The organism is Chryseobacterium sp. UF-81, assembly GCF_058245105.1.
Genome location: NZ_JBSIBX010000012.1, coordinates 1 through 115,343 on the forward strand (window position 1 = coordinate 1; position 115,343 = coordinate 115,343).

Sequence of the window (115,343 nt, forward strand, 5' to 3'; positions counted from 1 at the left end):
GACTACGTCATTGATGAAGCTAGCTGGATAAACGTTCGCTTAGTCGGATCAATGTCAATTGATTCCGTCTTTGCAGACTTAAAATATGCAATATCTGAATGAACCTTTGCGTTAAATATAGAATGTATTTTTAAACGCAAAGTCTATTTTAATAACGTTGAGTTGTGAGGGGAGCAAAGGATTGACTACGTCATTGATGAAGCTAAGTGGATAAAACGTCCGCTTAATCGAATCAACTTGTTGATTTTCCTCTTTACATCACTTAAATTTAAGATGTAGATAATAAAAACTTTGCGTCAAAAAAAAATTCAATAATGACTTCAATATAAAATGCTAAAATATAAAACACAAATGAATGACAGAAAACGAACTATCCTACAAAATAATAGGAGCTGCAATTGAAGTTCATAAAAATCTTGGAGTTGGCTTGTTGGAAACTGCTTACGAAATAGCTCTGGCGTATGAACTGAAACAGCTTGGAATGGAGGTGAAACAACAAATCTCCTTACCCTTAAAGTATAAAGAAGTTACAGTAGAAAATGCATATAAAATTGACTTAATTGTAGAAGGAAAGGTTATTATTGAAGTAAAAGCTGTTCTTGAGTTGAATCCCGTTTTTTATTCCCAGGTTTTAACCTATCTGAAACTGACTAATGTAAAACTGGGGTTACTGATAAATTTTAATACTGAACTTATTAAATATGGGATTCACAGAATTGTAAATAAACTTGTTAATGATTAGATCTATCCTTTTTTTTGCTTTCCTTTTTATTCAAAGTATGATGGGTGCACAGATAACAGAACGAAGCTTGTCTTCTGAAAAATGGCAGTTCAAAAATATGCACGAGCAAAACTGGCTGCCTGCAAAAATTCCCGGTACTGTTCATCTTGACCTGATGGATAATAAAATCATTCCCGATCCTTTTAAAGATGAAAATGAAAAGAAAGTGCAGTGGATCGAAAATGAAGACTGGGAATATAAAACCAGTTTTAAAGTTTCATCAAAAGAATTGCTGAATGATCATACTGATCTTGTTTTTAACGGCCTTGATACCTTCTCGGAAATTTATTTAAATGGGAAACTGCTGAAAAAAACAGACAATATGTTCAGGAAATGGGAAATTCCTGCAAAAGAATTTCTGAAAGAAGGAGATAACGAACTGAAAATTAAATTCAGGTCGGCTGTGAAGGAAGGAAAAAAACTCGCTGGAAAAGTTCCGTTTACCATGCCCGAGTCACCAAGGAGTTTTGTGAGAAAAGCCCAGTATCAGTTTGGATGGGATTGGGGTCCGAGGCTGGTTACTGCCGGAATCTGGAAAGATGTAGAACTGCATTTCTGGAATCATGCTATATTAAGCAATATAAAAATTGAGCAAAAAAGCCTGACAAAACAGCAAGCAGAACTTAATATTCAAACAGAAATTTTTGCAGATACAGAAGGTGAATATTCTATTTTTATTAATAATCAATCGAACAAATTTCACTTAAAAAAAGGTGTAAATAAAATTCAGATTCCTTTTAAAATTAACAACCCAAAACTTTGGCAGCCTAATGGATGGGGCGATCCGAATTTATATAACATAACAATTTCTCTGCAGAAAAATTCTAAAATTCTTTCTGAAAAATCCGAGAGAATTGGATTAAGAACCATTGATTTAATTCAGGAGAAAGATGCAGCAGGAAAATCTTTCTATTTTAAGGTCAATGGAAAACCGTTGTATGCAAAAGGAACAAACTGGATTCCCTCCGACAGCTTTTCACCCAGAATAACCAAAGAAAAATACCAAAAGCTCATCAAAGATGCCAAAGACGCTAATATGAATATGATCCGAGTCTGGGGTGGTGGCATCTACGAAGATGATGAATTCTATAAAGCCTGTGACGAAAATGGTATTTTAGTCTGGCAGGATTTTATGTTTGCAGGAAGTTTTTATCCGGCCGATGAAGCTTTTTTAAATAATGTAAAAGAAGAAGTAAAAGATCAGATTAACAGGCTTCAGAATCATCCTTCCATTGCTTTGTGGTGTGGGAATAATGAAATTGACGAAGCTATTGTCAACTGGGGCTATCAGAAACAGTTCAAATATTCAAAAAATGATTCCCTTCAGGTTTGGAAAGACTATAAAAAGCTTTTTCATGAAGTGATTCCTGTTACAATGAAGAAATATCTTACCCCGGATAAAAATATCTACTGGCCAAGTTCGCCGTCTATCGGATGGGGACATCAGAAAAGCCTCACAGAAGGAGATTCGCACTATTGGGGTGTCTGGTGGGGAGAGCAGCCGTTTGAAATTTATAATGACAAAGTAGGAAGATTCATGTCAGAATATGGTTTTCAGGGAATGCCAAGTCTGGAAACAATGAAGTCCATGTTTTCCGGAACTCCGGATCTCAGCCTTCAGAATCCGGTTGTTAAAGCCCATGAAAAAAACACCAGAGGCTGGGACATCATCACTGAATATATGAAAAGGGACTACAAAACCCCTGCCGATTTCGTGAAGTACAACTATATTTCCCAGTTGCTCCAGGCCCGCGGAATGAGAATTGCTGTTGAAGCCCACCGCCGGGCAAAGCCTTATAATATGGGAACATTATACTGGCAGCTCAATGATTGCTGGCCAGTGGTTTCCTGGTCGTCCATTGATTATTTGGGAAACTGGAAAGCGCTGCATTACCAGATGAAAAGAAGCTTTGAGCAGCAGGTTATTTTAGCTGAGGAAAAAGAAGGATTTTTTAATTTTTACGCAGTGAATGACGGACCGGAACATTTCAGTGATGTACAATTGGAAATTAAAGCCGTAAATTTTGGTGGTAAAGTTTTAAAAGAAACAATGGGAGCTTCAAAAGGGAAAACATTAGAGACTATTCTAAGATTTGACCCTCTTGAAATTAAAAACTTAATTCCTGAAACGGACAGAAATAAAACCTTTCTGCAGTTTACATTAAGAGATAGTAATGGGAAAGCCATTGCTGTCGATCACTATTTCTTTTCCAAACCTAAAGATCTGCAGTTGACAAAACCTGCTGTCAGGATTAAGAGAATCACGGCAGATGAGATTGAAATTTCTACAGATGTTTTGGCAAAAGATGTTTATCTGATAGGTGATACCCATTTCAGTGATAACTTCTTTGATCTCCTTCCCGGCACATCAAAAAAGATAAAACTTTCAAGACCTTTGGAAAATATCGAAGTAATGAGCCTTTGGGATACATGGCAGGATTAAATATCAAAGCATAACAAAATCTGCTCAATCAGCAAGAGATTAAAAAATTATTTTTTGAGGTCATAAGTAAAAAATCAACCGTAACTTTATAGTATATTTATTCAATATGATGGTCAATTTTGTTCTGATTGCAGTGTGTATTATTGCAGGAATTGTATTCAAAGCAACGAAATCTATCCATCCCGATGCTCACAAAGGCATCAATACCTGGATTCTGTACCTTGCCCTGCCTGCAGTTTCTTTTAAATATCTGCCCAAGGTTAAATGGACAACAGAAATGCTGTTCCCGATTGCCGCTACCTTTATGATTTCGGTGTGCTGCTTTTTCTTTATGATGTTTTACAGTAAAAGTAAAGGCTATTCAAGACGGTCAAGAAGCACACTGGAACTGACAAGTGGCTACAGCAATACATCCTTTATCGGTTTTCCCCTTATTAGTGCATTTTATGGTGAGAGTTTTTTAAGCATTGCCATTATTTGCGATCAGACCATGTTTTTTGCCCTTTCTACATTGGGAATCATAGCAGCTGTGAAAGGAGGAAGCAAATCAGGAAAGCTAAGCGCAAAATTTATTTTAAAAAGACTGATCACTTTTCCGCCATTGATAGGATGCATCGCAGCATTGGTATTATCACAGTTCATTGATTTTACCGTAGCCGAGCCGTTTTTTGATAAATTAGCAGCAACAGTAAGTCCACTGGCTTTATTTTCTGTAGGGCTCCAATTAAAATTTAACGGATGGAAAAAGCTGATCCCGCAGATGTCCGTTTCTATGCTCTATAAATTGATCTTGGCTCCTGCAATTGTTCTGGGTTTGGCTCTGCTTCTTAATATAAAAGGAGATGTGGCAAAGATCACTATATTTGAAGCGGCCATGCCTACTGTTGTCACCTCAAGTATTATTGCAGAACAGTTCAGACTCAATACCAAGCTTACCAATCTTATTATTGGCTTCAGTATTATGGTCGGGTTCCTTACTTCGGCGGTTTGGTATCAGATTATAGAATTATTTTTCTAAATTTATTATCCCATAATGTAATAGGTCAGAAATTGTCATTCAGAGCGAAGCGAAAGAATCTCAAAAAGATCGTTGCTTTTACCACGCAAAGATTAACTTTAAAATCTTATTATTAAGTTAAGCAAAGAGGAATCAATTAGCATTGATTTGACTAAGCGAACGTTTTATCCATAAAGCTTCATCAACGGCGCAGCCACATCTTTGCTTCCTTAAAATTAAAGAAATCCTAAATCAGACCTTTGCGTGTAAAAACTATAGTGATGCACAAAAAAAAGATTTTTATACAGAATAATCTCTCATAGATTAGGCAGATGTTTGCGTTATTTTTGATCTTCTTAATCAGTTCAATGCAAGAAAAATAATTAAAAGTAAGACTAATCTATAAAAAAATCATTTGGGTATTCTTCCTTGTAATACCATTGCTGTATCTCAACAAAAAAATTGCAGTTCTCTAAAGAAAAATCTAATTTTACACTTTAAAAATTTTCTCTTGCAGTACGCCCAAATCGTTTTACCACTCAATTTAAAAGGATCTTTCACCTACAGAGTTCCCGAAGATCTGATGTCTCATATTCAGCCCGGAATGCGGGTGCTGGTACCGTTTGGAGGAAAGAAAATTTATACCGGAATTGTTTTTGAGCTTCATGATAACGCACCTGAAAGCTTTGTAGCAAAAGAAGTTATCAGTATTTTGGATGATCAACCCATCCTTCCCGAAGAACAGATTAACTTCTGGAACTGGCTTTCAGAATATTACCTCTGCGGACTTGGAGAGATCTACCGTTTTGCATTTCCATCTTCTTTAAAACTGGAAAGTGAAACCTATTTAAAATTAAAACCCAATATAACGGTCGACTTTGAAAATCTGGATATCAATGAAATGTACCTTATTCAGGCCTTGGAAGTCCGCCAGCTGATCAATCTTACGGATATTGAAGCATTTATCCCTAAAAAAGATATCATCAAAACAATTAATTCCCTTATCGATCTGCAATATATTGAAATTGATGAAAAAATTGCGGAAAAATATAAGGCTAAAGAAGTAGCCTACGTCAGGATTAATAATGAGGTTTTAAATAACCAGAATCTTACGGATATTCTTTTAAAACTGAATAAAGCTCCTAAGCAGAAAGATCTTTTTCTGGCTATTTTGGAAAAGCAGACCGAGCATCCTGAAGTTCCTATTAAAAAAGCAGAATTGTTTGAGGATGGATATTTCGGAAGTTCCCATTTTAAGGCGTTAGCAGATAAAAATCTTGTCGAAGAATATTATATGCAGAAAGACAGGATCGAAAGCTATGAAGGTGAAATTGAAGAAATTGAAGAACTTTCTGAAGAGCAGAAAGAAGCTAAAACCGAAATTGATGAAGCCTTTGAAGAAGGGAAAAATGTATTATTGCACGGTGTTACTTCTTCAGGAAAAACCCATATCTATTTAGAGAAAATTGAAGAATGCATCCAGGAAGGAAAAAATGTTCTGTTTCTGCTTCCTGAAATTTCTCTGACTAAACAGATCACTCAACGATTAGAAAAAAAATATGGCAGACAACTGGGGTTTTATCATCAGAAATTAACCGATTTTGAACGGGTCGAAGTCTGGAGAAGAATAAAGCAGAATGATATTAAAATTCTCATCGGAACGCGTAATGCCCTGTTCCTGCCATTTCAGGATCTTGGCCTTGTTGTAGTGGATGAAGAACATGATTCTGCATACAGGCCGAGAGAAGCTTCGCCTTACTTCAATGCCAAAGATGCTGCATTGGTTTTAGGTAATTTTTATGGAGCCGGAGTGATTCTTGGGTCGGCAACGCCTTCTGTGGAAAGCTATTATAACGCCAGAAAAGATAAAATAAAATATATTTTCCTGAATGAGAGATTCGGGAATGTAAACCTGCCGGAATATGAAATCATCAACTTTAAAGAAGCCCAGGAATCCAAAAAAGTTTCGGGAAATTTTTCTTTACACTTAATTGATGAGATCAAAAAAACGCTGGACGAGAAAAATCAGGCCATTGTGCTTCACAACCGCCGTGGTTATGCCAATGTGATTGAATGTGAAACCTGCGGCTATGTTAATTACTGTTCAAACTGTGACGTGGTAATGACCTACCACAAGGCAGCCAACGAAATGAAATGCCATTACTGCGGACAGAGAGCTTCAAAGCCGAGAACCTGCCCGAAATGTCATTCGGAAAACCTTAACGAAAGGGGAGTAGGAGTGGAACAGATTCATGAAGAAGTATCCAAAATGTTTCCTGATCATGAAGTAGACAGAATGGATGTGGATTCCATGCGTAAGAAATTTGCGTATGAGAAATTGTACGAAAAAATAGAAGATGGCGAAACAGATATTATTGTGGGAACCCAGATGATATCGAAAGGACTCGATTTTGACCATATCGAGCTTGTCGCTATTCCCAAAGCAGATTCTTTACTGTATGTCCAGGATTTCAGAGCTGAAGAAAGGGCATATCAGCTGATCACCCAGGTTTCCGGAAGAGCAGGCAGGGTTTCCGGGAAAGGAAAAATTTTAATTCAGACCTACAATCCTGATCATTCTGTTTTTCAGCTGATCAAGATGAATAATCCTGCAAAAATCTATAAATATATCCTCACCGAACGTCAGAAATTCCATTATCCGCCGTTCACCAAGCTCATTATGATTGAGCTGAAACACCGGAAAGAAGACAAAGTAAACCGGGCTTCCCAATTTTTGGGATCTGTCCTAAGAAAATATCTTCCTGAAGAATGTGTTTTGGGACCCGAAAGAGCACAGATTGCAAGGCTTAATAATTTATACCAGTTCCAGATTATGCTGAAACTTCCCCGCGGGAAAAAGTATGATGAATTCAAAAAGATGGTTTTGCTAAGTTTGAATGAATTTGACGAAATCACTGCTTATCAAAGTATTAAAAAAGATGTTTTTGTAGATTTTTAACATTTTTTAACAAACTTTACGCTCTTTTATAAGAACTCTGTAACCCTTTTTATAACAATAATTTCTACTTTTGGTCGTTCATTAAATGTTTGGCTCTTTAAACGGATAATTTAACTTATCATTTTTTATAGTGTCAAACTATATGGAAACAAAAAAAGATACATGGTAAATTACAGAAAATATATTTCAGGTGTGGCGGTATTGGCTTCTGGGTTTTTCCTTGCCCAATCTACCGTTTCTACAGTTCTTTACTCACAGGTATACGACAATCAGAAGAATACTTTGAATCTACCTTCTCCGGTTACCTCAATGGCGGAGAAAACGATTCTGTCGGCCAAAGAGCTTGTAGATATTAATGTAAACACAATGATGACGGATCCTGTGCTGAAAAATGCAAACTGGGGATTCGTAGTGTATGACCCCAAAACGAAGAAGGTCATTTCTTCGTACAATGAAAATACTCCTTTAGTACCGGCTTCTACAACAAAATTGCTCACTACGGAAACAGCATTGAATCTTTTAGGTGAAAACTACCGTTGGATAACGCAGCTGGAATATTCGGGGACTATTGATGAAAACGGAGTTTTGAATGGTAATCTGTATCTCATAGGCAGCGGCGACCCTTCTTTGGGGACCAATAAAGCCGGTGCATGGTCTTACAGGGATATTATTTCAGACTTTATGGGCGGACTTTCGCGCGAAGGGATCAGAAAGGTAAACGGTGATATTATCATCCAGACAGCGCTTTTCAAAGGCAATATTACAAGGCTTCCGGAAAATGTTGTATGGCTTGAAAACAATAATTACTATCTGCCTGTAGGAACTACCCGCGAGATCAATCCTGCGAACGAAAAGCTGATCATGAAAAAATCAGGATTGGCATCTGATAAAAAGTATTTCTATATGTCTCCTTACGCTAACCAGATGGTCTATGCAGAAAAATATGAGGGAGACGGAATCTTAACAACAAAACTTCCCGATGCTCCGGCTTATCTTGCCAATACATTCAGAACAACGCTGGTAAAAAGCGGAATTGGTGTTACCGGAAAAGTAACCCCTAGAATGACAGATGCAGCACCGGAGAGCAGAAAGCTGGTGTCAGCCTATAAATCTCCTACACTAGGGGATATCATATTCTATACCAACCAGCACAGCGACAACTCTCTGGCAGAAGCTTTACTGAAAACAGTAGGTTTCCAGAAAATGGGTGACCAGACTTCGGAATCAGGAAGAATAGTGGTAACCAACCACCTGAAGGAAGAAAGCTTCGATATGATGGGACTGAATTATATGGACGGAAGCGGACTTTCCAGAAGCAATAATGTAACACCGATTTCCCAGGTGAAGTTTTTAACCTCTTTAATGGATGAGAAATACTATAAGACTTATTTCACTTCACTACCGGTAGGCGGACAGTCCGGAACGCTGAAAAGAATGTTCATCGGTACCGGAAACGGACAGGTTTTCGCAAAAACAGGAACCTTGAATAAAGTAAAAACATTAGCAGGATATCTGAAGACCAATTCAGGGAAAACTCTTGTGTTTTCTTTAATGGTAAACAATTATTCAGGATCTGTAGATATGGTAAAGAAAAGAATGGAAAAAATTCTTGAGCCGGCTCTCGATCTTTAAAAATATTTATTTTAATATTCTAAAAACCTTTTAATCAATGATTAGAAGGTTTTTTTTATCTTTGGTTCCTATCTAATATTCTGAGTATGAGAAAATTTTATCTTTTAATTCTGGGCTTTTTGATCTCCCAGCCGTTCTATGGACAGATACAGGATCAAAATATTGAAATGAAAGGGCTCATCGCAAAAGAAATGAAAGCTTTTACGAAGAAAATGACTACCTACAATATTAATCCCAACACTCTAAATTACGATCTTCAGTATCAGAGGATGAATGTCACTTTAGATCCTGCAGTATATAATATTTCAGGTTCTGTGACCTCACATTTCAAGCCTAATCAGAATATGAGCAGTATTTATTTTGACCTGTCTGATATTCTGGTTGTTTCCCAGGTGCAGTATCATGGAAGCAATCTTACTTTTCAACAGCTTCCGACAAAAGAAGTGAAAATAGATTTTCCGGCTTCAATTCCCACAAATACGCTGGATTCCTTAACGATTCATTACTCCGGTGCTCCTTCTGCTGCTGGAGGTGCTTTTACAGCATCTAGCCAGGGCGGAACACCTATTATCTGTACTTTAAGTGAGCCTTATGGTGCACAGGACTGGTTTCCAACAAAACAAAGCCTTAATGATAAGATCGAACGATTTGATTTTAAAATTACCACACCATCCCAATATAATGTTGCAGCCAACGGAAAACTGATGTCTGAAACAGCGCTTCCCGGAAATCAGAAACTTACTTTCTGGAGAACAGCTTATCCCACATCTGCTTATCTGATTGCCCTTTCCATTACCAATTTCGTTAAACTAAATGATACTATGGGAAACCCGCCGTTTCCGTTCGTCAATTATGTTTATCCTTCAACCAACGCAAATGCGACAAGCATGTCTAATATTGAGTGGACGAAAGTGGTTATGAATACTTTTGAAACCTATTTCGGGCCTTATCCTTTCCGCAACGAGAAATACGGACATATGGAATTCACCAATGGAGGCGGAATGGAACATCAGACGATGACATCCATGGGAAGCTGGAGCAAAGGTCTTATTGCCCATGAGCTTGCCCATCAGTGGTTTGGTGATAAGGTGACCTGCGGAGCATGGAATGATATCTGGCTGAATGAAGGTTTTGCCACTTTCGGTGCAGTTCTTGCCAATGAAAAACTATTGATGACCAATACTGAATTTAAGAATTTCCTGTTGGGAGAAATCAATAATATTACTTCTGCTCCCGATGGTTCTACCTATGTTCCGGATTCCGGCCTTTCCAGTGTGAGCAGAATATTCAATAACAGGCTGACATATGTAAAGGGAGCCTATATTTTAAGAATGATCAAATGGATCCTGGGGGATACCGCCTTTTATCAGGCAGTAAGAGATTATCATGCGAGGCCGAATTTAGCCTATAATTATGTGAGAACTGTCGATTTTAATGCATCGCTGCTGCAGTCTACAGGAAAAGATTTTACAGGATTTTTCAATGACTGGCTGTATGGTGAAGGTTATCCGAGCTATACGACAAAATGGAAACAGACGGGAAATCAGATACTGTTTAAAGTTTCCCAGATCCAGAGCAGCCCTTCAGTAAGCTTTTTTGAAATGCCGTTACCGATCAAAGTGAACGGCACCGGCGGACAGACTGCTTATCTTGTCCTGAATCATACCTCTGATAACCAATATTTCCTGGAAACAGTTTCTTTTCCTGTATCCAGCGTTGAATTTAATTATGACTACCAGATCCTGGAAAAAAACTCAACGGTAGTTCAGGATAATACATTAAGTGTAGCTTCTGTAGAGAAGGACAATTTTGCACTCTATCCAAACCCTGCAAAGAACGAACTTTATATAAAAGGAATTGATAAGGCTGTTGAGTATTCCATTCATTCTATGGATGGCAAGCTGATCAGAAGAGATGTATATCACCCTGGAAAATCAGTTAGAATTTCAGAACTGGTTCCGGGCTCTTATATTTTTACTATTAATGAAAAGCATATTAAGTTTTTAAAGCAACAGTAAAAAAAGAACATTCGGTTATTGCTCTACCGGCGACGGAGAACTGAGTGTTAGCTACAAATAACTTTTAAATGTTCAGAAAACCTTCAGCAATGAAGGTTTTTTTATTGGAAACAATTTAAAAAATTGGATAAAAGGTATACAGAGAACGTTCAGCGCATAATATGGCATATATAAATTCCATTGTTACAAATTTTAAGGGTTAAAATTATATAGAAGGCTTTCAGATCAGAAAGCTTTTTTGTTTTCGAACTGCAGTTGCTGCTCTTCTTCTGGCAATCTTTACTTTGTATTTGAACCATTTTTCTTTAAAAAGCTTTCGCATGATATTGTCAAAGTTTCTTGTTATTACCATATTTTTGAAGCCGCGCCATTTTTCCAGAAGACTGGACGGGAGTGCTCTTACAGAAACAGAATATCCTTCAGTTTCATATTGTATATAATGCCACCAGCCGGAAGGAATATAAAGTGTTTCACCGGGCTGTAATATAGCTTCATAGCCGTCAAGATAGAGCAGAGCAGGAAACTCTCTGTAATCAGGATCTTTAATATTTGGTAAGCTGTGAAAGTTATAGGGGAGTTTGTACATAAGATCCGATTGTTCCCACGGGAAAAGCCAGATTCTTTTGATTCCCTGAAACTGAGTGATAAAAACATGGGACATATCAATATCAATGTGATTTCTGGTAATAGAGCCTTCGCCGCCGAAGAACATAAAAGGCAGCCATTTCAATATTTTCCCCTTAGTAACATCATTATAATGGATGTCATCCTGAAGTTCCGGCCTGATAGTAAGCAGATTAAATAAAAACAGCCTGTTTTCTGTGGGAGTGCTGCTGATCAGATCAAGATATTCAGCAAACGTTGTCTGACCGATTGGGCTGCTGGCTACTTTATCCAGAGATTCCAGCTCGCTGCCGTAAATATTGACTTTGTGATTTCCTGCTATTTCTTTAAAATACCCATAATTCCATTTGGTGAAAGCAGGACTTTCAGGATCAATAAAATCCTTCAAAATAACAGGATATCGTGGCTTCATATGGTTGCTTATGAAGCTTCCGGAACTTATTTTATTTACTCTTTGTATCGGGCTCAATCTCATAATCCTGAATTTGTAGACAAATATAATTATTATCCTACTAAATTAGTAGACTAATTGTGTTAAATCTGAAATTGAATTGATGTTTTGTGAATTAAAATTTATAAAAGCCAATATTTTAACACCTTTTTATTAAATTAGCACATCAAAAAATTTATTACAATGATCTCTGAAAAATATCTTCAGCATTTACAGAACGAACTGCAAAACATTGAAAATGATGGTCTTTATAAAAGAGAAAGAATCATCACTTCCCAGCAGAGCGCGGAAATTGAGGCGAATGGAAAGAAGCTTTTAAACTTCTGTGCGAATAATTATCTCGGGCTGTCCAATAATCCGGAAGTAATGAAAGCTTCCCAGGACATGATAGAATCTCACGGTTATGGAATGTCTTCTGTACGTTTTATCTGCGGGACACAGGATATCCATAAGCAACTGGAGAAAAAAATTGCAGATTTCTTAGGTCTTGAAGATACTATCCTGTATGCGGCATGCTTTGATGCAAACGGTGGTGTTTTTGAGCCGTTGTTTACCGAAGAAGATGCTATTATTTCAGATGAGCTTAACCACGCATCTATTATTGACGGGGTACGCCTTTGTAAATCGGCAAGATACCGTTATAAAAATAATAATATGGCTGATCTGGAAGCTCAGCTGATTGCTGCTTCCGAAAAGAATCACCGTTTTAAGATTATTGTTACAGACGGGGTTTTCTCCATGGACGGTATTGTAGCAGACCTGAAAGGGGTATGCGATCTCGCTGATAAATACAATGCACTGGTAATGGTGGATGATTCCCATGCTACAGGTTTCATCGGGAAAACAGGCCGTGGAACTCACGAAGCCAATGAAGTAATGGGAAGGGTAGACATTATTACTTCTACCTTAGGAAAAGCTTTGGGAGGAGCTCTTGGAGGATTTACTTCCGGTAAAAAAGAGATCATCGATATGCTGAGACAGCGTTCACGTCCATATTTATTCTCCAACTCATTGGCACCCGGAATCGTAGGAGCAGCTTTGAAAGTTCTGGATATGATCTCTGAGGATACTTCGCTTCGTGACCAGGTAATGGAAAATGCAGAGTATTTCAGAAGAGAGATGGTTGCCAAAGGATTTGATATTCCGGAAGGTGATGCTGCAATTGTTCCGGTAATGCTATACGATGCGCCTCTTGCCCAGAAAATGGCTGAAAAGCTGATGGATGAAGGTATTTATGTGATCGGATTCTTCTATCCTGTGGTACCGAAAGGAAAAGCAAGGATCAGAGTACAGCTTTCTGCCGCCCACACAAAAGCTCACCTTGATAAAGCGATTGCGGCTTTTGAGAAAGTAGGAAAGGAGCTTGGTGTTATTTCTTAATTTGAATTTAATTTATCTTAGATAATATTGAGATGCTCCGACAAACTTAGCATGACAGCAACAAAATGCTTTAAAAGTAAGCAATTAGTATTAGGGTTGTCATGCTAAGTTGGTCGAAGCATCTTTTATATAAACTTAAAAATATTTAATCAAAAGAATTTATTTTTAAAAATTACATAAAAACTTATCTTTGCGTTTAGTTTTATGTAAATATGATTTACCACTCCAAATGCATAATAAGATTTTCAATAACAAAAGAGGAAATTTTAAATGATATAGATCAAAATATATATAAAACTTTTTTTAATTGGAAGAATAAAAAATTTGGGGGAGATGTATCTGATCATGATTTTAAAGTGACGTTTTTAGGTAGAGGAATAAAGCCATATTTTAAGGGAAAATTTATAAAGGATGAAAATGATATTGAATTACTAATTACTTATGGTAAATATGATACGTTATTCATTATAGCTGTTTCAATTTTTTGTATGATTTATATGGTTATCTCGGATAGTTATATAACGAAGATCATTTTTCTGATTATATATATGTTGATTTTATTATCAATTGCTTTTGATTGGACTCAATCAAAAAATAATTTTTTTAAGTACCTTAAAAATCTGGATAAGAATTGCGAAATTATTCCTATAAAATAATATTGATTTAAATGCTTTATACTATAATCAAAGCACTGCACATTATCTTTATGGTAAGCTATTTTGCGGGAATATTTTATCTCGTAAGAATTTTTGTTTACTACAAGGATACGGATGAATTTGCTGAAGAGAAAAAGAAGATACTTAGAGAACAGTATACATTTATGGCCAGACGGCTGTGGAATATCATCACTGTTCCGGCAGGTATTATTATGGCTGTCTGCGGAATTGTCATGATCTTCCTGAATACCGGGCTGATGAAAATGCCGTGGTTTCATTTAAAACTGACTTTCCTGATCGGTCTTGCTGTTTATCATTACTGGTGTTGGAAAAAAGTACTGAAACTGAAAGAACTGAACGGAGAAACTATCGAAACTCCTAATATCAAGCTGAGACAGGCCAATGAAATTGCAACCTTCATTCTGTTTCTGGTAGTGTTTACAGTGATTCTGAAATCTTCAGTTATTGAGTACTGGTGGCAATTAATTGCAGGATTTTTCGTTCTTGTATTTCTGATCATGATGACCGTTAAACTCGTTAATAAGAATAAAAAAAACAAATAATTGTTTAAGTAGAATGCATACACCATACATTCTACTTTTTACATTTTACAAAAAACTATGATTGCAATTTTAAAAAAGGAACTTTGGAGTTACTTTGGAAACTGGAGCGCATGGGTAATCATCGCTGCATTCAGTCTCATAACAGCTCTTTTCCTGTTTTTCTTCGAGAATGATTCTAATATTTTCGACATCGGGATGGCCTCCCTGCAGAGCTATTTTGTACTGGTCCCATGGCTGCTGATGTTTATTATTCCTGCACTTTCTATGAAAACCTTTGCAGAAGAGCAGCAGACGGGAACGCTGAACTGGCTGTTTTCCCAGCCTCTAAAAGTTTCAGACCTGGTAGCAGGAAAGTTTCTTTCAGTATGGATTGTTGGGGTTTTATGCCTTATTCCGTCACTGATCTATCTTTATACCGTATACGTTTTAGGCGTTCCGGCAGGAAATATTGATCTTGGAATGACCTTCGGAAGCTATATTGGATTAATTGTTTTAATTGCTGCTTTCTCCGGAGTAGGGATTCTGGCTTCTTCACTTTCTCAGAACCAGATCATGGCCTATCTGCTGGGAGTTTTCATGTGTTTTATCATGTATTTTGGAATAGAGCAGCTGGCAAGCTATAAACTGTTGGGCGGTGCAGATTTTATCCTTCAGAATATTGGTTTTTACCAGCATTTTCTTGGCTTTACAAGAGGTCTTATAGATCTTAAAGATGTGGCTTATTTTATTCTGATCATCGGTGCTACGTTACTATTGTCCAACCATTTTATCACTAAAAAGAAGTAGCATTATGAAGAAGTTCGATATTAAATCTCCGTTAGGAATTTTTTTAATTGCAGTAGTCCCTTTGGTTATTCTGCTTACATATTCAGGAATCAGATTAGATTTAACCAAAGAAAAAAGATATACGCTTTCGGATAATACGGTAAAGGTACTGGAATCGGTGAAAAAGCCGCTTACGGTAGATGTTTATCTTGAAGGTGACTTTCCGGCAAGCTTTAAACAGCTTCAGAGTGAAACCCGGTTTATGCTGGAAGAGTTCAGAAAGATCAATCCGAAGATTGATTTCAAATTCATTGATCCCATTAAGACAAAAATGTCCCAGGACACGCTGATGGCGATGGGAATGCAGCCTTCTGTTCTTCCGGATGTTAAAGACGGGAAAATATCGCAGATCACCCTTTTTCCTTATGCGGTCATAAAATATGATAAAAGGGGAGTTTCTATTCCGCTGGTTGTGCAGCAGGCAGGAATAGATGCGGATCAGCAGCTGACAAGATCCATAGAAGGCCTGGAATACAGCCTTGTTTCCAATATCAAGAATATTGCGGCCAGCAAGAGAAAGAAAGTAGGAATTCTTGTGAATCATGACGAGCTTGGACCTCAAGAATTTCATAGCTTTATGCAGCTGGCACTGGAAAATTATGATGCAGGACCGGTTATACCCAAGAACCAGACGGAACTTACCCAGGAAGATCTTCCTTTGCTAAAGCAGATGAGTGCCTTAGTAATCGCAAAACCTAGAAAAGCATTCACCGATAACGAAAAAGTGATCCTTGACCAGTTCATTATGAATGGAGGCAAAACGCTTTGGATGATCGATGCTGTAAATGCTGAAATGGATACGCTGACAAGGTCTCAAAAGGTAATGCCTTTCCCTGTGGATATCAATATGACGGATTTCTTTTTCAATTACGGAATCAGGATCAATCCTGCATTGGTGAAGGATGTAAAGAAATTTGCACTCCTGAAGCTGGTTACGGGTGAAGTAGGAGGGAATCCACAGTATACGAGTCTGCCTTGGCCATATTTTCCATTGGGAATTGCTGAGAATGACAATCCGATCACGAAAAATATCAATCCGGTAAAATTTGAATTTCCAACTTCCATTGATACTTTAGGAAGAAAAAATATCAAAACGAAAGTACTTTTTGAATCCAGCGAAAGAACACTTCTGAAACAGGTTCCCAACTATGTGGACCTGAAAGAGATTGCCAGTGTAGACAGTCTGGGGCAGATGGAAAAACCAAGCACACCAAAAATATTTGCCGTTGCACTGGAAGGGAAGTTCAATTCTGCCTATGCATCAAGAATTGAAAGAAAAGGTTATCCCGGATTTAAAAGTCAGAGTCCTGAAAATAAAATGATCATCATTGCAGACGGAGACGTAGGAAGAAACAAAATGCACAAAGGCGAGCCACTCCCGATGGGAATTGACCGTCTTACAAACCAGGAGTTCGGAAACGAGCAGTTCCTGAGAAATGCGCTGGATTATCTTCTGGACGACAGCAACCTGATGGCACTCCGAAACAGGAATATTGAAGAAAGACTTCTGGACAGAAACCGCATTACAGAAGAAAAAACAAACTGGCAGTGGCTGAACCTGCTGTTGCCATTAGTGGTGATTGGCTTGCTGGGAGGCTTGTTTTTCTGGCTGAGGAAGAAGAAGTTTGGATAGGTTTTAGCATTGTAAAACAAAAATAACCCTCGCAAAAGCGAGGGTTATTTTTGCTGTTGTGGTTTTTAAAGCAGGTAAATTAGATAATGTTGAATCCGTATAACCATTCTTTCCGGATTGTACCTCAGTATCTTACGCACCTTTTAAAACAGAACCGTCTTTTATTACAATAGAACTTTTTTCTTTCTCACCACCATTGCTTACGTTTCGATCCAGAACACTTAAGCTTTCTTAATATGAGTAGTATGCTTGGAAGCGTAACAACGGATCTTACAGAAACTGGCATCGACATTTCCTTTCTTAGAAATAGACCTGGCTTCTTTACCATTTGCCACACAATATAATCGTGTGGACAGATGCTTTTGTTTTATTTAATAAAAAATTCTTTAAGTTCTCCTTTCTTTATTAAATTGATATTGTTAGGAGTTATCATTTTATAAATATATCCGTATTGAACATCCTCGTCAAATGATCCTCTAATTTTTTTATCCTTTATAAAATCATTATCAAGAGCATTATTTTTTTTAACAATATTATATTTGGGGTTATAAGATTCTGTTATAATTACTTTATTGCCTTTATATTTAAATGCTCCTAACTTACTAATTCGATCGATGGGAAAAACTTCATTTTCTCTTGACGTAGCTAAAATAACTAATGTATCATGTTTTGTAAAAATGTAAAAAAATTTTAAGTTTTTATTTTCTTTATTTTCTTTCTGAATACTTCCTAATATAGTAGTATATATTTCATTCGATACAAAAAATTGATTGTTATTTTCATTACAAGAATAGAGAAATAAGCATAGTATAATTAGAGTGATTTTTTTCATCTTTCTAATGATTTAAGATTTAAATTACCAGTGATAATCATTCCTTTATTTTTAATATTAGAATTCCCTGGATAAAAAATATTATTAGTGGTCTTTCCATCTACATTAAAGCGGTTATATTCGTATAATCTTTTTGGATTTCCATCAGAACTGATAACAAAGTGACGGGGATATTTTCCACTTTCAATGTCAAGAGAAGATGCAGAGCTCATATCGCCACTATTTGGAAGAGTGCCTCGTGGGTGATTATGTATTTCAAAAGATAATTTTGACACCCCTCTATGTGAAAATATACCTGTAACAGCATCTGTTTGATGTCCAGTAAAAATTGTATAATTCATTTTAGAATTAATTCTATGTCCAGCTAATCCCCATTCAACATTAGTATTATTTATTAAAAATATATAGAGAGAGGCGGCTGTATTGTCATTATTTGTAAAGCCTCTACTTAATCCTTTGGGAAACATCGGGATATCTGTGTAAGGATATTTTAGATTTTCAGGATCTTTTAGATTTAAAGACAAATCGGATATTGGTGTAGAATCCGTTGGTGTACTTTTATTTATAACATATGGATTAACTGAATTGTCTACATTACCATTGCCATCTGTAACAAAAAGTCTATCATCACTTCTTTTCTCGCTTCCATCATTGGGATTTACTCTTTCTACTTGGCCATCGGGTAATAGTTTATAATCTGTTTTAACACTTCTTCCATCAGGGTCAGTATTACTAATTGGATTATTCATTACATAATTATAAGGCGACCAACTCGTATATTCTTCGCTTAAAGGATCTGGCAAAATCCACCGTCCAATGTCAGGCATATAGAATCTTGCACCATAATCATATATCCCAGTCTCCTGCAATTCTTTCCCATTATATTTGTAATTGAAGTAACCTCCCAACTGTCCCTGAGTAGTTCCACCAATATGGTTTAACCCGAATGGATAATAATTGTTGGTATCTGTTACCTCAAGAACTCCTGCGCTGTTTTTTGCAAAACTTACCCTTGCATTTCCCAAGTGGTCTCTGTACTGGTAAATATAGCGGTTTTCAATGAAACTGTAAAATCCTTCCGAAGTTGCTACAAAGTCCAGTTTCCATTGTCCAGGTGTGCTGCCAGGCAATGTAGGATCAAGAATCAGTTCCTCCTTGAAAGCCTGCTGTTCATAAGCCACACTGGTCCTACACCATGTACACTGTTCAATGTCCGTAAAATCATATTGAAAACCATCCAGATAATCTGTGATTTTATTTGTGATTAAATTATTTCCTCTTCCACCAGGTTTAAAATAGGTTTTACGAAGCTTTGTTCCGTCTGCACGGTAAACATAGTCCAAACTAAAGCTGACAGCAATACCAAATGGGTTAAGCTGAGTAATCTGAAAATCATTAGGCAGATTCAAATAATTATAAGCAATTGTCTGAATACCTTTATCCTTCATGGTAATCATATTCCCATTCGGGTCATAGTTAATCAAATTATTCCCCCCTTCATATCCCGTGTCGTTGAGAGAAGCTTCTATCACTTTATCCAAACGGTTTCCTGTATACTGATACGTAAGGTCATCCACCATAGTAGACGTTGTTCCAAATATTGGGAAGGCATTTCTTTTGAGGGTAGCAATATTTCCATTCAGGTCATAAGACAGGTTTTCATTGAAGTTATTATTAAACGGCGTCGATGAAAGAGGCTCTGTATAAACAGCATCTTTTAACCTGTTCAGATTATCATATCCGTACGTATATCTTTTCAGGACATCTTCAGCTGAGTTTTTCCAATCCACTTCTGCAATATTTCCATTAAACCTTCCTGGAGCAATATTTGAATACACTGGATTGGTATATTTCATCTCATATCCGAACAGTTTCCCGTTCAGATTATCAGGATCATTAATCTTGGTCATCCAGCCCCTGATGTTGTACTTGTAATCTATACTTTGAAGTGGTGATCCAAGGCTAATTCCTCCTACTTTTTTGTTTTCCAGCTGGGAGAGTTCATTATACTTATTCTGAGCAAGAATTTCTTCGGGGTTAGTATCTACCTGATGCTTGTGTACGAGCAGCCTGTTCTGATGGTCATAGGTGAAGTTTTCTGTAATAACTCTTTCCGTGTCTGTATTCAATCTTTTATGTCTGGTTATGACAGTCTGAGGAACGCCTGCAAAATCCAGTCTGGATTCTGTTTTGGTATAGCCTCCCAAATGGTTGATGGAATAGGTTCCTACTGCTCTTCCTTTGGTATCGTAGTAAGTGTAGTTCTTTGTCCAGCTATCATCTTCGATATTTTTAATCAAACTCATTACAGGCAATCCTTTTGTGCTTCTCCCATCGGTTGATGGAGTTTGAGTTAATACAGGTTCTCCCTGGATGGTGGAAGGGAAAGCCGGATTGAAGCTGTAAAGGGGATAGGTGTCGTAATAGTTGACACTTAACAGTTTAGTAACAGAGCTTGGATAACTGGCAGAACCATTATCATAATATACATCCAATCCACTGTTGGTAAGGCCTGCTGTAGAGGCTCTGGTTACATTATTACTGCCTTTGGCATCTGCTAAGGCCTGTTCTGCAGCTCTTCCTGCCACTCCATAAGCTTGGGAGCTGGTATATATTCCTGTATAGGCTACTCTTCCAAACTGGTCATATTTGGTAAAGAGCCACTGTTTTGAAGCTCCCATTACAGCATCCTGGGTCATGATCAGCCTGTCTTGTTTATCATAAACCATATATTCCCAGCCTTTTCCCGGAAGCTTTTTAAGCACCAGCCTGTTTCTTCCGTCATACCGGTACATATAACATAAGCTTCCCAGTACCGTAGTGAGATCTGTAGCGGCAGCCGCCTTAGGTGGAATCACAAAAGCCAGCTGGTTGTATTCATTGTATACATAGTAAGTGTCTGCATTTTCTGTGCTGCTTATCACTTTCCTGACTAATAATACCTGGCCTTGTCCATTTTTAAATTCTATGGTTTTATTGCCATCCTCATCGGTTACGGCATTTTTATACAGCTGGCTGGCTCCATAAGTTCCTGATAATGTTACACCGGAAGAAGTGGCACCTGCAGAAGTAGCAATGTATTTCTTTACTTCACCAGCTATATTGGTATCATAATCAAATTTGACGGGTTTAGTGGTCCAGTCGTTACCCACCTGAACTTGTTGCTGAATTCTGTCTAATGGAGAATTTTCCAGTATTTTTTCCGCATAAATCTTTTCTGAACCATAAATTCCGGACTGGGTAGCATTGGCCAGGGGAGTAGGAACAATAGCACCATTTAGCGTTCCTGCCTGCGGAACCGGTAAGTAGTCTTTTACCTGTCTTCCAAACTGATCATATTCGATATGGGTAACGACATCTCTTCCAAGAGGCGATGCTTTTACGTTGACTATTTGTTTTGGTCTTCCGAGTCCATCAAAATATTGAACGGTTTCGGAGGTTTTTGTCGCTGAAGTTCCGTTATAATCTAAATAGGTTTTTGAATACACATAATTCTCTGTAGGTGAAAGCTGTGCATGGACTAAACTCGTGACAAGCAAAGCTCCGATTGGAATAATTATCTTTTTCATCGTTTTTAGTTTTTGTAATTGTATTTGTATTCTTTCACAATTTTGTATACTAGATTTCCAGTAGCATCTTTATCCAGTTGTTTAACTTCTTTCAGTCGATTAGCGGTATCATAAATATAAATCTCTCTGATGCCCGATGGTGGAGTAATGCTTCTTACTCCAATTAGCGGATCATAAGTATAAGTAGTGATAGAATAGTCTGATAACCCGGAATAGGTTCGGAATATATCTAACTTATTGATAAGTTGTGTTTCAGCCTCTTCCGGCTGTAGGTTATATAATGCAGGATTAGCATCCTTTTCAGAAGCAGTAACAATATCCGAGATTAAACTTTCCACCTGGCTATAAGTTGCTCCTGCTATTTTTGCAATAGGCTGGGTATTATTGTAACCCCAGATAATTGACACAGGAATTCCATCTTTTGTTGTGTATTGCTGTAAATTACCTTTGGAATCGTACTTATTATAAATTACTTCTGTGGAAGCAGAATTAGTTTGAAGATCATAAGATTGCACAGACAAAGGAAGGACTAGGTTCCCAGATTGTGCAGTGGGAAGCGAAGCCGGATATACAGTTTCCGTTTTAACAATAGTTTTATTGTTTTTTTTGACCTCTGTTATTACTGGAATTCCAGTCATATTTCTAGATCCCATTAAGCTATTACTGACATCTTGAGCGTATGAATAATTTTGGGATATAATAGTATTATCGGCAGTCGTAATGTTTTCCTTGGTACGGTTTAAATGTTTGCTGCTATCATGAAAATAATCTGTTATTGTTTGGACAGGAACATCATTTAAAAAATCTGTTACCATTTTTTTCTTTATTGCTGAAGAATTCAGATACTTTTTATATCCCTGTACCCATGCTCCTGATAGATGATTAAAACTCACATAATTATTATTATCCTTCGTATTATTAGGGTTATAGTCTATATTATCATTATAAGTGAATTCAGTCATACTCAATGGACTTGTTGAACCTTCCGAATAAATAGTTTTAGTTTTCAACTTACCCCTTAAGATGGTTCGATCTGTTCCATATAAGTTTTTAAAATTTTTGTATAAATTCAATGGCGAAGGAGAAGCCATATTGTTATATTCTCTAAGATTACCCGCATCAGGGGTTATAATATCCGGATAATCCACATAACTTGTAAAGTTATATTCTGTAATACCCTTTCCTACATTGATTTCATAAACTTTTTGATATCCTACATTATAACCGTCTAGTGAATTTTGCTGTACATTGGAGCTTGACCTGATCATTAACTTTTGGTAAGCCGTAGGAGTATTAAATTCAATATAATAAATATATCTAGGCCAGTTCATAAGTATTCCGGATGATGTTGTACCATTTAAAGTAGTTGTATACCGATATTCCTTGTTATTGATTATTCCACCATTTTCTGAATAATCATATTGCTTTTTAATTCTTGCTCCTCCTATTGCTCCTCCATTATTCATCAGAGTAGGAAGAAATGCACTTACTGATGTTCTTTCTACCCTCTGTCCATAATAAGGCGCCTCATACTCGAAGATGGAATATCCTTTGGTTGGATAAATTATTTTGCTCAGTAAGCCCACATTATATTTTTGAACATTAGGATCTCTAAATGTGTTATTTAGTGTATAATCTCCAGTAATGGCATTATAGGTGTCGTACGGTGCCAAGTTCTGGTTGTTATCGTTTCCATTCCAGTATCCCCAATGATCAATTCCCTTGGTAACGTATTTGGGTAAATTATCCGTATTGTAATATTCAAAACCATATACTTTATTACTTACAGGATCCGTGATATTCTTAAGAAAAGGTCTTTTATTAGTACCCAGGTCCTCATAAGTAAACACATTATTTTGTATTAGATGGCTATTATCAAAAAGCTGAATATTGTCTATTACATATTCATTAAACAGAAGCACTGCTGAACCGCCTTCATAATGCCTAATGGGATATCCAGTATCTTTATAATTGACCTTTACCTGATGAGTTCCATAAGTAATACTTTCTAAAAGCGAGCGTTTTGTCAGCACAAAATTTTCACTGAGGATTGAAGTACTGCTTATCGCTGAACCACAGCCCGCCAAACCGCTTGGGCAATTCTGCCAGTCATCAATTCGTGCTCCATCCTGATAGTATCCTTCAAAATTCATCAATTTAGCATTGGCTACTACATTGGATGACGAGGTAGCAAGACTGCAAAAAGTACTGTTTAATGTATCCTGAACATATCCAAAAGTAACAGTCTGTCCATTCGTAAACTCAACCTTTGAAAGACTGAAAGAACTGATATAAGGAAAACCTTTAAACCAATTGTTCTTACTCATACCCGGCTGTGGTAGCGAGTAACTGATTTCATACTTTGAAAAATCACCTCCGAAGTAATACTTATTACCCTGTCCATCAGTAATAATGATAGTCTGATTGGGTGGTTTACAAAATTCTTTACCACCATAAGATACCATACCCGACAAATCTACTTTGATATTAGGATCCTCCGATTCCACCAATACATTCCCATCGTTACCAATAACAAACTTTCCGCTTAGCCCCATTGCATTAAAGTTAAAAATATCAGGTTCTCCTTCATAACCGTTATCAACCGTTCCAAGTCGCCAGTCTAATCCTGTGATACCACCGGCACCGCTATTCAGGTCGTAAACCTGTGCATTGGTATAAGCATTCAAACGTACACCAGTAAGGAAACCGTGAAAATCCACCCCCGAATCAAATGGGCTTGTCCCGGTCCAAGTTGGATTTCCCTGATATTCATCAGGGAATCTGTTTAATGTCCGGGTAATTCTCCCCCCGGCAAGCATGGACCAACCCATCCCTGCAAAATCAGACTTCTTATGCGGTAAAAACCCAGAGGAATCATATGAAATAAAAACATCAATATTCTTTCCTTCACTGGTAGGAATAGAATAGATTGGAATCTTTAAATCTAAAGTTCCTGTGTATAAATTAATCGGGACATTGCCGTATTTCTCAAATGCATAGGATTGAGGAGATTTTATCTGTACCTTGTCCAAGTATTGTTGTGAGAAAGCTATTGAAAATTGAATTAGTGTTAATGATATGTATATTTTTCTCATGCTATTTCTTTATTAATTTGGCATTAGCCGTTTTGCTAGTATCCGTTTTTATCGTCACCAGATAAGCCCCCTGAATTAAGTTTTGTGTGCTAATCTTGGTTATCTTGTTTTTAGTTTTCAAACTTTGTAATTGTCTTCCACCCATATCATACAGCATAATATCAGCTTCCTTGAAATCAAAGCCTATTTCCACATAGGCATAATCTGATACTGGATTCGGATAGATCTTGATGTCCTGTTTTTCAATCAGTTGGTCAAGCTGTTTATCTCCCAGTTTTACAATCTTCCAGTTCTCTTTTCCAAGTTCCTCCGCGCTGGTTCCAGCCAGAATAATGGAGCCGTCCCTGTTGAGTTTTATATCCGAAAGTCTCTCTTCTCTTTGTCTCTTGTCTCCCTTCACGTATTTTCTCCACTGCTCATTACCATCGGCATTGAGATAGAGCATCCAGAAGGTTTCATCATCTGCTTCAATTCTGCCTTCAGCCTGAGTGTAACCTCCAAGTAAAATTCCTTTGGTCAGATCTTGGTTCCTGGCTCCCCGATCCTGGCTCTGAATAACACTCGTTCCCATCAGAATATCACGGTTTCCGAAATTGTAGGATTTCTGCCAGATCTCTTCGCCTCTTTCGTTTAAAGAGATTAACCATAGATCGGTTCCTTCTTCTATTCCTGCAGTTTTGTTTCCTGATCTCTCGGATCTGGATTCTCCTCCGATTAAATATCCTGCTGAGGTTAAGGCCAATGTTCTCAAATGATCATCTCCTTTTCCTCCATAGTTCTTTTCCCATTCTGTTTTTCCTTCTTTATTTAGCTTAATGATCCAGTAATCTCCTTCGCCAAAGTTTTCGGTTTTCTTAGAACCCCCTAAGTTGCTTCTGGAATAAATTCCCAGCAAAGCTCCGCCGTCTTTGGTAGGTATCATCTTTTCAACTTCATCCAATCCTTTTCCACCTAAGATTGACTGAGAAAGTTCTTTCCCGTCCTTATCGAGCTTTACAATCAAAATATCTTTGGAACCATAACCTTTAGTAGTACCCTGAGCCTGTCGAAGGGTGACATTTCCGGCTACAAAAAAGCCAAGATCTGTGGTCTGAATAACTGATCTTGCTTCTTCATCTGATGCTGATCCTAAAGTTTTCTGCCATAGCTCATCACCGAATTCATTAAGTCGTATCAGCCAGATATCGGAGCCGCCTTTGGAGTCTTCTTTTTTATCAAGACCTTTTGATGAATAGGAGGTGCCTGAAATCAAAAATCCACCATCTTGTGTAGAAACGGTTGCGGAAAGATAGTCATGGTTATTTCCTGAAATGTATTTCTCCCAGACCTCTTCGCCTTGTTGATTAAGCTTTATCAGATGAAAATCGTAGCCGTTATTCTGCTTACTGCCCTCAGCCTGAAGCTTACTGCTTTGAATACTGCTTCCCGTGATCAGATACTGTTGATCTATTGTTGTGGTCACCTGGCTTAGAAAATCCTGTGTAGAGGATTTGATGTCTTTCTGCCATAATACTTCCTGGGCAGACAACCCAAAGAGAGTGCATAGAACACATGCACCGGAGTAGAATTTCTTCATCTGTTCGTATATCGAGTTTTACGGTTAGTTTGATTGAGGCTGCGAATTTAACATTTTTCAACGGCCTTTCAAATCTCGTTACGGAGATTTAATGTGAGTTTTATCATTTGTATAATGCAAAAATATTACGGGAAAGCGACAGAATGTGACGTATTTTATTGGAGATTGCTATTCTATAAAATATAATTAAAAACAAAAAAGAGAAACCTTCTGGTTCTCTTTTTTATGAAATATTTCTAAACTATTGCTCAATCTTTACAAAACAGGAACAATATGTGTCACTTCAGATGTTTCGCGTAGCCCAGAGCGGTTTTTAGGTTAAGATTTTACATTTTTATCTGCTCCGGCTTCCAGATTGCTTTTGAACCCGGCAATGTTTATTTTGAGTAAGCTGAAATATAAGAAATGTTTAATTTTATTGAAAAAGACCCTCTTATTACTCTTGTTCTACAGCCTCAGGAAGCAGACGGGCGGTCTTATAATAGCTTATATCATTTGGAATTTTCTTCTGCAGATCCTTAAAAGTGGAATATTCATAGTGTTCCCATTCCAGATCATTATCAGGATTGGGTGTTTTATCTATAGCCAGCTCCAGTTTTCCGTCTTCCTGGTAGCTGAATTCTATGGCAGCATATTTTTCGCCGTTTTCATCAGAAGTATACCAGCATTTTGTTGTTCTTTCCGGTATAGGCTTCAGTGTTTCCGAGTCCAGGATCTGGGAACAGATAAAGTTTTCAGGATCATCGTGATAAAAAACCGTTTTCGAGATCAGAGGCTTTTCATCTACGGTTAATGAATATATTTTGTTGGTGGCAATGATGAGGTCTCCGGCAGATTCCCTCTTTTCAATATCGAAAAGATCAGATTTCTCTTTCAGATAATTGATAACCTGCTCTTCATCCTCATCGTGACTCATAAAATAATGGATGTTGTATACTTCATCTTCAGTGAGAAATTCAATTTCTTTCAGCACTTCGGAATCTTTTTCATAATAATATAAATGATAATCGTCCAGTTTCTCAGCTTTCGCTTTTGAAATCACTTCTCCAAAAATGTTTTTATATACTTTTTTCATGGTTAGTAGTTAATATGTATTGTGTTATCAGTGTATTGTTTTTCCTTCTATTGCTAGGTTTTTAGATGCTTTTATGTCGATGATAAAGAATGTAAGCAATTTATTTATGAGATGATAGTACTGCATTTTCAGGGCCATTTTTTATATTCTGTAATGTTTCTTGATTACGATAGAAATTCTTTATTCATAAACCAGGAGGGTGCAATGAAGAAGTCGGAATGACTTTGCTTATTAAGATTTTGATAAAATAAAAAATGTCCGTACCATCTGAATTTTTTCTCAAGGCATGCGGACTGTCTTTGAGCTTAAAATTCTCATCTTTGTATTCTGTTTTCATGGGTTAGTTTTTGTAAGTGCAAATATATTTAAAATCAGAGAATTACAGGGTTATATCCGGGCTTTTATAATAAGAATTTTTTGTTAATAAATTGCGAACAGCAGATTAGTTTTCAGATGTGAACATTTATTGAGCTATAGGCAATGTTCTTTTTAACAAATACAAAGCTATTCACGTGAGGATCATTAGTATCGGCATTCTGTCTGAACTTAAACATCCTTTATAAAATCCTCATATTCATAATAAAACCTTTCAAAACCATCCATTTTCTCCCGAAAAAATTCAAAAGTTTCCTGCCATGTATTTTTATTGAATATAGAAACGTTATGTTTTTCAACCCAGATCCTGCTGATTACTTTTCCGTTATCAAGGGTAAAATGTTCTTCCTTTTGAAAATCGCCTATAAAATCTTTCAGGATGTCTTCCAGAGACCATATCTTTTCATAGTAAGCATTCCGGAAGAGCTCATCTTTCATTTCTATATCCAATGAAACCGTTGCTTTTTTATTATCGGCATGAAATTTAAATGACAAATCCTTGATCTTGGTATCATACAGAATCCATTTTCTTGGAAAAGATTTTCCAAATGCCGTCCAAAACTCCTTTTTTAGTTGCTGTGCTTCTTGTTTACTGAACATATGGGCAAACTTAAGAATTTAATACAAAAGGAACAACGTTATGAAAGTTAATGTATCAATTAGAGAATTTAGCTTTTACGATCATTATTTCTTCATTTATATAATTCAAACTATTTTCTTATTTTTGCTGTAATGCTTTCAAAAAAATCCCAATATGCTTTTAAAGCGCTTTCATACCTTGTAGAAAAAAGGAATGATGGCCCGGTACTTATTTCCGAAATTGCGGAACATAAGAAGATTCCTTTGAAGTTTTTAGAAAATATTCTGCTCGAACTGAAAAAAGCGGATATCCTTGATAGTAAAAAAGGAAAAGGAGGAGGGTACTTTTTAAAAGGGAATCCTGAAAATGTAAAGCTGGCAAAGATTATCCGTCTCGTAAATGGTCCCATTGCCATGCTGCCGTGCGTCAGTCTAAATTTTTATGAAAAATGCGAAGACTGCAATGAAGAGCATTGCGGGCTGCATGATGTACTTATAGAAGTCCGGGATGCATCGCTGAATATTCTTGAGAAAAAAACTTTGATGGATCTGATCGATTGATCCGGTCCTTTTTTTGAATAAATAGTCTACTTATTTGGTAGGATAATATTTTTATTTGATATTTGCAGTAAGCCAAATGCTTTAACCAACACTGGGTACCACTTTATTTCATTTTTTGGATTCCGGAATATGGATGACACAAAATCTGAATCAAACGGTAAGGCAGGAGCTGTAATGATATTGTAATATGATAATTTCAAGAAAAATCCAGATAAGACTCAATATATTCTTTATTACGGCTGCAGTACTGCTGATCGCCATTGTATCCATGTATGAACTGGGATATATGGACGAGCTGCTGAATATATTAGCTAAAGATCATTATATTTTTTACTGGATGCTTTTGGTCGGTGTTTTCGCGGAAATTGTAGCCGGATCCATGGGCATGGGCTATGGAGTGATCTGTACAACAACCCTTTTGTTTCTGAATATTCCGCCTCATATTGTAAGTGCCAGTATCCATTCCGCTGAAAGTTTTACCACGGCTGCAGGAAGCCTGAGCCATATCAAACTTAAAAATGTGAGTAAGAATCTGGTTAAAAAACTGGCAATTCCAGCGGTAATAGGAGCGATTATTGGTGCGGTTAGTCTGACCTATTTAGGAGAGTATTATGCCAAAATCACAAAAACACTTATTGCTTTCTATACCCTTTATCTGGGAATTCAGATCCTGTCCAATGCCTTTAAAAATAAGCAGAATAAGGCGATGAAAAGAAAAACCAACCTTACAAGACTTGGCGTGATCGGAGGTTTTATCGATTCATTTGCAGGAGGAGGCTGGGGTCCATTGGTTACCGGAACCCTTATCAAAAATGCGTTCACGCCCAGATTTGCAGTTGGCAGTTCTACCGTTGCCAAATTTATATTGACCATCACTGCTGCAGTGACGTTCTTTTTTACTCTTGGAATCCAGCACTGGAATATCATCCTTGGCCTTTTGATAGGCGGGATCATCACTGCTCCTTTTTCCGCTATGCTTACGGCAAAACTTCCTGTTAAAAAAATGTTTGTGATCATCGGAATTCTTGTTATTGTAATGAGCTCCATAACTATTTATAAATCAGTTTTCAAGTAAAAACTTATGGGCTTTGCAGAAAAATAAATACCTCAAAAACATTTTTAGCTTTGAAAATATTCTACTTTTACACCCTAAATAATAGAATATGAATTTGTATATAGTAGCGCTTTTTAAGTTTAACGAAAACTACCTGATGGATGCTGTGGAACTTTTCCAGAACCTCGTAAAAGAGACCAGAAAAGAAGAAGGATGCCTTCAATATGATCTTATTGAAGACAAAGATAATAAAGGAACTTTTTTTCTGATCGAGTTGTGGGAAAGTGTTGATCACCACAACAGGCACAACGGACAGGATCATCTTCTCGATTTCCGCAGAGATGCTTCAAAAATGATGGAAAGCTCTACAGAGGTTTATAAGGGGTTTAAAATTTATTAATTTAAAGATTTAATCATTTAAAAATTTAAAAATTCAATGTTAAAGAAATTGTAATTCTTTAATTTTTAAATTAAAAACACATATAAAAGGCGGTTTCAGATTCTGAAGCCGCCTTTTGATTAGAAAAAATAGAAAGTAGTAAAATTGAGTTTATTTTACGATAAGCTTTTTCGTTTCCGTACTGCCCCCGAAAGTAATTTTTACCAGATAATTTCCTGCAGTAAGATGAGATAAGTTAAGATCCTGTTTGTAGAAGCCGGCCTGATTGGTAAGCTCTGCAGTATATACCTTTTTCCCTGCAAGATCATACACTTCGATGCTTCCTTTATTATTAGCCTTTTCCTTCACATCAAAAAGCACACTTACTTTTTTATCAGCTGTTGTAGGGTTTGGATAGATCCCGAAAGAAGCTTTTTTGCTCACTTCCGTTATTCCTAAAGTTGCCGTGATCTTTTTGTATTTGAAATACATATCTCCGGTCGTAGCACCTCCGTTCGTTGTAAAGTACATTCTGTAGTAATCATTCCCTTTTTTTACATAATACACTATATTATTATAGACATTTCCGATTCCTTTCCATGAATGGCCGATTGTGGTAAGGTTTGAAGAGAAATTACTGTCGGTGGGAGTAGCGAATGATGCTGTTTCCTGCGTTTCAGGCTGTACTTTTGCTACTTTCACACTGGGACCCTGAATAGCTCCTGTAAGAGGATACATCATCATATTATTATAGAAAGTATAATATTTCGTAAACATAAAGTCCCATGCACTTCTGGACGGCTCCATATTAGGAACCTTTGCCCCTGTGGTAAATGAGAAGTAGTTGAAATAAGCATCATCCGATCCGTTGGCTATAGTTCTTGTTTCAGTAGGCCCCCATGCCGTTCCGTTCCATTTGGAATATCTGAAGGTATATCCTGCAAAAGCATCTTCAATAGCAAATTTGATATAAGTGTTGGATGTGGTATATTTTAAGACAAAAATAGCTTTCCCTTCAATGTGATGAGTTAAAGAATTGTACACTCCCCAGCCTGTTGACGGAATATTAGGATTGGGTGACGTAACAGGGCCCTGCTCAAAAGCACCCTGGCTTAAGTCAGTTGTCTGGTCAGGGTTGTACAGAGGTTCGCCCCAGTTTGCGATATTGCTGATATTGATATTATCCCAGTCTGCTAAATTCGTAGAAGCTGTATACACTTCAATATTCAGAGCATCGTTAACCCTTGATCCGAATGCAAAGCTGGAATTTCTGTAAAAAGCAACATCCCAGGTATTCGCTGGCTGAGATGTCATATTGCCGTCGGAAAGGTTGAAAAACACACGATTCTGGTAGGAAGGTCCCATCGTCATATTTGCCTGCGTGTATCCTAATGCATCGGTTTGTGCCAGGACAGTCTGCTGAACAGAAAGAGCCAGTACCGAAGCCAATAATAGTTTTGTTTTCATAACTTATTTTTGAATTATTATTTAGAATGATTCTACAAAAATATATTAATTATTTTTAATCATTCTAAATAAAAACATGATTTTTATCCTGTTTGACACTTATTGTTTTAACCTGAGTTGGGGAAAAGAAATAATATTGAATTGCTGGAAGCAGGAAAAGGGGTGCTGGAAGTTACTATTGGACTATAGTTTCTTGAAACTGAATAATTAATCTTAAAAAGAGTAATAAAAACAATGGTATAGTTTTTACGGCCTCAATAACTTCTCTCTTCAAGCTTCAGGATTCCTTACCATGTTATAAACAGAAATCTCTTATCCCGAACTCAGTTTATTTTATGAGAATCGGTTGCTTTACTCCAAAAAGAGCCGGCCGGAAAATAGTTCCGGCCGGTTTCATAAAGGCATAATACTAGTCTAATAAAACCTTATTTTTTAATGAATTTAGATTTCACTACAGAACCTTCTGAAGTTTCTACCAGCATATAATAAACGCCGGTGTGAAGTCCGCTGATATCAAATTTCTGTCCTTTTAATTTTCCCTCCGCTGCTTTTTGTCCTGCAGCTGAATAAACTTCGATCTTTCTAGGTTCTGTTCTGGTAAGAAACTCTAAAGAAGTATTGTCCGCATTTACAGCAAACCTGAAGTTCTCTTTAGATGTAGCAGTATCATTTACCCCTAAAGTAGTGGAAGTATTGTAAACGACATCATCTATCTGTACAGCTACGTGAGTAGCACTTGGAGTGAATTTAAAAACGATATAGGAACCTGCAGATGCAGGAATAGGAACACTTATATTTTGGTTGACCCCAATTGTAGTTACATTGATAAGATTCCCTACAGGCACGAAAGTCGACATATCAGTTGGATTTGAGGCCACACCGATCTGAATAGTTCCCGGGCCGGGAGACGGAGAAACCAAAGTAGTGGTAAAAGTTAGTGTCTTATTTCCTGTAGGAGTCTCAATCTGTGGAGAAATCAGATAAGAAGGAGCTGTTGCATTATTTCCGGCATAAGACTGGATAAATCTCTGCGTATTGTCATTTTCAAGGGCAGCTACAATCATTCTCGGTGGTGCTGGAGGAAATGCACCGGTTATCGGAGCAACGATGGCAGACCAGCCACCTTGAGGGAAAGTCGTAGTTCCAATAGTAAAGCTGTTGAAATTTTCATTAAGCGTCGCTACTTGTGCATTCGCTGTAAAAGCCGTAAAGATTAATGTTCCTAAAAGTAGTTTTAAATTCATAACGTTATTTTTATTTAGAATTGTTCTACAAAAATAAGTATTTATTTTTAACTATTCTAAATAAAGCATTATATTTGCGGAAATTTTTACTCTATGAAGAAGAAAGTGCTTTCCGTTCTATCATTGTCCATTGCCCTCTGGATGAATGCACAAGAAAAAGATTCTCTTAATAAAAATAAAATAGAGGAAGTTGTCATTACAGGACAGTACACACAGCAGTCCATCAATAAATCAATATATAAAGTTGAAGTTATAGACGCCCAGCAGATAAAAAATATGGCAGCTACGAATGTGGCAGATGTTTTAAATCAAAGCCTTAATATCCAGATTACCCCGGACACCCGATCGGGAAACTCTACGGCCAATATGATGGGGCTTGACGGCAATTATGTGAAAGTACTTATAGATAATATTCCGGTTGTAGGGGATACAGGGTTGGGAAGCAACATTGACCTTACTAAACTTTCACTTAATAATATAGAGAGAATTGAAGTTGTAAAGGGAAGTATGGGAGTAGAATATGGTAACGGGGCAGTAGCCGGCGTTATCAATATTATCACCAAAAAAAGCAACACAAAAAAAGTAAGTATAAGAGCTTCTCTGCAGGAGGAAACTGTAAGGGATAATTACGACCTGAAGAAAAAAGGAAACGGAAGGCATATTCAGAACCTTAATGTAGATTATAATATCGATAATAACTGGTTTGCGAACATCAGTTTTAACCATAACCAGTTTATGGGCTATGAAGGGGAGAGCAAAGGCTATAAATATTTTGAAAGAGATAATAAAAGAGGCTTTGAATGGAATCCGAAAGATCAGTACGATGCCTCTGCATTAATACGGTATTCGAAAAATAAAACATCTTTCTACTACAAGCTGTCTTATCTGTACGAAAAATTCAACTTCTACAATCCGGAAGTTAACAGGATCCCTTTGAACGATGGAACGGGTGGTGCACTTTACGAAAGTATAGACCGTGAGTATAATACTAAACGCTGGGCACATCAGTTTAATATTCAGACCCATATTGGGAATATCCGGTATATGGGAGACTTTTCTTACCAGAACCAGGACAGAAAATACCATGACTATAACTATGATATTCCAAACAGATCTGTCAGAATCAGCAGGGATGACAGGTCATACTACAAAACTGATGTGATCTATTCACGGGGAATGTTCAGTAACTTTCTCAATAATAAAACGTTTGATTTCCAGCTTGGCTACGAATTGGACTATACCAATGGATATGCAGCACTCATTGCCGGAGATTTCTTCGGTGAAGCGGTGAAAAGGAAGATCTTTACCTATTCCAACTTCCTTTCGGCAGAATGGAATATTTCAGACCAATTTTCTGTAAGGCCAGGCGCAAGACTTTCTGTAAGTGAAAACTTTGATAATCAGTTTAATTATTCTCTTTCTGCGAGATATAAAACTTCTGAAAATTCCAGCTTAAGGGCTGTGGCAGGTACTGCAAACCGTTTTCCAACCTACGATGAGCTTTATACGTATTTCGTGAATATCAATCACGATGTACAGGGAAATCCTGATCTGAACCCTGAAAAAGGTTTTTCAGCCGGAGCTTTCTGGGATCAGAATTTTATGGCAAATGACTGGAAAATTGCATACAGCGTTAACGCATTATATCTGGATGTACGGGACAGAATTGAAATGGTACTGGTAAAAGATCCTTCCACTTACAAGTATATGAATATGGACAAGTACAGAAATATGCTGTTCTCGGCGAATGTCGACTTTAAAAAAGATCAGCTTGCATTATCCTTAAGAGGTTCTGTAAGCGGAACTTCAGTTGTCCTGAACGGTCTCTATCATACATCACCTACAGACTACCAGTACCTTGTTCAGGCAGGAGCATCAGCAAACTATACATTAAAAAATACCAAAACTGCTTTTGCTCTCTACTATAAATATACAGGTCCCGGAAGAAATTACGTAATGGAAAGTGAAGCAACCGGTTTCAGGCTGGGAAAAACAGATGATTTTCATATGATGGACTTTATCCTAAGCCAGCCGTTCTGGAAAGATCATATGGAACTGTCTGTGGGAGTGAAAAATATATTTGACGTGACCAGTATCAACACTACAGCGACTGCCGGAACTGCCCATAACGGAGCGGCTGACCGTCTTAATCTATATTATGGAAGAAGTTATTTCGCGAGATTAATCTATCAATTCTAAAAAGTTACCCTTATGAACTATTTAAAAATATTCGCCCTTTTTTCAGCTGTCGCATTACAGTCCTGTGTTTCTGCTGATGAGGATCCTGTTCCGGCACCGCCAATTACAGGATCTGTAGTAGAAGTAAAAGTAGGAGGCGCTACCGAACCGAATCAGGTCTGGATAGATTTAAGTGATTATGAAAAACCTTCTGTCAATAAAAGGACAGACTGGGATCTGGGCTTCTATACCGGTGACGGATTTCATGTAGTGATCAACAGTTCTCTTGCCATGACAGTGGCAAAAGTACCTAACAAAACGGATATTAAAACGGTAACAGAAGCAGACGTTGCAACTCTTAAAGGCAGTGCAATGGTGGGTACATTTGATCCTGCCAATATGCAATACATTGACCACCCGAATGGTAATTTCCTTACCCAGACTTCAGGAATTGAACCCATTAAGGAAAATGATGCGGAAAATCCTGTTTACCTGTTAAATCTGGGAAGAGATATTCCTTCTCCTGATAATATCGGGCCAGGTTCGGTTAGCTTATCAGGTGCTGCCAGAGGCTGGAAAAAGATCCAGATTTTCAGAGCACTGAACGGATACAAAATACGTTACGCCGATGTAGGAAATACAACAACTTACAGTGAATATTTTGTACCGAAGGATACAGATTACAACTTTACTTTTTTCAGTTTTAATTCAGGAACGACGGTAAAAATTCAGCCTAAGAAAAAAGATTGGGATCTCGGTTTTACCACGTTTACCAATGAAGTGTTTACAGCGCCTGGTGTAAGTGCGGGAAGCTATTTCTTTGCAGACTTTGTGATAACAAATACCCTTAGTGGGGTAGGTGTATATCAGGTAACCCCGGCAGGAAATCTTGATCAGGCCTACAATTCCTTTAAGTTAGGAGATGTGGATCAGTCAAAGTTTGTATTTAACGATCAGAGAGCTCTTGGCGACAAATGGAGAACTACTACGGGAACAACGGATAACCCGCAGCCGCATGTTTATGCAGACCGCTTTTTTGTTCTGAAAGATGCAGAAGGATTTTACTTTAAGCTAAGATTCAATACCATGAAGAGCGAAGACGGGCACCGCGGCACTACCAATTTCGAATTTGACCCTTTATAATAATCAAATAATAGTATATCATGAAAAAATTAATCCTTGCAGCTTCCATTCTGATGGCAGTATATTCATGCAAAAAAGAAGAAGGTGCTAAAAAAGAGAATACAACAGAGGTATCTTCTGAAGCTCCGAAAACCAATAACAAAATCGTTACCCTAAGCGGCGGAATTACAGAAATTGTAAGCGCGCTGGGCCACGAGAAAGAAATTGTAGGAACGGATGTTACCAGCACCTATCCCTCAACATTGAAAGCTACGGCTAAAGACCTTGGACACGTAAGATCCATGACGATCGAGCCGATTATGGCGGTAAGTCCTACTTTGATTTTAGCTTCAGAAAAAGATCTCAACCCTGAATTGATGACGAAGATCAGGTCTTCAGGAATCCAGGCTGAGATTTTCAAGCAGGAATACACGGTAGAAGGAACTAAAAAGCTGATTGCTGACGTAGCCAAAGCAATAGGAAATACAGATTATCAGAAATTAAACGATAAGATCGATGCTGATCTGAAACAGATCCAGCCCATTGCTAAAAAGCCAAAAGTATTGTTCATCTACGCAAGAGGAAATATGCTGATGGTTGCAGGTAAAAATACACCTATGGCCTCTCTGATCGGTCTTGCCGGCGGAGAAAACGCGGTGAACGATTTTGAAGATTTCAAGCCACTGACACCGGAAGCGGTTATAAAAGCTAATCCTGATATTTTATTCTTCTTTGAAACAGGGCTTCAGGGCGCCGGTGGAAACGACGGAGCTCTTAAAATGCCGGGCGTAGCACAGACCAACGCAGGTAAAAACAAAAAGATCATCGCAATGGACGGAGGATTGGTTTCAGGTTTCGGGCCTAGACTAGGAGAAGCAGCAGTAGGATTAAACAAACTTCTAATTGAGAACACAAAGTAAACTATACTTTTATCTGACTATAGGTGCCGTACTGCTTACCATCATAGCGGTACTGGCACTTAATACAGGAGTCTATGACTTTGGAGGGACATCACCTTTCAAGGTTTTATGGCAATTTATAAAAGGGGATCCGGGATTATCTTTAAGCGATCAATATGTGATCTGGGATGTAAGAGCATCCAGAATTATCATGGCTATTCTGATAGGAAGTATGCTTGCTGTTTCAGGGACAAGCCTGCAGGGCTTGTTCAAAAATCCTTTAGCGACAGGTGAAGCAATAGGTTTAACTTCCGGAGCAACGTTACTGGCTGCCATTGCCATTGTTTTAGGAGGGTATTTCAAACAATATCTTCCTGAAGTGGTCCAGTTTTCACTGGTAGGTATTTCAGCTTTTTTAGGTGCTTTATCAGCCATGATGCTTGTATACAGGATTTCTACAAGCGCCGGGAAAACCAATGTTGTCATGATGCTGTTAAGCGGTGTGGCCATCACATCCATCGGCTTTTCCATTACAGGATTCCTTATTTATATATCAAAAGATGAACAGTTAAGAGATCTTACGTTCTGGAATATGGGAAGTCTTGCTGCTGCTACGTGGACAAAGAATATTGTTTTGGCCGTAGTGATCGTTATTTCTTACGCAATTTTGCTTCCAAAAGGGAAAGCACTCAATGCGATGATGTTGGGAGAAAGAGATGCCCAGCATTTAGGAATAAACGTTGAAAAACTGAAAAAGCAGATTGTGATCATCACCTCATTGATGGTGGGAACCTGTGTGGCATTTTCAGGAACCATTGGTTTTGTAGGTCTTATCGTACCTTATATTTTAAGACTTTTATTTAAATCAAATTATGTTTTCATCTTACCATTGTCAGCGGTTTTGGGAAGCATTTTACTGTTGATAGCCGATACATTCAGCCGGAGCATTGTGGCACCATCAGAATTGCCGATCGGTATTTTGACTTCATTAATTGGAGGACCTGTTTTTATAGCCATTTTAATTAAATTTAAAAAATCACTCTAATGATAAAAGCGCATCAGATCAATTATCTTCACAAGGATTTCCATATTCTTGAAGGCGTTGATGTCTCTTTAGGGTATGGCGAATTTTTAGCAATCGTAGGGCCTAACGGAGCCGGAAAATCAAGTCTTCTCAGTGTTTTGGCTAATGAAATAAAACAGGGGAAACAGGAGATTTTATTCAAGGAAAAATCCATTTCAAACTGGGAAGTAAAAATATTGTCTCAGCATAAGTCTAAATTTTCACAGCATAATTCCAACGAAATTCCTCTGGATGTAAAAGACGTGGTTATGATGGGACGTTACCCATATTTTGATTCGCAGCCACATAAGGAAGATCTTGAAGCGACCAATAAAATGATGTATGAAACCGATATTTTTCATCTGAAAGACAGGGAATACAATACGTTGTCCGGAGGAGAAAAACAGCGTGTCCATCTTTCAAGAGTAATGGCCCAGCTGGAAAATGAAATTGCCCACAAACTGGTATTTCTGGATGAGCCTTTGAACAATTTAGATATAAAACATCAGTACAAAGCTTTAGAGATCATTAAAAAATTCACTAAAAAGGCCAACAGTGCTATAGTTGTCCTGCATGATCTGAATCTTGCCGCACAGTTTGCCGATAAAATTTTATTAATGAAATCAGGAAAGGTTTCCGCATACGGAACGCCACAGGAAGTATTTACCGCCGAAACAATCAGTCAGGCGTACAATTTCCCATGCACCATCTGCGGACACCCTATTACCAATAACCCAATGATCATTTTTGGATAACCATGGAAAAAGATGAATTAAAAATCCTCGCGCAGCATCTCGCCCATCCACAGGGAGAAAAAGGAATAGAGATCGGTGAGATGATGAACACTACCAACATCAGCATGACATTAGAAAGCATCAAAACGCTTTTAATAGAAGATGATGAGCACATCCTTGAAATAGGACACGGCAATGCCGGACACCTTAAGAATATCTTAAGCAGAGCCCGGAACCTGAAATATACAGGCGTAGACATTTCTGAAACCATGTACAATGAAGCCAGAAAGCTGAACAAAGACTTTGAAAGCCAGGCAGATTTTGTACTGTATGAAGGAAAAAAACTTCCTTTTGAAGACAAAACTTTTGATAAAATATTCACAGTCAACACCGTTTATTTCTGGGAAAATCCGGTTGAGTTTCTCAATGAGATCTACAGGGTTTTAAAAAAGGACGGGACTTTCGTTCTTACTTTCGGACAAAAAAAATTCATGGAAACGCTGCCGTTTACAGAATATGGATTTACCATGTACAGCAATAGCGAAATGGAGCAGCTTGTTTCCAAAAGCCACTTTCAGAGAATGAAAATTTCTGAAAAAGAAGAAGATATACAAAGCAAATCAGGAAACGAAACCATCCATAGAATTTATACAGTTTTAACCATAAAAAAATAAAATAATGAGCACATTAGTTAATGATTTAAAGGAAAAATGGGAGGCTCTGAAAGCAGAAAATCCACATATAAGAATAAGAAATGCTGCAACACAGCTGGGGGTAAGCGAAGCTGAATTATTGGCAACAAGCATAGGGGAAGGAGTAACAGTACTTAAACCTGAATTTCCTGCCATCCTTACCGAAGCAGAACAGCTGGGCAAAGTAATGGCTCTGACACGAAACGACGAATGTGTGCATGAAAGAAAAGGAATTTACCAGAATGGTGATTTCAGCAGCCCGCATGCACAGCTTTTTGTAGGAGAGGATATTGATCTCAGAATATTCCTTAACCACTGGAAATCTGCGTTTGCCGTAGTGGAAGGAGACAAAAAAAGCCTTCAGTTCTTTGGAAAAGACGGCCTTGCTCTTCACAAGATCTACCTGACTAAAAACAGTCACGAAGCAGCCTTTGATGCTATTGTGGAAAAATTCAGGGCCGAAGACCAGAATGAAGCCTTCACTATCGAAGCTGTGGCTCCAAAATCTCCTGAAAAAGCAGATGCTGAGATCGATGCTGAAGGATTCAAAAAAGCATGGACAGAATTAAAGGACACTCATGATTTCTTTATGATGACAAGAAAATTCGGGGTAAGCAGAACCCAGGCGCTAAGATTGGCTCCGGAAGGATTCGCTAAAAAAATTGATAATTCTAAAGTGGTGAATGTTCTGGAAGATGCTTCAGAAAAGAATATCCCGATCATGGTATTCGTTGGGAACAGAGGAATTATCCAGATTCATACAGGAAATGTGAAGAAAACACTGTGGCATCAGCAATGGTTCAATGTAATGGATCCGGATTTCAACTTACATCTGGATGTGACGAAGATCGCTGAAGCATGGATCGTTAAAAAACCTACTGAAGACGGGGAAGTAACAGCTATTGAAGTATTCAACAAAGAAGGAGACTTCATTGTTCAGTTCTTCGGAAAAAGAAAACCTGGAATTCCTGAGCTGCAGGAATGGAAAGATCTTGTAGCAGAATTAGAGAAATAAATAGTTAGATGATTTTGAATGGGCCGTTTTGTTTTTTAATTCAAGGCGGCCTTTTGTTTTTAAAGCAGATCGCTGGATTTGCCTGAGAAAAGGTAAATTTGATTTGCAAGCTTTTTAAACCACAAAAGTCACAAAAGCTTATTAAGCACTTTAGTTATTTTAAGTTTAATATATCGCGTATATAAAGTACACTTAAGTTCTGTAAAAATCTTTGATTTTCTGCTTATGTGTTCTTATTGTTTTCAAAATATTAAAACTTTTTAAAACTAAAGTGTGCTAAAGTGTTTAAATCAATTAAAAACTTTTGTGACTTTTGTGGTTTAAATAAGCATAAAAATCTGTGATATTTGTGAAAAACATTTGTGTAATTTGTATTTAACTAAATAAAATGAAAAATATTTTTATAGCCATTTTACTGGCCGGTTTCTGTTCTCTAAGCGGACAGGATTTTAAAGCCTACCAGTTTTATGACAAGAAAGGGAAGGAAGTAAAAACAGATAAACTGATCAAAGAATTGGCTGAATATGATGTTGTTTTCTTTGGGGAGAATCACAACAGTTCTATCAACCACTGGCTTCAGCTGAAAGTGACGGAAGGGATATTCCAAAAGAAAAACGGACAGATTATTCTTGGGGCAGAAATGTTCGAAAGAGATAACCAGGCTCAGCTGAACAAGTATCTGAGTGGAACTTTTGATGCCAAAACATTGAAAGATTCAGCCCGTTTATGGAACAATTATGCCACAGACTACAAACCGCTGGTCGATTTTGCAAAAACTAAAAAGCTGAACTTTATAGCAACTAATATTCCAAGAAGATATGCTTCTCAAACCGCAAAAGAAGGCTTGGAATCTCTGAATAAATTAAGTGAGAAAGAGAAAACCTACATTGCACAGCTCCCGATCAAAGTAATTCTGGATACACCGGGATATCAGGAAATGAAAGCAATGATGGGCGACCATGCCGAAGGAACCAAAGTGATGAACTTCATTTCGGCCCAGGCCACAAAAGATGCTACCATGGCTGAATCTATCCTGAAAAGCATGCAGGCCGGAAAAACTTTTATCCATTACAACGGAAACTACCACAGTAAGGAATTCGGAGGGATTTACTGGTATATCAAGCAGAAGAATCCGAACCTTAAAATGGCAGTGATCTCTGTTTTTGAATCCGAGGATCCGGAGCTGAAAGTTCCTGCAAAAGAGTATATCCCGACAGATTTTAATCTGATCATTCCGGCGGATATGACGAAAACATTTTAAAATGCAGGAGGTCTTTTAAACTGGAAAGTTTGTAATTATAAAAAGGCTTCGACTCCGCTCAGCCTGACAGTGGATAAATATTTACGGAAAGTATTAACGTTGTCAGGCTGAGCGGAGTCGAAGCCTTATATTTATTAAAAATAAGCATAGTATATTAAAATTCAATAGGAACGGGCTTTAGCCCGTTTTCTAAAATAATAATCTGATAAGGGCTTTAGCCCAACAGCCTTATTTAAGGAATAATATCTATCTTTACACTGCAAATCATCCTCATGAAAAAAATACCTTTTCTGTTCATCTTTTTGATCGGCTTCATTAATGCTCAAAAACTGACCTCAAACGAGATTTCGCTTATTAATCAGGGTGACATCAGCACAGCATTACCGATTTATCAGACTACAGATTCTCATCAGCATAAAACCTTATTAAATCTTTCAACAGAAATTGATCCCGTTGATTCCAATACCGCAACTTTGGTCAAAAGAATGAAGGAGTCTCTTCTTTCAACAGACGGCGGAGTGGGAATTGCTGCACCACAGGTCGGAATCAACAGAAAAGTGATCTGGGTACAGCGTTTCGATAAAGAAGGAAATCCTCTGGAATATTTCATCAATCCTGTGATTGTCTGGAGGTCAGAATTACAGAATCTGGGTCCGGAAGGAGATCTTTCTATTCCAGAATTCAGAGATCAGTTTTACAGAAGTAAAGTAATCCAGTTGGAATATGTGGATTTGAAAGGACAGAAGTATTCGGAGATTGTAGAAGGTTTTACGGCTGTAATTTTTCAGCATGAAATCGACCATCTTTTCGGAATCCTGATTTCGGATAAAAAAGAAAAAGAGAAAAACGATTCTTATAAAAAGGTGGATGCTTTTAAAAAGAGTGATTCAACGACGAGATAATGTTTAATAAAAGGATTGCTTTTCATTTCTTGTGTATTTACATTTCGGAAAATTAGCACAACCCAAAAAAAATCCATGTTTACCATTTCTTTTAATAAGATTTCCACCACAGTTTGGGCATGAACCATTTTTGTAGATGTTAGCATTGGCTATTATTTTTTTATCTTGATTCCGGTTGTTTGTTCTTGCCGTGAGAATTGTTGCGACAATTTCTTTCTTGGTTTGTTCGTTAATATAAGCTGAATCATATTTTTTAATTGTTTTGACTAATTTATTGGTATAAACAACATCTGTATATGTTTTGGTCTTAAGGGTTGCTCTTTTTGTAAAAACAACTATCGAATAATATCTCAGATATTTATAATTTTTCAGCACATGCTTTAAAGCATAGATATGACCCTGGTTCTGTAAAACAGGATTGTAAAACTTACGTCTGTATTTATAAATCACCTGAAACCAGTACCTGTCTTTCTCATAGCCTAAAATCCAGCCTTTATAATTCTTAGTTTCAATTACAAATATCCCGTAATCTGAAACAATGATGTGATCTATTTGTGAAGTGGAACCTTTAATCTTTAATTCGATATTATGCAGGACAGTATATTTATCAGTATTCAGCCTTTTCAGGGTTTCAGAAACCCTGCGCTCGCCAATATATCCCTTTATTTTTGGAGTATAATATTTAATGAGCAGGAATAGGATGCCTAGAATAAAAATAATTAAAAAGCTAGTGTCCATGCTGTTTGTATATATTTATTTGCTCCCATAAGAAACAGGTTTCTGAAATTGCGAAAGGCTCTGCAGCTGTTATTTTCCATGAGATTGACCATCTTTTTGGAAGCTTGATTTTAGATAAAAAAGAGAGAGAGAAAAATAATTCTTGCAAAAAAGTGAATGCTTTTAAAAAGAGTGATTCAGCAACGAGATAATCGGTCATTTTGTAATACCTTATCCTATATAATAAGCCACAAATTCTCTCAGTAACGAATATAGGTCTCTCAATTCAAAATATCGAGGACTTACACTGCTTACGTTTTTAAAACCTTGCTTCCTAAATAACATTTTAGTTCTTGTCAAGTGAAAATATTGAGAAACAACAATTAAACTTTGAAACTTTAAACTGTCTTTTAATTTAAGAGTGTTGTTTACGGTTGCAAGAGTGTTGTTACCCAAATTATCGACGATTATAAGGCTGTCAGGTACTTTGTTTTTAATTAAATACTCTTTCATTTTGTCTCCTTCATAAAATCCCTCTTTTCCCAGTCCGCCACTGACTAATATTTTTTTTATGCGTCCATGAAGATAAAGATTAAGTCCACATTCCATACGTTTCTCAAGCCTTTCTGACAGTGTTCCATCTTCATTTACTGTATTGCCTAAAATGACAGCGATATCTGCATGCCTATTTTGGTCTGTCAAACCATCAACAGTTATATAAATCAAGTGTCCACACAGCCATAAAAACAGAATGATAATAAATATTTTGAATGTTTGTTTACGGTTTTTCATAAAAATGATTACAGTAGAATAAAATAATTTTGGCTTGAAAGCAATTTTTAATTCTAAGCCATTGTAGATAATTTATTAACAAAAAAATCTGTCTCCAAAGAAACAGATTTTTTTATTAAAAAGGAATTAAACTTAGTTATTCGTCACCGAAAGTTTCACCTCCATATTATTTCTCGTTGCATTAGAATATGGGCAAATCTGGTGCGCTTTTTCAGTTAATTCCTGTGCTTCTTCAACAGAAACTCCCGGAATATTTACATCCAGTTCTGCTGCTAACCCAAAACCTCCATTTTCCAGCTGACCTATACTGACCTTGGCTGTAACAGTTGTTTCACCTGTCTTTACTTTAGAAAGACTGATCACCCTGTTAAGAGCACTGTCAAAACAAGCTGAGTATCCGGCAGCAAAAAGCATTTCAGGATTAGCAAAGTCATCATTGCTGCCACCTAAGGCTTTAGGCATTCTTACATCCAGTTCCAAAACTCCGTTTTCACTCTTCACATGGCCGTTTCTTCCGCCCTGTGCTGTAACTTTTGTTGTATATAATGTTTTCATTTACTTTTCTATTTTGTTTAATATTTTTAAGATCGTTTCTTTGAGATAAAGCAGATCTTCCGTCTCTATACCGATCTTGTTCTGGATCTTTCCGGGAATCTCGCAGGCTTTCTGCTGCAACTGTCTTCCCGATTCCGTTAAAAAGACTTCAACCACTCTTTCATCTTCTTTTTTTCTCTTTCTGGAAATAATTCCCTTGGCCTCAAGCCTTTTCAGAAGAGGCGTTAAAGTTCCGCTGTCCAGAAACAGTTTTTCGCCGATATGGTTCACTGGAAGACCATCATTCTCCCATAGTACCATCATCACAAGATACTGCGGATACGTAATATCGATCTCGTCAAGGAATGGACGGTAAAGTCCTGTGATCTCCTTGGCAATAACATAAAGCGGAAAGCAGATCTGGTTTTCTAATTGTAGTGATTTTGAGTTTTCCATAAAGCTGAAGTTGAAAGATGTAGTAATATATTACTTTTTGATGATGAATTCCTCCATAGGAACCCTTACTTTTTTCATTGTGGACAGCCAGTCATTTTCTTCATCTCTGTAGCCAAGATATAGAAGGCTGACACTTTTTAATCCCAATTCTTTTAAACCAAGAATTTCATCCACCACTTCATGACTGAACCCTTCCGCCGGTGTGCTGTCGATTTTTAATTCCGCAGCCTGTGCCATAGCCAGGCCTAACGCAATATAAGTCTGACGGGCAGTGTGGGCAAAATGCTCTTCAGGGGTCTGCGCATTGTACATTGCTTTTATCTTATCCGTATAGCTTCCGAAGCGGCCTCTTGGCAAATCCCTTACATCTGTATGATAATCATATACCTGGTCTATTTTTTCGTTGGAATAGCTGTCCCAGGCAGCAAATACTAAAACATGGGAACTGTCTCTCATTACTTCTGGATTTAGCGCTCCCTTTACCATCTTTTCTTTTAATTCCTGGTTTTCTACAACGATAACGCGGAATGGCTGAAGCCCTGATGAAGTAGGAGCCAGTCTTGCTGCTTCTAAAATGGTGTTAAGATCTTTTTCTGTTACTTTTTTTGAAGGATCATATGCTTTTACAGCATGTCTCCATTGTAAGTCTTCTATTAATGACATTTCTATTATTTTAAATTTATACTTTTTTGTGTTTGTCATGCCTCAAAAAATCTGGCGATGAATTCTGATACAAAGGTATACTTAATTTAATTGTGTACAATTTAATTTTAATAGATTTAATTGATGCTGATTGTAGAGAAAACAAATTAAAGCCACAAATCAACTTTAGTTTCTTTATTTTCAGCAGGAACCGGATTTTTTGTGAAGCTCTTTATTTGAAACTTTGTGGTAGAAATTTATAATTAAAAAAAAATGCATAGATTTAAAAACAAAACAGCCCTGGTCACAGGAGGAACCAATGGGATGGGGCTTGCAACAGCACAGCAGTTTATAATTGAAGGAGGCCGTGTCATCATCACAGGCCGAAGTGAAGAAACCGTAAGCAAAGCATTAATCAAGCTGGGGGATGCAGCATCCGGGATTGTTTCTGATGCCGGAAATATGGAAGACCTTATGAATCTGCAACAGGAGGTAAGACAATATGCAGATACTATCGATATGCTTTTTGTAAATGCAGGTTATGGAAAGTTTTTTTCCATTGAGCATGTGGATGAACAGCATTTCGATGAGCTTTTCAACGTGCTTGTAAAAGGTTCTTTCTTTACTGTACAGCAAATGTTGCCTTTAATGGGAAAAGGAAGTTCTGTTATTTTCAATACTTCTGTGGCCACTGAAATTGCAATGCCCAATTTTTCAGTTTATTCTGCTGCAAAATCAGCGGTGCAGTCTTTTATCAAAACTTTCGCTGTGGAGCTTACAGAACGCGGAATTCGGGTTAACGGGGTTAGCCCGGGACATATTAAAACCAATATTTTTAATAATACAGGCTTAAGTACCGAACAGATTGAAAGTGCAGGTCACGATATTATTCCCACTATTCCTTTTAAAAGACAAGGGGAGCCGGAGGAGATTGCGAATACCGTACTGTTCCTGGCTTCGGAAGAGGCTTCTTACATTCATGGAGCAGAAATTAAGGTAGATGCAGGGATTTCGGTTATAAGATAAATTAAAATCCCCGGCATATGAATGTCAGGGATTTTGATGTAATCATTTAATTTTATTCTTCAGTCTGCTTTAGATGCAGTCTGTTGTGTGATAAAAAAGAGATAAACAGATCAGGGGATTTCATTGATCTGTTTTATAATATTCGTATTATTTTCAATACCAATATTATAAGCTTTTCCTCTTTTATGGCTTTGATTTGTTTTTTCAAGAAGCGTTGTATAATCGGCTCCTTTTTTAGACAAATAAAAAATCTGCGGACTTATTCCGATAGATATACGGGTGAATTCTTCCGGTTTTTCAGGGTCTTCAGCGACATTGGTGATCACTGAATTATTATACCATGTCAGGTTCTGTGAACTTGAGCTGCCGGAACAGGATGTGATCATAAATAATAGTATTAGTATATAAGTCCAGATTTTCATAAAAAAATATTTAGTAACAGCTTCTGCCATTAAGTATAAGAGTGGCAGAAGCTGTTTATGTTAATTAGAATCCACAGCTTGCAACGCTAGGAGCCGGTGATGGTGAACATCCTGAATATGGTGAGAATATAGTCAGTACACAATTAGTGTTCACTAAATTATTATCATACAGATAAGAATTGGTAGGACTTCTGTAATATACATTTCCTGCTGTATTGGCGTAGGAAGATACAGATGCCGATCCACAGCTGGTATTGATACATGCATTTCTCCAAGCCGTATCTGTAACAGGTCCGCTAGGGAAAAGGGAAGGATCTATGATTCTTTTTTCTGTAACACCGGATGCATTTTTATAGCTTACAAGGATCGCAACATGATAGCTCCATGCTACACAACAAGTGCCTGTAGAGGCTTTTAAGTTTCCGTATACAAACTGTTTTTCACAGTCGTAGCCGTTGTTGATCAGGATCTGTCTCATTTTGTGAGCTCTGGCATAGCATCCGTCTACCGGATATCTGAATGTAATGCATGGTGAAGATGCTGTAGAAGTACCGCAAGCCTGGTTTTTGATCAGGGCAAACATGCTGTTTAATGTAGCTACATTGGGAAGAACGGTTGTTAATTTGTTCGTTTCGTTTTTAACCTCTTTGGTATAGACAGATTTGAAAAAGCGGATATCCTCTTCGCTTCCTTTTTCTACTTTCGCAATTTCATGCGTGTTAGGCTTGATAAAAACCTGAATTGGAGATTCGTTTTTTACCGCTTCCCTGATCAGGCTGATGTACTTTTCATTTTCTTTCGTAGGCGTTATCGTATAGAATTGGGCCGTAACAATGAATGATACTTTCAGGGTTCCGTTCTCGTCGTCTATCCCTACCGGTACTGTTTTTCCCAGATCCGTCAGGGTTTTGTTGTTGGTTTCGGTCTGACTCATCTGCTGTTCTGCGTTGGAGTCTGTACAGGAATTAAATGACAAAGCTGTCACAAATACCATCATTGATAACAAAAAATTTCTCATAATTCTCATAATTTGGTGGTTAGTAATAAATATATTGATCTAGTTTTTGGTGTGTCATCTTTTAAGAATCTATTAGAAAATAGTTCACTTTATTGTGATATTAAAAGTAAATAAAATTTAGATACCAGCAAATTAATTTTGACTAAAAATTAAATTATTTTCATATATGTTGAATAAAACCTTTGTTTATGGTAATTTATATGGTTTTTTAATATTAATATGTCGTTAGGATTTCAGTAATCATAAAGCAAAAAAAATCCCGCTCAACAGATTGGCAGGATAATATTGTTATTTTAAAATAATTATGGCTTGCTCTTCATCAGGCTGCTCTGTAGGACAATATCTCTGATAAGTGCTTCCTGATAATAATATAAATTACTGTCTTCGCTCATTTGATTTTCCATAACAATAATGCTTACATCGGAGCCGGGAACGTAGACATTCAGAGATGCGAAACCATCACCAAGACCTGTGTGTCCCAAATAAGGAATATCATTATACTTCACGATACGCATATTATAACCGTAACCGGATTTTTCTTTTCCAAATACATCGTGTTGTGACAATGTGGAAGGGGTGGTCATGAGCTTATAACTTTTAGGGTTCAGAATTTTTCCTTTATGAAGAAGCGAATTCCAGAGGGCCATATCTTCTGCTGTAGTAATCACCCCGTCAGCAGACATATTTTCATTGGTAATAAATGAGTTTTCAACAAGAGTAAAGATATTGTCCTTATTTATATGTCCCGACACCAGATTTCTTCGGTGATCTTTAGAATAGCAGAATGTGTTTTTCAGATGAAGTTCTTTGAACAGATCAGTAGCCTGCCGAATATATGATGTACCGGAAGCCTTTTCAACAATTTTTCCTAAAAGGATATTCGACAGATTTCCATACTTAAATTCTGTACCGGGTTTAAATAATAAAGGTTTCTCTAAATCAACAATACCATGGGTATGGTTTAAGAGCTGATGAACAGTAACCGAATCTGCCCATGGCTGAGTCAGGAAAGGAAGATATTTTTTGATCGGAGCCTGCAGGTCGATTTTTCCTTTTTCAAACTGTTTTAATACTAATACAGAAGTGATCTGTTTGGTATTGGACATGATTTCGAACTGGCTGTTCACCTTCAAAGGAACTTTCGTTCGGCTGTTCTCAAAACCATAGGCTTTTGAGTATTTGGTTTTCCCGTTTTGGGTGACCAGAATGACTCCGTTGAAAGATCTCGGAGAAGTTGGAGACTGTATTAAACTGTCAATGCGGCTGGCATAGTCACTTTTACTTTGAGCATAAGATACGGATGCTGAAAAAAGCAATGCTGTAACGCAGAAGATTCTGATAACTGGTTTCATTTGGCTTAAAAGTTTAGAGCTGGTATGATAATATATGAAGACCAAAAATAAGTTTTAAAATAATACGGATCAGAAAACTTTGAAATTAAAAACGTGTAGAATTTAGAATAATGATTCATCTCTGTAAATAAAGAAAACCGGCTGTAGAACTACGGCCGGTTTTTATTTCTGGTAAGGAATTTTATGATTTATGAACAAGTTCAGCTCCGAAAACTTCTGCAAAGTGCTTTCTGATCTTTGCTTTCAGATCTTCCATTTCTTCAGGAGAAAGTGCTCTTTCAAGCTCTCTTTTTACAGAAGTCACCTGCTTGTCTTTTATACCACACGGAATGATGTATTCAAAATATCGCATATCGGTATTTACATTCAAGGCAAAACCATGAAGGGTTACCCATCTTGATGCTTTTACACCCATCGCGCAGATCTTTCTGGCATAAGGCTTCCCAACGTCCAGCCATACCCCGGTTTCTCCCGGTGAACGCTCACCTTTAATACCGAATTCACCAATGGCCCTGATGATCACCTCTTCCAGGTTTCTCATATACAAATGAATATCTGTAAAAAAGTTTTCAAGATCCAGAATAGGGTAGCCAACGATCTGTCCGTATCCATGATAAGTGATATCTCCGCCACGGTTCACTTTTACGAAAGTAGCATCTATTTCCTTCAGTTTGTCGATCCCTGCAAGCATATTTTCTTCATGACCGCTTTTCCCTAATGTATAAACATGGGGATGCTCTACCAATAACAGGTGATTTGGAGTCGTGATATGCTGTTCTGCAGGTAAATCACGGTTTTTTATCTTGGTATCAATAATATTTTTCATCAGGCTTTCCTGATAATCCCAGGCTGGCTGATATTCTTTTATACCCAGATCTTCAAATTCTACCGATTTATTTTGATTTGTATTCATATGTTGATGTCTTTTTCTTTAAATGGCTATAAAATTGAAATCTCATACCATTTTTTGACATACAAATTTAGTGAATTTTACCCTTTTACAGCATGGATAAAATCTATGGCAGCATTCTTCCAGTCTTTATGGTTCAATAAAGTGCTGACGAAGGCAGTTCCGATAATTCCCCCATCTGCTTTTTCAGTAACATTCCCGAAATCTTCCTTTGATTTAATTCCGAACCCTATCATCACCGGATTTTTAATCGGAAGTGATGCCAGCCTTGACAAATAGCTTTCATTTTTCAGAACGGCATTGTCATTTCCTGTGGTAGATGAAGAACTTACCGCATACAAAAACCCTGAGCTTAAAGAGTCCAAATACAAAATTCTTTCGTCGGAAGTTTCAGGAGTAACCAGAAATGTAAAATTAAGGTTATACTTTTTTAAAATCTGCTGATAATTGTTTTCAAATTCAATAGGTGGCAAATCAGGAATGATGAGTCCTGAAACTCCGCTTTCTGCACATTCTCGGCAAAACTCCTCAAATCCAAAACTCAGGACAGGATTGATGTATCCCATCAGGATAACAGGAATATGAATGTCATTCTTCACTGTCTTTAACTGTGAAAAGAGTTTTTCAATGGTCATTCCGTTCTTTAACGCCAACTCATGCGCCTGCTGGATCACCGGCCCGTCTGCCACAGGGTCAGAATACGGCATCCCGATCTCCATCATATCAGCACCGGAATTTTGAATGAGTTTTATAATATCAGCGGTATCTTCCAGTTGCGGAATTCCTGCTGTGAAGTATATGTTTAGTTTTTTCATTGTTATAATAGATGTTAGATATTAGAAGTTAGAAGTTAGTTAGAGGAGTATTATAAATTGAAGTCGTCAAAAGACTAATTTCTAATCTCTAACTTCTAATTTCTTTTAAATACGTTTCCATATCCTTATCCCCGCGGCCGCTCAGGCAGATCACGACAATATCGTCTTCACCGAATTTCTTTTTATTTAATACCGCCAGAGCATGTGAGCTTTCCAGCGCAGGAATGATCCCTTCCAGTTTTGTCAGTTCAAAGGCGGACTGTAATGCTTCCTCATCATTGATACTGAAGAATTCTGCCCGTTTTTCCTTAAACAGATGGGCATGAAAAGGTCCTATTCCCGGATAATCAAGTCCTGCAGAAATAGAATGGGGCTCAATTACCTGGCCGTCTCCGGTTTGCATCACAAGGCTTTTGCTTCCATGAAGAACACCTAAGGTTCCCAGAAAAGTAGTGGCTGCAGATTTTCCAGAATCTACGCCCAATCCACCAGCTTCTGCAGCAATAATTTTCACGTCTTTTTCTTCTACGAAATGGTAGAACGTTCCCGCAGCATTGCTTCCTCCGCCTACGCAGGCAATCACGTAGTCAGGATTTTCTCTTCCAATTTTCTCTTGCAGCTGTTCTTTGATCTCTTTTGAAATAATACTTTGAAATCTGGCGACCAGATCCGGAAAAGGATGGGGACCCACCACACTTCCGATCACATAATGAGTAGTCACAGGATTATTGATCCAGTCCCTAAGCGCTTCATTTACGGCGTCTTTCAGGGTTTTGGAGCCAGAAATTGCCGGAATCACTTCTGCACCCAGCATTTTCATTCTTGCCACATTCGGAGCCTGTCTCTGAATGTCAATTTCTCCCATATAAACAATGCATTCCAGGCCAAGCAGTGCACAGGCCGTAGCTGTGGCCACACCATGCTGTCCGGCTCCTGTTTCTGCAATAATTCTTGTTTTTCCTAGACGTTTTGCCAGAAGAGCCTGTCCCAGGGCATTATTGATCTTATGGGCTCCGGTATGGTTGAGGTCTTCTCTTTTCAGGTAAATCTGAGTATTATATTTCCGGCTTAAATTTTTCGCGAAATAAAGGGGGGTAGCACGCCCTACATAGTTTTTAAGCAGGTCCTGATACTCATTCTGAAACGTTTCAGATTCTATGATCTCAAGATAGTTTTTCTGCAGTTCCTCCACATTCGGATAGAGCATTTCAGGGATGAAAGCACCTCCGAACTCACCATAATATCCGTTTTCATCAGGGTTTTTATAATTCATAGTATTATTTTTTAGCAATTAAATAAGCATTTTTTTCCGGGCTAAGCTGTCTGAGGAGTTCCCGGGCTTCTCCGGACATATTAAAAATCAAAATATCATCGTCTTCAGAGCTGATCCATCTGTTTTCACTACTTTCAAGAATAAATTTAGCCTTGTTTTCCAGAATTTCAATATTACATTTTTGATAAAAAGGTCTCAAATCAGCATAACAGAAGCCAATGGTTTCAATTTTCCTCTGAATCATATTTTCTTTAAAAACATGAACAATTTGTGATCCATATCCTCTTTTTTTCCGAGCAGAAACCAATCCTGCAGCCTCAGCAAAAGGATACTGCTTTCCGGAGATCTCTAAGACAAAATCAAGGTTTAGCCTGATTATTGCCAGTATTTCATTTTCAGATCCTGATATGAAATGAAATTCCGAGTTTTTAAAGGAGCTGCGGAAATCTGGCGGGGTCATCCCGCTCCACTCAGGGACATCCCAAAGGCTTAAAATATGTTGCGTTTCGTGATCCGTTAATTCACTTGACTTTTTAATTTGATAATTCATCGGTTAAACTGTTGATAAATTCTATATTATAATTCCGTTGCTGTCTGGTGATCAGTTTTTTATGATGAAGCAATTCAATTTTACTGATCAGGTCAATTAAGGTGGCAACATCTATCTTTGAATCATACATGGTAACGGCAATTTCCAGATTGTCAATTAAGAAATAGGGATCTGAATCTTCATAAAGCAGAAAAATTTTAGCATAAATCTTTCCCAGATCATATTTCACATTTGTTTTGACATGGTTGTCTAAAAATTTGTCAGAAATAATCACAAGATAATAGCTGTTCCAAAGACCTATTCTTTCAAAGAAATACTGGATATCATCACCGTTAAAAATTTTGATGATATCTATAAATTCCTGTAACTGTTTGTCCATAGTCCAGTTCTCTGCATCGCTGTCATTCTGTGAAACAAAATTGTACAGAGCCTGAATTTTTTCATTCCCGAATTTAGGCGGAAATAAGGTTTTATAAAATGTTTTTTTTAGCAGATGGATGTTCATCATCTTTGTGTAGTTTTTTTAACCGTTCTTTTAAAACGGTTTCGAAATGAATTTTTTTATTTTTTCCAGGTTTTTAATTCCCGGTTCCAGTTCAAATTTTGAATTAATATCTATGGCAAATGGCTTTTTATTCAAAAGACTGATGCCTTCAATATTTTCTTCTGAAATACCGCCACTCAAAAAATAGGGAAGTGGAATCTCAAGCTCATTCAATAAGGTCCAGTCGAACTGTTTTCCTGTTCCTCCGAATGCTTTACTGTCCGTATCGAAGAGAAAATAATCAACCAGTGAAACGTGAGAGCTAATCGTTTTTTCTATTTTTTCTTTCGTTTCCTGATCATTGCTTCCAATCCTGACAGCCTTTATGGTTTTGATCTCATGTTTCAGATTTTGTTTTAAGCCGATCATAAAATCTTCGTTTTCATCGCCATGAAGCTGAATCATATTCAACCCTGCCTGTTCTGCGAAATCGGTAATTTTATCAATGGTTTCATTGACAAAAACTCCTGTCTTTCCCGGATGACTTATTTTCGAAATATCTTCCGGATTCAGATGATTCAGAACATATCTTGGTGATTTTTCATAGAAAATAAAACCGAGAAAATCTGTTTTCAGGGAAATCAATTCATGGATTTGATTTAATTGGGTCAATCCACAAACTTTTAGTTTGGGCCGCAGGTTTTTATTCATTACTAGATTGATAAACTGTTACATTGCTACACTGGAAACAAATTCAGCGAATTGGTTTGCTGGGTCTTCATTTTTCATAAAATATTCTCCCATCAGAAAACCGTCAAATCCTTTTTCCTTTAAATATTTAAAATCTTCTATACTGTAAATGCCACTCTCTGCGACAGACAGAACATCTTTCGGAAGCTGGTCTTTTAAAAGGACAGAATGCTGGAGATCAACCTTAAAATCCTTTAAGTTTCTGTTGTTGATGCCCACAAGGTCAATTTTAGAATGGAAGTGTTTCAGTTCGTCTTCTGTGTGAATCTCCAGGAGGACTTCAAGATCCAGCTGATGGGCCAGCTCTGTAAATTCCAACACCTGATTGGGTGACAGGCAGGCGGCGATCAGTAGAACAGCATCAGCTCCGATGCTTTTGGCCTCATAAAACTGGTATTCATCTACCATAAAATCTTTCCTGAGAATAGGAATGTTGATATGGTTTCTTACATTTAAAATATCATCAAAGCTTCCTCCGAAAAAATCAGTGTCAGTCAGAATAGAAATTCCGGATGCTCCAAAGTTTTCATAGGCTGAAGCGACTTCCAGAGGCTGCATCTGATCATTGATAATCCCTTTTGAAGGAGATTTTCTTTTAAATTCAGCGATAATTCCGCTTTTATTTTTGACAGATTCTTTCAGGGAAAAGCTTTTTCTTCCAAAAAAATCAGAATTCTTCAGATTATCAATCGAAATTTTTGTTTTTGAAACGGCAATTTCTTCCTTTTTTCTTTCAATAATTTTATCAAGTATTGTCATTTTTTTAAATTAGAAGTTAGAAATTAGAGGTTAGAGGTTAGAGATTAGATGTAGGTAGAGAACAGTTTGAATTAATTATTAACCATTTATCAATAATTCAAGGCTTCTTAGGGCCTTTCCACTTTCCAGGCTTTCTTTTGCCAGTGCAAGGCAATCTTCATAGGTTCCGAATTTTTTAGTGTGGAAAAGAGCAGTTGATGCATTGGCAAGAACTACAGCATTTTGTTGTATTGAGCCTTTTCCTTCCAGGATGTTCCTGAAAATCTTCGCTGATTCCTGAGGGGTTTCTCCTGATTTAATACTTTCCGGACTTACAGAATCAAATCCCAGATCCCGGGCAGAATAAATTTCTTCACCATGTTTCGTAATAATCTTGCTGTCCTGGGTAAGGCTTATTTCATCATATCCATCAAGGCCATGTACAAGAATAAACTCCCGCTCTTCTTTCTGCAGAAGGTATTGGTAGATTCTGGCAATTTCAAGATTATATACTCCGATCACCGAGTATTTCGGTTTTGCGGGATTAACCAACGGACCCAGAAGATTAAAAAATGTTCTTAATCCTAAAGCCTTTCTTAATGCACCCACAGACTGAAGAGCCGGATGAAAATACGGAGCATGAAGGAAGCAGATATTGGCTTTTTCAAGATCTTTATTCAGCTCGTCTGAATTGTTTTTGAACTGATAACCAAGTTCTTCCATTACATTGGATGACCCTGTGGTAGCAGATGCCCCGTAATTTCCGTGTTTGGCAACTTTCTGTCCAGTTCCGGCCACAACAAAGCTTGCCAACGTTGATATATTGATTGTATTTTTGCCATCACCTCCGGTTCCTACAATATCTATGGTATCTTCAGTACTAAGGTGTACAGGAACTGCCATCTGCAACAAAGCTTCCCTGAAACCTTTCAGCTCTTCTAATGTAATATTCCGCATCAGAAAAACACTGATAAATGCAGTTACTTCAGCATCATTAAATTTATTCTGGGCGATCTCGATCATCGTAGCCTTTGCCTCAGATTTAGACAGGGTTTGATGATTGAACAGGTATTGGAGAATCTCTTTCATCTGGGGTGTTTTTATAAGGTTGGGGATTTCTGTAGTTTTCAATGTAAAAGAAAGTTTTTGATAATAACTTCTCCATCAGGAGTTAAAATGCTTTCAGGATGGAACTGTACACCATGAACATCATAGGTTTTATGCTGCAGGGCCATGATCATTCCATCTTTATCTACGGCGGTAATTTCCAGTTCTTCCGGAAAACCTTCGGGATTGACTGCCCAGCTGTGGTATCTTCCCACTTCTATTCCTGAAGCCAGATTCCTGAAAATTTTAGTATTTTCTTTAACCAGTTCGGCAGAAGTGGCCACTCCATGGAAAATTTCTGAAAGATTGATCAGGTTTCCTCCAAAAGCCTCAGCAATAGCCTGCTGTCCGAGGCATACTCCTAAAATACTTTTTGTAGGAGCATATTCTCTGATCAGATCAAGCAAAATCCCTGCTTCTTCAGGAATGCCCGGGCCCGGAGAAAGGATAATTTTATCATATTTTCCGATCTCTTCCAAAGTGATCTGATCATTCCTTACGACATCCACTTTCTGATCCAGAATTCTTTCAATGATCTGAACAAGGTTATAGGTAAAGCTGTCGTAATTATCAAAAACCAGAACTTTAAGTGGAGTATTGGTTGTGGATTGGTTGATATTGTTGTTCATTTTTTTGTTCTTTTAACTGTTTGATGATGAATAATTGTTGGTTGCGATTGTTGTTTTAATATCATTCATCATTTTAACTCATCACTAATTTACCTGCTTTATCAACTGCTTTTTTCAGGGCATTTAATTTATTGTTCACCTCCTGCAGTTCACTTTCAGGGACTGATTTGGCGACCAATCCGGCTCCGGCCTGATAATAAAGGGTATTGTTTCTGCTTAAAAAAGTACGGATCATAATAGCCTGGTTGCAGGTTCCGTTTAATCCGATCATACCGATACAGCCTCCATAATAACCGCGGGAATCTTTTTCATACTGATTGATCAGCTGAAGAGCTTTATGTTTTGGCGCCCCGCTTAAAGTTCCCTGAGGAAAGGTTGCAGAAACCATATCCAGAGGATTAAGGTTTTCAGGAAGATCTGCTGTAACTTCGCTTACCATATGGATGACATGGGAAAAAAGCTGGATCTCTTTCAGTTTGGTGACAGTTACATTTTTGCCGAGTTTGCCAAGGTCGTTTCTTGCTAAATCTACCAGCATGGTGTGCTCTGCATTTTCTTTCGGATCATTTTTTAAAGCTTCGATAGACTGTAGATCAGTTTCCAGATGTCCGGTTCTCTTGAAAGTCCCTGCAATAGGGTGAATGACAGCTTTATTGTCTTTGATGATCAGTTGGCTTTCGGGGCTGGAACCAAATAATTTATAGTTTCCATAGTCGAAAAAGAAAAGATAGGGGGAAGGGTTGATATTCCTTAGCGCGCGGTATACGTTGAATTCATCCCCTTTGAATTTCTGTTCAAACCTTCTGCTTAAAACCAATTGGAAAACATCGCCTCTCATGCAGTGTTTCTGAGCTGTTTTTACCAGTTCGATATATTCTTCATCCGTAAGATTCGAGGTTTCGCTATCAATTTTTTCAAAAGGGTAGACCGGGGTATTCTGATTTCTGATCAGGTTTTCCAGCAGATAAAGCTCAGATTTTAAACCCGGAATCTGATTTTCAATAATATGCATCTCATCATTATAATGGTTAATGGCAATCACATATTGGTATAATCTGTAGCGCAGGATCGGGATCTCTACTTCAGGGCTTTGTGGCTTTAAGCTGATGTCTTCAAAAAACTGTACAGCTTCAAAACTGGTATATCCAAAAAGACTCTGAGCCGTCTGTTCAATAGGATCATGGGTAATTTCACATTCAAAAATGCTTTGAAATTCATCAAAAATATCGGTGATATTCCGTTCCCCGATCAGTTGTTTCACAGGATCTGAATCCGGTAGCTTGATTTCATATTCTGTAAGATTTTTGACCTCAATTCCTGCTACAGCATTCACTGCAATAAAGGAGAAATTGTTATCAATATTCTTAGAATCTGAGCTTTCCAGAAGAATAGTGTCCCGGAATCTGTCTCTGATCTGAAGATAGATGTTCATGGGAGTATAAAGATCTCCCAGTGTTTTTTTGGAATCGGTTTTTATTTTTATTTTCTGAGTGGTCATCTGACTTGTATTTTTTTTGTTTTGGATGAAATAAAAAAGGCTTCAACGGAATCCGTCAAAGCCTATATATTGTATATTTATTATTTTGCTATCTCGTTAGCAACATGACAATACCTCCAGACCCGACGAAGAGTTTGAAAGCCACCACCAAATATTGTTGCTCATATTAAACATGGGACAAATGTAGAAATTTTTTTAATATTAAAAACAAAAAATTCAAAAAAATAACAAGCTTGTTATTTAAATCTCTTTATTTCAGTTGCTTAAGTTCTTTTTTTAGTTCCTCAAGCTTGATCTTATAGCTTTCTTCATCATAAGATGCTGTATACGCTTCTAAAGCTATAATATATTCAGCAATAGACTCTTTACTAGTTCTATCAGCTTCATATTTGATCCGGGCAGAGTTTACCGGAGCAAGTTTTGAATATTTAAGGACTGCTTTTCCTTCTTCTGATTCGTTATAAAGAATGACAATATTTTTTTCATATCCCGGAATATATTTTACCGGAAAATGCTGTTCCATCCTTGGAATCCTGATGGCATTTTCAATGGGATAAATCGTTGCACTTGTCGTCGAGAAAAATGTTGAGATATATTTTCCATCCGGCTTCTTGACAATGGCTTCATAATCATGAATGTACATTTCATTCAAGGTGGAATTTGTCTCTACATCAGAGGTAATAATGGCTGTACTTTCTACACCGTATTTGTTTAAAAACCAGGCATTCAGATATTGTCCGGCGACACCATTCAGAATGGCAAGAGGGAGAATCGGGACCAGAAACCATGCTTTTTTTGTCACGAATGAAAGCAAACCAAAGAATACCAGAAGTATGATCACGGTATAAAAACCATGATGGCTGGTGAAAAACAGGATTTTAGAGATGAAAATCATAGTTTAAATTTAAAATTATCAATTCAAATAATCGCTATCTAATCATTAATTTTTCGAGAAAATATAGAGAAGACGAACATTTGTCATGAGTTTAAACGCTTATTTTTTATATTTTTGTCTAAATTTTATAGAAAAAATAATGAAAAAAGTATTAGCAATTGCATTCATCGGGAGTTTATTCGTTGTAAACTGCTCTAAGAAGCCAGACCATAATTTACAGGACAGCAACACTATGCTTGAAGAGCCTGAGGCTACAACTGTGGTAGATTCTACGGCTAAGAAAGTAACTCCGGCTGCATCCACAACACCTGCAGCAACTACTCCTGAGGTTGCAAAAACAGATTCTGCTGCAGCAAAAAAATAATGAAAAAATTCCTTTTGGCAGGAGCTATAGGGTTTTTCATCCTTTCCTGTTCTAAAAAAGAAAATACGGAGGTACCCAGTATGCCTTCCGAAACATCCGCTGTTTCGGAACCGGCAAAGGCTAATCTTTCAGGTGACCAGATCATCGAAACATTAGACTGTTCAGGATGCCATGCCGTAAATGAGAGAATGATAGGGCCTTCTTACAAAGAGATCGCAGAAAAATATTCTGACAAAGATATTGAAATGCTGGCCTCGAAAATTATAGAAGGAGGAAGCGGAGTTTGGGGAGGTGTTCCGATGGCTCCTCATCCACAGGTGTCTAAAGAAGATGCTAAAAAAATGGTAGAATATATTCTGAGTCAGAAAAAATAAATTATGTCTACCGAGAAATCCAGTCTGCACACAAGAAATCTGCATCGTAATCCTTATGATTTTGATCAGCTTATTTCTTGTGTGCCAGAACTGAAGCACTATGTCTTCGTTAATGCTTACGGAACACAAACCATTAATTTTAGTCTTCCTAAAGCGGTAAAACTGCTTAATCAGGCATTACTTTTACATTTTTACCATATCAAAAACTGGGACATTCCCGAAACCAATCTATGTCCTCCTATTCCCGGACGGGCTGATTACATCCACTATATTGCCGATCTTATTGCCGAACAGCAACCTGAAATCCCAACAGGGGCTTCTGTATCAGGTTTAGATATCGGAACAGGAGCGAATCTTGTATATCCTTTATTGGCTCACAGATCTTATGGATGGAAAATGCTGGGAACAGATATCAATCAGGCTTCTTTGGAAAATGCACAGCGCATTTTAGATCATAATCTGGATTTGTCACCGGCTATTCAATTAAAACAACAGCCTGATCCCAATCATATCTTCAAAAATATCATCGAATCCGGAGATCGCTTTACATTTTCTATGTGTAATCCTCCGTTTCATGATTCCGAAGAATCTGCAATGAAAGGAAATATCAGGAAGACAAAAAATATTACTCAATCAAAATCTAAAAAGCCTCTCCTTAATTTTGGCGGACAACAATCCGAATTGTGGTGTGAAGGAGGCGAACTGGCTTTTATCTCAAAAATGATTGAAGAAAGTGCTCAGTATTCATCACAGGTCCTTTGGTTCACATGTCTAGTGTCTAAAAAAGACAATCTGCATAAGCTCAACACACTTTTAAAGAAAGTTAAAGCATCAGATATTAAAACCATTGATATGGCCCAGGGGCAAAAGATAAGCAGGATGCTGGCATGGACATTTGTTCCTCAGAAGGAGAGGAAAGGGTGGAGATAAAATATCAATCGGCAATTTTGCTTCGCAAGTCAATGGTCAATGATAACCCTCACTAATCAATTCACTGTGAAACAAATTCACGATTTACCATTCACTTTTCCCACTTAAAGTCAATGGTCAATTTGCTGTGCAAGTCAAAGGTCAATGATGGCCCTTACTAATCAATTCACTGTGAAACAAATTCACGATTCACGATTCACTTTTCCACTTAGAGTCAATGGTCAATTTTGCTGCGCAAGTCAAAGGTCAATGATGGCCCTTACTAATCAATTCACTGTGAAACAAATTCACGATTCACCACTCACTTTTCCACTTAGAGTCAAAGGTCAATTTTGCTGTGCAAGTCAACGGTCAATGATAGCCCTAACTAATCCAATTCACTGTGAAACAAATTCACGATTCACCATTCACTTTTCCACTTAGAGTCAATGGTCAATTTTGCTGCGCAAGTCAATGGTCAATGATAGCCCTTACTAATCAATTCACTGTGAAACAAATTCACGATTCACCATTCACTTTTCTACTTAGAGTCAATGGTCAATTTTGCTTCGTAAGTCAAAGATCAATGATAACCCTCACTAATCAATTCACTGTGAAGCAGATTCACGATTGACCATTCACACCTAAGCCGCTAATAGTCAATGATAATCTCGGTTGATAAGCAAATTCACAATTCATAATTGACAAATCACCAAAAATGCCTAAATTTGTACGCTTTTAGAAAAATAAGAAATGCAATTATCAGAACAAGAAATCATTAGAAGAGAAAAGCTGAACAAGCTTACTGAAATGGGAATTAATGCATTCCCTGCGGAGGAGTATACGATTACAGATACTACAGAATCTATAAAACAGGATTTTTCTGAGAATAAACAGGTGAAGATTGCTGGTAGATTGATGTCCCGCAGAATTCAGGGAAAGGCTTCTTTTGCTGAGTTGCAGGATTCTAAGGGTAAGATCCAGGTTTATTTTAACAGAGATGAGATCTGTCCGGGTGAAGATAAAGAATTGTACAATGAAGTGTATAAACACTTGTTGGATATTGGTGATATTATCGGTATCGAAGGAACTTTATTCACTACTCAGGTTGGGGAAATGACGATTTTAGTAAAGAATTTTACGCTTCTTACCAAAGCTTTACGACCGCTTCCTCAGGCTAAAACTGATGAAAATGGAGTAGTGCACGACGGATTTACAGATCCTGAACTGAGATACAGACAGCGTTATGTAGATTTAACGGTTAATCCGCAGGTGAAAGAAATCTTCGTAAAAAGAACAAAGATGTTCAATGCGATGAGAACTTTCTTTAATGATGCCGGATATTTTGAGGTGGAAACACCTATTCTGCAGTCGATCCCGGGTGGAGCGGCGGCAAAACCGTTTATCACACATCACAATGCTTTAGATATTCCACTATATTTAAGAATCGCCAACGAATTATATCTGAAAAGACTGATCGTGGGAGGTTTTGACGGGGTGTATGAGTTCTCAAAAAACTTCAGAAATGAAGGGATGGACAGAACGCATAATCCTGAATTTACGGCCATGGAGATCTATGTAGCTTACAAAGACTACAACTGGATGATGGATTTCACAGAAAAACTTCTGGAATTCTGTGCCACTCAGGTAAATGGAAGTGCGGAATCTACTTTCGGAGAACACACCATCAACTGGAAAGCGCCTTATCCAAGAGTTTCCATGACGGAAGCGATCCAAAAATATACAGGTTTTGATATTACAGGGAAAACTGAACAGGAACTGTTTGATTTTGCTAAATCTATCGGAATTGATGTGAATGAAACGATGGGGAAAGGAAAATTAATCGATGAGATTTTCGGTGAAAAATGTGAAGGAAACTTCATCCAGCCGACTTTCATTACAGATTACCCGATCGAAATGTCTCCATTAACTAAGAAACACAGAAGCAAGGAAGGTTTAACGGAACGTTTTGAATTAATGGTGTGCGGAAAAGAGATTGCGAATGCCTATTCCGAGTTAAATGACCCGATTGATCAGAGAGAACGTTTTGAATCTCAAATGGCATTATCAGAAAGAGGGGATGACGAAGCCATGTTCATCGACCAGGATTTCTTAAGAGCTTTGGAATACGGTATGCCACCAACTTCCGGGTTAGGAATCGGTATGGACAGACTGATCATGTTCCTTACAAACAATGCATCCATCCAGGAAGTATTGTTCTTCCCTCAGATGAGACCGGAAAAAACCGTTCCGCAAATTGAATTGGGAGAAGATGAAAAAGTGATTCTTGAGATCCTTAATTCCCAGGAAGAACCGATGACTTTAGCTGAAGTGAAAGAAAGAAGTCAGCTATCCGGTAAAAAGTGGGATAAAGCTTCTAAGACTCTGACGAAGAATAATCTTGTTAAGGTTGATAAGATTGATGATCAGATTTTGATAAAGTTGGTTTAATATTTTATTAATTACAATTCAATTCACATGAAATTAAAAGTAAAAGAACTTGGGGCAATAAAGGAAGGGGTAATAGATTTATCTAAGAGTCTTAATGTTTTTTGTGGGCCGAACGGAACAGGAAAAACTTATATGGCTTATGCTATTTATGGTTTATTTAAGAAACAATTTATAGTAGGTTCAGATGAAGTTTTAATGAGGCATTTGATTGATGATCATGTTTTTAATTATGAAATTGATTTTGTAAAATTAAATAAATATAGACAAAACTTATTAAAAGAATTTAAGGATGATTTTGATTCTTTATTTGGTATTGGAGATAATTTAGCTAAAGAATATTTTAGTAAAACAGAGCTATTTTTTGAAGAAAGTGATGACGAATACCGCTCAAGGATATTAAATTCGGAATTTGAAGTAAATCTTGATGTAAGAAAAACTAAAATAAAAGTCTTAAAAAAAGAAGGGGATGGTTTTTTGACGTTAGACATTGATGATAATACATTTTCAAATGATGAAATGAGTCCTTTAAGTCTGTTAATTCCTAGTTCATTGTTTTTTCTTTTAGCAGTTTATCCTATTAGTAATAGCTACATATTGCCAGTGGAACGTAACTCTATTTATACTTTTAATAAAGAGCTTTCTTTAAGTAAGCAAGAAGCTGTAGATCACTTTCACGCCATGACTGGTAAAAATAAAGTTGATCGTTTTGAACTACTCTTTAAGAAAACAACCCGTTACCCCCTTCCAATAAAAGATGGGTTGCTTATAGCAGATGATTTATCTGAATATAAAAAAACTACTAGTGAATATTTTGATTTTGCTTCTGAAATTGAAAATGAGTTATTACATGGAAAAGTGCAAATAACTAATGAAGGAGATATTCAATTTAGACCAGATAAGGCTCCTAAAAGATATCTACCAATTCATATGACAGCTTCAGTAATAAAGTCATTGGCAAGTTTGGTAATTTATCTTAAGCATATAGCTAGGAAAAATGATTTAATAATTATTGATGAACCCGAGATAAATTTGCATCCAGATAATCAAATAATTTTGACGAGACTATTAGCGAGGCTTATAAATAAAGGATTTAGATTATTAATTAGTACTCACAGTGATTATGTAGTTAGAGAGATTAACAATTTGATTATGCTTTCAAATTCAAAGACTAAGTTAAATGATTTTCAAAGAGTTTATGGATATAAGGAAGATGAATTTATTGATAAAGATATGGTTGATGTATATTTTTTTAATTATCCTAAGAAAAAAACATCTAATAAACAAGTCATAATTGAAAAGCTAAATGTTTTAGCTAGTGGTTTCGAAATTCCTTCAGTTAATGAAGCTATAGAAAAACAAAATTTAATTGCAGAAGAGTTATACTATGCGCTAAAATATTCTGCTGATGAGTAATCTTAATTTAATTTCTGAAATATTACACGAAAAGAAACTATTTCAAGATCAAAATTTTTTGATTGAAAAGGATAAGGATACTAAAGGTAATATGTTTGAGATGAAGTTTAAAATAGTTCGTAAATCAAGGGATATTGACTATAAATTATATAGATTTGAAAATGATGATTTTCCCTTTTTTAAAGATATTTCAGGTCTAAAAAAAATGTGTGATTTTATATTGTTTTGTGAACAAAGGAATCATTTATATATTTTTGTAATAGAATTGAAATTAGGACCTGAATCTGCCATGAAACAGCTTAATTCATCAGAAGAGTTTGTTAAATTTTTAATTAAGAGCTGCAAGAGATTAGGGAAAGTAATTAAGGAAGATAAAATTACAATTAGAAAAATAAGACTTTGTCAATTGAAAGTAAATAAAAGAGTAAAAATGGCTAATGAAAATAACTTTGAATTTGATAATAATAATTATTTAGATTATAAATTAAAAACAATTTATTTAGAACCATTAATGAGTTAATCTTTTATATATCAGGTAAATATGTGGGATTCATTTTTTAATAAAACTCGCATAAGCGTCCCTTAAAACAAATAAAAAACCGGTACAGAATCATTCTGTGCCGGTTTCTTTTTTCCATTTCCTCAGCTGTGCCCTGAAATTCTTAAATGGTGCTACGGTATTGATGTGTATCCATTTCCAGACAGGCCATTTCGCAGGCGTGGTAGCCCACTTTCTCTGTTCGGGAACAAATAATGTTTCGTAACCAAGGCTTTCAATCCATTCTACAATCTCATTCATCTGATTCTTCAGCATTTCTCTTTGCTGATGAAGGCTGTAAGTTCCATATTTGTTATAAAAGGATTCATAAAGTCCGCCTAAATTATTCCACTTATACTCCGGAGCCGGGGTCTGTACTTCTATTCCCTTCTTTTCATCAGATTCCCATTGCAGCAGAAGATGGGTCCAACCTAACTGATAAGATATATTTTGTGAAGGACTTTTATCAATCCCCGGCTTTAGCAGGTTCTTTTTGTTTTCAGAGATATCATTAAACTCTTTATCATAAAGCAGATAATTCTGTTTTATTGCTTCAATAAGTTCAGTTTTGTCTTTATACTGTACCATATTTATTTTCTCTGTCTGCTGAATGAAGCCATGAGGTAAAATAAAAACGGCAGGATAAACAAAGACCCGAGCATCAGAGCCCAACCTAGAGCATTAATAGTTTTTGGAGGAGCCATGTGCTCAAGTAATGAAAGATGCTGTCCGTTTCCGAGCAATATGATTTCGGGATTATGCTGATAAGTAGCTGCAACCAGAATCATCACCATCTGGAAACCTGCCAGTGCACGTACAGGAAGCAGCTTCCGCAGATGCAGTGCACGGAGGATCATTCCTAAAGCCACTGTAGCAAAAGAAATTGCCATGATGCCTAATGGTTTTGAAAATACCCACATTACCAGAGGAATATCAGAAATATAAGCTGTTAAAAACACCAGCATCCCTGTGATCACCACAAAAACCATAGTCTGTCTGGATTTTTTGATCATCAGGATAAGGTCAGCCTTATCACGGGTTTCTCTTAATGAAAATATAGAGGCCAGATAAGCACAAAGCGCTACGGTAAACAATCCTACAGAAACTCCGAACCAGTTCAGCCAGCTGAAAATATATAAATCTAAAAATCCGACCGCATCAGGGTTGATAGAATGTGAAACGGTAGCCGCTGCAATCAGTCCTAAGAAGAAAGGGGTCAACAGGCTTGCATAATAGAAGATCTGGGTATATAAAACCTGCCAGTTATCTTTCACAGCATCATAATGTCTGAACGTAAAGGCTGTTCCTCTTGCAATAATTCCCAAAAGCATCAATACCAGCGGGATATGAAGATAGGTTGACATCGTCGTGTAAATCTCAGGAAATCCTACAAAAAGGATTACGATCGCAATGATCAGCCACATATGGTTGGCTTCCCATACAGGAGCAATGGACTGATACATAATCTCTTCTGTTTTATGACGGGCTTTTTTATGGGTAAAAAGCTCGACAATTCCGGCTCCGAAATCAGCACCGCCTAAAATAATATAAAGGCAGATGGAAAGCCACAGAAATCCTATAACAACGTAGATCATGATTTTTTGTTTTTATCGTTAAACTGAGCGTCTGTAGGGTCATAAAGTTTGGGAACCATCTGGATCTGTCTTCTCAAAAGGAAGATGATAATCAGGGACAGTGATACAAAAATGGCTGTAAAGAAGTAGAATGAATACTGTATTCCCGGCATGGGCGTTACGGCATCTGCTGTTTTCATAATTCCGTAGATGATCCATGGCTGTCTTCCCACCTCAGTCACCGTCCACCCGGCTTCCAGGGCGATATATCCGAACGGTGTTGCGATTAAAAATGTTTTTAAAAGCCAGTTCCTGGTCAGCCATTCCTTTTTAAAGAAGAAAGCGTACAGATAAATACTTCCGATGATGATCATCACCACCCCGAAAAAGATCATAATCTGAAAAGCGTAATGCACAACAGCTACCGGAGGCCATTCATCACGTGGAAAATCATTTAACCCTTTTACTTCATGGTTGAAATCATTGCTCACCAGGAAGCTTAAAACTTTTGGAATTTTTACTGCATATTTCACCTCTCCCTTTTCTTCATCAGGAATTCCGCCAATAACGAAAGGTGCTCCTTTTTCAGTTTCAAAGTGAGCTTCCATTGCAGCAAGTTTAATAGGCTGTCTTTCCGCAACAGATTTAGCGGCTACATCACCACTTAAAGGCGCTCCGAATGCTCCTATCAATGCAAACCCAGCAGCTATCCTGAATGCCTTTGTATGGAATTCCACATTCTTTTTCTTCATAATTAAAAAAGCATGAACGCCTGCTACGGCAAATCCTGTAGCACAGAAAGCGGCAACCGTCATATGAAGAGCCTGCGGAAACCAGGCATCATTGAACATAGCTTTTATAGGATCTATATTGGTATACTGTCCATTGATATAATCAAAACCCGTTGGCGAATTCATCCAGGCATTAGCAGCAACCACCAGAATTCCGGAAGCCAGTCCGCTCAATCCTACCAGAAATCCGCAGAACCAATGAAACCATTTATTGAATTTTTCCCATCCATAAAGGAAGAATCCTATAGCGATAGCCTCAATAAAAAATGCGGTTCCCTCCAGAGAAAACGGCATTCCGAAGATCGGTCCGGCATGTTTCATGAATCCCGGCCACAAAAGGCCAAGCTCAAAAGAAAGCATGGTTCCCGAAACGGCACCGGTGGCAAAAAGAATGGCAACTCCTTTACTCCAGGCTTTTGTAAGGCCTTTATATACTTCATTATTGGTCTTAAGGTATTTCCAGTGGGCAAAGGCCATTAAAAAAGGCATTACCATTCCCACACAGGCGAAAATGATATGAAAACCCAACGAAAGGGCCATCTGCGCGCGGGCTGCAATAAAATCATCCATACGATCAACTTTTGAGTAAATAAATTTAAGGATAAATTACGGATGTATAATATGATTTAATACAGTTGACGTTTGGGAAATAGATAATAACTTTATTCTTTTTTTTTGATGAAATGATTTTCTTTTTTTACTAAAACTCTGTCTTTTTTTGACATATTTTAACTTTCATAAGTCGAAAAAAATCACGATATTTGTAGGTCTTTGCATTACGCAAAATTTATTAATTTTATATGAGTCAAAAACAATATACAGCTAGCAGTATCCAGGCCTTAGAAGGTATGGAACACGTACGATTAAGACCATCAATGTACATTGGAGATGTAGGAGTAAGAGGTCTTCATCATTTGGTTTATGAAGTAGTAGATAACTCTATTGATGAGGCTTTGGCAGGGCATTGTGATACTATTTTAGTAAGAATTCATAAAGGAGAAGCAATCTCTGTAAAAGATAATGGTAGAGGTATTCCTGTAGATTTTCATGAAAAAGAGCAGAAATCTGCCCTTGAGGTTGTAATGACCAAAATCGGAGCAGGAGGAAAATTTGATAAAGATTCTTACAAGGTATCCGGAGGTCTGCATGGAGTCGGGGTTTCTTGTGTGAACGCATTGTCAACCTTATTAGTGGCTACCGTAAGCCTTGATGGGAAATTATACCAGCAAAAATATTCAGAAGGTAAAGCCCTTACTGAAGTCGACGTAATCGGAACAACAACGGAAAGAGGAACAGAAGTCTTCTTCCAGCCGGATGGTACCATCTTCCAGGAACTTGTATACAACTATGACACCCTGGCTACAAGATTACGGGAACTGGCTTTCCTTAACAAAGGAATTACAATAACTCTTGTTGATGAAAGGGTAGAGAACGAAGACGGATCTTTCCCGATGGAAGTTTTCCACTCAGAAGGAGGTTTAAAGGAGTTTGTTGAATTTATTGATGGCAACAGGGAATCTATCATGGAGAATGTAATCTTCATGGAAGCAGAAAGAGATGATATTCCTGTAGAGGTTGCGATGCGTTATAATACGTCATTCAGCGAAAACCTTCACTCTTATGTTAATAACATCAATACCCATGAAGGAGGAACTCACCTTGCAGGTTTCAGACGTGCTTTAACAAGAACGTTGAAGAAATATGCCGATGACCTGGGAATTCCTGCTAAAGAAAAAGTAGAGATTACAGGAGATGATTTCCGTGAAGGATTGACGGCTGTAATTTCTGTAAAAGTAATGGAACCTCAGTTTGAAGGGCAAACCAAAACAAAATTAGGAAACTCTGAAGTTTCGGGTGCTGTAGATAAAATAGTAGGGGAGATGCTTACTAATTTCTTAGAAGAAAACCCTAATGAAGCGAAAATTATCGTTCAGAAAGTAGTCTTAGCAGCAAAAGCCAGACAGGCTGCTAAAAAAGCCCGTGAAATGGTTCAGAGAAAATCTCCGATGGGAGGTTCAGGACTTCCGGGGAAATTATCCGACTGTTCATCTAAGGATCCGGCAGAATCTGAACTATTCTTAGTAGAGGGAGATTCCGCGGGTGGAACTGCAAAACAGGGTAGAGACAGACATTTCCAGGCTATTTTACCTTTGAGAGGTAAGATCCTGAACGTTGAAAAGTCTATGCTTCACAAAGTATATGACAACGAAGAAATTAAAAATATTTACACCGCTCTTGGGGTTTCTGTAGGAACAGAGGAAGACAGTAAAGCTCTAAACATGGCTAAACTGAGATACCATAAAGTAGTGATTATGACCGATGCCGATATTGACGGGTCTCACATTTCTACCCTGATTCTTACTTTCTTCTTCAGGTTTATGAAGGAACTTATTGAGAACGGATACATTTATATCGCTCAGCCACCTTTATATTTATTAAAGAAAGGAAACAAAAAAGTATATGCTTATAACGAGAAAGAGCGTGAAGAATTTACTTTGGAAATGGCTCCGGACGGAAAAGGTGTAGAAGTTCAGCGTTATAAAGGTCTTGGGGAAATGAATCCTGAGCAGCTGTGGGAAACAACCCTTAACCCGGAGCACAGAATTTTAAAGCAGGTAACGATTGATAATGCAGTAGAGGCTGACAGTATATTCTCCATGTTGATGGGAGATGAGGTGCCACCAAGAAGAGAATTTATCGAGAAAAATGCAAAATATGCCAAGATTGACGCATAATTGTTATTAAAAATATATTATAAAAAGCTTCTATGTATTAGAAGCTTTTTTTATATTTGGTGAAAACCAATAAAAATTAATACTATGTTAACTCTTTTACAAACAGACCCTTATGATGGGTCCGATGCAATGTCGGGTGCAGTGGCTGCAGGACTGGGACTGGGTACTATGATCTTCGGATTGCTTATTTATATATTTTATGGATACTGTCTGTATAAAATATTTCAGAAGGCAGGCAGAGAAGATGCGTGGGCAGCTTTTGTACCGGTCTATAATATGATTGTATTGCTGGATATTGTCAAGAAACCCATATGGTGGATCATCCTGTTCTTTATTCCTTTTGTTAATCTCTATGCGTCATGGGTGGTTAATGACAGACTGGCAAAAGCGTTTGGAAAGGAAACACCCCTTTATACGATTCTTTTGTTTTTCTTTGGGTTTATTTTCGTACCGGTTCTTGCTTTCAGTAGCGATAAATATGACAGCAACAGAATTCCAAATGACCAATAATCAATTAAAAAGATATGGAAAGACTTCAGAAATGGAGTCTTTTTTTATTCCTTTATTTAAATATAAAAATTTCAAATATAATGCTGTAAAAAATAATTTCATAGAAAAAACATAAGAATATCCTTATTTAGAGATATAAACTATTAAAATTATAATATAGAAAGACTCTGATAATGAAGTATTTTCTAATAGTATTGTTATTTATATCAAAATAAAAATTTAACATTTATTAAGATTTTATTATTTTTGCCGCAACTTTAATAACCATGATGAAAATTATAATTATTGGGGCCTTATCTACAGCCACTTTATATTTTGCACAGACTTATCCTGTTTCTGCTATTCCTGAAAACCTGAAGAAAAATGCCAATGTTGTGGTCAGGAAGGATTTTACAACAGCTCAGATCAATAAAATCGACGAAATAAAATATCAGCATAATACTGTAATCACAGTTTTAAATAAAGATGGAGACTCCAAAGCGCAGGTTTATATTCCCTATCAAAAAGGGGACAATATTTCTGATGTGAAAGTTACCGTGTATGATGAATCCGGAAAGAAAATAAAGAGCTTTTCAAAATCTGATTTTGGTGACTTTGCCAATAATACACAAGGTGTGTTTTATTCCGACAGCAGGGTTTTAGCTTTGCCCTATACTTCTGCTTATTATCCGTATACAATTGATTTTTCATACCAGATTACGAATGAAAATACCATTTTCATTCCCGATTTTATACCGTTTTCTTCTCCCAACACAGCTTTGGAAGAAGCAGAGTTCAAAGTCATCAATAAATCCGGGATTGACCTTAAAACGAAAACCTATCCGTCAAAATATAACTATGCTTCCGTGTCCGTAGCTGATAACGGTAATGAAAAGACCTATTCCTATAAAAATGTTCCGGCAATAGATGATGCCCTTATGTTGCCTCAGCCTGAAAAGATCTTGCCTAAAGTAAGTTTTGCTCTCGCCAGATTCAACCTGGAAGGTAAGCAGGGAACATTGAGCAGCTGGACAGATTTTGGGACCTGGTATTATACTAATCTGGTAGAACCTGTTTCTTCATCTACTCCGGCCATCAAAGCTGAAGTGGCTGCTTTGAAACTGGAAGGCACAACGGAGGAAAAAGTGAAAAAGATTTATCAGCATATGCAGTCGAAAACCAGATATATATTTGTTGGGTTGGGAATAGGAGGATGGCTGCCAATGCTTCCGGATGAAGTTCAGAAGAAAGGGTACGGAGACTGTAAAGGGCTTACCAATTATATGAAAACCTTATTAAATGAAGCTGGTATTCCTTCTCATTACTGCGTGATCAATTCCAGCTCATCCCAGGTATCTTTCGATCCGGATTTTCCGTCCATGGGTGGAAATCATGCGATTTTGATGGTTCCTACGGAAAAAGGAAATATCTGGCTGGAAAATACTTCCCAGCAGATTGCTTTTAACCATTTGGGCTACAGTACTACTGACAGAAATGTTCTTGCTGTAACCAAAAAAGGAATCGAACTTATCAATACACCTGCCTATACGGCCGAACAGAACAGAGAAAAGCAGCTCCTAAAAATTAATATTACGGAAGACAACAGCATCAACGGAGAAATCCAGTTTGCTTATACCGGAAGTCAATACGACAATAATCTGCCTTATGCTTATTTATCACCAAAGGAAAGAATTGATGCGATGAAATCGAGATTTAATGTTCTGAATTTTGAAAAAGTTGAAATGAAAGACTTTGTGAATGATAAAGACAATGCAGTGATAAAATTCAATGTGGATTTTAAAGCCAATAATTATTCCAAAAATACAGGTACAAATCTGATTTTCAGAGCAGTGCCTATTTTTACCAATAATTATTATAAATCAGAAGAGAACAGAGAGCTTCCGTTTGAGATAGGGCAGTCTTTCCAGGATGAATATGAAATCGATTTTATCATTCCAAAAAATTATAAAATTGATGAAGTTCCGGAAAATATGACCATCAATTCTGAATTCGGAACCTATAAACTGAATATTGTAAAAAACGGCGAATCGTTGAAAGTGACCCGGTTCATTAAAATTAACAAAGGGATATTTCCGAAAGAAAAGTATAACGATTATGTAAGTTTCCGAAAAAAGACTCTGAATATCGATAATTCCAAAATTTTACTGACTAAAATTTAACCATGAAAAAAATAATATTAACAGCGTTCTGCTTCGGAACTTTGATCCATATAAACAGTCAGAAGCATGAGTTTCTTGATCCTCCGAAGTTTGATAATGCTGATCTTTCCAAAACGAAATCAACACTGGATGAAAATGCGCCGGCGGAGATTTTATATAAATCAGTACACTTTGATATTGATACCTCTACGGGGAATCTTAGGAAAAAAGTGTTTTACAGAGTGAAGATCTATGATAAAGATAAGGCAGAAGACTGGCTGAATCTTGAGATCCCGCTACACAAAAGCGCTGGCGGCAATGAAGAGTTGCTAAATAAAATGAAAGCTTTCGTATATAATCTCGAAAACGGAGCTGCTGCCGCTACAAAAGTAGACAAGAGTTCAAAATACAAAAGCAAGGAAAGTAAATATACAACCATTACCAAATTTGCTTTTCCCAATGTAAAGAACGGATCGGTTATAGAATACCAGTATGAAGTTTTATCTCCGTTTTTATATTCAGTTCCGCAGATCGTGATCGAATCTGATACACCTTCGCTATATACGGAATATATTCTGGACAGCCCTTCGCATGTGGCTTATAATGTGAATTATACAGGCTCACTAACTCCAAAGTACAGAATGGTGGAAGAAAAGACAATGTACGGGATGCCGTTTAAAACCTATAGATTCGGGTATGAAAATCTGAAAGGATTCAAAACGGAAAAATTTGTCAAAAATGACAGAAATTACCGCACAAAGGTAAGCGCAGAGCTTCATTCCACTAATTTTAGAGAACTGAAAATGTATTCCTCTTCCTGGGAGGAAATCAAAGAAAAGCTGTATAAAGACGAAGATTTTGGCGAGGAGCTGAAAAAGACAAAACTCGTTAAAGAAAATGTATCCTCAATTATTTCTGGCCTCAGTTCCGATGCTGAAAAAGCCGATGCTATTTTTAATTATGTAAAAAATACATTCACCTGGAACAAAGACAGAGGAATTTATACAGAAGACGGAATAAAGAAACTGATAGAAACCAAAACCGGAAATGCTGCAGAAATAAACCTCCTGCTTGTCATGATGCTTAGAGAAGCAGGACTGAAAGCAGACCCTCTTGTTATTTCCACTGTAGACAACGGCTTGATCAACCTGACATCTCCCAGCATAGTTGGGATGAATTTTGTTATTGCAACGGTGAAGATAAAAGACGGGCTTAACCTCTATGACGCCACTTCAAAACAGTCGTCAATGAATAATCTTCCTCCAAGAGACTGGAATCAGTATGGTGTGCTTATGGCTAAAGATAAAGCATTGCTGATGCAGATGGGAAATACTACCACAAGTTTCAACTATCTTACTACAGAAGCAAAAATTAATGAAGACGGCAGTATTTCCGGAACATATTCCGACAGGGATACCGGTTCATATGCCATGTTTGCCAAGGAAAGCTATGACGAGAATGCTGAAAAATATAAAAAGCAGTACAAAGAAAACTTCTCAATCGATTTTACGGGAATTGAAACCAAAACTCTTGAAAACGGGGATTTTGAAAGCACAATGAAATTCTCCTCAGATAACCTGATCGATAAGATAGGGAAGAAAATGATCATCAATCCTATGCTTTTTTTAAGTAAAAATTCCAATGAATTTGACCAGACCGAGGAAAGAAAATATCCGATCGATTTTATCTCTTCCATTACTAAAGTGAAAAAAGTAATCCTGGAAATACCGGAAGGCTACGTCATAGAAGCCATGCCTAAAAGTAAAAAGATCGTTACAGAAGATAAAGAGGTTGAATACAGCTATATTGCTGAGCAAAAGGGGAATAAGCTTGAAATAATCTCTACTACAAAAATTGCAAGTCCGGATTACCCTAAAGAATATTATCCTGCCTTCAAACAGATATGGGGAACCGCATCAAAAAGTGAAAACCAGGTAATAAGCCTGATCAAAAAATCGTAGAAGAGAATTTGATCAGACGGTGATCAGATCAAATAAAAAATAATTTTGCAAAACCATTCATTTTTGAATGGTTTTTGCATACATACCTGAAAGATATAATTATGAAAAACATCATTGCTGTTCTGGCAGTTTCTTCCTTTCTCGCTTTTTCAGCATGTAAAAAAGGAGAAAATACAACATCACCTGATAAAACAGAAACTTCACAGCCGGAAAAATTCACAGTGGACTCCGTGAAGGTAAGCGATTCTTCAAAGATTGCAGATTCATTAACCATAGGCTTCACTTCCAAACTGCTTGTTTTTCCAACGCTGAAAGACAAACAGCTGCTGGACAGTATCTATTTTCAAAATAAAGGGATTAAAGATTTCACTAAAAAAGGGCTGCAGGCTTTTCTGGATAGTGAGAAAATTAAATATTTTAATTCTGTAAAAAGCGACAGTAAAGACTGGCTTTCAGATATTTCATACGCACAGAATTGGTATACAAATACCCATATGAATCTGGTTTCCAATGATAATGATTATATGCATATCGGATATGTATGGAGTTCCTACGAAGGTGGCGCCCATGATAATTATGGATTCTCCGAAAGGGTTTTTGACCTTAAAAGCAATAAAAAACTGGAACTTAAAGATATTACTACAATGCCGAAGGCTCAACTTGAAGCCCTGTTGATGAAGAATATCAATAAAGTGAACAGCGGAACAACAGATGGTGAAGGAGAGGTGAAGAATTCAGACATGCTGCTGGTAGAAGTAATTCCTGCTACAGATAATTTCTATTTCGATCAGAAAAACCTCTATTTCCATTACAGTCCGTATGAAATTACTGCCTTTGCGGCCGGAGATATCGTAATTCCGGTGTCCTGGGAAGAACTGAAAGGAACATTGAATGCAGAATTCAAAGAAAGAATGAAAATAAAGTAAATTAATGCTTCCGGATCTGGAAGCATTTTCTATTTTTGCGGTAATGGAAAAAGTAGCTTTTATCATTAATCCCTTTTCGGCCAAAAAAAATTATCAGCCGTTTCTTGACGAACTCAAAAAAAAGGTTGACAATCCTTTATATTATATCTCCGAATCTATTGCGGCGACAGATGATTTTATAAGGGCCAATTTTGACCATGTTGATATTTTTGTAGCCATAGGAGGGGACGGAACTATTTCCACCGTGGCCAGAAATCTTATCAATACGGATAAAATTCTGGCGATTTTTCCGGCCGGATCAGGCAACGGCTTTTCCAATGAGACTAAATTCAGCAAAAACCTCGATGAGCTGTTAGAAAAAATTAAAACCAGGGCATCCAGAAAGATTGATACCTTTACGGTGAATGACAGGCTGTCTATCAACGTTTCAGGAACCGGATTTGACGGAAAAGTGGTGAAAGAATTCGAAAAAACCAACCGCGGATTCAAAAACTATATCAAAGTATCCCTGAAAACATTTTTCAATTATAAGCCTATCAAGGTTAAATTTTTTGATGAAGCCTATCAGCAGTATAACGGGAAATACCTGATGCTGAATATAGCCAATACACGCCAGTTCGGAAACAATGCTTATATAGCACCCAAGGCAAGTAAAAGTGACGGATTGGTAGATATGGTCCTTGTGAAAAAATTCCCGCTGACCTATTCCGCTCTTTTTGCCTTCAGAATGTTTACCAAAAGGCTGAAAGACGATGAATATGTAACTTATCTGCCCGTTTCGGAAATTTCATTTAAAGTAACCACCAAAAACTGGCATCTTGACGGTGAATTTAATAAGATAAAATCACCCATACATGTGAAAGTTTTACCAGCCAGCCTGAATATTTTGGTATAAACTGCTTCTGAATTATTTCCAGTAATTTTTCATCAGATCGGCAACCCATCCGGGCTGTTTGATCCCGGTTTTAGGCTGAAATTCCTTAAATACGGGTTTAATATCCAGTACCGGTGTTCCGTCAATAGCATCGAGAAACTTAACTTTAATGGTTCTTCCATTATGTTCCAGTAATTCAACGGTTGAAAGTCCTATTGTGTTAGGTCTGTCTTTTTTACGCTGGCTAAAAATACCTGTCATGGGATAATCTGGATTTCCTCTCGGATGTCCTGAGAAAATAATCTCTTTCTTTTTTACCTTGTCAAAATAATAAATAATTTCAAGATGTGAAAAGCTGGAAATACTGTCGAAAGCTTCTGTTGGAATATGGTCAGCCAGTTCAATTTCGGCAGTGATTGCTTCCCAGTTATCATCTATTGGTTCCGTCCGTGAGTTTTTGACTGTTGCTATAGGTTGAAGGGTTATTTCCATTGAATAATATTTTTTGTGATCAGGTATTTTGTCGTTTCAAAAGTTCTAAACTTCTAATTTTTTCTCAATTTCATTCGGATGATCCAGGCAATACTGCAGCTGGGTTTTATCCAGTTGCTTTTCCCAATTCGCTACAACTACCGTGGCTACAGAGTTTCCGATCACATTCGTTAAAGCCCTGCATTCGCTCATGAATTTATCGATTCCTAAAATAAGGGTCATTCCTGCTATCGGAATTTCGGGTACCACGGCCAGTGTTGCTGCCAATGTTACAAAACCTGCTCCTGTAACACCGGCAGCGCCTTTTGAACTCAGCATTGCTACCAAAAGCAGCATCAGCTGTTTTTCCAGTGGAAGGTGAATATTCAGGGCCTGGGCTATAAAAAGAGAAGCCAGTGTCATATAAATATTGGTTCCGTCCAGGTTAAAAGAATAGCCTGTAGGGACTACAAGTCCTACGATCGCTCTTGAACAGCCCGCCTTTTCCAGCTTTTCCATAATTCCCGGAAGTGCTGATTCCGAAGAACTGGTTCCTAAAACCAATAGAAGTTCCTCTTTCAGGTAAAACATCAGCTTGAAAATACTGAATCCGTTATACCATGCAACCGCTCCCAAAACAATGACAACAAAAAGAATAGAAGTGATATAGAATGTTCCTACTAAAAATATAAGGTTCAGGACAGAATGAAGACCATATTTCCCAATTGTAAATGCCATTGCACCAAAAGCTCCGATTGGGGCCAGCTTCATCAGTATATTGACAATTTTAAAAATAGGAGTAGAGAGATCCTGTAAGAAATCCGTTACTTTCTGGCTTTTTTCTTTAGTCAGAACCAGGGCAGTACCCATTAAAATGGCTACCAGAAGAACCTGAAGTATATTTTCTCCTACCAGTGGACTGAAAAGTGTTTCAGGAATGATATTCATGATGAAGCCGGTCAGGGTAGTGTCGTGGGCTTTTTGCTGATATTGCGAAACATCACCTGATAGAGTAGCGGGATCAATATTCAAACCGTGTCCCGGTTGTAAAATATTTCCTACAATCAGTCCTATGATCAGGGCTAAGGTGGAAAATGTAAAGAAATAAATCATTGCCTTTACCGCAATACGTCCTACTTTTTTGAGGTCAGTCATATGAGCAATCCCCAGAGTAAGGGTAATGAAGATCACCGGAGCAATGATCATTTTTACCAGTTTGATAAATCCATCACCGAGTGGCTTCATCTTTTCACCCAGCTCAGGATAGAATCTCCCGAGAAGGATACCGGCTGCTATGGCAATAATAACCTGAAAATAAAGCTGCTGATAGAATTTTTTGGCTTTCAAAGGATTCTTTTTAGATTTTGAACGCGGAAAATTAAGAATTTTTATCTTAAAACATGACGAAAGTCAGTTAAATTAATGATGAAAGTACAGGATAGAAGTAAGGACGTTGAGAGATGGAAGTCCTGGAAGTTTTATATTTTGTTTTAGCCTTCTGATTGGAGGTTTTGTGAAATGCCGGAAACAAGATGGAGGATAGATGCTCTGTCAGTGACTTCTGTCTTCATTCCTCCATCTTCTGTCCGAAATTATATTATTCCACCGCAACAGAATCATCCCCGCGGCCATCTGCTACAGCATGAATGTTTCCGTTATCATCCATCAGGATAAGTTCTGTTTTTCCGATGTATTTTATTTTCTCAATCACATAGTTTTTGCTTTTAAGCGCTGTGATTGTACTTTCAGGGAAATTATTTTCTACCGTAATTTTTTCAGGAAGCCACTGATGATGGAATTTCGGCGCATTCACAGAGAGATTGGCATTCAGTTTAAAATCTACCACATTAACAATAGACTGATAAACTGAAGTGGGAATTGTTGTTCCGCCAGGTGTTCCTACCACCATATATGGCTTTCCATTTTTAATCAGGATAGTAGGAGTCATGGAAGAAAGCATTCTTTTATTCGGCTGTATGGAGTTAGCCTCTCCGCCTACGGCCCCAAACATATTCGGAACTCCCGGCTTGATAGAGAAATCGTCCATTTCGTTATTTAGGAAAAAGCCTGCGCCCGAAACGACAACCTTGCTTCCGTAATATCCGTTAAGTGTGGTCGTTACAGAAGCGGCGTTTCCGTCTTTATCTATTACAGAAATATGGGTAGTCTGGGTGGATTCTTTTGGCTGACTGATAATTTTTCCGACTTCTGAACTTGGTGTTGCTTTACTGAAACTGAAACTTTTCCATCTGTTTTTTAAATACGAATCGGAAGTCAGATACGTGGTTTTGTCCTCAATAAAATCCGGATCACCCATATATTCTGCCCTGTCTGCAAAAGCTCTTCTTTCCGCTTCCGTCATGATCTGTACAGCCTCCGTTGAATTTTGCTGGTACTTTTCCAGATTTTCGTAACCGGCCATTGTGAGCATCTGGGCAAGCAATACGCCACCACTGGACGGAAGAGGCATAGTGACCACACGATTTCCTTTATAATCGAATTCCAAAGGCTTTCTTTCTGCCGTTTTATAGTTTTTAAGATCCTCCAAAGTGATGATTCCGTTACCTTTCTTCATTTCCGAAACCATAAGCTCAGCAGTTTTGCCTTCATAAAATCCTTTTGCTCCCAGTTTCTGAATCAGTCTCAATGTTGCAGCCAGTTCTTTCTGCACCAAAAGGTCGCCGGCTTTCCAGGGAATGTCCTTTACAAAAGCAATAGAGGATTTGTTATGTTTTAAAAAGTTTTCTTTATGGGTATTCAGCATATTGGCTTCCATTTCTGTAATGGCAAATCCTTTTTCTGCAAGATCAATGGCAGGCTGAATGATTTTGTTCATAGGAAGCTTGCAGTATTTTAAAGTCGCAAAAAACCCGGATATACTTCCCGGTACCCCTACGGCCAGTCGTCCATATTGGGAAAGATCTGTATCTGCCTTTCCGTTTTTATCAACGTACATATCCTTGGACGCTTTTCTCGGAGCAGTTTCCCTGTAATCCAGGGTAAATTTTTCACCATTATTTTTAACACCGACTAAAAAACCGCCACCACCGATGTTTCCTGCCTGAGGATAAACTACGGCAAGAGCATACTGTGTGGCTACAACAGCATCGTAAGCATTTCCACCCATCTTCATTATTTCAGCTCCTGCTTCGCTGGCAAGGGGATGAGCAGAAACCACCACACCTTTATTCTTTACTTTTACCTCCTTTATAATGTTGAAATCAGTAAACTGAGCAGATGAAAAATGAAATGCCATAAATAGGGCAGCAAGAAATATTCGCTTCATAAGATTATGTTTTAAGACAAAAGTAGATAATTTTAAAGAAACTGCCCCTTCTTTAATGGGTGTTTATCACTAGATCATCCGAATAGATAAGTAAACTATTTGTTAAATTGCATATTTTATATGTAAAAAATCAATTGTATTGATAATGTTTATTTAAATATTGTTATTTTTATAATTATTTTTTAAAGTAATCTTTATTTTGTTGTTTTTAATGTATTTTTATAAGACGAATTACCACTTAAAAAAATACCATATGAATAAAAATTACCAAAAAATTGCTCTGCTTGGAGTACTGTTTTTTATTTCAGCCAATGTTACCGCCCAAACTAAGGATTCAATAAAAACCAACCAGGTGGATGAAGTAAAGATCACCATTGGTTCACGAAATAAAGCAAGGGTTGCTACCGACACTCCCGTTCCGGTAGATGTTATTAATATTGGTTCTCAGTCAGTTTTAAGTCCTCAGACAGATCTTAATCAGATTTTGAATTACGCAGCCCCTTCTTTTACATCTAATTCTACAACGGTAGCAGATGGAACGGATCACGTGGATCCTGCCCAGTTAAGAGGACTGGGTCCGGATCAGGTATTGGTTCTGCTCAACGGAAAAAGGAGGCATACCTCTTCTTTGGTGAATATCAACGGCTCGCCGGGAAGAGGTTCTGTAGGCACCGATCTTAATGCTATTCCTGCATTTGCTATTGAGAGGCTGGAAGTACTGAGAGACGGAGCTTCTGCACAATACGGGTCTGATGCTATTGCAGGGGTCATTAATGTCATCATGAAGAAAAACACCAATGCTTTTACAGCCGCCATCACAGCGGGAGCTTTTAATTCAAAAGGATCTAATGACCATCATGGAGGATGGGACGGTGGAAAATATCAGGTCGATCTTAATTACGGCACTAAAATCGGGACGAATGGATTTGTCAATTTCACGGCCAGTTTATTGAGCAGAGATGATACCAGAAGAGCTATGGCGGCAAGCGGAGATATTTTTAATGCCTATAATGCAATTGAACAGAGAGCGCTGGAAAACGGGGTAAATATTTCTTCACTTTTTGGTAATATTAATAATACTCCGAATACCCAGCAGATCATAAATTATATTCATCAGTATGCCCCGCAGGTCGGTTATTTTACGGCACAGCAGCAGGCTGATATTCAGTCTGCGAACACTATTACGCAATTGCAGAACCTGTTGAAGGTTAATGTAACTGAAAATGAACTCGCTTACAGGAAATTAACCAGAGACGATTTTAATATGCGGGTAGGGCAGTCGAAACTGACATCCGGCCAGTTTTTTATGAATTCTGAATTTGATCTTTCATCATCTGTGAAAGGATACGCTTTTGGGGGAATTTCTTACAGAGATGGTAATGCAGCAGGCTTTTTCAGAAGACCCAACCAAAACAGAACTTCCACTTCAATATATCCTAATGGCTTTTTGCCTGAAATAGCCTCAGATGTTATTGATCTTTCTTTTGCAGGTGGATTTAAAGGGAAATTGGGAAATATCAATTATGACATCAGTAACACCTTTGGTCAGAATACTTTTGATTATACCATTAAAAACACGGCCAACGCATCTATGGCCTATCCTGGTAAAACAGAATTTGATGCCGGGGGATTGAGCTTTATGCAAAATACGATCAATGCTGATTTCGATACAAAGATTGACTGGCTGAAAGGTTTTAATGTAGCCTTCGGAGGAGAAGCCAGATTTGAACGGTATAAAATAAAAGATGGAGAAGAGGCGTCATGGGCGCTTTATGATATCAATGGAAAAATCCAGACTCCAGCAACTGTTGCTTCTTTAAAACCTACAGATTTTTTCGGAGTTTATACTTCTGAGGTACCGGGTCCGCCTATTATTCCTGCAAGCACGACTGGTGCGAGACCGGGCGGATCACAGGTATTTCCCGGTTTCAGGCCTGAAAATGCTTTAAATAAAGGAAGGCAGTCTGTAGCGGCTTATGTGGATACAGAACTGGATATTACAGACAAATGGCTGTTAAGTGCTGCTTTGCGGTATGAAAACTATTCAGATTTTGGATCTACGTTTAATTATAAAATAGCAACACGGTATAAACTGACCGATCAGATTAATATAAGAGCGGCTCATTCAACCGGCTTCAGAGCTCCATCTTTACAGCAGATTTATTTCAATGCCACGGCCACTCAGTTTGTAGGAGGTACAGCATTTGAGGTGGGGACATTTTCAAATGATTCAGAAGCTGCAAAGCTTCTGGGTATTCCACAATTGAAACAGGAAGAGTCGAAGAGTTATTCTGCCGGTTTTACGGCAAAAATTCCACAGGCTAACCTTACTTTTACTGTTGATGGTTATTATATTAAGATCAAAAACAGAGTGGTTCTTACCGATCAGTTCTCAAGACCGGCCGGAACCTATGCTGACGGAAGCCCGGAAAAAAATCTGCAGGCCCTTTTTGATAAAGCCAATGCCAATGCAGCTACATTTTTCGCTAATGCTATTGATACCCAGACTAAAGGAGTAGAAGGGGTGATTTCTCACAGAGGGAGGTTTTCCGAGAAATTTTCTTTAAATTCTGATCTGGCAGTGACAGTATCCAAAACCAACAGGGTAGGAGATATTCATGGTTCCGATGCTTTGATTAAAGCAGGACAGGTCAACCGTTATTACTCGGAGTCCAGCAGAATTTATCTTGAAGAAGCTGTGCCAAGATTTAAAGCTTCTCTTAATAATGCCTTGGAAATCAGCAGATTTAATGTGCTTTTGAGAAATGTGTATTTCGGAGAGGTTACGGACCCCAATACGATGGATGCTAATGGAGATGGTATTGTAAGTGGAGAAATCATCAACGGGCAGGCTGTTGCTACAGAACATCCTGTTTGGGGTGGGAAGGTAATTACGGATTTATCCGTAGGATACAGATTCAGCAACAGTTTCAGGCTGACCATTGGCGCTAATAACTTATTTGATATTTATCCGGATAAAAATTACGGGCCCACTGCGGTGAAAGTGCCTGCTCTGGATAGTTCCGGTAATTTGACTTACGTTAATGCCGCTCCCATAGACCTTACCAATCAGAATCAGTTCATTTACTCCAGAAACACATCACAGTTCGGGATGAATGGAAGATTTCTTTTTGCAAGGGTTAATCTGAGCTTTTAGAAATTTCTTTTTGCTCACTATGCAAAAGGTGTGTTTATGCATACCTTTTTTATTTTGGTTGATATGATTTTTTTACTTTTGTACAATTCTAAAAAATATGTAAAATGGAATCCTATACGGAAAGAATCTTAATTACGGGTGCGCTGGGACAGATCGGCACCGAACTGACGAACAGGCTTGTTGAAATGCACGGGGCTGATAATGTAGTGGCATCAGGGCTGGACAGATGGCAACAGGGAATTACTGCTGCCGGACATTATGAAAGAATGGATGTTACCAATACACAGCTGGTAAGACAGGTCATTAAAGACTATGAGATTACAACAGTGTATCATTTAGCATCGCTTTTGTCAGGAACTTCAGAAAAGCAGCCAATTTTTGCGTGGAAACTGAATCTTGAACCTCTGCTTCAATTTTGTGAAATGGCAAAGGAAGGCCTGCTTAAAAAGATCTTCTGGCCAAGCTCAATTGCGGTATTCGGTAAAGGAATTCCAAAACAAAACGTAGGGCAGGATGTGGTTTTGAATCCTACAACAGTTTATGGGATCTCCAAAATGGCCGGAGAGAAGTGGTGTGAGTATTATTTCGACAAATATGGAGTAGATGTAAGAAGTATAAGATATCCGGGACTTATTTCATGGAAAACTCCGGCAGGTGGCGGTACAACAGACTATGCTGTTGAGATCTTTTACGAAGCTATAGAAAACGGAAAATATACAAGTTTCATTTCTGAAGATACAGGAATGCCTATGCTGTATATGGATGATGCGATCAACGCAACATTGAAATTAATGGAAGTTCCGAAGGAAAGTCTTACTGTTCGTTCTTCTTATAATTTAGGGGGAATGTCATTTACGCCAAAAGAACTGGCAGAAGAAATCAAGAAAGAAATCCCTGATTTTTCTATCGATTATCAGCCGGATTTCAGACAGGCCATTGCAGATTCATGGCCAGCCTCTATTGATGATTCAGTAGCGAAAAAAGACTGGGGACTCACTTACGATTTCGGAATTTCTGAAATGACGAAGGACATGATTGAGAATCTTAAAGTGAAATTGAATAAAAATTAATTACTTAAAGTTTATATTTAAATAAAATTCACTTTAACATCTGATTTTTAATATATTATAATTTCTATCTAAAATTTAATTTAAATGATTTTATTGACTTTTAACATCCTGAATATTGAAGCTGAGGCAAAAAACAGTTCAGAAATTTCTGATGTGGAAAGGCTGAAAATAGCAGAAGATAATACAAAAGCTATTCTTAGGATTTTAGATATTCATGATATTAAAGCAAGCTTTTTTGTAGAAATTTCTATTGCGGAAAAACTGCAGAATTTAATAAAAGCAATTTCATCCAAAGGGCATGAAATTGCTTTTTATAATTTGAATTCCAATCTTCAGGAAATTGAGAATGTTAAAAAGAATATGCAGGAACTTCTGGAAAAACAGGTTAGAGGAATCAGACAGAAAGATTTTAAGCTTCCTCTACAGGAATTGAAATCATTGGAGTTTAATTATGTTTCCAATATCGATAATGCGGATATCCTTTTTCCGTTCAAAAGGCTGAAAAGAGATACGGAAATTAATGAAGAAGACGGGCTGAGCATTGTCCCTGAAAGTATCTCGCCTTACAGCCAGCTGCCCTATAATGACTTTGTATTTCAGATTCTGCCGATCAAGTATTATCAGAATATGGTTTTCGAAACCCTCAAAAATGATGATTTTGTACTGATCTATCTCAATTCATGGCAGTTCACCGATTTTAAAAAATACAGATTTGATATTCCGTTTTACAGAAGCCTGTTTTCGGGCAAAAAAATGGAGGACAATCTGGAGGCGCTTCTTGCCTGGATCAACGAGAAGGAACTGGCTACTTCCCGTATGAAGGATTATATTTTTTAGGTAGCAGATTGTAGGGATTAGGGATTAGGGATTAGGGATTAGGGATTAGGGATTAGGGATTAGGGATTAGGGATTAGGGGCTGCACCGCAGTTGAAATTCCGGTCTTTGTTTATGCAATTGTGAATTTTGCTTTGCAAGTGAATGGTGAATTCAGAATCAAGAGCCAAGATGCAAGAATCAAGAGCCAAGAGTCAAAAACCAAGATGCTAGATGTCAGACATCAGACAATAAACTCGTTGTTTTAATGACTACGAACTAGCAATAGTAAGTGAACACGCTTCTCTCAACTCATTTACTCTCCAACCCAACCCTCAAACTCCAAACTCTCCGACTCCGCAACTCGAATCCCGCATCGCGGAACTAACTCAGCTCAAATAAGGTAATTTCCGGTAAAACCCCAACTCTTCCAGGGTAACCTAATACTCCGAAACCTCTGTTTACGTACAGCATCTTGCCCTCACTTTCATACAGGTCTGCCCATTTTGGGTAACGGTACTGTACCGGCGACCATTTTATATTTTTAAGATCTAAACCGAACTGCATCCCGTGAGTATGTCCTGAAAGTGTCAGGTGGATGTTCCCCGGGTGTTTTTTCACAACATAATCGAAATGGGTAGGGTCATGGCTCATTAAAATTTTCGGGGCGGATTCCGGTACGTTTTTTAAAGCATCGTCAATTTTTCCGAATTGAGGGAATGGCTTCAGTCCCCAGTTTTCAACGCCGAGGATATATAGCTTCTCTCCATTTCTGTCGATTACCCTGTTTTCATTTCTCAGCATATCAAAACCGGCTTGCCTTTCATACTCAATAAGCGTGTCCAGGTTTTTCTTCTTGGCATCAGTTGAGGTCCATGTTACATAGTCACCATAATCATGGTTTCCCAACACTGCAAATTTTCCGTCTTTTGCTTTGATCTTGGAAAATAACGGGATAAAAGGTTTGAATTCTTCCGCAACATTGTTAACCATATCTCCTGTAAACAGGACAAGATCAGGATTTTGTTCATTAATTAGGTCAATGGCATGCTGTAATTTGTCCGGATCGGAGAAGCTGCCACTGTGAACGTCAGAGATCTGTATTACTTTATAACCTTCGAAGCTTTTAGAAAGACCGGGTATTTTTACTTTTATTTTTCTTACCGTATGTCTGTATTTCCCGAATGTAATTCCGTCAATGAAAAGGGCAGAAAGTACACCCCCGAGGCCTAATCCTACAATACTCAGGAACTTTCTTCTTTCAGGAAAAAAATTCTCTTTCGGTTGTGTTAATCCTATCAGGTATCCTCCTGTTCTGAAAATATCATCAATGAATAAAAACAGAACCACAAAAATTTTAGGCAGTATAAAGATCAGGAATAGCGAAATTGTGATCTGCATTCTCATTGAGCTTCTGTCTGATTTTTGGAAATGAATAATTTCATAAGCGAAAATCCCGTAAACAGCTAAAGATATCACAACGTACCCGAACCTGATCCAGAAATTATCGGTTAATGTTCTTATAGCCTGATAGATATAGATTTCAAGGGCCAGGAAGATAACGGCAATGATCAAAAAATTTCTCTGCATGATAAATTTAAAAAAGCACAAAGAATACGTTTCCCTGTGCTTTATATTTTTTTGTTAATTAAATATTTAAGGAAATCTGTAAACGATAGCATTGATATTCATTCCGGCACCTACCGAAGTCATCACAATGTTACCTTTTTCTTTAAACGTTTGACCCTCCATTTTTCCTTTAATTATTAAATCATACATCGTAGGAATGGTTGCTACAGACGTATTTCCAAGGTTCTGAATCGTCATAGGAGAGATCGAGTGGTCGTAATCCTTCACGTCGTACAGCTTGTGAAGTCTTTCAATCATAGCATAATCCATTTTTGCATTCGCCTGGTGGATCAGGATCTTATCAATATCTTCAATGGAAAGCCCGGCATCTCCGATTGTTTCTTTTATAGCGGAAGGCACATTTTTAAGAGCGTACTCATAAATTTTTCTTCCCTGCATTCTTACATAAAGACGTCTTTGGTCTACATTCTGGTTGATGGAAGGTGCATTTTCAAGGTAACACAATTCCGGACCATTGTCGCAGATCGTGTTGTGAGAAATTATCCCTACGTTTTCCTGATCCGTAGCCTGTACTACCACTGCTCCGGCTCCGTCTGCAAAGATCATTCTGTTTCTGTCATGCGGATCAGTAACACGGCTCAGCGTTTCTGCACCTACTACAAGAATAGTTTTGGCTGCCTTTGCCTTGATAAGGTTGTCTGCAAGGATCATGGCTTCCACCCATCCCGGACATCCGAAGATCATATCATAAGTAATACATTTTCTATTTTTAATGCCTAACTTATTTTTTACTCTTGCTGCCATATTAGGCATAAAATTCACATATCCGTCTACAGTAACTTCTCCAAAGTTGCTTGCGTAAATGATGTAATCCAGTTCTTCTCCATCTACTTTGGCATCTTCAAGGGCAGCTTTGGCAGCTTCAGAGCCGATCAGCGAGTTGGAAAGATCGTCTTCAATAAATCTTCTGTTTTCTATTTCTGTGATTTCTACAAACTTTGCGATGGTTTCTTCAGCAGGTTTTTCAATCTTAACTCCGTCTTCAGTGTAGAACTCAGAATCCATGAAATAATCTCTACCAATAACTCTGTTAGGAATATAGGATCCGGAACCAATAATGATCGTATTCGGCATTCGTTTATATGATTTTTTAAAGATGCAAAGTTAATAATTAATATTAATAACAGAGAATTAAAAATATTATTAAATTTGCAAAAATTGTACTTTACAATCGTATGAAAAACAACTCGTCCTTAAAAGGCTTACTTATTGCAGCTGTGGTGTTTATCGTTGCCTTTGGGGTCTACTTCTTTTTTTTAGCCAAGAAAAATTATTTTGTAGTAGACAACCCTACTCCCAATACGTATTATTTTAAGATCAATAATGGTTCTGAAGGAGTTATTTCTGCGGGCCAGTATGTTCATGTTGACGTAAAAAAAGGGAAAAATTCTATCAAGGTTTTCGATCAGAATAAGAAAATGCTGTATGATTCTGCATTTGAAGTAAATAAGATTCGTGGACTGATCAATATTGCCCATCAGGATTATTATATTAATGATCAATATTATGGGTACAATCTTAAAAAAGATTCACTACTTTTGGCCCTTGACAAGATCACGATAGACGGAAAAGAATATCTCGGAGGAGCAAGGCACTTCAATAAGCTTTACACCGAAGATTTTTATTATAATGTAGATGAAGATTACGATAAGGTGATCAAAAACATCCAGAAAGTGGAATCGAGATCAAAGATCTTCAGAAAGCAGGATTTCCTAAATTATTACAAAGAATATTACAAGTTTTAAAGTTTTGACAAAAGATATTACCAAAGTTACTCCCTATAATTCCGAGGCTACCAAAAAAAGCCAGGTAGAGGATATGTTCGACAATATTGCACCGAAGTATGATCTTCTGAATCATGTTTTGTCTATGAAAATTGATGTTTTATGGAGAAATACACTGGTGAAAATGATGAAAAAAGACAACCCGCAGGAAGTGCTGGATGTGGCTACAGGAACGGGAGATTTAGCAATCACGATTGAAAAAGGAACCGGTGCGAAAGTAATTGGTTTGGATTTATCACAACAAATGCTGAATGTTGGCGTTATTAAAATAAAAAAACTTAAATTAGACGGCAAAATTTCCATGCAAAAGGGGGATGCAGAAAATTTACCTTTCGAGGACAATAGATTCGATGCTGTTTCCGTTGCATTTGGAGTGAGGAATTTTGAAAACCTTACCAAAGGTTTGGCAGAATTAAGAAGAGTAGTTAAAGATAACAAGAGTGTTTATATACTGGAGTTTTCAAAGGTTGAGGGGTTCTTAGGTCCATTTTATATGTTTTATTTCAAAAATATATTACCTGCCATCGGCAGACTGGTTTCCAAAGATAATAGGGCGTATACATACCTTCCGGATTCTGTAAACGCTTTTCCTTTCGGGGAAAAGATGAAGCAAATTCTTTTAGATACAGGATTTAAGAAAGTAGAATATAAAAAGCTAAGTTTAGGTATAGCCACAATTTATAAAGCAACAAAGTAACCTATGAATAAATTTCTATTAAGAGCACTGGTTTTAGCCTCAGTCAATATTGCAGTTTTTGCAGATGCACAATTCAGAACCCGAAACAGAATGGATAAGTTGGAAGACTTTGACGAGCAGAAATTCAGTTGGGGTTTTTATTTGAACGGCAACAGGCTGGACTACCGGATCGTCCTACATCCAAGATATGGTTCGGAAGGTAATCAGAATCTTGTTAAATCTAAAGAAAGCTACAGCTTCGGAGCCGGTTTGATCGCCAAATGGAGACTGAATGACTATCTGGATTTAAGATTGGAACCAGGCTTGCAATTTGCTCAAAGGCAGTTGATTTTCAATACCCAGTCCAATGACCAGTACGCTGCCGGAACATTGACGAATCCTCCTTTCACTCCAATTCCTTTAACTGAAAAAGACAGAGTAAGAGAGATTAAATCCACACTGGTAGACGTTCCTGTGCTATTGGAACTTCACGGCAACAGATGGTATAATTCAAGACCTTATATTGCAGCAGGGGTGAACTATGTGGTGAACCTTCAGTCCAATTCAGATTCTGAAGATGACAACATGCAGCAGGTTTTCAGATCTACAACGCATAACTTTGCATGGTCTGCAGAAATGGGTATCCAGTTTTATTTCAATAAATTTAAACTTACTCCGGCTATCAGAGGAACATTCTTCATGAATAACGAGAAAGTGGCAGATAATGCAACGACACCTCCGTACTGGGCAACAGCAATGTCTACGCTTCAGACAAGAGCTGTAATGTTTGTTCTGAAATTCGAATAGAAAATAATACAGTAAAATACAAAAGGAGGTGCTTGTGCATCTCCTTTTTTTTGTGTCTAATCAAAATATAGAGACTTTTATTTTTGTTACTGTCATTATTTTTTTACTTTTGCTATTAGTTAGAATAGAAAACCTGAAATGCTTCAAGATTTAGAAAATAATTTTTCAGAATTAGAGAAAAAGATTTTGCTTTTACAAAAGAACTATAAAAATCTTACTGAAAGACTATCTGAATTGACTGTTGAGCATGAAGAGCTGAAGACGAAATATGATGAGGAAAGAAGAAAAAATCAGGTATTAGCAGAAGAGCAAAAAAATATAAAATTGTATTCAGCAATATCAGGGAATCCTGAACACAACAGATTAATGAAAAACCATATCAACAGATTGGTAAAAGAAATTGATTTCTGTATTGCACAGCTTCAAAACAGTGGATTATAATGGATGTAAGAAGAATAACCATCAACATTGCAGGAAGGGTATATCCGCTGAACGTACCGGCCGCAGAGGAAGAAACTCTGCGTAAAGTAGGAAAGCAGATTGAAAATATGATTAAAGATTTTGAACAGAACTTCGATGTAAGAGACAAGCAAGATGCTTTGGCTATGTGTGCCCTGAAACTGGGAACCAATGCTGAAGTAGTTTCTCTTAACTACGAAAAAAATATAAATTCTACCAACGAAAGATTAGTGCAGATTAATCAGTCGTTGAATGAAATTGGGAAATAGATTTTTTCCCAGCAAACTGCCTACAATAATTCTAACACATTTAAGGTAAACTCAACGCTAAACAATTACCGAGCAAATGTCCGCTGAATGGCGTGCCGGGTCTCCCGGATTACAGACAGAGGAAATCAGTTCAAATCGTGTTGATTAGGAGTTTACTCTCAATCCCTGAATTGTTGTAGGTTTTTTTTTATTTAGATATGTGTAAGACAATTAAAACTCAATATATATTATGACAACAGCCACCATTATAGTAGGCGTTATTTGCTTAGTTGTAGGAGCAGTGATAGGGATCCTTTTCTCTAAGAGCTCACTGAATACCAAAGCAAAATTTATTGTAGATGATGCAAAGAAAAATGCCGAAAACCTTATAGAAAAAGCAAACGTTCAAGCTGAATCCATAAAGAAAGAAAAGAATCTACAGGCCAAAGAAAAATTTTTGGAACTGAAATCCCAGCACGATGCGGACATCCAGTCCCGTGAGAAAAAAATGCAGGAGATTGAAAAAAGAATTAAAGACAAGGAGCACAAGCTGAATGATGAGCTTAGCAAGACCGGAAAACTTGAAAAGGACCTGGACAAGCAGATTGCAGATTACGCTAAGAAAAACGAGATCTTAGAAAGAAAACAGCAGGAACTGGATGTGGCTACCACTAAGAAAGTGGAGATCCTGGAAAAAATTGCCAATTATACCGCAGAAGAGGCTAAAGCAGAATTGGTAGAAACCATGAAAGCAGAAGCTAAAACAAGAGCTCAGGCGCACGTTCAGGGCATTATGGAAGAAGCACAGCTGAATGCTAAGAACGAAGCAAGAAAGATCATTATCCAGACCATCCAGAGAATCGGAACCGAGCAGGCAATCGAAAATTCAGTATCGGTTTTCAATATTGAATCAGATGAGGTAAAAGGAAGAATCATTGGTAGAGAAGGTAGAAATATCCGCGCTTTAGAAGCTGTGACAGGGGTTGAAATTATTGTTGATGATACTCCGGAAGCTATCCTTCTTTCATGCTTTGACCCGGTGAGAAGAGAAATTGCAAGACTGTCCCTTCACAGATTGGTAACAGATGGAAGAATTCACCCGGCAAGAATCGAGGAAGTAGTAGAAAAGACAAGAAAGCAGATCGAAGAAGAAATTATTGAAGTAGGAAAAAGAACGATCATTGATCTTGGAATCCACGGATTGCACCCTGAACTGATCAAAATCGTAGGTAGAATGAAGTACCGTTCTTCTTACGGACAAAACCTGTTACAGCACTCAAGAGAAGTGGCAAACATTGCTGCAACAATGGCTGCGGAATTAGGATTAAACGTAAAATTAGCCAAAAGAGCAGGTCTTTTACATGATATCGGTAAAGTGCCTGAGCAGGAGTCTGAACTTCCTCACGCTTTATTAGGTATGCAGTGGGCTGAAAAATATGGTGAAAATGCAGAAGTTGTTAACGCAATCGGAGCTCACCACGACGAAATTGAAATGAAATCACTGTTATCACCGATCATCCAGGTTGCCGATGCTATCTCAGGAGCAAGACCGGGAGCAAGAAGACAGGTTCTTGAATCTTACATCCAGAGACTCAAAGATCTTGAATCTGCTGCACTAAGCTTCGATGGAGTTTCCAGTGCATATGCGATCCAGGCTGGTAGAGAACTGAGAGTAATGGTAGAAAGCGGAAAAGTAAGTGATGAAACAGCCAACCAGCTGTCTTACGACATTTCTGAAAAAATTCAGAATGAACTGACCTATCCGGGACAGGTAAAAGTAACGGTAATCAGAGAAACAAGAGCCGTGAATATTGCAAGATAATAACACGATCAAGATATTTAATAAAAACCTTTCAAGAGATTGAAAGGTTTTTTATTTTTATCAAAACTTAAAAATGCAAGAACTGTCTCTGTCTTCAAAGCTGAAGTACATCTTTTCAATTCCCGTAATCATTTCAGCCCTGGGCTATTTTGTAGATATCTACGACCTGCTTTTATTTGGTATTGTAAGAATTCCGAGTTTAAAAGCTTTAGGCCTCAACCCTGATGCTGACGGGACCTTTATACTGAACTGCCAGATGGTAGGCCTTCTTATCGGCGGGGTTTTCTGGGGCATTTTTGGTGATAAAAAAGGAAGGCTGTCCGTACTTTTCGGGTCCATCTTAGTATATTCCCTTGCCAATATTGCCTGTGGTTTTTTACCCTATTTTCCCAAAGAGCATCTGGTGTATCAATATGCGGGTTTAAGGTTTATTGCGGGAATAGGACTGGCCGGGGAGCTTGGAGCAGGAATTACCCTGGTTTCTGAAAGTCTGCCGAAGAGTTTGCGGGCCATCGGAACCTCAGTAGTAGCCGGCTTCGGATTGATGGGAGCAGTTGTAGCCCAGCTTACTGTAGAGCTGGCCGGAGGATGGAATATTTCATACATTATCGGAGGAATTATGGGAATCATGCTGTTGATTTTAAGGGTAAGCGTATCAGAGTCAGGTATTTATAAAAATATAGAACATAAAAGTGTTTCCAAAGGAAATTTTCTTTCTTTTTTCACCAACAAAGAACGTCTGACAAGATATCTCAAATGTATTGCAGTCGGATTGCCTACTTGGTATTGTATAGGCATCCTGGCTGTATTAGCCAATCAGTTTGCTCCTGAATTAGGAATAAAAGACCTGAACCCCGGAAAAGCTATTATGTGGGCTTATGTAGGTATTTCCGTCGGCGACCTTATGAGCGGTTTTATTTCCCACGCATTGAAATCCCGGAAAATGGCTATTTTTTATATGCTGCTGTTCACAATAATCGGCGTGGCGGTTATGTTGTTTGGAAATACCAATACAGAAACAAAATATTATATGTTCTGTGTCTGGCTGGGGCTGGGTACGGGATATTGGGCTATGTTTGTGACCCTTGCTGCAGAGCAGTTCGGGACCAATATCAGAAATACCGCAACCACTACTGTTCCCAATATGGTAAGGGGGCTGGTGCCTGTGATGATCCTGGCATTTGATCTTTTAAAAAATAATTTCACTGTCATTATAAGTGCGGCAATTGTAGGAATTGTTGTGTTTGGGTTGGCTTTTTATTCCTCGCTCACCATTTCGGAAACGCATGATAAAGACCTGGAATTTACCGAATAATAAAGCTGCCTGACAGGGATTGATGCTTTTTAAGTGCAAGAAAATGAATAAATTAACATTTTATTATGCTTCAAATAATCATTAATTGTTTACTTTTGAAAGTAAAGGAAATTAATTCTATTGTTTAATTAAAATCAAAACATCATGTCACAGGAAATTTTTAAAAAAGCAAAAAAGTTAAGAAAAGATGACCTTAAAAACATTATAGGCGGCGTTAGTGGAGTAATCACTCCGGATCTCTCACAATGTGGCTGTAGCTGTACAGGCGCAGTGACAGGTCCGTCTTATTGTGTAAAGTATAAAAAGTGTCTGCAGGTAATCACCTGTTAATAAAAAACATTTCAGTAAAACCTTTCGAGCAATTGAAAGGTTTTATTTATTTACACTTCCAAAACAAAGTTCTGTTGTCTTCCTCGTGAACGGTTTTATAATGGGTTAGAGAACCTAATAATAAAATTGTTTAAATAAATAGCAACCCGTATTATTCCGATTATAACGTAATAAAAGTAATGAAATCAGTGTATTATTAAAATTTTAATTAAATTATGTTGCGAATAATTAATATTTGTTTAACTTTGGAAGGTAACTAAACTATATTGTTTAATCCCAATCAAATCATTCAACATTATGAAAAATGCTAAGAAATTAAGAAAAGCAGATCTAAAGAACATTATTGGAGGAATCAGCGGAAACCCTGATTTATCACTTTGCGGATGCAGCTGCTCAGGTTCTGTAACTGGACCTTGGTACTGTGTACAGTACATAGGATGCCCGCAGGTTTATAACTGTCTTGATTAAGCCGGTTTAAAACTTATTTCAGTAAGAAATAAACATTTCCACATTTAATAAGCAAAAGCCTTTTGGATCTTCCAAAAGGTTTTTGTTATTTTAAAAAATAGGTGAATATGATTCAGAAACAATTAGCTTTAGTGAAAGTTCTGCCCTGAACTATTATGCATTGTTTCAAAACGGAAAAGCGACAAAAGTTTTTATCAGTTAAGATATTTAAAGTTTTTCACGCTTGATACTCATAAACATCTGTGAAAATATGAGCAATCCGTGGTTAAAAATAATAATCCAAAAGAGAATTAAAAAAATCAGCTGATAATATAAAGCAAGCTCCCCACACTTATAACAATCCATAAAATAACAGCTGCAGCCAACGGCTTCATTCCTATTGTTTTTAAAGTACGGATCGAAAGGGTAGACCCAATAAAAAATAAAGTAAGATTCAGTCCGGATTTTGCCACAGCAGTTACAGAACCACTGAAAAGATCAAAGACCGGAAAATAGGTATTCAATAATATAGCAAGGATGAACCAGCCTATAAACCACGGTATTTTTATTTTTGATGCTTTGTTTTTAAAAATAAACATTGTAACCACTGATACCGGGATAATCCATAAAGCACGCGCCAGCTTTACGGTTGTCGCGATTTTTAAAGCCTCATTGCCATACTTTCCGGCTGCACCTACCACAGAACTGGTGTCATGAATTCCCACCGCACACCAGAGCCCGAACTGTTCCTGCGAAAGCTGCAGCATATGCCCGATTGCAGGATAAATAAATAAGGCCACGGAATTCAATGTAAAAATAATCGCAAGTCCCAAAGAAATTTCTTTTGTGCTGGGTTTTATAATAGGAGAGACAGCTGCAATGGCACTTCCACCGCAAATTGCTGTTCCTGCAGAGATCAGGTAGGAAAGTTTTTTCTCAAGTTTGAATACTTTTCCTAAAACATATCCCAGAATCATCACCGTCAGAATGCTCACAATCGTTAATAAGAACCCTGTTTTTCCTGCCTGGAGTGCTTCATCCAGCTTGAGTCCAAAACCCAATCCTACAATAGAGATCTGAAGAAGGAGATGAATGTATTGGTGCAGATGCTTCTCAAAGGGATTTCCTATGAAAACAGCAATGCCAAAGCCTAAAGCCAGTGCTATGGGTGAAGATATTATTGGTGTAAGGCATATAACAGCAAGCAGAATAAAAATAGTTTTTCGTATTTTTTCATTTTGGAAGAAGTCTTTCATAAAATAAGTTTTGAAATCAGACTTCAAAATTCCGAAATATAGTATTACAAAGTAAATTGTATTTTATTATGATGGATAACTTTTAGTTATGAGTTATAGATGAAAGAGTTTGAGAGTAATAGGGTTTAGAGTAGGTGAATTAGTTTCGAAATGTAGGTTTCGGGGTGGGAGAGTTTGAGAGTACATGCGCTGAGAAGAGTACAGTCAGTCAGTTACTGGCTGCTAGTTTATAGTCATTAAGACAACGAGTTATCTTCTGACATCTAGTATCTAGCATCTTGGTTCTTGGTTCTTGATTCTTGATTCTTAATTCTGAATTCACCATTCACTTGCAAAGCAAAATTCACAATTGACATTAAACAAACCTCTAACTCTTCACAAACCTCAGAAAAAGCTTAATCATTTCAGACTGATCACCTTTCGGAAGAATGAAATGAAAATTTCTCTCAATGCTGAAGTTTTTAATATCAACAATAGTCAGGCTATTATTTTTTAATTCATTCAAAATGGTGCTGATAGAGAGGAATGCCATACAGTCTGAATGTAAAAGGTAATTCTTGATGCTCTCACTGCTTCCCAGCTGCATGACGGTATTCAGCTCTTCGATATTGATTCCTTTTTCCTTTAAACGGTTCCGGATAAATTCCTGAGTGCCGGAGCCCTGTTCCCGGAAGATCAGATTCAGATCATAAAGGTCTTTTAAACTTAAAGTTTTATGAGCCAATGGATGGTCTGTCTTTGCCGTAAGGACAATTTCATCGGCTTTGAAAATTTTATAATCAAAAAAGGATGACTGGGATTCCCCTTCGATAATTCCAAGATCGATCTTTCCTTCCTTTAGAAGTTCGGAAATAATTTCAGTATTATGAGCGATCAGTTCAATTTTAATATCCTTGTAATAAGAGTTGAATTTGGCCAGTATTTCAGGCAAAACATACTGTGCGACGCTGGTGCTGGCTCCAATGATCAGTTTTCCCTTATGCTGCTCATTGATCTGGCTGATTTCGAATTCCAGATCACGGTAAATATTCCGGATCTTCTCAGCATATTCATATAAAATTTTTCCACTTTGGGTAAGCTGTACCGAAGTTCCTTTCCTGTCAAACAGTTTGGTACCCAGCTGACTTTCAATTTCTTTGATATGCTTAGTCACTGCCGGCTGTGAAATATGAAGTTCCTCAGAAGCTTTGGTGAAACTCAGTCTTGATGCAGCGGTGTGAAAAACTTTCAATCTGTAGTCAAACATTTTTATTGTGAACTTATAGAACAAACTTAGTGAAATTATGTGGAGTTCCGGTTACGAGTTTCGAGTTTGGAGTTTCTGATTTTTCGTTACGGGATAGAGTTTTAGAGTTGGGTAAAAAAAATAAAAAATATTGTATATATCTCTTATATTGAAATCTATACCCTGCATTGTACATCATTGCCCAACTCGTAACCCGAATCACAACCCAGTTACAAATCAGAAATAGATCTGTCCCGCTCATTTTCATGCCTCCTGTTCTTCGCTTCCCCGATCTTTTGTTTCCTATAAATACTGTGATGTCCGGAAAACAGATAGGAAACCACGCAGGCAATAGCAATATAAACACCGCTTTCTGCCCCGAATAACTCAATTCCCATCAGCATACAGGCCAGTGGAGTATTGGTGGCTCCGGCAAATACAGCTACAAATCCCATGCCTGCCAGCAGACCAAATGGCAACGGAATAAATAGGGATAAAGCACTGCCCAATGTTGCTCCAATAAAAAATAAAGGAGTTACCTCGCCACCCTTAAATCCCGCCGAAAGGGTAACAACGGTAAAGATCATTTTTAAAGCAAAATCATATAATGGAAGCTGTTCCCCAAAAGCTTCTTGAATCACAGGGATACCCAATCCGATATATCTTGTGGTACCCATCGCAAAAACAGCCAGAGCAACAATAATTCCCCCAACTACAGGACGGAATGGCGGAAACGTGATCTTGGATTTAAAAACTGAACCCGTCCAATGGATGATTCTGCTAAAGCCTGCAGAGCAGATTCCGAAAGCAATGCCCGCAATAATACTGTACAGAACAGGTAGAAATTCCAGCTTCGGAATAAGATCTATAGAGTAATGGGTATGCTTCACATTCCAGAGACTGGTGACAAGATCTGCAAGAATTGCTGAGGCAAAAGCCGGAAAAATAGCGTTATAGCGTATCCTTCCGATCAGGAAAACTTCAAGTCCGAAAACTGCACCAGCCAAAGGAGTCCCGAAAACAGAACCGAAACCTGCTGCAATTGCAGCAATGAGAAGGATTTTTCGTTCACTCTTGTCAAGTTTAAAAGGTTTACTGAGCTGGTCTGCCATAGCTCCAGCCATCTGTAGGGCGGTTCCCTCCCGGCCGGCAGAGCCTCCGAAAATATGAGTAACAATAGTGCCCAGATATATAAAAGGAGCCATTTTGAAAGGAATAATCCCTTTCGGATCGTGAATCGTATCAATCAGTAAATTATTGCCTGCTTCTACATCTTTCCCACAGTAATAATAGAGTAGGCCGATGAGAAAACCGGCAACTGGAAGGAGGGCAATCAGCCAGATATGACTTTCCCTGAAGTTTGTTGCCCATTCAAGGGACACTAAAAACCCTGCAGAAGCTGTTCCAACCAATGCTCCAATAATCATACTGATGCAAAGCCATTTTGAAATATACGGCAGGGCAGGATACTTTCTGAAAAATAAAAGGGTGTGAAAAATTGTTTTTTTAAGCAGCGATCGTTGTTTTTTTGACATAATAATCCTGATCAGTTATTGGTTAATAATCTCTTAATCAGGCGTCATCAGCTTCTGTAAAGCGGTTGGGTAAGGAAGAGCACCATTTCCTTTTGTTATGCAAATATAAATATTATTTCAAAAAAAATTATTTTCAAGAATATGCTTTTTGCTTATCCGGATGCTTTCGAAAATATCTTTGTCACTGGAGTCCTGTTCAAGGAACCAATATTGCAGGCCTGCTTTTTCTTTTGCACTGAAAATCTTTTTAAAATCAATAAGACCGTTTCCTATTTCTGTAAAATCTTTTGTGCCGGCTTTCATGTCTTTCACATGCCATAGAGGGAAACGGCCGGGATATTTTTCAAAATAAACTAACGGATCAAGTCCGGCCTTTGAAATCCAATATAAATCCAGCTCCATTTTAACACTGTCTGAAGAGGTGTTTTCCAGAATAAAATCATAAACACTTTTATCACCTTCCAGTTTTTCAAATTCGAAATCATGGTTATGATAAGCAAACTGAATTCCTGCTTTTTGACTTACTTCACCAGATTTTTCAAATAACTCAGGAAGCTTTTTATAGTTTTCAATAGTTCTTTCTTCAGGAAAAAGATAAGAGCATACCATATATTCAGCACCGATAAAATGCAGGTCTTCCACAGCTTTTTCCCAGCCGTACAATAAAGTTCCCCCATCTTTATGAATAATTCCTGTAGTATGGTGCGAACTGATGACTTTTAAGCCGGTTTGTTTAAGAACAGTCTGAAATTCAGTTCTGCTTTTTCCAAAGAATGTACCATTGTATCCGTAAAGCTCCAGTTCTGTAAAGCCTAAGGCAGCAAGTTTTTCCAATGCTTTTTCAAGATTATCCGAAACAGCGTCCCGGATGGTATAAAGCTGAATGGCTAACGGCTTTTTACGGCTCAGTCTGGAAACTCCACAGGAATATAAGCCCAGAAGCCCTAATGATGAAAGTGTAATGAAATCTTTTCTTTGCATAGGTTATAAAAATGGCTTCATTTCATCCTCAATCTGTGTTCTCAGGTTCATCAGGCGTATTGCATATTTTTCCTGCTGTTTTTCTTCTTCCGTTTCTGGAACCCATGCCGGGACAGGGAGCTTTTTACCGTTTTCATCTACTGCCACAAAAACAATAATACAGTGGGTCTTTTTATCAAAAGTAGGCTGTTTTAAATTCCTTGAAAACACATTGATTGAAATATGCATGCTCGATTTTCCGGTATAAATAACCTGCGCATCCACTTTGACCACTTCCCCGATCTTGATAGGGTCATAGAAACGGATTCCGCCCACATAAACCGTTACGGAGTAATTTCCGCTCCATGTAGTGGCACAGGCATACCCTGCCTGATCAATCCATTTCATAACGCTTCCTCCATGTACATTTCCTCCATAATTCACGTCCGAAGGTTCTGAAATAAACTGAAAAGTAATAGGCTTGTTCTGCATCTTTATAAAATTTGAATAAAGTTATTTAATAATTTCCAGAATTTTAGATTAAATCCTACTTTTGAAAGGTAAAACTTCAGTGAAGAAGGAAATTTAACCCATAACAGATTTAAAAGTAACAATGAAGAAAGTATTTTATCTCAATACATGTGATACATGCAGAAAGATCCTGGCACAGTTTGACCTTAAAGACTGGGAACTCCGTGAAATCAAAAAAGAGCCGGTTACCAAGGAAGAACTGGCTGCTATGTACAAGAAAACAAAATCCTACGAAGCCTTATTCAGTAAAAAATCCACACAGATCAAATTAAGGGGACTGGATGCAAAGTCTCTTGAAGAAAAAGACTTCAAAGAGCTGCTCCTTGATCATTATACATTTTTGAAGCGTCCTGTTTTTCTTACCGACAATGAAATTTTTGTAGGGAATGAAAAGAAAAATGTTGAAGCTTTAAGAGAATTCTTTGGAGTTGAGGAATAATTTTGAGCGGAGTCGAAGCATTTTATTTTAAATTCTTTTATCCATATTTTGTGATTTATTTTTAATAGATTCATTATTAAATACTTATCTTTAATGGCATCAAAAAATAATATCATGAAAAACTTTTTAAAATCAAACAATCTTACCAGATCAGCATTAAAAAAAATTAACGGAGGAATTAGGCCTGTTGCCAACTGTTATACGTTGTGTGGACCGGCAGGAGGTGTTATCTCCAATACACCGGGAGTAGGTGATGCCTGTACTCCGGACAGACTACTCTGCTGTATCTGCTATTAAGTACAAAAAAAGAGGCTGTAACTCAGTTACAGCCTCTTTTTATATGTTTTTTGAATGATTATACGAAAGGAGCTTTCACTACTTTTGCAGGAATATTCTTATTTCTTACCTGGATAAAGATTTCAGAACCCAGTTTGAAATGAGGTTTGTCTACATAAGCAAGACCCAAACCGATCTTTTTCATCGGTGACTGTGTCCCTGACGTTACTTTTCCGATTACATTTCCTTCTGCATCCACTACAGGGTAATCATGTCTTGGAACGCCTTTATCCTGAAGCTCAAAACCAACTAATTTTCTGGTTACGCCTTCTTCTTTTTGCTTGGCAAAAGTATCCTTGGAAACGAAATCTTTATCAAACTTGGTGATCCAGCCTAGACCTGCTTCAATAGGAGAAGTCGTGTCATCAATATCATTTCCGTAAAGGCAGAAGCCTTTTTCCAGTCTTAAAGTATCTCTTGCTGCAAGTCCGGCAGGAATAATTCCTTCTGCTTCACCGGCATTAATGATCGCATCCCAAAGCTGTTCAGCGTTTTCATTATTGAAATAGATCTCGAAACCGCCGCTTCCGGTGTATCCTGTATTCGAAATGATCACATTACTTACTCCGGCAACGCTTCCTACTGTAAAGCTGTAGTAAGGAATTTCAGAAAGATTGGTTTCTGTAAGCTTCTGTAAAATCTCCGTAGCTTTAGGACCCTGAACAGCTAATAATGACATGTCATCAGATGCATTCGTCATTTTAGCCCCGAACGTGTTATATTTTGAAATATGATCCCAGTCCTTCTCGATATTTGACGCGTTTACCACCACAAAATATTTGTCGTCTTCCATTTTGTAAACAATAAGATCGTCCACGATTCCTCCGTTTTCGTTAGGAAGGCAGGAATATTGAGCTTTTCCGTTTTCCAGAGCATCTACATTGTTGGTTGTAACAAACTGTAAAAGATCTTTAGATCCCGGTCCCTCAATAAAAAACTGTCCCATGTGCGAAACGTCAAACAATCCTGCTTTTTCTCTTACGGCAAAATGTTCTTCCGTTACACCAGAATACTGTACAGGCATTTCAAAACCTGCAAAAGGTACGATTTTAGCGCCCAAAGAAGCGTGTTTATCGTATAAGGCTGTTTTCTTCATATTTAATTTTTATTTCTTTATTTTAAAGCTGTTGAAAGTTTCGTTAAAAAGGTTCATATAATTTCCGTTCCAGAACTTCTGGCCACAATTGATGGAAACCAGGTACAGATTCTTATCCTTCTGGAAAGCCCTGGTGATCCAGAAAAGCTTATCTTTTTCATCAAAATACTCGTAAGAATATTCTGTGTATCCTTTTCTGCCTTTGCTTTCCTTTATTTTGCTCTCCGGGTCTTCAGATTTGTAAAGAGCGAGGATGAATTTTTTCATTTCTGCTTTCGGAAGATTCAGATCGTGGTATTCTGAAATGGTAATGGCTCCGATCTCATTGTCAGGGAAAATATTGACAATATCGTTGTCATTGATAGATTTCCAGCCTTCAGGAACATTAACCGTGTAGCCGGGACTGTCATACACTTTTGCTTTTTGGGCAAAAAACAAACCTGCCGATAAAAAGGCGGATACGAGTATTATTTTTTTCATCAGTTAAAAATGGTGTTTATATTCTTCAAGGATGATTTTGAACCACTCTGTGAAATTTTCAGGAGCTTCCGTCATTTCTTTATCAAGGTTTTCCATGGAAACGAATCTTACTTCTTCCACTTCATCCTGATTTAAATTAAAATCAGCTTCATAATTTCCTGCAAAAACGTGGTCTAGCTCATGTTCCCAAAGACCGCCTCCTACATCTGCTTTATAGATAAAATTGAATTTTTCAGAAAGCTCTGTTTCAATTCCGAGTTCTTCTTTTAATCTGCGTCTGGCCGCTTCAAGATAAGTTTCATTTTCTCTTGGATGGGAGCATACCGCATTGGTCCACTGATTGGGAGAATGGTATTTTCCCGGTGCCCTTTTTTGAAGGAGCATTTCGCCTTTGCTGTTGAACAAAAACACAGAAAATGCACGGTGCAGAAGACCGTTGATGTGAGCCTGCTGCTTTTCCATAAGGCCCAGAACTTCATCTTCGGGATTTACTAAAACTACAAATTCTTCCATTTCTACAAATGTAAGCCTAATAAATGTATTTTGAAAATTTTTGGAGAAACATCATATTTTTGCAGATTAAAAGGGAATAGAGATTATTATAGATTATAGATTATAGATTATAGATTATAGATTATAGATTATAGATTATAGATTATAGATTCCAGTAAAACTCCCGCTGAACATTCCTCTCCTCCGGAGGGGTGGATTTCAAAATGAAATTTTGAAAGACGGGGTGGTTAACAAAAAGAAGCATTCTTACTCAACGCTCCGGATCAGCCTGAAAGACAAGTTTAAATGATGAATCATCAACCATTAATTAAAACCTTACCAGCGAAGTTCAAAATATGATGAGCATTATTGGAAAACAACACTAAATAAGAAAATTTTTAATCATAATCGGCAAAATACCTAATAAATCATTTATATTATTTATTAAATATGACTTTTTATAGTATTATTTTAACTTGAACTCAATTTAATACTGTCTTTACTGATAAAAGCCGTAACTTTGCATTTCAAATTTTAATGATGGAGTTAGAATATATAGAGCACTTAAGTCCTATTCTTAAGGATGGAGTAAAAAATTACTTAATAGACATCGACGGTACCATTACAGATGATGTTCCGAATGAAGAGCCAGAAAGAATGGTTACCTGCGAACCTTATCCTGATGCACTTGAAACCATCAACAAATGGTATGACGAAGGACATCAGATCTGTTTCTTCACCTCAAGAACAGAAAATCTGAAACAGATTACCATCGACTGGCTGGATAAGAATGGCTTCAAGTATCACAGTGTACTATGCGGAAAACCAAGAGGAGGAAACTATCACTGGATAGATAACCATCTGGTAAGAGCTACAAGATACAAAGGCAGATTCACAGACCTTGTAGAAAAGCAGGTTACCATTGAAGTTTTCAAAGAAGATTAAGAAAACATATACGGAGATTTAAAAATTGAACGATAAAGTGTACACACTGAAATTCTTTAATTTTTAAATCTCTTCACTTTTAATATCAATTGTATTTATGAAAGTTTTAGCAAACGACGGTCTGGATCAATCTGGAATTGATGCTCTGGCTGAGAAAGGTTTTGAAGTGATCACTGCAAAAGTCCCGCAGGAGTTTTTGGTGGATTACATTAATGAGCATAAAATCCGTGCCCTGCTGGTAAGGAGTGCCACACAGGTAAGAAAGGATATTATTGACGGGTGTCCGTCTATCGAGATTATCGGAAGAGGGGGCGTAGGAATGGATAATATTGATGTGGATTATGCAAGAGAAAAAGGAATTCATGTAATCAATACTCCTTCAGCTTCTTCAGAATCAGTTGCTGAGCTTGTTTTTGCCCATTTGTTTTCAGGAGCGAGATTCCTTCAGGATTCAAACCGAAAAATGCCTTTGGTAGGAGATACAGAATTTGCGAGTCTTAAAAAAGCATATACTGCAGGTATCGAATTAAGAGGAAAGACCATCGGGATCATTGGAATGGGAAGAATAGGGCAGGAGGTTGCCAGAATTGCCCTTGGATTAGGAATGAGAGTGATTGCAGCAGATAATAATGTAGGGAAAGCAAGCATCAAAGTGAAATTCTACAACAACCAGTTCATTAATGTAGATATAGAAACTGAACCGCTTCAGGATGTCCTGAAACATTCAGACTTCATTACCCTGCATGTACCGGCTCAGAAAGACGGATGCATGATTGGTAAAAATGAGTTTGATATCATGAAAGACGGTGTTGCCATTGTAAACTGCTCAAGAGGTGGTGTTATTGACGAATTAGCTTTAATTGCTGCATTAGATTCAGGAAAAGTGAAATTTGCAGGACTTGATGTTTTCATCAATGAGCCTACACCCTCTAAAGAAATACTGAACCATTCAAAGATTTCCCTGACTCCACATACCGGTGCATCTACTTTGGAAGCTCAGGACAGGATCGGGCTTTCACTGGCGGAACAGATCTCAAGCATTTTACAGATTCAGTAATATCTGAACCGGATAAAAATAAAATAAGACCATCTCTTCATTGAGATGGTCTTTTTATAAATTAGCGAAGGTTTCTAAGTCTTGAATTTTGGGTTCATTTTGCTTCAAGGCACAAGAACAACTCAAAAAATAATATAAAAAAAAAGACTGTCTCAAAAGGCAGTCTTTCTGTTTTTATATATTGTTTTTACTTTTTAAAAGGTCTCTGATTTCGGTCAGTAACTGTTGATCAGCAGTAGGTGCGGCAGGAGCTTCAGCTTCAGTCTTTTTCATTTTGTTAATCATTCTTATCATCATGAAAACAACCAGGGCAAGGAGTAAGAAATTAATACCTACTGTCAGGAAATTTCCATAGGCAAAAATACTCGCTCCGTCTACTTTTTTTGCATTCTCTAATACCATACCTGGCTTTACACCATGATTAGGATCAGAAAGCACAAGGTATAAGCTGCTGAAATCCGGTTTACCTATTACTGCTCCAACCAAAGGCATAATAAGGTCATCCACAACACTTGTTACAATTTTTCCGAATGCTCCTCCAATGATTACCCCAACGGCCAGATCAAAAGCATTGCCCTTGATGGCAAACTCTTTAAATTCTTTAACAAATCCCATAATTTATATTTTTTTAATTAGTATACACACAAAAATAGAATTAAAAAATGTAAAAAACAGTACTTTTTAGAGTTTTTTGCGCCATAATCATTGAATTACAGGCTAAATTAGTGACCTTTTTTAGTAAATCCGTTCTTCTGATTAATATTTTATTTTTGTAATAATACTCTACATTGTAAAAGAAAACTTTTGTAATTTGGTTAAAATTTTGCACCATCTTATGAAAATTTTTACTGCAGAACAAATACGCCAATGGGACCGGTTTACGATTTCGAATGAACCAGTTTCGTCCATACAGCTTATGGAAAGAGCTTCCGAGACATTAGCCGGCTGGATCTCTGAAAACTGTAAAAATCACAAAAAAATGGCCATATTCTGTGGCAATGGCAATAATGGTGGCGACGGATTGGCGCTGGCAAGAATACTTTATATGAAAGGCTTTGATGCAGATGTTTTTGTACAAAATCCTAAAGGGAAATTTTCTGATGATGCTTCAGTAAATTTAAAAAGGCTGCGGGATTTTTCCGGGATCTCCGTCAGAGAATTCAGGGAAGCTGCTCAGTATAATTTTGATGACAGAACTGTTATTATTGATGCCCTGTGGGGTACAGGGTTATCGCGGCCACTGGAAGGTGCTGGCAAGCAGGTAGTCGAGATGTTAAATGAAAAAAACTGTATTAAGATTTCCGTTGATATTCCTTCCGGGCTGCCCTCTGATGCTATATTTGAAAAAGATCAGGTTTTATTTAAAGCTGATTATACGCTAAGCTTCCAATGTTGGAAAAAAAGCTTTCTTCATCCAGAAACGGGTAAGTATACCGGGAAAGTAATCATTCTTGATATAGGATTGCATCCGGAATATTTAGAATCAGAAGCTGTTGAAGATTTTGTTATTGATGAAAAACTGATCAACAGAATTTTTAAACCCAGAGAAGATTTCTCTCATAAAGGAACTTACGGAAAAGTAACCATTGTGGGAGGAAGTTATGGAAAAATGGGTGCCGCGGTTCTGGCTACCAGATCTGCCCTGAAGACCGGAACAGGGCTTACCTTTACTCTTGCGCCAAAATCCGGCTATGAGATTCTGCAGATCTCATGTCCTGAAGCCATGTTTATAGAAAGCGGAAATGAGCAGATAGAAGATTTCAAACCGGAAAGTAATACCGTTTATGGAATCGGGCCTGGCCTGGGCACCCATGAAAAGACTGCAAAAGGCTTGCTGGAATTTTTAAAAGGGTACAATGCCCCTTTGGTTTTGGATGCTGATGCGCTGAATATTATTTCAAAAGATCAAAAAAATCTGAAACTGATTCCTCATCGGTCTCTCATAACGCCACATCCGAAAGAATTTGAAAGGTTATTCGGAAGCACACAAAACTCTTTTGAGCGACTGAAGCTTGCCTGTGAAAAAGCAAAAGAATTCAATATTTATATTGTATTGAAAGACCATCATACCCAGGTTGTTACCCCGGAAGGGAACGTTTTCTACAATATTAACGGGAATGCAGGACTTGCCAAAGGTGGGAGCGGGGATATTCTTACCGGTATTTTGACTTCACTGCTTGCTCAGGGATATTCTGAAGAAGATACATGCATCTTAGGAGTCTGGCTTCATGGAAGAGCCGCTGACTTGGCTGCCGAGAAATACTCTAAAGAATCTATGCTGCCTACTGATGTGATCAATACATTTGGAAATGTTTTCGAAGAACTGAATAAGACAAACGGGATCAGATTATAATAAACAGTTTTATTGTTGATTTACAAAAAAGCTTCAGGATTGTATAAATTCAGGTATTTAAGCTAAAAATAAAAAAGGGCAAATTCGCTTATCTGCAAATTTGCCCTTTTTCTTTTTTATTGTTACTCCGGTTTCTCGTTTTCTGCCTGAGTGATTTTGAATTTTTTTGAAATAATCATGATAACAACTCCCGCAATCATAAATGGAATGGAAAGTACCTGTCCTGTATTCAGCCCTCCAATTTGAATGAATTCGTCTCCCTGAGGCTCCTTCAGGAACTCTACAAAGAATCTTACAGCCCAAAGGATAATGAAGAACAGTCCGAATAGCCATCCCTGCTGATATTTTTTGTTTGTCTTTCTGTATAATATCCATAATAATACAAACAGAAGGAAATATCCTACAGCTTCAAGAAGCTGGCCCGGATAGCGGGGAACTGTTGGCCCATATTCACTGCTCTGCTGCGGGAAAAGAATAGCAAGAGGAGAATTGGGATCAACTGCTTTTCCTACGATCTCCGAATTGAAAAAATTCCCTATTCTTACAAATGCACCTCCCAGGGCAACCACAATTCCAATTCTGTCATATACCCAGAACGGATTTTTCTTAATGATCTTAAATGAATAATATAAGGTAGTGAAGATCAAAGCTATCGTTGCTCCATGACTTGCCAGTCCTGAGAATCCGGTAAACTTCAACCCGTTTTTAGTGCTTATCGGTAAAAATACGCTCCAGAAATCTTCTTTGAAGAGTTCCGGCTGATAGAAGATGACATGTCCTAATCTGGCTCCCAAAATAGTTCCGATCAGTGTCCATGTGAAAAGCGGCTCCAGGTATTTCTGGTTAACATTATCGATTTTGAAGATTCTTAACATTAAAATATACCCAAAACCGAAGGCAAAAACGAACATTAAGCTATAGAAATGAAGGGTAACCGGTCCCAGCTGGATTCCCTTTGAAGGGTCCCATATTTTGAAAGGGGTTTCCAGAGCTACACTGTCCGTTCCGTTAATTGGTTTTGCTGTTTTTACAGCATATTTGAAATTGGTGATATTGTCCTGTGTTGCAGCACCGTCGATAAGTTTAAAATTTTTATCGAAAAGCTGGTAGTGCAGACTCTTATACTTCTCTAAAGTAGTAGCGCTGTAATTAAAGTAAGCAGGTTCAAAATTGGATTCGTTCAGAATGACCAGGATATTGCTGTCTGCAGTTTTTTCCGGAAAAGCATTAAGGTCACCTATTTCGGTAGTGGAATAGATTTTTACCGGGACACTGCCTCCGTTTACTTTCAGAGTTCCGTCAGATAATCCTCCCGGATATTGCTGTGCAAACGCAGATTGTGTAATGAATGCAAATACGATGAGGTAAATTCTGAAAAATAGATTACTCATTTCTATTAATTTAATAGTTTGTTATTGATTTAATTTTTTTGGAGGAACAGGATCGTAACCGCTGCCTCCCCACGGATGGCATTTTGAAATTCTTTTAGTTCCCAGCCAAAGCCCCTTGAAAATGCCATGTACCTGAAGGGCTTCTACCATATAATGAGAACAGGTAGGTTCATAACGGCAATTTTTGGGAAGTAAAGGCGAAATAAACCACTGGTAAAATTTTATCAAAATTACCAAAGGAAAACTGATGATTTTATTGAATGTAAGTTTCAAAACAATGCAAAAATAGGGTAAAAAAATTAAAATTAGTTTAATTTTGTTAGAAGTTTCAAGGTTCAAAAACATGAACCTGTTCATCCTAAAAAATAATTATCTTGAGCCAAAATATTCCATTAGCCGAAAAGTTAAGACCCAAAACTCTGGACGAAGTTCTGGGGCAGGAGCATCTTACCGGTGAAAAAGGCACGATCAGGAAAATGATCGAAAATAATGCACTGAATTCCCTGATTCTCTGGGGTCCCCCGGGTACCGGGAAAACAACCCTGGCTGAAATTATTTCTGAAAAATCAGGCAGGAAATTCTATAAGCTTTCCGCAGTTTCTTCGGGAGTAAAAGACGTAAGGGATGTGATTGAGGATGCTAAAAAACAAAACCTGTTTTCCGGAAAATCTCCTATTTTATTTATAGATGAGATCCACAGGTTCAACAAATCCCAGCAGGATTCCTTATTGCATGCTGTTGAGAAAGGATGGATCGTACTGATTGGAGCCACTACAGAAAATCCAAGTTTTGAAGTGGTATCTGCACTTTTGTCAAGAAGCCAGGTTTATATTCTGAAGGCGTTAAGCTATGAAAAGCTTGAAGATCTTGTTGACACCGCCTCACAGAGATACAATAAAGACGAGGGAACCGACTTTAAAATTGCCGAAAAAGAAGCTTTCATACAGTATTCAGGGGGTGACGCCAGAAAACTGATCAATTCTGTTGAGCTTGTTCTCAACCAGTACAAAAATTCAGATACAAAAGAGATCAGCAATGCAGATGTTCTTGTGGTTCTGCAGGAAACCATGGCGCTCTATGATAAAAATGGTGAGCAGCATTATGACATTATCTCTGCTTTTATAAAATCTATGCGGGGAGGTGACCCGAACGGTGCTGTCTATTGGCTGGCAAGGATGATCGCAGGAGGCGAGGATATCAAATTTATTGCGCGGAGAATGCTTATTCTTGCAGCTGAAGATATCGGATTGGCAAATCCGAATGCTTTGGTAATCGCCAACAACTGCTTTCAGGCCATTAATGTTATAGGCAATCCGGAATCAAGGATCATTTTAAGTGAAACGGCGGTTTATTTAGCTGTTTCTCCTAAAAGCAATTCGACCTATATGGCCATAAATGAGGCATTAGCTCTTGTAAAACAGACCGGAAACCTTCCGGTGCCTTTACATCTGAGAAATGCACCAACCAAACTGATGAAAGATCTTGATTATGGTAAAGAATATAAGTATGCCCATTCATACGAGGGGAATTTTGTAGAACAGGATTTTCTGCCTGAGGAAATTAAAAATGTAAAGCTTTATCAGCCGGGCAACAATGCTACAGAAAAAAAGATCTACGAAGAACTTAAGAAAAAATGGAATAACAGATATTAAAAGCAAAGGATACTTTCAAAGTATCCTTTATTTATTATATAATTTGTTCTACGTGTCGTTTATTTTAAAGCACTTGTGCTTAGAAATACGGTTTTTTTTCCATTGTAATCCTTAACTTCTGCATTGCCTATGATGTCACCGTAGATTTTTGTATTGCTGTCGGAAAACTCATAGCCTTCAATAAAAACCGGAGTGTTTTCAGGCAGTCCGTACTGTGAGTTCAGCTGAGCCAAAGATATTACATCCAAGCCTTCATAGCCGTTTTTGATTTTAAATTCCGTCAAACCTTTTTCTGCCATGAAGCTGTATTTTTTTAAACCCTGCGGAAGCCCTGAAGGACTTTTGTAGACATTAGAGCTCTGAACAATGGCTTTTCTTGCATTGAACATACCCACTGTTCCCACTACGTCATTGGCAACTGCAAACTTTACAGAAGGATTTTTCTGGGCAGATAATGCTGCAGATGATAATATTAAAAAAGAATAGAGTATTTTTTTCATAACCAGAATATGTATAGCTGTTAAAAACTGGATAAATATAATTAATTTTTACAAAATGTGAATGAATTTTTGTGATATTTTAAATATTGTTTAGAAATAAAAACTTTTGTTAAGGATTTTTGATTTTAAAACAGGTATTTCTATAGTTTCGACTTAATAAATAATAACAGCTTCTATTCCTCCTCCTTTTCTTCCTTCTTTGCATCCACCATGTTTCTGATAATGTTTTTCAGTCTCTGGAAGGTGAAAGAGCTCAATAATAAAATTACGCCCAGTAGGATAAAAGCAGTAATTCTTGAGATATTATCCATCTGCCACACATCATAGCTATAGAGCTTCAGTACCATAATTCCTATAAGTACAAAGCCAATTCTGCTGTATTCAGGAATATTCTTTTTTAAGCTGATGTAAATAAAAATACTCGCAAGAACAGTCCAGATGATTGGAAGATAAAGAATGTTAAAATGTTCTTTGGTTTTATAGATCAGCGAAATGTCATCTGCGGAGCTTAGAATGTAAGTGTGATAGAATCCACAGCTCACAGCAATAACAAGTGTTACTGAAATGATCCAGTAAGAGAGCTTTGTCTTATAAAAACCAGTACGGGAAGCAACACCCCACAATATATAGGCAAAGGGAATCCAGTGAAGAAGATGGATCATATAAAAACCGAATGTAAGCTTTTTCTGTAAAACCGCTGTAACGACTGCTGAGGCGGCAAATGACGCATTTAAAGCAATAAGAATAAAAAGCAGATAGATAAGTCCGGTCTGGATAATGCTTTCGATATCAAGCTTTTTCCTGAATATTAAAAGTATAAAAATGTAATAAATACTGAACAGCAGACCAATGCTTACAACAGCTGGCCAGGGCATGTCCGAAATATGATAGCTGATCTCCAGCAGCAACGCAACATAGATAATGCTGTAACCAACAACCGCAAAAACATTTTCAAAAAAATGATCCTTCTGTTTCTGTGTTTCGTTGATCCTTTTCAGTAAAAATAAGTTCACAATCGTAGTGGTAACAGTCACCAGGCTCGTTAAAAAGACGGGATTGAACACAACGGCCATACGGTCTTTATTCAGATACTCCGACCAGGTCATGATCTGTGCAATAATGACAAGAGGGAAAAGTACATAAAAGCATGTTTTGAAAATGCTGTGCCCGCTTTTTTTCCATATATAAAGAAGAAGTGTTGCTTCTACAGCCCAGACACTGGTAATAAGATGGCTTTTGAACTGCAGGGCGACAGCTATGGTGATAAGGCTGATCGTAAGCGCCGCAAAAATAGAATAGCTGAAACCAAAGCTCTTTTTTCCATATTCTCTTAAAAGCAGTAGGGCATTAACACAGGCAAAAAGAAGCGGGAAAATAATTACAGGTTCGTAATTTAAAGTGTGGAATATATAAATAAGACCGATAATACTGGAAAAATTAATTAACACCAACATTAAAGTGTCCCATGGTGAAAGTATATTTTTTTTAATATGATCCTGAAGCGCGAAAATATAGAAAATAACATAATTGATGATATAAAAAACTATACTGAGCAGCTCAGGCTGTTTTACAGTCCAGAAGAAAAGATAGATACTGGTGAAAACATAAGAAGTCCATCCCACGCTTTTCCAGTGTTTTAAAAATGCAGTGGTGAGCATGCCGATATTCAGAAGGGTCAGGTAAGTGAATAAGAAAAGATAATTACTTGCTCCTGTACTGATCATCAGAGGAGCTGAAAAACCTCCCAGCATTGCAAAAATAATCAATACCTCACTTTTGTAGTAATAGGCGAGGATAATAGAAATAATGGTAACAATAGTCGTAATGAGAAAAGCCGTATTTTGGGTAAAGAGGTGATATTCACGGAAAGCAATGGTAGTGGTAAAATAGAGAACGGCAATTCCGCCTCCTGTGATGATGGATGCGAAAACAGCATAATTTTTTCTCAGAAAATGCCCTGCCAGCATAATTCCGGCTCCGACTGCCAGACCTATTCCTGCTCTTGCCGTTTCTCCGATCCAGTTTTTATCTATGGCATATTTTACAAAGTAGCCAATTCCAAGAACAAGCGTGAAAATACCAATAATGGTCAAAATATTTTGCTTTAAGAACTCAAAAACAGGTTCCAGCCAGTCCCTTTGAGGCTCTTGGTGAACTTTACCAGAAATGTTTTCTTCAGGCGCTGTGATCTCCTGTACCTGATGTGATACGGGACTTTCTTCATTGGCCATCGCTTGTTGGAGGGTATCTGTATTTTGTTGAGTATGATTGATTTTTACCTGTAGATCAGAAACCTCCTTCTCAAGCTTCCTGATCTTACGATTAAGATTGTTGAAGATCAGAAAGACGACCACAATGATTAATATGACTTCAAGAAACCCGCTCATTCTTTAGTTTTTATCAAATATAAATAAATGTAACAGGATAAAAAATTAATCCATCACAGAATATGTGATGGATTAACTGTGCAGAGTGATTAAATGTATCTGTTAATTAGATACTTTGTAAATATGGAAAGATCCAATACTTGTTCCTAATAATCCTGCTTCAAGGGCTGAAGATCCTGTAAGTCCAAATGAAATTTTATCTCCGGCCTGGAATGTATACAGTGAGTTGATAGTACTTTCAGAAATAGTTAAGCTTAAAACAAGCGGAATTGTTAAACCACTGAATACACGGCTGTCAATAAGAGTACCGACTCCACCTCTGTTTCTGAAAATTCCGATCCCCGGAGTATTGGTAAGTATGGCAGCCTGAAGGCCTGCGCCGTAACGGAAGGAAAATCCTACCTCGTAAACCCCGTTAGACGGTATTGTATACGTGTTGTCCGTATCAGAGAATAGTGCTGCAGATCCTACTGTTCTCTCAGAAGCCAGAAAATTGACCGCTCGGAATCCGGTTGGGAAGAGGCCTAAACTAACCAGAGTGATTCCAGTAGTTTTCTTCGCAGCATAAACAGAAGTGTTAACACCGGCTGCGGCTGTGGCAAGATCGATAATTACCTGAGGGTCTACTTTGGCAACTTGAAATGTTCCGTCATTGACTACCATAATGGTATATCCAGGCAAAGCGGGTATCATTTGAGTATCCCTTACTTTTAAAGTTCCATTCACATCCAATGTAGCGGTTGGATTAGCTGTATTGATGCCCACCTGTGAAAAAGCGGGAAGTGCGAATAAAGCTAAGAGCAGATTGTAAATTTTAGTTTTCATTAGTGTAAGCTTTTCAATTAGTTTTTAGAATTATTGAATGCAAAAATCATGCCTTGCATTATGTTTTTTTTAATTGTTTAATTATTATTGTGTTAATAATTTAAACAAATGTTTATTTTATAATGTATATTTCTCCGTAATGTGCTTATGTGTTAATATTTTTTAAATTAGTGCGGAGTAAAAATAGATATTTTATTTAATATATCATTATTTTATGAATTAAATATTTTTAACTTATTTAAAATTTTGCCATTTTTATGATGTTTTAAATTGTAATTGTAGTATTTTATTTCAATTATTTTGACCGTAAATATGATCATAAATAAAAAACACTGCAAAAATAGCAGTGTTAATTGATTTGTATTACGAATATATTTTTTTTAGCTTTCGAGAAGAAATTCCTTATAATTACCCAGAAAATCCACCTCTGCATTAATTGATTGAAGCTCTAAAAGAGCATTTCCGTGAAGTATTTCTTCCCATTTTCCCACTACATTGATAAAAAAGAAATAATTGCCCAGCCCTGTTTTCAGTGTCCGGGATTCAATTTTACTGAGGTTCATCTTTCGCCAGGCAAAAACAGACAGGACTTGATGAAGTCCACCCGCATGATCTTCCGGAAGATTGATCAGCATACCGGATTTTTCTCCTAAAACTTCAAGATGGGTGTTCTGATAAGCAGGCTGCTGTTTGGTGATGACAATAAAACGGGTATGGTTCTGCTCAAAATCCTGGATGTTACGGTGA

Annotated in this window: 106 protein-coding genes and 1 riboswitch (1 of these 107 running past the window's edge); of the genes, 55 read left to right on the forward strand and 51 right to left on the reverse strand. The window is 37.5% G+C overall.

Annotated features, from left to right (window positions below; translation table 11 throughout):
• The first annotated feature begins 355 nt into the window (after positions 1 to 355).
• The 6 genes from AC4IFE_RS15795 (at position 356) to AC4IFE_RS15820 (ending at position 10,830) form a co-directional block, all read left to right on the forward strand.
• A complete protein-coding gene (locus tag AC4IFE_RS15795) occupies positions 356 to 742 on the forward strand; it encodes a GxxExxY protein (protein WP_490758102.1) in 387 nt (128 codons plus the stop codon).
• Positions 735 to 3,224 carry a beta-mannosidase gene (locus AC4IFE_RS15800; protein ID WP_490758103.1) on the forward strand — a complete coding sequence of 830 codons (2,490 nt, stop codon included), beginning with the start codon at positions 735 to 737 and terminating at the stop codon, positions 3,222 to 3,224. The genes AC4IFE_RS15795 and AC4IFE_RS15800 overlap by 8 nt, the downstream gene beginning before the upstream one ends.
• Before the next feature lie 106 nt (positions 3,225 to 3,330).
• On the forward strand, positions 3,331 to 4,242 hold the full coding sequence (locus AC4IFE_RS15805; RefSeq protein ID WP_490758104.1) for an AEC family transporter: 912 nt from the start codon (positions 3,331 to 3,333) through the stop codon (positions 4,240 to 4,242).
• A gap of 490 nt (positions 4,243 to 4,732) precedes the next feature.
• Positions 4,733 to 7,180 carry a replication restart helicase PriA gene (gene priA / locus AC4IFE_RS15810; protein ID WP_490758105.1) on the forward strand — a complete coding sequence of 816 codons (2,448 nt, stop codon included), beginning with the start codon at positions 4,733 to 4,735 and terminating at the stop codon, positions 7,178 to 7,180.
• Between the two features lie 162 nt (positions 7,181 to 7,342).
• Entirely contained in the window at positions 7,343 to 8,812 is a 1,470-nt protein-coding gene (dacB, locus tag AC4IFE_RS15815; protein WP_490758106.1) for a D-alanyl-D-alanine carboxypeptidase/D-alanyl-D-alanine endopeptidase, read from the forward strand.
• 86 nt (positions 8,813 to 8,898) lie between these two features.
• Positions 8,899 to 10,830 (forward strand): M1 family metallopeptidase, encoded by a 1,932-nt coding sequence (locus AC4IFE_RS15820; protein ID WP_490758107.1) that lies wholly within the window; start codon positions 8,899 to 8,901, stop codon positions 10,828 to 10,830.
• A gap of 220 nt (positions 10,831 to 11,050) precedes the next feature.
• Here AC4IFE_RS15820 and AC4IFE_RS15825 read toward each other — a convergent pair whose 3' ends face one another.
• Entirely contained in the window at positions 11,051 to 11,929 is an 879-nt protein-coding gene (locus AC4IFE_RS15825; protein WP_490758108.1) for a cupin-like domain-containing protein, read from the reverse strand.
• 159 nt (positions 11,930 to 12,088) lie between these two features.
• Between AC4IFE_RS15825 and kbl the strand changes: the two genes are divergently transcribed.
• From kbl to gldG, 5 genes are all read left to right on the forward strand, one after another.
• Positions 12,089 to 13,285, forward strand: a complete 1,197-nt coding sequence (gene kbl, locus AC4IFE_RS15830; RefSeq protein ID WP_490758109.1) for a glycine C-acetyltransferase — start codon at positions 12,089 to 12,091, stop codon at positions 13,283 to 13,285.
• 212 nt (positions 13,286 to 13,497) lie between these two features.
• Positions 13,498 to 13,941, forward strand: a complete 444-nt coding sequence (locus AC4IFE_RS15835) for a hypothetical protein (RefSeq protein WP_490758110.1) — start codon at positions 13,498 to 13,500, stop codon at positions 13,939 to 13,941.
• Between the two features lie 11 nt (positions 13,942 to 13,952).
• Entirely contained in the window at positions 13,953 to 14,504 is a 552-nt protein-coding gene (locus AC4IFE_RS15840) for a CopD family protein (protein ID WP_034707934.1), read from the forward strand.
• A gap of 57 nt (positions 14,505 to 14,561) precedes the next feature.
• Entirely contained in the window at positions 14,562 to 15,290 is a 729-nt protein-coding gene (locus AC4IFE_RS15845; protein WP_111960437.1) for an ABC transporter permease, read from the forward strand.
• A gap of 4 nt (positions 15,291 to 15,294) precedes the next feature.
• The gene (gene gldG, locus AC4IFE_RS15850; protein ID WP_490758111.1) at positions 15,295 to 16,962 is read left to right on the forward strand and encodes a gliding motility-associated ABC transporter substrate-binding protein GldG; all 1,668 of its coding nucleotides are present in this window, start codon (positions 15,295 to 15,297) and stop codon (positions 16,960 to 16,962) included.
• 367 nt (positions 16,963 to 17,329) lie between these two features.
• On the opposite strand, the gene AC4IFE_RS15855 is transcribed toward gldG, so the two are convergent.
• The 6 genes from AC4IFE_RS15855 to AC4IFE_RS15880 form a co-directional block, all read right to left on the reverse strand.
• Complete coding sequence (locus AC4IFE_RS15855; protein ID WP_490758112.1) at positions 17,330 to 17,794, reverse strand: hypothetical protein; 465 nt, start codon at positions 17,792 to 17,794, stop codon at positions 17,330 to 17,332.
• Positions 17,791 to 21,363 (reverse strand): DUF6443 domain-containing protein, encoded by a 3,573-nt coding sequence (locus AC4IFE_RS15860; RefSeq protein WP_490758113.1) that lies wholly within the window; start codon positions 21,361 to 21,363, stop codon positions 17,791 to 17,793. Before AC4IFE_RS15860 ends, AC4IFE_RS15855 begins: the two co-directional genes overlap by 4 nt.
• 5 nt (positions 21,364 to 21,368) lie before the next feature.
• Entirely contained in the window at positions 21,369 to 24,458 is a 3,090-nt protein-coding gene (locus AC4IFE_RS15865) for a hypothetical protein (RefSeq protein ID WP_490758114.1), read from the reverse strand.
• Position 24,459: 1 nt separating this feature from the next.
• Complete coding sequence (locus AC4IFE_RS15870; RefSeq protein ID WP_490758115.1) at positions 24,460 to 26,034, reverse strand: T9SS type A sorting domain-containing protein; 1,575 nt, start codon at positions 26,032 to 26,034, stop codon at positions 24,460 to 24,462.
• Positions 26,035 to 26,470: 436 nt separating this feature from the next.
• Positions 26,471 to 27,109 carry a hypothetical protein gene (locus AC4IFE_RS15875; RefSeq protein WP_490758116.1) on the reverse strand — a complete coding sequence of 213 codons (639 nt, stop codon included), beginning with the start codon at positions 27,107 to 27,109 and terminating at the stop codon, positions 26,471 to 26,473.
• 546 nt (positions 27,110 to 27,655) lie between these two features.
• On the reverse strand, positions 27,656 to 28,084 hold the full coding sequence (locus AC4IFE_RS15880; protein ID WP_490758117.1) for a DUF4268 domain-containing protein: 429 nt from the start codon (positions 28,082 to 28,084) through the stop codon (positions 27,656 to 27,658).
• 132 nt (positions 28,085 to 28,216) lie between these two features.
• Between AC4IFE_RS15880 and AC4IFE_RS15885 the strand changes: the two genes are divergently transcribed.
• The 3 genes from AC4IFE_RS15885 (at position 28,217) to AC4IFE_RS15895 (ending at position 30,078) form a co-directional block, all read left to right on the forward strand.
• On the forward strand, positions 28,217 to 28,624 hold the full coding sequence (locus AC4IFE_RS15885; protein ID WP_490758118.1) for an RrF2 family transcriptional regulator: 408 nt from the start codon (positions 28,217 to 28,219) through the stop codon (positions 28,622 to 28,624).
• A gap of 187 nt (positions 28,625 to 28,811) precedes the next feature.
• Positions 28,812 to 29,699 carry a sulfite exporter TauE/SafE family protein gene (locus tag AC4IFE_RS15890; protein WP_490758119.1) on the forward strand — a complete coding sequence of 296 codons (888 nt, stop codon included), beginning with the start codon at positions 28,812 to 28,814 and terminating at the stop codon, positions 29,697 to 29,699.
• A gap of 88 nt (positions 29,700 to 29,787) precedes the next feature.
• The gene (locus tag AC4IFE_RS15895) at positions 29,788 to 30,078 is read left to right on the forward strand and encodes a putative quinol monooxygenase (RefSeq protein ID WP_490758120.1); all 291 of its coding nucleotides are present in this window, start codon (positions 29,788 to 29,790) and stop codon (positions 30,076 to 30,078) included.
• 150 nt (positions 30,079 to 30,228) lie between these two features.
• Here the strand turns inward: AC4IFE_RS15895 and AC4IFE_RS15900 are convergent, their stop codons facing one another.
• Both AC4IFE_RS15900 and AC4IFE_RS15905 read right to left on the reverse strand, forming a co-directional pair.
• Positions 30,229 to 31,524, reverse strand: coding sequence for a T9SS type A sorting domain-containing protein (locus AC4IFE_RS15900; protein ID WP_490758121.1), 1,296 nt, complete (start codon positions 31,522 to 31,524; stop codon positions 30,229 to 30,231).
• 425 nt (positions 31,525 to 31,949) lie between these two features.
• On the reverse strand, positions 31,950 to 32,768 hold the full coding sequence (locus AC4IFE_RS15905; RefSeq protein WP_490758122.1) for a choice-of-anchor J domain-containing protein: 819 nt from the start codon (positions 32,766 to 32,768) through the stop codon (positions 31,950 to 31,952).
• Positions 32,769 to 32,861: 93 nt separating this feature from the next.
• Between AC4IFE_RS15905 and AC4IFE_RS15910 the strand changes: the two genes are divergently transcribed.
• The 9 genes from AC4IFE_RS15910 (at position 32,862) to def (ending at position 42,634) form a co-directional block, all read left to right on the forward strand.
• Positions 32,862 to 34,967 carry a TonB-dependent receptor plug domain-containing protein gene (locus AC4IFE_RS15910; protein ID WP_490758123.1) on the forward strand — a complete coding sequence of 702 codons (2,106 nt, stop codon included), beginning with the start codon at positions 32,862 to 32,864 and terminating at the stop codon, positions 34,965 to 34,967.
• A gap of 12 nt (positions 34,968 to 34,979) precedes the next feature.
• Positions 34,980 to 36,089: an HmuY family protein gene (locus AC4IFE_RS15915; protein WP_490758124.1), complete on the forward strand. Its 1,110-nt coding sequence runs from the start codon at positions 34,980 to 34,982 to the stop codon at positions 36,087 to 36,089.
• Positions 36,090 to 36,109: 20 nt separating this feature from the next.
• Positions 36,110 to 36,988 carry a heme/hemin ABC transporter substrate-binding protein gene (locus tag AC4IFE_RS15920; protein ID WP_490758125.1) on the forward strand — a complete coding sequence of 293 codons (879 nt, stop codon included), beginning with the start codon at positions 36,110 to 36,112 and terminating at the stop codon, positions 36,986 to 36,988.
• Positions 36,972 to 38,012, forward strand: coding sequence for a FecCD family ABC transporter permease (locus tag AC4IFE_RS15925; protein ID WP_490758126.1), 1,041 nt, complete (start codon positions 36,972 to 36,974; stop codon positions 38,010 to 38,012). Before AC4IFE_RS15920 ends, AC4IFE_RS15925 begins: the two co-directional genes overlap by 17 nt.
• A complete protein-coding gene (locus tag AC4IFE_RS15930; protein ID WP_490758127.1) occupies positions 38,012 to 38,785 on the forward strand; it encodes a heme ABC transporter ATP-binding protein in 774 nt (257 codons plus the stop codon). The genes AC4IFE_RS15925 and AC4IFE_RS15930 overlap by 1 nt, the downstream gene beginning before the upstream one ends.
• Positions 38,786 to 38,787: 2 nt before the next feature.
• On the forward strand, positions 38,788 to 39,438 hold the full coding sequence (locus AC4IFE_RS15935; protein ID WP_490758128.1) for a class I SAM-dependent methyltransferase: 651 nt from the start codon (positions 38,788 to 38,790) through the stop codon (positions 39,436 to 39,438).
• Positions 39,439 to 39,442: 4 nt separating this feature from the next.
• Positions 39,443 to 40,471, forward strand: coding sequence for a hemin-degrading factor (locus AC4IFE_RS15940; RefSeq protein WP_490758129.1), 1,029 nt, complete (start codon positions 39,443 to 39,445; stop codon positions 40,469 to 40,471).
• A gap of 388 nt (positions 40,472 to 40,859) precedes the next feature.
• Positions 40,860 to 41,732 (forward strand): ChaN family lipoprotein, encoded by an 873-nt coding sequence (locus tag AC4IFE_RS15945; RefSeq protein WP_490758130.1) that lies wholly within the window; start codon positions 40,860 to 40,862, stop codon positions 41,730 to 41,732.
• A 272-nt stretch (positions 41,733 to 42,004) separates the two neighbouring features.
• Entirely contained in the window at positions 42,005 to 42,634 is a 630-nt protein-coding gene (gene def, locus AC4IFE_RS15950; protein ID WP_490758131.1) for a peptide deformylase, read from the forward strand.
• Between the two features lie 3 nt (positions 42,635 to 42,637).
• Here the strand turns inward: def and AC4IFE_RS15955 are convergent, their stop codons facing one another.
• Complete coding sequence (locus AC4IFE_RS15955; protein WP_490758132.1) at positions 42,638 to 43,372, reverse strand: NERD domain-containing protein; 735 nt, start codon at positions 43,370 to 43,372, stop codon at positions 42,638 to 42,640.
• 5 nt (positions 43,373 to 43,377) lie between these two features.
• Here AC4IFE_RS15955 and AC4IFE_RS15960 point away from each other — a divergent pair, with 5 nt between their 5' ends.
• Positions 43,378 to 43,563: a peptide deformylase gene (locus tag AC4IFE_RS15960; RefSeq protein ID WP_490758133.1), complete on the forward strand. Its 186-nt coding sequence runs from the start codon at positions 43,378 to 43,380 to the stop codon at positions 43,561 to 43,563.
• Between the two features lie 19 nt (positions 43,564 to 43,582).
• On the opposite strand, the gene AC4IFE_RS15965 is transcribed toward AC4IFE_RS15960, so the two are convergent.
• The 4 genes from AC4IFE_RS15965 to AC4IFE_RS15980 form a co-directional block, all read right to left on the reverse strand.
• Entirely contained in the window at positions 43,583 to 44,143 is a 561-nt protein-coding gene (locus AC4IFE_RS15965) for a YdcF family protein (RefSeq protein ID WP_490758134.1), read from the reverse strand.
• A gap of 132 nt (positions 44,144 to 44,275) precedes the next feature.
• Complete coding sequence (locus tag AC4IFE_RS15970) at positions 44,276 to 44,698, reverse strand: organic hydroperoxide resistance protein (protein WP_490758135.1); 423 nt, start codon at positions 44,696 to 44,698, stop codon at positions 44,276 to 44,278.
• Complete coding sequence (locus AC4IFE_RS15975; protein ID WP_490758136.1) at positions 44,699 to 45,133, reverse strand: MarR family winged helix-turn-helix transcriptional regulator; 435 nt, start codon at positions 45,131 to 45,133, stop codon at positions 44,699 to 44,701. It abuts the gene before it with no gap.
• Positions 45,134 to 45,163: 30 nt separating this feature from the next.
• Entirely contained in the window at positions 45,164 to 45,796 is a 633-nt protein-coding gene (locus tag AC4IFE_RS15980; protein ID WP_490758137.1) for an NAD(P)H-dependent oxidoreductase, read from the reverse strand.
• Positions 45,797 to 46,048: 252 nt separating this feature from the next.
• Here AC4IFE_RS15980 and AC4IFE_RS15985 point away from each other — a divergent pair, with 252 nt between their 5' ends.
• Positions 46,049 to 46,801, forward strand: a complete 753-nt coding sequence (locus tag AC4IFE_RS15985) for an SDR family oxidoreductase (RefSeq protein ID WP_490758138.1) — start codon at positions 46,049 to 46,051, stop codon at positions 46,799 to 46,801.
• A 110-nt stretch (positions 46,802 to 46,911) separates the two neighbouring features.
• On the opposite strand, the gene AC4IFE_RS15990 is transcribed toward AC4IFE_RS15985, so the two are convergent.
• From AC4IFE_RS15990 to AC4IFE_RS16055, 14 genes are all read right to left on the reverse strand, one after another.
• Positions 46,912 to 47,187, reverse strand: a complete 276-nt coding sequence (locus tag AC4IFE_RS15990) for a hypothetical protein (protein ID WP_490758139.1) — start codon at positions 47,185 to 47,187, stop codon at positions 46,912 to 46,914.
• A gap of 100 nt (positions 47,188 to 47,287) precedes the next feature.
• Positions 47,288 to 48,241, reverse strand: a complete 954-nt coding sequence (locus tag AC4IFE_RS15995; RefSeq protein ID WP_490758140.1) for a protein-glutamine glutaminase — start codon at positions 48,239 to 48,241, stop codon at positions 47,288 to 47,290.
• A 302-nt stretch (positions 48,242 to 48,543) separates the two neighbouring features.
• Positions 48,544 to 49,593, reverse strand: coding sequence for a serine hydrolase domain-containing protein (locus tag AC4IFE_RS16000; RefSeq protein WP_490758141.1), 1,050 nt, complete (start codon positions 49,591 to 49,593; stop codon positions 48,544 to 48,546).
• 181 nt (positions 49,594 to 49,774) lie between these two features.
• Positions 49,775 to 50,506 carry a lipoyl(octanoyl) transferase LipB gene (lipB, locus tag AC4IFE_RS16005; RefSeq protein ID WP_490758142.1) on the reverse strand — a complete coding sequence of 244 codons (732 nt, stop codon included), beginning with the start codon at positions 50,504 to 50,506 and terminating at the stop codon, positions 49,775 to 49,777.
• Positions 50,507 to 50,583: 77 nt separating this feature from the next.
• Entirely contained in the window at positions 50,584 to 51,318 is a 735-nt protein-coding gene (trpA, locus tag AC4IFE_RS16010; protein WP_490758143.1) for a tryptophan synthase subunit alpha, read from the reverse strand.
• 88 nt (positions 51,319 to 51,406) lie between these two features.
• The gene (trpB, locus tag AC4IFE_RS16015) at positions 51,407 to 52,591 is read right to left on the reverse strand and encodes a tryptophan synthase subunit beta (RefSeq protein WP_490758144.1); all 1,185 of its coding nucleotides are present in this window, start codon (positions 52,589 to 52,591) and stop codon (positions 51,407 to 51,409) included.
• Positions 52,592 to 52,595: 4 nt separating this feature from the next.
• Positions 52,596 to 53,141: a hypothetical protein gene (locus AC4IFE_RS16020; protein WP_490758145.1), complete on the reverse strand. Its 546-nt coding sequence runs from the start codon at positions 53,139 to 53,141 to the stop codon at positions 52,596 to 52,598.
• Entirely contained in the window at positions 53,125 to 53,649 is a 525-nt protein-coding gene (locus tag AC4IFE_RS16025; protein WP_490758146.1) for a hypothetical protein, read from the reverse strand. The genes AC4IFE_RS16020 and AC4IFE_RS16025 overlap by 17 nt, the downstream gene beginning before the upstream one ends.
• 27 nt (positions 53,650 to 53,676) lie before the next feature.
• Positions 53,677 to 54,336: a phosphoribosylanthranilate isomerase gene (locus tag AC4IFE_RS16030; RefSeq protein WP_490758147.1), complete on the reverse strand. Its 660-nt coding sequence runs from the start codon at positions 54,334 to 54,336 to the stop codon at positions 53,677 to 53,679.
• 18 nt (positions 54,337 to 54,354) lie between these two features.
• The gene (gene trpC / locus AC4IFE_RS16035; protein WP_490758148.1) at positions 54,355 to 55,134 is read right to left on the reverse strand and encodes an indole-3-glycerol phosphate synthase TrpC; all 780 of its coding nucleotides are present in this window, start codon (positions 55,132 to 55,134) and stop codon (positions 54,355 to 54,357) included.
• Positions 55,135 to 55,212: 78 nt separating this feature from the next.
• Positions 55,213 to 56,202 carry an anthranilate phosphoribosyltransferase gene (gene trpD / locus AC4IFE_RS16040; protein ID WP_490758149.1) on the reverse strand — a complete coding sequence of 330 codons (990 nt, stop codon included), beginning with the start codon at positions 56,200 to 56,202 and terminating at the stop codon, positions 55,213 to 55,215.
• A 38-nt stretch (positions 56,203 to 56,240) separates the two neighbouring features.
• Positions 56,241 to 56,849: an anthranilate synthase component II gene (locus AC4IFE_RS16045; RefSeq protein ID WP_490758150.1), complete on the reverse strand. Its 609-nt coding sequence runs from the start codon at positions 56,847 to 56,849 to the stop codon at positions 56,241 to 56,243.
• A 73-nt stretch (positions 56,850 to 56,922) separates the two neighbouring features.
• A complete protein-coding gene (locus tag AC4IFE_RS16050; RefSeq protein WP_490758151.1) occupies positions 56,923 to 58,347 on the reverse strand; it encodes an anthranilate synthase component I family protein in 1,425 nt (474 codons plus the stop codon).
• 250 nt (positions 58,348 to 58,597) lie between these two features.
• Positions 58,598 to 59,242, reverse strand: a complete 645-nt coding sequence (locus tag AC4IFE_RS16055; protein WP_490758152.1) for a hypothetical protein — start codon at positions 59,240 to 59,242, stop codon at positions 58,598 to 58,600.
• Between the two features lie 139 nt (positions 59,243 to 59,381).
• Between AC4IFE_RS16055 and AC4IFE_RS16060 the strand changes: the two genes are divergently transcribed.
• From AC4IFE_RS16060 to AC4IFE_RS16085, 6 genes are all read left to right on the forward strand, one after another.
• Positions 59,382 to 59,606 (forward strand): hypothetical protein, encoded by a 225-nt coding sequence (locus AC4IFE_RS16060; RefSeq protein ID WP_490758153.1) that lies wholly within the window; start codon positions 59,382 to 59,384, stop codon positions 59,604 to 59,606.
• Entirely contained in the window at positions 59,606 to 59,980 is a 375-nt protein-coding gene (locus AC4IFE_RS16065) for a c-type cytochrome (protein ID WP_490758154.1), read from the forward strand. The genes AC4IFE_RS16060 and AC4IFE_RS16065 overlap by 1 nt, the downstream gene beginning before the upstream one ends.
• A 3-nt stretch (positions 59,981 to 59,983) precedes the next feature.
• A complete protein-coding gene (gene rlmF / locus AC4IFE_RS16070; RefSeq protein WP_490758155.1) occupies positions 59,984 to 60,910 on the forward strand; it encodes a 23S rRNA (adenine(1618)-N(6))-methyltransferase RlmF in 927 nt (308 codons plus the stop codon).
• 732 nt (positions 60,911 to 61,642) lie between these two features.
• Entirely contained in the window at positions 61,643 to 63,340 is a 1,698-nt protein-coding gene (gene lysS / locus AC4IFE_RS16075; protein ID WP_490758156.1) for a lysine--tRNA ligase, read from the forward strand.
• A gap of 27 nt (positions 63,341 to 63,367) precedes the next feature.
• A complete protein-coding gene (locus AC4IFE_RS16080) occupies positions 63,368 to 64,753 on the forward strand; it encodes an AAA family ATPase (RefSeq protein WP_490758157.1) in 1,386 nt (461 codons plus the stop codon).
• Positions 64,746 to 65,273, forward strand: coding sequence for a hypothetical protein (locus tag AC4IFE_RS16085; RefSeq protein WP_490758158.1), 528 nt, complete (start codon positions 64,746 to 64,748; stop codon positions 65,271 to 65,273). The genes AC4IFE_RS16080 and AC4IFE_RS16085 overlap by 8 nt, the downstream gene beginning before the upstream one ends.
• 90 nt (positions 65,274 to 65,363) lie before the next feature.
• On the opposite strand, the gene AC4IFE_RS16090 is transcribed toward AC4IFE_RS16085, so the two are convergent.
• Genes AC4IFE_RS16090 through AC4IFE_RS16100 form a run of 3 tightly spaced genes read right to left on the reverse strand, consistent with a single transcriptional unit; the run spans position 65,364 to position 68,226 of the window.
• Complete coding sequence (locus AC4IFE_RS16090) at positions 65,364 to 65,879, reverse strand: ClbS/DfsB family four-helix bundle protein (RefSeq protein WP_490758159.1); 516 nt, start codon at positions 65,877 to 65,879, stop codon at positions 65,364 to 65,366.
• A gap of 2 nt (positions 65,880 to 65,881) precedes the next feature.
• A complete protein-coding gene (locus tag AC4IFE_RS16095) occupies positions 65,882 to 66,886 on the reverse strand; it encodes a cytochrome d ubiquinol oxidase subunit II (protein ID WP_490758160.1) in 1,005 nt (334 codons plus the stop codon).
• Positions 66,883 to 68,226: a cytochrome ubiquinol oxidase subunit I gene (locus tag AC4IFE_RS16100; protein WP_490758161.1), complete on the reverse strand. Its 1,344-nt coding sequence runs from the start codon at positions 68,224 to 68,226 to the stop codon at positions 66,883 to 66,885. The genes AC4IFE_RS16095 and AC4IFE_RS16100 overlap by 4 nt, the downstream gene beginning before the upstream one ends.
• A 230-nt stretch (positions 68,227 to 68,456) precedes the next feature.
• Between AC4IFE_RS16100 and gyrB the strand changes: the two genes are divergently transcribed.
• The 6 genes from gyrB (at position 68,457) to AC4IFE_RS16130 (ending at position 76,821) form a co-directional block, all read left to right on the forward strand.
• The gene (gyrB, locus tag AC4IFE_RS16105) at positions 68,457 to 70,391 is read left to right on the forward strand and encodes a DNA topoisomerase (ATP-hydrolyzing) subunit B (protein WP_490758162.1); all 1,935 of its coding nucleotides are present in this window, start codon (positions 68,457 to 68,459) and stop codon (positions 70,389 to 70,391) included.
• Between the two features lie 84 nt (positions 70,392 to 70,475).
• Positions 70,476 to 70,901, forward strand: coding sequence for a DUF5684 domain-containing protein (locus AC4IFE_RS16110; RefSeq protein ID WP_490758163.1), 426 nt, complete (start codon positions 70,476 to 70,478; stop codon positions 70,899 to 70,901).
• Between the two features lie 266 nt (positions 70,902 to 71,167).
• A complete protein-coding gene (locus tag AC4IFE_RS16115; RefSeq protein ID WP_490758164.1) occupies positions 71,168 to 73,060 on the forward strand; it encodes a DUF3858 domain-containing protein in 1,893 nt (630 codons plus the stop codon).
• A 2-nt stretch (positions 73,061 to 73,062) separates the two neighbouring features.
• Positions 73,063 to 75,000, forward strand: coding sequence for a transglutaminase-like domain-containing protein (locus AC4IFE_RS16120; protein WP_490758165.1), 1,938 nt, complete (start codon positions 73,063 to 73,065; stop codon positions 74,998 to 75,000).
• A gap of 101 nt (positions 75,001 to 75,101) precedes the next feature.
• The gene (locus AC4IFE_RS16125; RefSeq protein WP_490758166.1) at positions 75,102 to 75,926 is read left to right on the forward strand and encodes an RsiV family protein; all 825 of its coding nucleotides are present in this window, start codon (positions 75,102 to 75,104) and stop codon (positions 75,924 to 75,926) included.
• 43 nt (positions 75,927 to 75,969) lie between these two features.
• A complete protein-coding gene (locus tag AC4IFE_RS16130; protein WP_490758243.1) occupies positions 75,970 to 76,821 on the forward strand; it encodes a diacylglycerol/lipid kinase family protein in 852 nt (283 codons plus the stop codon).
• Positions 76,822 to 76,833: 12 nt separating this feature from the next.
• On the opposite strand, the gene tsaA is transcribed toward AC4IFE_RS16130, so the two are convergent.
• The 3 genes from tsaA to ggt form a co-directional block, all read right to left on the reverse strand.
• Positions 76,834 to 77,292, reverse strand: coding sequence for a tRNA (N6-threonylcarbamoyladenosine(37)-N6)-methyltransferase TrmO (gene tsaA / locus AC4IFE_RS16135; RefSeq protein ID WP_490758167.1), 459 nt, complete (start codon positions 77,290 to 77,292; stop codon positions 76,834 to 76,836).
• A 45-nt stretch (positions 77,293 to 77,337) separates the two neighbouring features.
• Positions 77,338 to 78,618, reverse strand: coding sequence for a dicarboxylate/amino acid:cation symporter (locus tag AC4IFE_RS16140; RefSeq protein ID WP_490758168.1), 1,281 nt, complete (start codon positions 78,616 to 78,618; stop codon positions 77,338 to 77,340).
• A gap of 250 nt (positions 78,619 to 78,868) precedes the next feature.
• Complete coding sequence (gene ggt, locus AC4IFE_RS16145; RefSeq protein WP_490758169.1) at positions 78,869 to 80,557, reverse strand: gamma-glutamyltransferase; 1,689 nt, start codon at positions 80,555 to 80,557, stop codon at positions 78,869 to 78,871.
• Positions 80,558 to 80,810: 253 nt separating this feature from the next.
• On the opposite strand from ggt, the gene AC4IFE_RS16150 reads away from it, so the two are divergent.
• The 3 genes from AC4IFE_RS16150 (at position 80,811) to AC4IFE_RS16160 (ending at position 85,621) form a co-directional block, all read left to right on the forward strand.
• The gene (locus AC4IFE_RS16150; protein WP_490758170.1) at positions 80,811 to 83,714 is read left to right on the forward strand and encodes a TonB-dependent receptor plug domain-containing protein; all 2,904 of its coding nucleotides are present in this window, start codon (positions 80,811 to 80,813) and stop codon (positions 83,712 to 83,714) included.
• Positions 83,715 to 83,818: 104 nt separating this feature from the next.
• Positions 83,819 to 84,784 carry an NAD-dependent epimerase/dehydratase family protein gene (locus AC4IFE_RS16155; RefSeq protein WP_490758171.1) on the forward strand — a complete coding sequence of 322 codons (966 nt, stop codon included), beginning with the start codon at positions 83,819 to 83,821 and terminating at the stop codon, positions 84,782 to 84,784.
• An 84-nt stretch (positions 84,785 to 84,868) separates the two neighbouring features.
• Entirely contained in the window at positions 84,869 to 85,621 is a 753-nt protein-coding gene (locus AC4IFE_RS16160; RefSeq protein ID WP_490758172.1) for a polysaccharide deacetylase family protein, read from the forward strand.
• A gap of 361 nt (positions 85,622 to 85,982) precedes the next feature.
• Here AC4IFE_RS16160 and AC4IFE_RS16165 read toward each other — a convergent pair whose 3' ends face one another.
• Together AC4IFE_RS16165 and AC4IFE_RS16170 are read right to left on the reverse strand one after the other, a co-directional pair.
• Positions 85,983 to 87,188, reverse strand: coding sequence for a metallophosphoesterase (locus tag AC4IFE_RS16165; protein WP_490758173.1), 1,206 nt, complete (start codon positions 87,186 to 87,188; stop codon positions 85,983 to 85,985).
• Positions 87,189 to 87,254: 66 nt separating this feature from the next.
• A complete protein-coding gene (locus AC4IFE_RS16170; protein ID WP_490758174.1) occupies positions 87,255 to 88,322 on the reverse strand; it encodes a 3-oxoacyl-ACP synthase III family protein in 1,068 nt (355 codons plus the stop codon).
• Positions 88,323 to 88,423: 101 nt separating this feature from the next.
• Here AC4IFE_RS16170 and AC4IFE_RS16175 point away from each other — a divergent pair, with 101 nt between their 5' ends.
• The 9 genes from AC4IFE_RS16175 to AC4IFE_RS16215 all read left to right on the forward strand — a co-directional run bounded on the left by AC4IFE_RS16175 (position 88,424) and on the right by AC4IFE_RS16215 (position 95,157).
• Positions 88,424 to 88,993: a hypothetical protein gene (locus AC4IFE_RS16175; protein WP_490758175.1), complete on the forward strand. Its 570-nt coding sequence runs from the start codon at positions 88,424 to 88,426 to the stop codon at positions 88,991 to 88,993.
• 4 nt (positions 88,994 to 88,997) lie between these two features.
• Positions 88,998 to 89,729, forward strand: a complete 732-nt coding sequence (gene ubiE / locus AC4IFE_RS16180; protein WP_048503544.1) for a bifunctional demethylmenaquinone methyltransferase/2-methoxy-6-polyprenyl-1,4-benzoquinol methylase UbiE — start codon at positions 88,998 to 89,000, stop codon at positions 89,727 to 89,729.
• A 3-nt stretch (positions 89,730 to 89,732) separates the two neighbouring features.
• Positions 89,733 to 90,515, forward strand: a complete 783-nt coding sequence (gene porT, locus AC4IFE_RS16185; protein ID WP_490758176.1) for a type IX secretion/gliding motility protein PorT/SprT — start codon at positions 89,733 to 89,735, stop codon at positions 90,513 to 90,515.
• 138 nt (positions 90,516 to 90,653) lie between these two features.
• On the forward strand, positions 90,654 to 90,956 hold the full coding sequence (locus AC4IFE_RS16190; protein WP_490758177.1) for a hypothetical protein: 303 nt from the start codon (positions 90,654 to 90,656) through the stop codon (positions 90,954 to 90,956).
• Complete coding sequence (locus tag AC4IFE_RS16195; protein WP_099766606.1) at positions 90,956 to 91,243, forward strand: cell division protein ZapA; 288 nt, start codon at positions 90,956 to 90,958, stop codon at positions 91,241 to 91,243. The genes AC4IFE_RS16190 and AC4IFE_RS16195 overlap by 1 nt, the downstream gene beginning before the upstream one ends.
• Before the next feature lie 229 nt (positions 91,244 to 91,472).
• Positions 91,473 to 93,044: a ribonuclease Y gene (rny, locus tag AC4IFE_RS16200; protein WP_490758178.1), complete on the forward strand. Its 1,572-nt coding sequence runs from the start codon at positions 91,473 to 91,475 to the stop codon at positions 93,042 to 93,044.
• Positions 93,045 to 93,117: 73 nt separating this feature from the next.
• The gene (locus tag AC4IFE_RS16205; RefSeq protein WP_490758179.1) at positions 93,118 to 94,359 is read left to right on the forward strand and encodes an MFS transporter; all 1,242 of its coding nucleotides are present in this window, start codon (positions 93,118 to 93,120) and stop codon (positions 94,357 to 94,359) included.
• Positions 94,360 to 94,503: 144 nt separating this feature from the next.
• Entirely contained in the window at positions 94,504 to 94,689 is a 186-nt protein-coding gene (locus tag AC4IFE_RS16210) for a hypothetical protein (RefSeq protein WP_490758180.1), read from the forward strand.
• Positions 94,690 to 94,986: 297 nt separating this feature from the next.
• Positions 94,987 to 95,157, forward strand: coding sequence for a hypothetical protein (locus AC4IFE_RS16215; RefSeq protein WP_490758181.1), 171 nt, complete (start codon positions 94,987 to 94,989; stop codon positions 95,155 to 95,157).
• A 299-nt stretch (positions 95,158 to 95,456) separates the two neighbouring features.
• On the opposite strand, the gene AC4IFE_RS16220 is transcribed toward AC4IFE_RS16215, so the two are convergent.
• From AC4IFE_RS16220 to AC4IFE_RS16240, 5 genes are all read right to left on the reverse strand, one after another.
• Positions 95,457 to 96,392 carry a YeiH family protein gene (locus AC4IFE_RS16220; RefSeq protein ID WP_490758182.1) on the reverse strand — a complete coding sequence of 312 codons (936 nt, stop codon included), beginning with the start codon at positions 96,390 to 96,392 and terminating at the stop codon, positions 95,457 to 95,459.
• A gap of 367 nt (positions 96,393 to 96,759) precedes the next feature.
• Positions 96,760 to 97,638, reverse strand: a complete 879-nt coding sequence (locus AC4IFE_RS16225; RefSeq protein WP_490758183.1) for a LysR substrate-binding domain-containing protein — start codon at positions 97,636 to 97,638, stop codon at positions 96,760 to 96,762.
• A gap of 209 nt (positions 97,639 to 97,847) precedes the next feature.
• On the reverse strand, positions 97,848 to 99,152 hold the full coding sequence (locus tag AC4IFE_RS16230) for a voltage-gated chloride channel family protein (RefSeq protein ID WP_490758184.1): 1,305 nt from the start codon (positions 99,150 to 99,152) through the stop codon (positions 97,848 to 97,850).
• Between the two features lie 31 nt (positions 99,153 to 99,183).
• Positions 99,184 to 99,251, reverse strand: a riboswitch (Fluoride riboswitch).
• A gap of 18 nt (positions 99,252 to 99,269) precedes the next feature.
• Complete coding sequence (locus AC4IFE_RS16235) at positions 99,270 to 100,133, reverse strand: sugar phosphate isomerase/epimerase family protein (RefSeq protein ID WP_490758185.1); 864 nt, start codon at positions 100,131 to 100,133, stop codon at positions 99,270 to 99,272.
• A gap of 3 nt (positions 100,134 to 100,136) precedes the next feature.
• On the reverse strand, positions 100,137 to 100,604 hold the full coding sequence (locus tag AC4IFE_RS16240; RefSeq protein WP_490758186.1) for an acyl-CoA thioesterase: 468 nt from the start codon (positions 100,602 to 100,604) through the stop codon (positions 100,137 to 100,139).
• Positions 100,605 to 100,725: 121 nt separating this feature from the next.
• Here AC4IFE_RS16240 and AC4IFE_RS16245 point away from each other — a divergent pair, with 121 nt between their 5' ends.
• Both AC4IFE_RS16245 and AC4IFE_RS16250 read left to right on the forward strand, forming a co-directional pair.
• Positions 100,726 to 101,082, forward strand: coding sequence for an arsenate reductase family protein (locus AC4IFE_RS16245; protein ID WP_490758187.1), 357 nt, complete (start codon positions 100,726 to 100,728; stop codon positions 101,080 to 101,082).
• Between the two features lie 114 nt (positions 101,083 to 101,196).
• On the forward strand, positions 101,197 to 101,379 hold the full coding sequence (locus AC4IFE_RS16250) for a hypothetical protein (protein ID WP_490758188.1): 183 nt from the start codon (positions 101,197 to 101,199) through the stop codon (positions 101,377 to 101,379).
• 58 nt (positions 101,380 to 101,437) lie between these two features.
• Here AC4IFE_RS16250 and gcvT read toward each other — a convergent pair whose 3' ends face one another.
• From gcvT to idi, 3 genes are read right to left on the reverse strand one after another with little or no spacing between them, the layout of a single operon-like run.
• Complete coding sequence (gene gcvT / locus AC4IFE_RS16255; protein WP_490758189.1) at positions 101,438 to 102,514, reverse strand: glycine cleavage system aminomethyltransferase GcvT; 1,077 nt, start codon at positions 102,512 to 102,514, stop codon at positions 101,438 to 101,440.
• 9 nt (positions 102,515 to 102,523) lie between these two features.
• The gene (locus AC4IFE_RS16260; RefSeq protein ID WP_490758190.1) at positions 102,524 to 102,994 is read right to left on the reverse strand and encodes a hypothetical protein; all 471 of its coding nucleotides are present in this window, start codon (positions 102,992 to 102,994) and stop codon (positions 102,524 to 102,526) included.
• Positions 102,995 to 102,997: 3 nt separating this feature from the next.
• Positions 102,998 to 103,507: an isopentenyl-diphosphate Delta-isomerase gene (idi, locus tag AC4IFE_RS16265; protein WP_490758191.1), complete on the reverse strand. Its 510-nt coding sequence runs from the start codon at positions 103,505 to 103,507 to the stop codon at positions 102,998 to 103,000.
• Between the two features lie 519 nt (positions 103,508 to 104,026).
• On the opposite strand from idi, the gene AC4IFE_RS16270 reads away from it, so the two are divergent.
• Together AC4IFE_RS16270 and AC4IFE_RS16275 are read left to right on the forward strand one after the other, a co-directional pair.
• Positions 104,027 to 104,431, forward strand: a complete 405-nt coding sequence (locus AC4IFE_RS16270) for an LNS2 domain-containing protein (RefSeq protein ID WP_426049877.1) — start codon at positions 104,027 to 104,029, stop codon at positions 104,429 to 104,431.
• 97 nt (positions 104,432 to 104,528) lie between these two features.
• Positions 104,529 to 105,488 (forward strand): NAD(P)-dependent oxidoreductase, encoded by a 960-nt coding sequence (locus AC4IFE_RS16275; RefSeq protein ID WP_490758192.1) that lies wholly within the window; start codon positions 104,529 to 104,531, stop codon positions 105,486 to 105,488.
• A gap of 174 nt (positions 105,489 to 105,662) precedes the next feature.
• Here AC4IFE_RS16275 and mscL read toward each other — a convergent pair whose 3' ends face one another.
• On the reverse strand, positions 105,663 to 106,103 hold the full coding sequence (mscL, locus tag AC4IFE_RS16280) for a large conductance mechanosensitive channel protein MscL (RefSeq protein ID WP_490758193.1): 441 nt from the start codon (positions 106,101 to 106,103) through the stop codon (positions 105,663 to 105,665).
• 220 nt (positions 106,104 to 106,323) lie between these two features.
• Between mscL and AC4IFE_RS16285 the strand changes: the two genes are divergently transcribed.
• A complete protein-coding gene (locus AC4IFE_RS16285) occupies positions 106,324 to 107,841 on the forward strand; it encodes an NAD(P)H-hydrate dehydratase (RefSeq protein ID WP_490758194.1) in 1,518 nt (505 codons plus the stop codon).
• Between the two features lie 122 nt (positions 107,842 to 107,963).
• Here AC4IFE_RS16285 and lgt read toward each other — a convergent pair whose 3' ends face one another.
• A complete protein-coding gene (gene lgt / locus AC4IFE_RS16290; RefSeq protein WP_490758244.1) occupies positions 107,964 to 108,830 on the reverse strand; it encodes a prolipoprotein diacylglyceryl transferase in 867 nt (288 codons plus the stop codon).
• A 423-nt stretch (positions 108,831 to 109,253) separates the two neighbouring features.
• Positions 109,254 to 109,505 (reverse strand): membrane protein insertion efficiency factor YidD, encoded by a 252-nt coding sequence (yidD, locus tag AC4IFE_RS16295; RefSeq protein ID WP_490758195.1) that lies wholly within the window; start codon positions 109,503 to 109,505, stop codon positions 109,254 to 109,256.
• A gap of 101 nt (positions 109,506 to 109,606) precedes the next feature.
• Here yidD and AC4IFE_RS16300 point away from each other — a divergent pair, with 101 nt between their 5' ends.
• A complete protein-coding gene (locus AC4IFE_RS16300; RefSeq protein WP_490758196.1) occupies positions 109,607 to 110,884 on the forward strand; it encodes a replication-associated recombination protein A in 1,278 nt (425 codons plus the stop codon).
• A gap of 59 nt (positions 110,885 to 110,943) precedes the next feature.
• Here the strand turns inward: AC4IFE_RS16300 and AC4IFE_RS16305 are convergent, their stop codons facing one another.
• The 4 genes from AC4IFE_RS16305 to pheA form a co-directional block, all read right to left on the reverse strand.
• The gene (locus tag AC4IFE_RS16305; RefSeq protein ID WP_490758197.1) at positions 110,944 to 111,384 is read right to left on the reverse strand and encodes a hypothetical protein; all 441 of its coding nucleotides are present in this window, start codon (positions 111,382 to 111,384) and stop codon (positions 110,944 to 110,946) included.
• 173 nt (positions 111,385 to 111,557) lie between these two features.
• Positions 111,558 to 113,771 carry a DUF2339 domain-containing protein gene (locus AC4IFE_RS16310; protein WP_490758198.1) on the reverse strand — a complete coding sequence of 738 codons (2,214 nt, stop codon included), beginning with the start codon at positions 113,769 to 113,771 and terminating at the stop codon, positions 111,558 to 111,560.
• 102 nt (positions 113,772 to 113,873) lie between these two features.
• On the reverse strand, positions 113,874 to 114,596 hold the full coding sequence (locus tag AC4IFE_RS16315; protein WP_490758199.1) for a hypothetical protein: 723 nt from the start codon (positions 114,594 to 114,596) through the stop codon (positions 113,874 to 113,876).
• Positions 114,597 to 114,976: 380 nt separating this feature from the next.
• Positions 114,977 to 115,343, reverse strand: partial view of a prephenate dehydratase gene (gene pheA, locus AC4IFE_RS16320; protein WP_490758200.1) — the end only. It continues 482 nt past the right edge of the window; the window shows 367 of its 849 coding nt (coding positions 483-849); its start codon lies off the right edge, out of view; it ends in the stop codon at positions 114,977 to 114,979.

Coding starts and splice junctions, on each gene's coding strand:
- AC4IFE_RS15795 (WP_490758102.1), top strand. CDS start 356: ATGACAGAAAACGAACTATCCTACAAAATAATAGGAGCTGCAATTGAA.
- AC4IFE_RS15800 (WP_490758103.1), top strand. CDS start 735: ATGATTAGATCTATCCTTTTTTTTGCTTTCCTTTTTATTCAAAGTATG.
- AC4IFE_RS15805 (WP_490758104.1), top strand. CDS start 3,331: ATGATGGTCAATTTTGTTCTGATTGCAGTGTGTATTATTGCAGGAATT.
- dacB (WP_490758106.1), top strand. CDS start 7,343: ATGGTAAATTACAGAAAATATATTTCAGGTGTGGCGGTATTGGCTTCT.
- AC4IFE_RS15820 (WP_490758107.1), top strand. CDS start 8,899: ATGAGAAAATTTTATCTTTTAATTCTGGGCTTTTTGATCTCCCAGCCG.
- AC4IFE_RS15825 (WP_490758108.1), bottom strand. CDS start 11,929: ATGAGATTGAGCCCGATACAAAGAGTAAATAAAATAAGTTCCGGAAGC.
- kbl (WP_490758109.1), top strand. CDS start 12,089: ATGATCTCTGAAAAATATCTTCAGCATTTACAGAACGAACTGCAAAAC.
- AC4IFE_RS15835 (WP_490758110.1), top strand. CDS start 13,498: ATGATTTACCACTCCAAATGCATAATAAGATTTTCAATAACAAAAGAG.
- AC4IFE_RS15840 (WP_034707934.1), top strand. CDS start 13,953: ATGCTTTATACTATAATCAAAGCACTGCACATTATCTTTATGGTAAGC.
- AC4IFE_RS15845 (WP_111960437.1), top strand. CDS start 14,562: ATGATTGCAATTTTAAAAAAGGAACTTTGGAGTTACTTTGGAAACTGG.
- gldG (WP_490758111.1), top strand. CDS start 15,295: ATGAAGAAGTTCGATATTAAATCTCCGTTAGGAATTTTTTTAATTGCA.
- AC4IFE_RS15855 (WP_490758112.1), bottom strand. CDS start 17,794: ATGAAAAAAATCACTCTAATTATACTATGCTTATTTCTCTATTCTTGT.
- AC4IFE_RS15860 (WP_490758113.1), bottom strand. CDS start 21,363: ATGAAAAAGATAATTATTCCAATCGGAGCTTTGCTTGTCACGAGTTTA.
- AC4IFE_RS15865 (WP_490758114.1), bottom strand. CDS start 24,458: ATGAGAAAAATATACATATCATTAACACTAATTCAATTTTCAATAGCT.
- AC4IFE_RS15870 (WP_490758115.1), bottom strand. CDS start 26,034: ATGAAGAAATTCTACTCCGGTGCATGTGTTCTATGCACTCTCTTTGGG.
- AC4IFE_RS15875 (WP_490758116.1), bottom strand. CDS start 27,109: ATGAAAAAAGTATATAAAAACATTTTTGGAGAAGTGATTTCAAAAGCG.
- AC4IFE_RS15880 (WP_490758117.1), bottom strand. CDS start 28,084: ATGTTCAGTAAACAAGAAGCACAGCAACTAAAAAAGGAGTTTTGGACG.
- AC4IFE_RS15885 (WP_490758118.1), top strand. CDS start 28,217: ATGCTTTCAAAAAAATCCCAATATGCTTTTAAAGCGCTTTCATACCTT.
- AC4IFE_RS15890 (WP_490758119.1), top strand. CDS start 28,812: ATGATAATTTCAAGAAAAATCCAGATAAGACTCAATATATTCTTTATT.
- AC4IFE_RS15895 (WP_490758120.1), top strand. CDS start 29,788: ATGAATTTGTATATAGTAGCGCTTTTTAAGTTTAACGAAAACTACCTG.
- AC4IFE_RS15900 (WP_490758121.1), bottom strand. CDS start 31,524: ATGAAAACAAAACTATTATTGGCTTCGGTACTGGCTCTTTCTGTTCAG.
- AC4IFE_RS15905 (WP_490758122.1), bottom strand. CDS start 32,768: ATGAATTTAAAACTACTTTTAGGAACATTAATCTTTACGGCTTTTACA.
- AC4IFE_RS15910 (WP_490758123.1), top strand. CDS start 32,862: ATGAAGAAGAAAGTGCTTTCCGTTCTATCATTGTCCATTGCCCTCTGG.
- AC4IFE_RS15915 (WP_490758124.1), top strand. CDS start 34,980: ATGAACTATTTAAAAATATTCGCCCTTTTTTCAGCTGTCGCATTACAG.
- AC4IFE_RS15920 (WP_490758125.1), top strand. CDS start 36,110: ATGAAAAAATTAATCCTTGCAGCTTCCATTCTGATGGCAGTATATTCA.
- AC4IFE_RS15930 (WP_490758127.1), top strand. CDS start 38,012: ATGATAAAAGCGCATCAGATCAATTATCTTCACAAGGATTTCCATATT.
- AC4IFE_RS15935 (WP_490758128.1), top strand. CDS start 38,788: ATGGAAAAAGATGAATTAAAAATCCTCGCGCAGCATCTCGCCCATCCA.
- AC4IFE_RS15940 (WP_490758129.1), top strand. CDS start 39,443: ATGAGCACATTAGTTAATGATTTAAAGGAAAAATGGGAGGCTCTGAAA.
- AC4IFE_RS15945 (WP_490758130.1), top strand. CDS start 40,860: ATGAAAAATATTTTTATAGCCATTTTACTGGCCGGTTTCTGTTCTCTA.
- def (WP_490758131.1), top strand. CDS start 42,005: ATGAAAAAAATACCTTTTCTGTTCATCTTTTTGATCGGCTTCATTAAT.
- AC4IFE_RS15955 (WP_490758132.1), bottom strand. CDS start 43,372: ATGGACACTAGCTTTTTAATTATTTTTATTCTAGGCATCCTATTCCTG.
- AC4IFE_RS15965 (WP_490758134.1), bottom strand. CDS start 44,143: ATGAAAAACCGTAAACAAACATTCAAAATATTTATTATCATTCTGTTT.
- AC4IFE_RS15970 (WP_490758135.1), bottom strand. CDS start 44,698: ATGAAAACATTATATACAACAAAAGTTACAGCACAGGGCGGAAGAAAC.
- AC4IFE_RS15975 (WP_490758136.1), bottom strand. CDS start 45,133: ATGGAAAACTCAAAATCACTACAATTAGAAAACCAGATCTGCTTTCCG.
- AC4IFE_RS15980 (WP_490758137.1), bottom strand. CDS start 45,796: ATGTCATTAATAGAAGACTTACAATGGAGACATGCTGTAAAAGCATAT.
- AC4IFE_RS15985 (WP_490758138.1), top strand. CDS start 46,049: ATGCATAGATTTAAAAACAAAACAGCCCTGGTCACAGGAGGAACCAAT.
- AC4IFE_RS15990 (WP_490758139.1), bottom strand. CDS start 47,187: ATGATCACATCCTGTTCCGGCAGCTCAAGTTCACAGAACCTGACATGG.
- AC4IFE_RS15995 (WP_490758140.1), bottom strand. CDS start 48,241: ATGAGAAATTTTTTGTTATCAATGATGGTATTTGTGACAGCTTTGTCA.
- AC4IFE_RS16000 (WP_490758141.1), bottom strand. CDS start 49,593: ATGAAACCAGTTATCAGAATCTTCTGCGTTACAGCATTGCTTTTTTCA.
- lipB (WP_490758142.1), bottom strand. CDS start 50,506: ATGAATACAAATCAAAATAAATCGGTAGAATTTGAAGATCTGGGTATA.
- trpA (WP_490758143.1), bottom strand. CDS start 51,318: ATGAAAAAACTAAACATATACTTCACAGCAGGAATTCCGCAACTGGAA.
- trpB (WP_490758144.1), bottom strand. CDS start 52,591: ATGAATTATAAAAACCCTGATGAAAACGGATATTATGGTGAGTTCGGA.
- AC4IFE_RS16020 (WP_490758145.1), bottom strand. CDS start 53,141: ATGAATTATCAAATTAAAAAGTCAAGTGAATTAACGGATCACGAAACG.
- AC4IFE_RS16025 (WP_490758146.1), bottom strand. CDS start 53,649: ATGATGAACATCCATCTGCTAAAAAAAACATTTTATAAAACCTTATTT.
- AC4IFE_RS16030 (WP_490758147.1), bottom strand. CDS start 54,336: ATGAATAAAAACCTGCGGCCCAAACTAAAAGTTTGTGGATTGACCCAA.
- trpC (WP_490758148.1), bottom strand. CDS start 55,134: ATGACAATACTTGATAAAATTATTGAAAGAAAAAAGGAAGAAATTGCC.
- trpD (WP_490758149.1), bottom strand. CDS start 56,202: ATGAAAGAGATTCTCCAATACCTGTTCAATCATCAAACCCTGTCTAAA.
- AC4IFE_RS16045 (WP_490758150.1), bottom strand. CDS start 56,849: ATGAACAACAATATCAACCAATCCACAACCAATACTCCACTTAAAGTT.
- AC4IFE_RS16050 (WP_490758151.1), bottom strand. CDS start 58,347: ATGACCACTCAGAAAATAAAAATAAAAACCGATTCCAAAAAAACACTG.
- AC4IFE_RS16055 (WP_490758152.1), bottom strand. CDS start 59,242: ATGATTTTCATCTCTAAAATCCTGTTTTTCACCAGCCATCATGGTTTT.
- AC4IFE_RS16060 (WP_490758153.1), top strand. CDS start 59,382: ATGAAAAAAGTATTAGCAATTGCATTCATCGGGAGTTTATTCGTTGTA.
- AC4IFE_RS16065 (WP_490758154.1), top strand. CDS start 59,606: ATGAAAAAATTCCTTTTGGCAGGAGCTATAGGGTTTTTCATCCTTTCC.
- rlmF (WP_490758155.1), top strand. CDS start 59,984: ATGTCTACCGAGAAATCCAGTCTGCACACAAGAAATCTGCATCGTAAT.
- lysS (WP_490758156.1), top strand. CDS start 61,643: ATGCAATTATCAGAACAAGAAATCATTAGAAGAGAAAAGCTGAACAAG.
- AC4IFE_RS16080 (WP_490758157.1), top strand. CDS start 63,368: ATGAAATTAAAAGTAAAAGAACTTGGGGCAATAAAGGAAGGGGTAATA.
- AC4IFE_RS16085 (WP_490758158.1), top strand. CDS start 64,746: ATGAGTAATCTTAATTTAATTTCTGAAATATTACACGAAAAGAAACTA.
- AC4IFE_RS16090 (WP_490758159.1), bottom strand. CDS start 65,879: ATGGTACAGTATAAAGACAAAACTGAACTTATTGAAGCAATAAAACAG.
- AC4IFE_RS16095 (WP_490758160.1), bottom strand. CDS start 66,886: ATGATCTACGTTGTTATAGGATTTCTGTGGCTTTCCATCTGCCTTTAT.
- AC4IFE_RS16100 (WP_490758161.1), bottom strand. CDS start 68,226: ATGGATGATTTTATTGCAGCCCGCGCGCAGATGGCCCTTTCGTTGGGT.
- gyrB (WP_490758162.1), top strand. CDS start 68,457: ATGAGTCAAAAACAATATACAGCTAGCAGTATCCAGGCCTTAGAAGGT.
- AC4IFE_RS16110 (WP_490758163.1), top strand. CDS start 70,476: ATGTTAACTCTTTTACAAACAGACCCTTATGATGGGTCCGATGCAATG.
- AC4IFE_RS16115 (WP_490758164.1), top strand. CDS start 71,168: ATGATGAAAATTATAATTATTGGGGCCTTATCTACAGCCACTTTATAT.
- AC4IFE_RS16120 (WP_490758165.1), top strand. CDS start 73,063: ATGAAAAAAATAATATTAACAGCGTTCTGCTTCGGAACTTTGATCCAT.
- AC4IFE_RS16125 (WP_490758166.1), top strand. CDS start 75,102: ATGAAAAACATCATTGCTGTTCTGGCAGTTTCTTCCTTTCTCGCTTTT.
- AC4IFE_RS16130 (WP_490758243.1), top strand. CDS start 75,970: ATGGAAAAAGTAGCTTTTATCATTAATCCCTTTTCGGCCAAAAAAAAT.
- tsaA (WP_490758167.1), bottom strand. CDS start 77,292: ATGGAAATAACCCTTCAACCTATAGCAACAGTCAAAAACTCACGGACG.
- ggt (WP_490758169.1), bottom strand. CDS start 80,557: ATGAAGCGAATATTTCTTGCTGCCCTATTTATGGCATTTCATTTTTCA.
- AC4IFE_RS16150 (WP_490758170.1), top strand. CDS start 80,811: ATGAATAAAAATTACCAAAAAATTGCTCTGCTTGGAGTACTGTTTTTT.
- AC4IFE_RS16155 (WP_490758171.1), top strand. CDS start 83,819: ATGGAATCCTATACGGAAAGAATCTTAATTACGGGTGCGCTGGGACAG.
- AC4IFE_RS16160 (WP_490758172.1), top strand. CDS start 84,869: ATGATTTTATTGACTTTTAACATCCTGAATATTGAAGCTGAGGCAAAA.
- AC4IFE_RS16165 (WP_490758173.1), bottom strand. CDS start 87,188: ATGCAGAGAAATTTTTTGATCATTGCCGTTATCTTCCTGGCCCTTGAA.
- AC4IFE_RS16170 (WP_490758174.1), bottom strand. CDS start 88,322: ATGCCGAATACGATCATTATTGGTTCCGGATCCTATATTCCTAACAGA.
- AC4IFE_RS16175 (WP_490758175.1), top strand. CDS start 88,424: ATGAAAAACAACTCGTCCTTAAAAGGCTTACTTATTGCAGCTGTGGTG.
- porT (WP_490758176.1), top strand. CDS start 89,733: ATGAATAAATTTCTATTAAGAGCACTGGTTTTAGCCTCAGTCAATATT.
- AC4IFE_RS16190 (WP_490758177.1), top strand. CDS start 90,654: ATGCTTCAAGATTTAGAAAATAATTTTTCAGAATTAGAGAAAAAGATT.
- AC4IFE_RS16195 (WP_099766606.1), top strand. CDS start 90,956: ATGGATGTAAGAAGAATAACCATCAACATTGCAGGAAGGGTATATCCG.
- rny (WP_490758178.1), top strand. CDS start 91,473: ATGACAACAGCCACCATTATAGTAGGCGTTATTTGCTTAGTTGTAGGA.
- AC4IFE_RS16205 (WP_490758179.1), top strand. CDS start 93,118: ATGCAAGAACTGTCTCTGTCTTCAAAGCTGAAGTACATCTTTTCAATT.
- AC4IFE_RS16210 (WP_490758180.1), top strand. CDS start 94,504: ATGTCACAGGAAATTTTTAAAAAAGCAAAAAAGTTAAGAAAAGATGAC.
- AC4IFE_RS16215 (WP_490758181.1), top strand. CDS start 94,987: ATGAAAAATGCTAAGAAATTAAGAAAAGCAGATCTAAAGAACATTATT.
- AC4IFE_RS16220 (WP_490758182.1), bottom strand. CDS start 96,392: ATGAAAGACTTCTTCCAAAATGAAAAAATACGAAAAACTATTTTTATT.
- AC4IFE_RS16225 (WP_490758183.1), bottom strand. CDS start 97,638: ATGTTTGACTACAGATTGAAAGTTTTTCACACCGCTGCATCAAGACTG.
- AC4IFE_RS16230 (WP_490758184.1), bottom strand. CDS start 99,152: ATGTCAAAAAAACAACGATCGCTGCTTAAAAAAACAATTTTTCACACC.
- AC4IFE_RS16235 (WP_490758185.1), bottom strand. CDS start 100,133: ATGCAAAGAAAAGATTTCATTACACTTTCATCATTAGGGCTTCTGGGC.
- AC4IFE_RS16240 (WP_490758186.1), bottom strand. CDS start 100,604: ATGCAGAACAAGCCTATTACTTTTCAGTTTATTTCAGAACCTTCGGAC.
- AC4IFE_RS16245 (WP_490758187.1), top strand. CDS start 100,726: ATGAAGAAAGTATTTTATCTCAATACATGTGATACATGCAGAAAGATC.
- AC4IFE_RS16250 (WP_490758188.1), top strand. CDS start 101,197: ATGAAAAACTTTTTAAAATCAAACAATCTTACCAGATCAGCATTAAAA.
- gcvT (WP_490758189.1), bottom strand. CDS start 102,514: ATGAAGAAAACAGCCTTATACGATAAACACGCTTCTTTGGGCGCTAAA.
- AC4IFE_RS16260 (WP_490758190.1), bottom strand. CDS start 102,994: ATGAAAAAAATAATACTCGTATCCGCCTTTTTATCGGCAGGTTTGTTT.
- idi (WP_490758191.1), bottom strand. CDS start 103,507: ATGGAAGAATTTGTAGTTTTAGTAAATCCCGAAGATGAAGTTCTGGGC.
- AC4IFE_RS16270 (WP_426049877.1), top strand. CDS start 104,027: ATGGAGTTAGAATATATAGAGCACTTAAGTCCTATTCTTAAGGATGGA.
- AC4IFE_RS16275 (WP_490758192.1), top strand. CDS start 104,529: ATGAAAGTTTTAGCAAACGACGGTCTGGATCAATCTGGAATTGATGCT.
- mscL (WP_490758193.1), bottom strand. CDS start 106,103: ATGGGATTTGTTAAAGAATTTAAAGAGTTTGCCATCAAGGGCAATGCT.
- AC4IFE_RS16285 (WP_490758194.1), top strand. CDS start 106,324: ATGAAAATTTTTACTGCAGAACAAATACGCCAATGGGACCGGTTTACG.
- AC4IFE_RS16305 (WP_490758197.1), bottom strand. CDS start 111,384: ATGAAAAAAATACTCTATTCTTTTTTAATATTATCATCTGCAGCATTA.
- AC4IFE_RS16310 (WP_490758198.1), bottom strand. CDS start 113,771: ATGAGCGGGTTTCTTGAAGTCATATTAATCATTGTGGTCGTCTTTCTG.
- AC4IFE_RS16315 (WP_490758199.1), bottom strand. CDS start 114,596: ATGAAAACTAAAATTTACAATCTGCTCTTAGCTTTATTCGCACTTCCC.